This window comes from Polaribacter sp. PL03 (assembly GCF_033875165.1).
GTDB lineage: Bacteria > Bacteroidota > Bacteroidia > Flavobacteriales > Flavobacteriaceae > Polaribacter.
In genome coordinates this window covers 115,343-230,685 of sequence record NZ_JAWZSV010000005.1, presented here as the reverse complement: position 1 = coordinate 230,685, position 115,343 = coordinate 115,343, and the positions used below count along the sequence as shown (strand labels likewise).

Below are 115,343 nucleotides of genomic sequence, written 5' to 3'. Positions count from 1 at the left end.
CTGCAATTAGAATCAGTAATTTTTAGTGAAAGTGATTTGAGTTGTGTATTTTTGCTGAAACACAACAACTTTTAAGGTGAAAAACTATTACTCTTCAGATTTTAAATTAGGTATTCTTGGTGGTGGTCAATTAGGAAGAATGCTTTTAGCAGAAACACAAAAATTAGACATTCATACTTCTATTTTAGAAACTAATAAAAATGCACCTTGTGCAGAAATTTGCAATACTTTTATTGTTGGAGATTTATTAGATTTTAATACTGTTTACAACTTCGGAAAAACAGTAGATTTACTTACCATAGAAATAGAAAATGTAAATTTAGATGCATTAGATAAATTAGAAGATGAAGGTCTTACGATTTATCCAAAACCAAAAGATTTAAGAATTATTCAAAGTAAAGCCAGACAGAAAAATTTCTATATAGATCATCAAATACCTACAGCAGAATTTTCTCATTATGCATATTTAGAAGAACTAATACATTCATTCGAAAACGATATTATTCAGTTTCCTTTTGTTTGGAAAGCTGCTCGTTTTGGTTATGATGGTAATGGTGTAAAAATTGTAAGAAATATAGAAGATTTAGAAAGTTTACCAAATGTAGAATGTATTACAGAAAAACTAATTCCTTTTAAAAATGAATTAGCTGTAATAGTAGCAAGAAATGCAAACGGATCTGTAAAAACATATCCTGTTGTAGAAATGGAGTTTCACCCAGAAGCAAACCAGGTAGAATACGTAATTTGTCCTGCAAGAATACACTCTAAAGTTGCAGAAAGAGCAAGAGAAGTTGCATTAAAAGTAGTAAGTGATTTAGATTTTGTAGGTTTATTAGCTGTTGAAATGTTTCAAACTACAGATGATAAAATCTTAGTAAATGAAGTTGCTCCAAGGCCTCATAATTCTGGTCATTATTCTATAGAAGCAAGTTATACCAATCAATTCGAACAACATATACGTTCAATTTTAAACCTACCTTTAGGAAACACAGACAGTAAAGTAGCTGGTATTATGGTAAATTTGGTTGGTGAAGAAGGCTTTTCTGGCGATGTAATTTATCAAAATATAGAAGAAATATTAAAAATTGATGGTGTTACACCTCATATCTATGGCAAAAAAGAAACAAGACCGTTTAGAAAAATGGGTCATGTTACTATTGTAAATTCAAATATTGATATGGCAAGAGAAGTTGCACAAAAAGTAAAAGAAACAATTAGAGTTATAAGTAAATAATTATGGTAGGAATAATAATGGGAAGTGATTCTGATCTTCCAATAATGCAAGAAGCAATAGATATTTTAGAGAGTTTTAATATTGAAATAGAAGTTGATATTGTATCTGCTCACAGAACTCCAGAGAAATTAGTAGATTATTCTAAAAACGCACACAAAAGAGGTATTAAAGTAATTATTGCAGGTGCTGGTGGCGCAGCTCATTTACCAGGAATGGTAGCTTCTATGAGTCCGTTACCAATTATTGGTGTTCCTGTAAAAAGTAGAAATTCTATAGATGGTTGGGATTCTGTTTTATCTATTTTACAAATGCCTGGTGGTGTACCTGTTGCTACTGTTGCATTAGATGGTGCAAAAAACGCAGGTATTTTAGCGGCTCAAATTATTGGTGCTTCAGACAAAGTTATTTTAGATAAAATTATAGCTTACAAAGAAGATTTAAAGCTAAAAGTTGAGCAAGCTTCTAAAAGAGTTAGAAAATAAAAATATTAAAAAATACTGATTGCTAATTAGCAATCAGTATTTTTTTTGTCAAATTTGTATTATTAATTAAAGTAGTATTTACTATATATATTCCTGTTTTTAAATTAGAAACATTTTTTACATCATTCCCTAAAAAAGATTTCACTTTTCTTCCTTGAATGGTATATAAAGTAACTTCTTTAATGTTGTCTACATCAAAATCATATGCTACGATTAATTCTTTTGCCCCATCTACATAAACTGTAAAATCTTTAGAATCTATTTCTTCTACTAATAAAGATTCTTTACCTGTTTTCTGTGTAGCTCTATTCTTCTTTTTTGTATATATAATTTTAAATCTTGTATTATTTTCTCCAATAGTATCAATATTAAAAGTATACCCTCTTTGTCTTAAATCTACCGTTTTCTTAGCTTCTTTATCTCTTAAATAGATATAATAATCTTCGTCTATAGATTCATCCTGTATTGCAATAGAATACGTTCCTATTTCGTCAACAATAAAACCTACTTTAACTACTTTTTTATCTCTTTTTAAAGTTGATAAACCTTGTATAGATACTTTTTTAGTTCCTTTTACCAAAGTATAAAAACCTAAAGAAGTTTGATTGATATCGAAAGGTGCATCATACAATCTATCGTATCTATTTGTTGCTCCATTTAAGAAACCTACTAACATTGTGTTTGTTTTGTTTCCTTTATTAAATGTAAACCAAGATCTACCTTCTTTTTTAGAAATAGTTTTAGCTTGGTCTGTTTTGTAAAATTGTGTGTTATTTGCAACAATTTGGTGTGTCGTTTTAAAAGTAATACTACTATTAGCAGTTGTTCTAACAAAAAAACCTTGACCAGAACCAATTTTACCTGTTGTAGTATTGCTCATACCACCAGTAGCATTGTATTGTAAATAATCCGACACATTGTTATCTCCTACTTCTGCTGTATTTTGATTCCATAAATAAACCGTACCGTCAATATCAGCATTATCAGTATCTGCACTTATCAAATCCCAATCTATTGCAGAAGCATAAGGATTACCAACTAAGTTATCTCCTTCTGTAGACCAGACATTACTTGCATCTGTACTTGCTATGTTTGATGTTGCAAAAACATTTACAACAACGTCTCCTTCATTAATTTTACCGTTAAAAGTTCTTAATTGCCCACCTAAACCTTCATTTTGTACTGCATAACCAACACCTGTATTAAAGTTTGATTTTCCATGAAAAGCCCAGTCTGAACTAGTACTGCTTGCATCAAATCTATAGATTAATTCTGCATCTGAAAAAACAGTAGCAATATTAGAATCTGCTGCAATTACAGGAGAGCTCCAATAAGAATAAAAATCATTACCAGCATATACAGGTGTTGCTCTCTTTATATTAAATTTACCAGAACCTGCAATTACGGCGCTACAAGAGTTAAAAATAATAGCTCCTCCATCTTCAACAGTAATTGTTCCGTTATTAGTTAAACCATAAAATACATTTAGAGTTCCTCCTGCTTTTACAGTAAATTCTGCACCAGCATTTACTGTTAATCTTCCTATTTTAACCTCTGTACTTATTTCTGGCTGATTAGAGCCATTACTTATAACTACTGTTTGAGTTTTGGTAACTACTGGTGAAGTACCAGACCAATTAGCATTGTTAGAAAAATCTATAGACGCACCACCATTCCATGTATAAGATGTTCCACTTCCATTTGCTGTAGCGGTTGCACCAATTATTGCAGATCCATTAGCTTCATATTTTATTTGATCGCCATCTTGGTAAGCAACCAAACTAGTTCCAGAAGTTAAATAAGTAGATTTATTCGTATTTATTTGAGCTTCTGTTCTTGCAACATTCCAAATTCTTAATAAAGATATATTTCCATTAAAATTATTAGTATTTCCATCATTACCAGAAAATGTACCATTGTAAGTTCCAACTCCACTTCCACCCCAATTAGCATCTGTCAAGCTTGTTGGGTATCTTACTACACCACCATTTCTTGCAATTGAGATATTACCAGAATGATTGCTTATCTGTAAACCATCTTGTACATCTTTTTCCACACCATCTAAATACCATCTAAAAGTAATATCTGGCGAAGCTGTATCTTCTACAGTAAATGCAATATGCATCCATTTATCTGATGTTATATCTCCAATAGCAGACCTAAAAAAACGTCTTCTTGTTGCGTTGTCTGCGTTATTTCTATAACCACCTAAATAAATTCTACTACCTTCTATATAAATTAAGATTGCGTTAACCTGCGCTCCTTCTTCATACAAAACCTGTCTTGTAGTTATATCTGAAGTTTTAAACCACATCTCTATAGTTCTGTTTCTTGTGTTCTGTATATTAATAGCATCCGTATTAGGAATTGTAATATAATCATCTGTCCCATTTCCTGTAAAACCTGCTGAACAAGGTATTTGTGCTCCTATAATCTGAGTTAGAAAAATAAATAAGAATAGTAAGTGTTTTTTCATAATTTTTATTTTTATGTGGGTGCTAATCACACTATTACAAAACAAACATAATACCAATGTCTAATAAAACTAAGTAAATTTCGTCTAATCAACAAAATATGTCGTTAAAGCGAAAAAGATAATTATATAAATGATAAAACTTATAGAATCTTTATCTTTGAATATTAAATAAAATTAAATGAATCCACTTTTACAAGATTTTAAAACACCTCCTTTTTCTAAAATTTCTAATGAAGACTACAAACCTGCAATTAAAAAAGGGATTGAAATAGCAAAAGCAGAAATTGATGAAATTATAAATAATTCTGAAAAACCAACTTTTGAAAACACAACTGTTGCTTTAGATTTTTCTGGTGAAAAGTTAAATAAAATTACTAGCATATTCTTTAACTTAAATTCAGCTGAAACAAATGATGAAATTCAGAAAATAGCACAAGAAGTTTCTCCTTGGTTAAGTGAATTTGGAAATGATATTACTTTAAACGAAGACTTATTTAAAAGAGTTAAAGCTGTTTTTAATACTAAAGATAGTTTAGATTTAACTCCAGAGCAAACAATGCTTTTAGACAAGCAATACAAAAGTTTTGCTAGAAACGGAGCTAATTTAAGTGAAGAAGACAAAAGTAAACTTAGAGAAATAGATGCGAAACTATCTAAGCTATCTTTAAAGTTTGGTGAAAATGTATTGGCAGAAACCAATGCTTTTGAAATGCATTTAACAGATGAAAAAGAGCTAGCAGGTTTACCCGAAAGCGAAAAAGAAGCTGCTAAAGAAGTTGCTAAATCGAAAGATAAAGAAGGTTATATTTTTACATTAGATTACCCAAGTTACATTCCGTTTTTAACTTATGCAGACAATAGAGAGTTGCGTAAAAAAATGGCAATTGCAGCTGGTAAAAAGGGATTTCAGGATAATAAATTTAACAACGAAAAAGTTGTTCTAGAAATTGTAAATCTCCGTCATAAAAGAGCAAATTTACTAAGTTATAAAACACATGCTCATTTTGTTTTAGAAGAAAGAATGGCAGAAACGCCAGAAAAAGTTATTGAATTCTCTAATAACTTATTAGACAAAGCAAAACCTGCTGCTTTAAAAGAATTTAAGAACTTAGAAAACTACGCTAAGAAACTAGACGGAATAGAGCAACTAGAAAAATGGGATGGCGCTTATTATTCTGAAAAACTAAAGAAAGAACTATTCGATTTAGACCAAGAGTTATTAAAACCTTATTTTAAATTAGAAAATGTAATAGCTGGGGTTTTTGAAATTGCAAGTAAATTATTTGACTTACAGTTTGAAGAAGTTTCTAACATCGATAAGTACCATGAAGATGTAAAAACATACAATGTAACAGACATAAACGGAAACTTTGTTTCTGTCTTTTATGCCGATTTTCACCCAAGAAAAGGCAAAAGAAATGGAGCGTGGATGACTTCATATAAATCACAACAAATTAAAAACGGAATTAACGAAAGACCACAGGTTTCTATTGTTTGTAATTTTACAAAACCTACAGAAACGAAACCGTCTTTATTAACGTTTAATGAAGTTACTACTTTATTTCATGAATTTGGTCATGCCCTTCACGGTATGTTGGCAAATACAACCTATAATAGCTTGTCTGGAACCTCTGTATCTTGGGATTTTGTAGAATTACCAAGTCAGGTTTTAGAAAACTGGTGTTTCGAAAAAGAAGCATTAGAATTGTTTGCCAAACATTACGAAACTGGTGAAGTTATTCCGATGAAATATGTAGAGAAAATTAAAGAATCTGCAAGTTTTCATGAAGGAATGCAAACATTAAGACAACTTAGTTTTGGCTTATTAGATATGCAATGGCATGGGCAAGATCCTTCTGCAATTAAATCTGTAAAAGAATTTGAAAACAATGCTTTTGCTGAAACTAAACTATACCCAGATGTAGCAGAAAATGTAATGAGTACTGCTTTTTCTCATATTTTTCAAGGAGGTTATTCTGCTGGTTATTATTCTTATAAATGGGCAGAAGTTTTAGATGCTGATGCTTTTGAATATTTCTTAGAAGAGGGAATTTTTAATAAAGAAGTAGCTACAAAATTTAAAGAAAATGTTTTATCTAAAGGAGGTACAGAAAAACCTATGGTCTTATACAAACGTTTTAGAGGAAAAGAACCAAAACCAGACGCTTTATTAAAAAGAGCTGGTTTAATTTAAGAATTAACAGATATTTCTATTAAATCGATTTTTCAATGATTATTTTTATCAGATGAAAAATCGATTTTTTTTAGTTTTATTTTTTACTTCCTTTTTATCTTTTACTCAGATTACTGTTACAGGAACTGTTTCCGAGAAAAACAATCCTTTAGAAGGAGCTGCTGTATATTTTAACAATACAATGGTTGGAACAACTACAGACTCTAATGGTAAGTTTTCAATACAAATAAAAGAAGGTAAATATGAATTGATTGTTTCTTATTTGGGCTACAAAAAAATTATTTACAACCTTAATACATCAACATATAAAAAACCTTTAGGCTTTTCTTTAGAAGAAGAAAATAATATGTTAAACGAAATTGTAATAAAAAAAACAGTTTATGATGATGATTGGAAATATAATTTAACTCGATTTAAAAGAGAATTTATTGGCACAACAGCTATCGCTAAAGAATGTAAAATCTTAAATCCAGAAGTTTTACATTTCGATTTTAGTGCAAAGAATAATGTACTAGTTGCTTACGCAAGAAAGCCGTTAGAAATAATGCACAAGCGTTTAGGCTATAAGATAACGTATGATTTAGAGCAATTTATAATTAACAAAAACAGTGTTACTTACTTAGGTTACTCTAGGTACAAAAACTTAAAAGGTAGTAAAAGAAAACAACGTAAATGGAATGCAAAACGTTTAGAAACATATAACGGTTCTTTTTTTCACTTTTATCAATCTTTATTAAAAAACACTACTTATAAAGATGGTTTTTTAATTCATCAATTTAAAAGAGTTAAAAACCCAGAAAGACCTAGTGAGAAAAAAATAAAGAACGCTAGAGAACTTGTTCGATTAAATAGATCTAAAATTAATTTTTTTACAGAGATAGACAATCCTAAAACTCCTTTAGACTCTGCTTTAGTTGTTTTAAAGAAAGCTAAAATGCCAAAATTTAAAGATTATTTATACAAATCTAAAGTTCCTGCCAATGAAATTATTATTACTAAAAAAGGTGTTTCTTATCTTAGTTTTGATAATAATATAAGTGTAGTTTATACAAATGAGCTAGAAGAAGAAGGTTATATTTTAAGAAATCAATTTAGCAAATTAAGAGAAGCATTACCACAAACCTCTTCTATAATTCCGCTAAAATCTGCTACAGAAATAGATGAAAATGGTACTTTAGTAAGCCCTTTAGATGTTTTTTATGAAGGATATTGGTCTTATGAAAAGTTTGCTAATTCGTTACCGTTAGACTACGTTCCTATTAAATAACTATATTATAATGAGTTATTTATTCTTTGCTTCAATCCACTTACTCATATACTTTGTAGCTTGTAAAGTTTGATGTTGCAACAAATTTCCTAAAAAATTAAAAGTTCTATGTTTTTCTAGATTTTGTTGAATTTCTTCTATTTTATTGAAGAACAGTTCTCCATTTTTCTTTTTACTATAAATGGAATTGATAATTTCTATTCCGTTCAATTGCGCAATTTTCCAAGTAGCTTTATTTGAATATAATTCATTTGCCTTTAATGCAAATTTAGCAAAATCATCTTCTACAAAACCATTCCAAGTAAGGTTACCACGCATACCTTCTACCCCTATACTTGTTGTAACACTTGGCGTTCCACAAAGCATTGCTTCTGTAAGTTTTCCTTTAATTCCTGCGCCAAAATTTAAAGGAGCTAAAACAACTCTAGCATTTTCTACAACTTTGTTTGCGTCTTCTGCAAAACCTTTTATAATAAAACCTTCCTTTTTATTGTGAAGTTGTTCTATTTGTTGATTTGTATAGGCTCCATAAATATGAATTTCAGCTTTTGGTAAATAGCTTCTTATCTCACTCCATATTTCTTTTTTCAAAGTTAAAACAGCATCAACATTTGGCTTATGAAAGAAATTTCCAATAAAAACAAAATGTTCTTTTTCTTCAAAAGACTTCCATTTTTGTTGCTGAAACTCATCAATTTCATCTAAAAGAAAAGGTAAATACATTAAAACAGCTTCATCTATCTTAAAAGTATTTTTTAATATTTCCATTTCGAAAGTAGAAATAATTAAAGACAAATCGCATCTTAAAATAGCTGCTATTTCTCTTTTGGTTATATCTTGTTTTAGAAGTTCTTCCGTAGAAAATTCTTTATTCTTTTTAAAACACAATTCTCTTGTTTTTCGCAAGCAATGCAAATCTTCCGTATCTAAAATTCTAATTGCTTTTGTACAGTTTTCTGCAACTCGCCAACCAAATTGTTCTTCCATCATAAAACGATCGAACATAACAATATTAGGTTCTAAATCTTTTATAAAATCATCAAAAGAAACATTATTTAATTCAATTAAAACTTCATTAACACCTAAAGAAGTTAGATTTATTGCTTTTTCGTTTTTGTGTGAAGGAGAAGCAAAAGTTATTGCGTAACCTCTTTGCAAGAACTGCATTATTAACTGCAACATTCTTTTACCTGCAGCAGAAGAATTGGGTTCTACCCAAACTGCACCAATAATTAAAAGCTTTTTTTTCTGCAATTACTTGGCAATCATTTGTAGTTTATAATCTCCTTGCACTTTTTTTCCCCAAGCAACAACTGCTGCTATTTGGTCTTCTGTTAAGTTGGCATCTGTATGCGTCCAAGTGTAAGAATCTAAAGGCATTTCACCTTTCTCTACCTCCTCGTATAACTCGTCCATTTTATGTTCTTTCCTTTTTAATGAATACTCGCTCCATTTAGAAAAGTTTAAATGTTTTTTACCATCGGCAATATGTTCGTCTAACCAAAAATTTACTGGTGTAATATTATTATACCAAGGATAATTGGTTTTACTAGAATGACAATCATAACAAGTTGTTTCTAAAATTCTTTTAACGTCTTCTGGCGGATTAGTTTCTGAAATAAAAATAGCAACTGTTGCTAAATCTCCATCATTTTTTTCTGGACCAAAAAATTGAGCAACAACTAGAACAACCAATAAGAAAACAAGTATTTTTTTTAGAATCTTCATCTTTATATTTTAAGAATATTTTATGCCGTAAAACTACTGAATTCTTACTTTATTTTATGAAAATATATGTATTTTTGTTGATTATTAGTAGAAAATAAACCGAAAGGTTACAAAAAACGCAAAATAAAATTACTTATGAAATACGATATTATTGTAATTGGTTCTGGTCCTGGAGGATATATTGCCGGAATAAGAGCTTCTCAATTAGGTAAAAAAGTAGCAATTATTGAAAAATACTCTACATTAGGTGGTACGTGTACAAATGTTGGTTGCATCCCATCTAAAGCTTTATTAGATTCATCTCACCATTATTATGATGTAGTAAATCATTTTGAAGAACATGGTATTTCTGTAGAAAAACCTTCTTTCGATTTCGGAAAAATGGTAGATAGAAAAGCTAAAATTGTAGAAACAACAACTGGTGGTATTAAGTACTTAATGGACAAAAACAATATCGATGTTTTTGAAGGTTTAGGTTCTTTTGAAGATGCTACACATGTAAAAATTACAAAAAATGATGGTTCATCAGAAATAATTGAAGGAACTAATATTGTTATAGCAACAGGTTCTAAACCTGCAACGCTACCTTTTATTAAATTAGATAAAGAACGTGTAATAACATCTACAGAAGCTTTAAAATTACCAGAAGTACCAAAACATTTAATTGTTATTGGTGGTGGTGTTATTGGTTTAGAGTTAGGTTCTGTTTATAAACGTTTAGGCGCAGATGTTACAGTAGTAGAATATGCTCCAAAAATTACACCAACAATGGATGCTGATGTATCTAAAGAACTTACAAAGGTTTTAAAGAAACAAGGTGTTAAATTTGCAGTTAATCATGGTGTTACTGCTGTAGAAAGAAAAGGAAAAGAAATAACTGTAAAGGCTAATAATAAAAAAGGTGAAGAAGTAATTTTTACTGGAGATTATTGTTTAGTTGCAGTTGGTAGAAAAGCATATACAACTGGTTTAGGTTTAGAAAAAATTGGCGTAGAAGTTAATGAACGTGGGCAAGTTGCTGTAAACGAACATTTACAAACAAATGTTTCTAATATTTTTGCAATTGGAGACGTTATTAAAGGTACAATGTTAGCTCACAAAGCAGAAGAAGAAGGTGCTGTAGTTGCAGAGTATATTGCTGGCGAAAAACCACACATCGATTATAACTTAATTCCTGGTGTTATTTACACATGGCCAGAAGTTGCTGCTGTTGGTAAAACAGAACAAGAATTAAAAGATGCTGGTGTAGATTACAAATCTGGAAAATTTTCTATGAGAGCTTTAGGTAGATCTCGTGCAAGTGGAGATTTAGATGGTTTTGTAAAAGTTTTAGCAGATAAAAATACTGATGAAATTTTAGGAGTTCACATGGTTGGTGCACGTGTTGCAGATTTAATTATGGAAGCTGCTGTTGCAATGGAATTTAGAGCATCTGCAGAAGATTTAGCTAGAATTTGTCATGGTCACCCAACATATTCTGAAGCTGTAAAAGAAGCTGCTAAAGCTGCTTGGGACGGAAAACCTTTAAACGCATAAATACAGTTATTCTTTTAAAACTAAGAATTACAAAACATAAATACCTAAGAAGCATCCAATTTATTGGATGCTTCTTCTTTTTAGAAAGTTTCTTACTTTTATAAAATGAAAAAGATACTTACCTTATTTTTTATCTTCCTTTTTTCAGGAACTTTATACAGCCAAGAAGAACAAAAATCGAAAGCACAACCATCTAAATTCTTATCTAAATCTTATTACAGTATTAATTTTGGTGGAATCTTCTACCCTTTTTCTAATGATAATTTAATTGATGGTTATAAAACAGATTCCTATTCTAAAAACTATTTTTCTGGTAGATTATTATTGGGTTATAAAATAGTACCAGATTTAGCAATACAATTTGGTACGTTAAGACCTGCTGCTTGGTTTAAGTATAACAACGTAAATAATATTGGTTACGAAAGAAGTGTTTGGATAAATGCTTGGTCTTTATCTTTAAAGAAAAACATGAATCTAAATAAAAAACTATCTATTTATGGGGAAGCTGGTGTTGCAAATGTTACGCGTATTGGTTTTTCTATAAATGATGATATTATATATCCTGATGCCCATTTTGCAAGTCTATTGTACGGTTTTGGTTTTAATTATAAATTGAACAAAAAGTGGCGTTTGAATTTAAATGGAACATTTTTGCCTAAATCAGAAAAAGAGAATCAGCCTTCTATTTCTCAAGTTACATTTGGTTTCGAGTACCATATTAATAAACTTTCTAAAGAACAAGTAGAAAAACATGAAAACAACGGTTACTTTTTCCCAAAAAACACCATTCAAGTAAGTTACGGAAACAGTAAAATTGGTTTTGGCGCAAATAAGTTTTTTGGAATGAGCTTAAAAGTAGGAAATTTCGAAAGTTTTGGTATTCCTGTTTTTTGGGTTGGAGAAGTTAAAGCTGCCCATGCTTTTTCTATTACATACCAAAGACTAGCTTTTAGAACAGAAAAGATTTTTTCTTTAGATTGGGGTGTTAGTGTTACCGCTTTTCAAACAGAGGCAACTAAAGAAAACGTTCTTGCTTTTTCTATTTTTCCAACAATGCGTTTTTATATATTGCGTAGAAAAGGTTTCGACATGTACACAAACTATTCTTTAATTGGCCCTACTTATTTAACAAAAGCTAATTTAGACAAGTTAAATACAGGTCCTAAAATAACATACCAAGACACCATGGGTTTAGGTGTTTTCTTCGGAAAAAAACGTGCATATAATGCAGAACTTAGAATTATGCATTATTCTAATGGAAACATTTTTCCACAAAATTCTGGGGTTGCAGTTCCTATTCAATTTACCTTCGGAAAAACATTTTAATTCTTACTACTAATCAATAAGAATTGTATTTTTGCCATAATGACTAAAAGAACTATTCTTACTTTTTCTATAGAAAATATTAAAGACTTTAAACAAAATTTATTGTCTTGGTCGCAACAATTTGAAACGGCACTTTGGTTAGATTCTAATAATTACAACCAGCAATATTCTAACTTCGATAGCGCTTTGGCTGTTGAAGAATTTACAGCTATAAAAACAGACTACACAAATGCTTTCGATAAGCTTAAAGAATACCAATCTATAACAAAAGATTATATTTTTGGTTATATTTCTTATGATGTTAAAAATGATGTAGAACGTCTTTCTTCAAAAAATTTAGATCATTTATATTTTGCAGATTTATATTTCTTTCAACCTCAAAAATTAATTTTCATCAGAGGAAAAAGCATCGAATTTCATTATTTAAAGATGGTAGACGATGAAATTGAAAAGGATTTTGAAGAAATTAAGGGTTTTAAAGAAATAAAAATTGAAGCATCTAAAAATGATATTAAAATAAAACTTAGAATTCATAAAGACGAATATCATCAGAAAGTAACAAAGGTTTTAGACCATATTAAAAGAGGTGATATTTATGAAGCTAATTTTTGTCAGGAATTTTATGCGGAGAATTCAACTATAAATCCGGTTGAAGTTTACAAACATTTAAATGAAATTTCTGAACCTCCTTTTGCTTCCTTTCTAAAAATGGATCATCAATATGCCTTGTGTGCTTCGCCAGAAAGATATATTAAAAAAGAAGGTTCTAAAATTATTTCTCAGCCAATTAAAGGAACTGCAAAGAGATTAATTAGTATAATAGACGATGCTAAAATTGCTTCCGATTTATCGAGAGATGAAAAAGAACGTGCAGAAAATGTAATGATTGTAGATTTGGTTAGAAATGATTTATCTAAAACTGCAAGAATAGGTTCTGTTATAGTTGAAGAATTATGTAAAGTATATTCTTTTAAGCAAGTACACCAAATGATTTCTACCGTAGTTTCTAAAATAGATATAAATATGCATCCTGTAGAAACATTAAGAAGTACTTTTCCTATGGGAAGTATGACTGGCGCACCCAAAGTTTCTGCAATGAAAATTATTGAAGAACTAGAAGAAACAAAACGTGGTTTATATTCTGGTACTATTGGTTATTTTACGCCAGATAATGATTTCGATTTTAACGTAGTAATTAGGAGCATTCTTTATAATGAAGAAAAAAAGTATATTTCGTATTCTGTTGGTGGTGCAATTACAGCAAAATCTGTTGTAGAAAAAGAATATGAAGAGTGTTTGCTTAAAGCTAAAGCCATGAAATATGTTTTACTAAATTCTAAATAGAATTACTAACAAACATTATTTTACAGCTTGTCTCTAAAAAACATCAACTTTTAAATAATATTAGATATTTTTGCAATATGATTATAAACAAAGAAGAACTTTTTCAGAAAACTTTAGAGGCTTTAAAAGAAAAACCAACTGAACAAAATATGTTTAATAAATTTTTAGATTTGTATCCTGCAGAATGGAAACAACTAAAAGTTACTTTTTCTAAATTTAACAGAAGTAAGCAATTTGGTAAAACAATTCCTTTACCTAGACCAGAAGTTTCTATAAGAAAAGATATTAGAGTTTGGTTGAAAAAACAACAGTAAAATAACGTTATAATTTACGTACTTTTGAAGATATTATGCTTCAAAAATTATCAAATATACTTTCTCGAAATTTTCCTTTTTTAAAGGATAAAAAAATATTAATTGCTATTTCTGGCGGAATAGATTCTGTTGTTTTAACACACAATTTAGCTGCTTTAAATTTCAATATTTCTCTTGCACATTGTAATTTTAATTTAAGAAATACAGAAAGCGATTTAGATGAAGTATTTGTAAAAGAATTGGCTAAAAACCTAGCTATAAATTGTTTTACAACTTCTTTTGAAACTAAAAAAGTAGCAAAAGAAAAAAAAGAATCTACCCAAATTGCTGCCAGAAACCTACGTTATGCTTGGTTTCAAGAAATTATTGAAGACCATAACTTCGATTATGTTTTAACGGCACATCATGCAGATGACAATTTAGAAACTTTTCTTATTAACTTAACTAGAGGAAGTGGTTTAGATGGTTTTACAGGAATTCCAGAAATTAATGGGAATATTGTTCGTCCGTTTTTAAAATTTTCTAGAGAAGAAATATTAAATTTTGCAGAAGAAAATAATATTTCTTGGCGAGAAGATAAAAGCAATGCTTCTACAAAATATGTTCGTAATAAAATTCGTCATAAAGTGTTGCCTGTTTTAAAAGAAATTAATCCTAATTTATTAGATACTTTTTCTAAGACCTTAGATAATTTACAAGAAAGTAAACAGATTATTAATGATAGAATTGAGGATGTTTTATCTAATATAATTGTAGAAGAAAGTGGTTTTTTAAAATTAAGAATTAATAAAATTCAACAATTATCAAACCCGAAAGCTTATTTATATCAACTTTTAGAAAAATACAATTTTACAGGGTTTAACGATATCTACAATCTACTTTCTGCACAATCTGGTAAACAAATTTTTTCTAAAACACATGCTCTTTTAAAGGATAGAGATTTTCTAATAGTTTCTAAAATAAATCGATCGTCTTCTAAGAAAACATCTTTTGAGATTAAAGAAAATACTTCAGAAATAAAAAAACCTATTCATTTAACTTTTAAAGAAGTTACAGATAGATCAGTTCTAAATAAAAATACTATTTACGTATCTAAAGAGTACTTAAAATTTCCTCTGATTGTAAGGAAATGGCAAAATGGCGACTATTTTTATCCTTCTGGAATGACAGGTAAAAAGAAATTAAGCAAGTATTTTAAAGATGAAAAATTATCGCTTTTAGAAAAACAACAAACTTGGTTACTTTGCAATTCAAACGAAGAAATTATTTGGATAATTAATAAAAGACAAGACAACAGGTTTGTTGCAACAACAAATAACAATCTAATAAAAATAAGTAATCAAACAAAGTAGTGAAAAAAGGTTTTTGTACCTTTAAAAAAATGAACTTAAAATAAAATTATTATGAAAAATTTATGGCTCTTATTAGCAATAACAACTTTAGTTTCTTGTACACAGGAGAAGAAAGTAGATTATGCAATTCTTTCTGGACAAATAGAAAATGCAGACAATAAGAAAATAACAATATATAGTCAATATAATTTCAGTGATAAAAAAGAATTTACTTTAAACGAAGATGGTTCTTTTTTAGATACTTTAAGAATGAATAGTGATTTCTTTACTTTTCGTTTAGATAATAGTATGACTGAATTTTATGCTCCAAAAGGCAGTAATCTTAGTATTAAGTTTAACGCAAAATCAAAAGACGCTACACTTCAATTTACGGGTAATGAAATTGCAATTAACAATTACATTAAAGAAAAAGGTAAAATATATAACAGTGTTACTAAAGATATAGAGCAACCCTTTTTAAAAAATGAAACTGAATTTAAAGGCCTTTATACTGAAATAAAAAAAGCCGAATTAGAGCTATTAAACAACACGCAAAACCTACCAAAAGACTTTATAAATAAAGAAACTAAAAATTTAAATTACAGCTATTTAGGTAGTTTAGGTAATTACGAGGCTGCTCACAGATATTATGCAAAAAACAAAGATTTTAAAGTTTCTGAAGACTTTTTAGATGAAAAAAAATCTTTAGATTTTAATAATGAAGATGATTTTTTATTTTCTGTAAGTTACAGAGGTTTAGTAGAAACTAATCTTAGAGAAAAAGCACAAGAGCTAGTTAAAAAAGACACTACTTTAGCTCGTGATATTTCCTATTTAAAAACAGTTGCTTCTCTTAAAAGTGAAATTATAAAAAACAAATTATTGTATAATGATGCACAATATGGTATTACTTACACAGATAATTTAGAAGAATTTTACACACTTTATTCTAACAACTCTACAAATGAAGCGAACAACAAAAAAATATTAGCAGATTATAATAAATTAAAATCTTTAGCTACCGGAAGTCCATCACCAAAATTTACAAATTATGAAAACAATGCTGGTGGCACAAAATCTTTAGAAGATTTAAAAGGAAAGTATGTTTATATAGATGTTTGGGCAACTTGGTGTGGACCTTGTATTGGAGAAATTCCGTCTTTAAAGAAGGTTGAAAAAGAGTTTCATGGCAAAAATGTGCAGTTTTTAAGTATTTCTATAGACGATACAAAAGATCATGAAAAATGGAAAAAAATGATTGTAGATAAAGAATTAGGCGGCATGCAATTGTTTGCTGATAATAACTGGGATTCTCAATTTATACAAGATTATATGATTAAAGGAATTCCACGTTTTATTTTATTAGACCCAGAAGGAAACATTGTAAATGCAAATGCACCAAGACCTTCAGATAAAAAATTAGTAGAAACTTTAAACGGTTTAAACCTATAAATTAATAGATTTATCGCCTTTTTAACTTTCTTTTTTTGAAACTTATTGATTATGAAAAAAATAATTTTAGCATTTATTCTTTGTTTTTCTTTACAAATAAATGCTCAAACAGAAGAGAATCCTATTGTTTGGAAAACTTCGATAGAGAAAATTTCTGATACAGAATACGATGCTATCTTTACTGCCAAACTTTTACAAGAATGGCATTTATACTCACAATACAACCCAGAAGACGCTTCACAAGCTCTAGAAATATTAATTCCAGATGATAAATCTGGTTATGAGTTAATTGGAAAAGCTAAAGAAAGTACAACGCATAAAGAATATTCAGAAATTTGGGAAAAAGAAGAAATATTCTTTAAAGATGTTGCGACTATTACTCAACGAATTAAAATAGTAGATACTAGTATTTCTTCAGTTACATTAGATATTTATGGGCAAGTTTGTAAACAAGCTTGTATACAAATAGAAGAATCTTTTGCTTTTGCTTTAAACGGAAAAAAGTTAAAAAAAGAAGTAATTCTTTTAGATGATAAGAGTAAAGAATTAACAAAAAAACTAAAACTAGATTTAAAAAATACAGCTTTACTAAAAACAGGAACTGAAACAGATGCTGCATCTGGTAGTTCTTTATTTAATATTTTTCTTTTAGGTTTTGTTGGTGGCTTATTCGCTCTTCTAACACCTTGTGTGTTTCCAATGATTCCTTTAACTGTTTCATTTTTTACAAAACAATCTCAAAGCAGAAGTAAAGGTATTTTTAATGCAATTTTATACGGCTTATTTATTGTAATTATATACATGCTTCTTAGTGTTCCTTTTCATTTAATTGATGGCTTAGATCCTAGTATTTTAAATACAATTTCTACAAATATTTGGTTAAACATTTTCTTCTTTGTTATTTTAGTGTTCTTTTCATTCTCCTTTTTTGGCTTTTATGAAATAACATTACCAAGCTCTTGGGGAAATAAAATGGACTCTGCTTCTGATGTTGGTGGTTTTGTTGGTATTTTCTTTATGGCATTAACATTAGCAATTGTATCTTTTTCTTGTACCGGACCAATTTTAGGTTCACTTTTAGCAGGTTCTTTAGGTACAGTTGGCAATCCTGCATTTCAACTTTCTGCTGGTATGACCGGTTTTGGTTTAGCGTTAGCTTTACCTTTTGCCTTATTTGCTTTGTTTCCTAATTTATTAAATTCTTTACCAAAATCTGGTGGTTGGCTAAACACAACCAAGGTAATTTTAGGCTTTTTAGAATTGGCTTTTGCTTTTAAATTTTTATCAAACTCAGATTTAGTTGGGCACTGGGATCTTCTAAAACGTGAAGTTTTTATTGGTCTTTGGATTGTTATTTTCCTTGGTTTAGCACTCTATCTTTTTGGGAAAATAAAATTTCCGCATGATTCTCCTATTAAAAAATTATCCTTTTTTAGAGTTTCATTTGGTGTCTTAATAATTGCTTTTGTTGTCTACCTAATTCCAGGAACACTAAAAGAACCTACTTGGAATTTGAATGCTTTAAGCGGTTTTCCGCCACCACAATTTTATAGTATTTATGAACAAGAATCAGATTGTCCTTTAGGTTTAGATTGTTACAAAGATTTTGACAAAGGTTTAGAGGCTGCTAAAGTAGCTAATAAACCCATTTTATTAGACTTTACAGGTTGGGCTTGTGTAAACTGTAGAAAAATGGAAGAGAACGTTTGGAGTGATCCTTCGATATACAATATCTTAAAAGAAGAATATATTCTTATCTCTTTATATATAGACGACAACGAGAAAAAGCTACCAAAAGCAGCACAATTCGACTTTAAAAAAGCAAACGGAAAGATTAAAAAAATTAGAACTTATGGTGACAAATGGTCTACGTTTCAAGTAATAAATTTTAAAAATGCTTCACAACCTTACTATATTTTGATGAGTGCAGATCTAGAAATTCTAAATTCGCCACAACAATATACAGATATAGAAACCTATAAGTCTTGGTTAGAAAAAGGAATAGAAAATTTTAAAAAATAACAATTGGTATAAAAGTTGATGCTTGCTAAGTATCAACTTTTAACTTTGTACATCATGAGAAAAGAATCTATATTTTTAATTGTCGCTTTATTAATGACCGTAACTTTTTATGGGCAAAACAACGAAATAATTCAAAAAAAAGCACCTATTAGTATCTATACTTTTAATTTAATGGAAAAAGATATAAATAGTACTTCTGCCCTAAATGAAAGATTAAAATTAACAAATTACAAATTTGTAACGGTAGACTTAGAAGATATAGAAACAAACACAGCTTCTTTAGATTTTAAGTATTTAGATAGAAAACCTTCTAATTTTATTTATGATGATTACAAAAAGTACCAAGACAATAACTTATTAAAAGGGTTTTTACTAAAAAACGATCCTACAAGATGGAACCTTCATCGCATAGAAAATAGAATACAACCTAGCTTGTTAAATAATGAATAAACATTAAATTCTCTTTTCATTAGAATTCATTAAAATTTATATCGTTTTCGTAATTTAACAGTTAATTATTAGCAATAATCTAAGTTCTGTAACCTCCCTTTTTTGTAAATTTACTTCATAAAATTCATAAAAATATGTCAGGATTACCTAAACTTGCTCGCTTTAATGAGAACGTGTTGTCTAAATATCAAATTTACAACAGTATTTTCATGACCTTGCCTTTTGACACCATTAACAATACTGGTGTATTACTACCATTGTTTCATGAGTTGTGTGATAAAGGTTTTCAGCAAGGACAAAATCCTACAGAAATTGTAAATTCTTTCTTTCAAAAATATCAAGAAAACCCTACTGAAAAAGAGAAAACAGATTTACTATTTCGTTTTATTCAATACATAGAACGCCAAGTAGTATTGTTTGATGCTATTGAAGATGCTGCTTTTCCTGTTGTTAATAACATGGATGGTATAGGAACACTTAGAAACTCGAAAGAAACAGCTATTTTAGGCGATAAGAAAGAAGCTTTAAAAGCACACTTAGAAGAATTTAAAGTTCGTGTTGTTTTAACAGCGCATCCAACTCAATTTTATCCTGGTTCTGTTTTAGGTATTATTACAGATTTAGATGAGGCTATACAAAATGACGATTTACTACTTATAAAAAAGTTACTTGCTCAATTAGGTAAAACTCCTTTTTATAAAAAGACTAAACCTACACCTTATGACGAGGCTGTGAGTTTAATTTGGTATTTAGAAAATGTGTTTTATCACTCTGTTAGTAAAATATACAATTATATTCAAAATAACATTTACGACGGAAAACCGATAGATAATCAAATTATTGATCTTGGTTTTTGGCCTGGTGGAGATAGAGATGGAAACCCATTTGTTACGACACAAATAACATTAGACGTAGCAGAAAAACTGCGTCAATCTATATTAAGAAGTTACTACAGAGATGTAAAAAAATTAAAAAGACGTTTTACTTTTGATGGTGTACAAGAAATCTTAGTACAGTTAGAAAAAAGACTTTACAAACACGTTGTTAGAACTTACAGTAAAGTAAACTTTTCTCAAAAAATATTATTAGAAGAACTTACTAAAGCAAGACAAATAGTTGAAGAAAAGCATCAATCTTTATTTATCGAAGAATTAGATGATTTTATAAACAAAGTAAGAATCTTTGGTTTTCACTTTGCAACATTAGACATAAGACAAGATAGTAGAGTACATCACCAAGCATTTACACAAATTGTAAAAGACTTACAAAGTATTGGTGACACTACATTTCCTAAAAATTACACGAACTTAACTGAAGAAGAACAAATTGAAATCTTAGCGGTTACAAAAGGTAGTATAGATCCTAAAATTTTAACAGACGACACTTCTGTTAGTACTATAGAATCTATTTATGCTTTAAAAGAGATACAATTAAGAAACGGAGAACGTGGTGCTAATCGTTACATTATTAGTAACAACCAAACTGCATTAAACGTAATGCAAACATTTGCAATGTTAAACCTTTGTGGTTTTGAAAATGAATTACCAGTAGATGTAATTCCGCTTTTTGAAACTGTAGAAGATTTACAAAATGCAGAAGAAGTAATGAGAACTTTATATTCAAATAGAACTTATAGGTATCATTTAGAAAAAAGAAAAAACAAACAAACCATTATGTTAGGTTTTTCTGACGGAACAAAAGATGGTGGATATTTAATGGCTAACTGGGGTATTTTTAAAGCAAAAGAAGCGCTTACAAAAGTATCTAGAGAATTTGAAATTGAGGTTATTTTCTTTGACGGACGTGGTGGACCACCTGCACGTGGAGGTGGAAAAACACACCAATTTTACGCTTCTTTAGGACCAACAATTGAAGATAAAGAGATTCAATTAACAGTACAAGGACAAACCATTAGTTCTAACTTCGGAACACAAAACTCTGCTCAATATAATTTAGAACAATTATTAAGCTCTGGTATTAAAAACGACATCTTTACAAAAGATCAATTAAATGATAAGAATAGAAATTTAATTGAAGATATGGCTGAAATAAGCTATAAAACATATGTGGATTTTAAAAATCACCCACAGTTCTTACCGTATTTAGAAAAAATGAGTACGCTAAAGTACTATGCAAAAACAAATATTGGTAGTAGACCAAGTAAGCGTTCTAATTCTGCAACATTAGATTTCTCTGCCTTAAGAGCAATTCCTTTTGTAGGAAGTTGGAGTCAATTAAAACAAAATGTACCAGGTTTCTTTGGTGTTGGAACCGCACTTAAAAAATATGAAGACGCTGGTAGATTCGATGAAATTGTAGAATTCTATAACGCATCTGATTTCTTTAAAACTTTGTTAGAAAACAGTATGATGAGTTTAACAAAATCTTTCTTTGAATTAACTGCTTACATGGCAAATGACGCTGAGTTTGGTGAATTCTGGAAACTTATTTTCGAAGAGTACAAGACAACTAAAAGATTACTTTTAAAGCTTACAGGACATAAAGAGTTAATGGAAAACTTCCCTGTAGGAAAAGCTTCTATTGAGATTAGAGAACAAATTGTATTGCCGCTATTAACAATTCAGCAATTTGCTTTAAAACAAATTCAAGAATTACAAGCTTCTAACGGAAACGCTGCAGAGATTGAAGTTTATGAAAAAATGGTTATGCGTTCTTTATTTGGTAATATTAATGCTAGTAGAAACTCTGCTTAAGAATTACTAAAAAATATTATTTTAAAAAAGCAACCAAATCTTGGTTGCTTTTTTTTATGTTTTAATTTTCTTTATCTTTAAAGAAAAAAAAATGCTTGTAAAAGTTTATGGTTCAGCCTTTTTGGTATTGAAGCAACTACAATTACCGTAGAAGTAAATATAGATAAAGGTATTGGTTATCATTTAGTAGGTTTACCAGATAAGGCAGTACGTGAAAGTTCTTATAGAATTTCTGCAGCCTTAAATAACAATTCTTATAAACTTCCTGGAAAGAAAATTATAATAAATATGGCGCCTGCAGATATTCGGAAAGAAGGTGCAGCATATGATTTAACTTTAGCTGTTGGTATTCTTGCAGCATCCAGTCAAATAAAATCTAATACAATAACGAGTACATTATTATGGGAGAACTTTCTTTAGACGGAAGTTTACAACCCATAAGAGGTGCTTTACCAATTGCAATAAAAGCAAGAGAAGAAGGTTTTAAATATTTAATTCTACCAAAAGCAAATGCAAAAGAAGCTGCAATTGTAGATAATGTAGAAATCTTAGGTGTAGAAAACATCTTAGAGGTTATTAATCATTTTAATGGTGATAAAATAATTGAACCCACTGTTGTAGATACTCGTGCAGAGTTTTATAAAAATATAGATTTCCCTGAATTTGATTTTTCTGATGTAAAAGGACAAGAATCTATAAAACGTTGTATGGAAATTGCAGCTGCAGGAGGTCATAACATTATTCTCATTGGACCTCCTGGATCTGGAAAAACAATGTTGGCAAAACGTCTGGAGTCTGCCCCCCATTTTACCATTGACTTTAAAATCAACAAAAAACGGATATACAGAAGGATTTGAAGGTGTTTTAGATGAAAATAATTTAGATTCAAAAAAACATAAAAAGAAAAACAGAATGCAAACAAACGATAAAACATACACTCTTTTGTCTCCCATTTTACCATTACAATTATCTGTAAAAAAGCCTAAAGACAGTAAAAAATATCCAAGAGATGTTATTACTGTTGGTGATGAGTTTAAACAAGCAAGATTAGATAGAAAATTAACACAATTAGGTGTTGCAAAAGAATTAAGTGTAAATAAAAATTTTGTGTACGAGTTAGAAAATAACAAAAGAAAAATTACTATTTATGCTTTATATAAAACTTATTTGTTTTTAGGATATATTCCAAAGATTTTAGAAATTAACAAAACTACTTTACAAGGAAAATTATTTATATATAGAATTAAAAGTAACCTCACTTATTCTAAACTTGAGAAAGAAACTAAACTAAACAAAAGCACCATATCTAATTTTGAAAAAGGTAAAAACTGTAATATTAAGACTGAAGATCTGATTAAAATATTTCTTGTTAAGAATAGCTGAAATCATTGATTTTTATTTTAAATAAGTTAGGGAGGGGATAAAATAATTTTATATATTTGGATGCTATCCTATTACAAATGAAAAAGAAAAAGTGAGTATAAAAATGCTTTCTTTTTCAAAAAAACATATTTAGATTATCATTTAACGAATGATAAAAAATTTAAAAAACTCAAATTTTGAGTATGTCTTGTTATATAAAAAAACAAAACCTCTACTTGTAAAATTTAAGGGACAAAAATATTGCTTATAAATGTTTATCTTAAACCAATTGCATATGTAAATAAACAATAACAAGCAGAGGAAGTATTGTAAAAGTAAGGCTTTTTCTACAATTTTTAGTATGAATTGTAAACTTGTTTACTCATATACAATTCTAAAGATTATACATAAACGAACCTTTAAGTAGGTTCTAAATTTTAGAAATTATGAAAAAAATTTTAATAGTATTTTTAATGTTTTTTGCTTTGTCTAGCTTCGCAATTGATACAGCTAACAAAGACAACAACAAGCAAAGTGAGTTTGAAATAACAAAATCTAATTTTGAATTAACAGATAATGCAGATTTTGTAATTGTTGTGTGTTCTGTTAATATTAGGAATCGTGAGACATGTGAAACAAGAAAAGTTGTGCATATGGGTATAGTAGAAGTTCATGTGCATCGAATGCTATTGCTAATGCAAATGCCATGGTTAAAAAGCTGAATGCACTAGAAGAATAAATAATAATGGAGATTAATTTTTAATCTCCATTATTATTGAAATAAATTCATAAAAAATGATAAAAAAAATCTTAACATTAACGTTTTCATTAATTCTTTATAGTGCTTATTCTCAAAAAGATTCAATTAATGTTTATCAATTAGAATATCTGAGAAAATTAACTTTTGAAGATACCCCGACAAACCCGTATATTTCATCTTATGAGTACATTAAATTTATAGAGTTAAATAAATCTATTTATAAAAAAATTAAGAAAAACAAAAACTCTGACATTTTAAAAAGAGATAAAAATCAGGCTACTGTTGTTGATTTTTATCCTTCAGGAAAGAATATAAGTACAGTTTTTAAAAATTATGGAAAAAATGAATTTTACTCCAAACATGAAGTAGCCTACAAATATTTTGTAGTTAAAGATAAATTAAATATTTTTAACTGGAGTGTTTTGAATAATACAAAAGAAATATTAGGTTATAATTGTCAATTAGCTACGATGGACTATCGAGGCAGAAAATATGAAGCATGGTTTACAACAGACCTACCTATTGGAGGGCCATGGAAATATGATGGTTTACCAGGTATGATTTTAGAGATCAAATCAAAAGATAATTTTATAGCTTTTAAAGCTACTGGAATAAAAAACATTGTAATCGAATTAGTTAATATAAAGAATCCATTTAATTTAAAAAAGGCTATTACTTGGGCTGAGTTTAAAGCTTTATATAAGAGAAAATCTATGGAACTTATTGACTACAGACCAGATGAAAGTTTTATTGGGGTTGAATCTTCAAGAGGAGGTATTGAACTTTACATTGATAAGGATGACAAAGAATACAACAATGCATTAAAAAAATTGCCCAAAAGTAATAAAAATTAATATAGGATATATAGGCTTTGAAAAAGATTAAAATTAGCGTAATAAAAAGTGGTTTTATTTATTTGTTTATTTTTTTTACTATAAAATTAAGTCATTCTCAGACAATACAAGGAAATATTCGTGATAGTAATGGAAATGACTTAACAGCAAAAATTCTTATTAAAAAGTTTGATGGATCTGGTGTCGTCAATGAATTTATTTTAGTTCAAAATGGGAGGTTTTCTTACGATTTGAAAAAAAAATATTATGAAAAAGGTTTTTTTTTAGATGTAACTGCTACAGGATATAATTCGCACAGAGAAATAGTTAAACCATCTCCACTAAAAAAAACAATGACATTCAATTTTATTTTAACAAAAGAAAAAATTGAAATACTTAAAGAAATTATAGTTAGAGGAAATAAAAGACCTATTTCTATAAAGAAAGACACTGTAGTTTATAATGTTGAATCATTTAAAGATGGTACTGAAAAAAAAGTAGAAGATTTATTAAAAAAACTTCCTGGAATTAGAATAAATGAAGATACGGGTATAATTAAATATAAAGGCACCACCATAGAAACAGTTACCATTGAAGGAGATGATTTATTTGATTATAATTACACAGTAGGTACAAAAAATATAAATATCGATTTAATAAAGAAAATTGAAGCGATAGAAAATTATTCCGAGAATAAATTGTTAAAAGACATTGAAAAAAGTAATAAAGTTTCAATAAATTTAATACTTAAAGAGAATAAAACCGATCTATCTTTAAGCACTGAAGTAGGTATTGGTGATTTTTCAGATTCAGATAATATACCAATAGATTTTTCTATTAATTCTTTAGCTATAAACAAAAAACTAAAATCATTTATTGTTTCAACTTATAACAATATTGGTAAAAATACTTCTCCTTTTAGTTACTTTGACGGTCAAATAAATTTAGAAAAAATAAAAGAAGAAAAGTTTTTTACAGAAAAAATAATTCCAGAATTATATTTGCAAAAAGTTACGAGAAATAACCTTTCAAATATAAATAATCAAATTTTCGGAAACTTAAACAGTATATTTAGTCTTTCAAAAAAAACAAAAGCTAAATTAAATTTCTATTATTTATCTGATAATAATAAAACTAATCAACTTTCTGAAAGTAGAATTTCGATTAACAATAATACTTTTAACACTTTTGACGATAGTAATTTCGAAAAAAAACCTTTACAATACAGGGGAGATCTTGAATTAACGTTTAATACGTCAAAATCCTCGTTGTTAGAATACAGAATGAGTATAAGAAACGAAAGTATTAATACTGAAACATCTATTTTTTCAAATCAAAATAATGATTTTTTATCTTCTTTGCAATCTAGTAGTTTTTTTCTAAAACAAGATATTTTATACACAAAAAAAATATCTGATAGAAAAGCCATTCAATTGAAAACGATTGTTACAACAAATAAGTTAGATCAAATTTTTGTCATCAAGCCATCAATATTTGATAGTACTAAGTTTAATCAAGATATTCAAGACAATAGTTCAAAAAAACTGAATTCTTCTTTTAAAGTACTTTTTTTAGGTAAAACTATAAATAATAATAATAAGTATAGTTTTTCTATGGGCTATAACTACAATAAAGACTTATTTTATTCGGATTTATCAAGTTCTAATAATTCTCAAAATTTATCTGTTCCTAACAGTAAAAACAAATTAGATTATATTAACACTGAAATTTACAACAAAGGCTCATATAATTGGGGTATTGGGAAATTTTCAATATCTACAAAATATTCATTTAGATATTTAAACTTAAAACTTATACAGGGAAATATAAATAATAATTCAAAGATTCTACTTTTTGAACCATCCCTTAATATAAACTATGAAATAGACAGAACCTCTTCTATTAGTTTTAATTCTAATTTTAATAATACCTCATCTGCTTTAAGATATTTGTATAGTAATCAAATTTTGATAGACAATAGAGTCTTAAAAAGCAATGAACCAAATTTATCATTACAAAAGTTTAAATCATTTACATTATCATTCTCAAAGAATGACCTTTTTAATCAATTTGATATGTACTTAGGAGCCAATTATATCAATAACAACGGAAATTTCTTTAGTAACTTAAATATAAATGAAAATTCATCTAGAGTCAGTAATTTTTTTCTACCTGATAGTATAGAAAATATCGCTTTTAACTTTAGTCTTTCAAAATTGATTTACCCATTAAAAACTACCCTTAGGGTAAATTCTGATTATTCAATCGTTAATTTTAAAAACATAGTAAACAATTCTGCTTTAAGAAATAATAAAAGTAATTTTTTCGTAAATAGTTTTTTTTTCAAAACATCATTCAATCTACCTATTAATATAGAAAATAAAACAACATATACCTTGCAGGAAACTAAAAGTATAGGTAGATTTAATAATAAATCTATAGAAAATAATTTTAAAATAATTTTAAAACCTTTTAAAGGTTTTTCTGCTTCAATTACCCACAATTACATTATTCCTTCTTTTAAAAACAGTTCTAATAATTATTCTTTTCTAAGCTCTATGATAAGGTATATTCCGAAAAATAAACCATGGCAATTGGAACTATCTGGAGTTAATCTATTAAATGAAAAATCATTTAGACAAGAGAGTACTTCTGACATTTCTAATAACACTCTTAGTGTAGATTTAATTGAAAGGTATGTGCTATTAAATTTTTTATACTCTTTTTAATCTCCATAAACTTAAAAATACTACTTCAATAGGGCTTGTATATTTAAGAATGGTAAGGATGTTCTTTTTTTTTGACTAATTCATATTCTGATATCAAAAATTGATACTTTTGAATTTAATTACTCACTAGTGTTAAACCATCAATCTTATTTCTTATAATAGACAAAATTAATATTCTTAATTTCGTACTCGAATTAGCTAACCTTTACAGGGAAAAGAAGAGATTTAATCTATCTTTGAAGGCTCTCAAAAGTAACAGAAAATACACTGTGGTATTTAAGCAAATAGCAGTAGAATAAAGCCCTAAGAATAAGGCGATTAAACAGATATGTAAGGGTTTAGATGTCCCTGTATGTATATTAAGTAGTTGTGGTGCATTTAAGAAAAATCGAGAATAGAAGAAAATATGACAGCAGAAGAACTAATAGATAAATTACTTGTAATCAAAAAAAACGTGAATTTTGCTAAAAACAGAAATGATGCAAGAAGAGTTTACAAACTTTTAGAAGAAAACAAATTAGAGTTAGAATATGAACAAAACATATTTGCAGAAAACTTTTTTAAAATTGAAAGAAGCTTATTAGTAGAAGAAAATCGAAAAACGTCTTGTCAAACTTTCATTATTGCTCTAACTAAAATTATAAATATTTTAGAATATAATTATCGAGGTAAGAATTACAAAACTAAATAAACATTGTTTTCATTAGTCAAATGGAGAATTTAATAGAAAAATCCGTAGAACAAATAAAAGACCGAATTGAATTTTGGTTTCTTAAGTATTTCAATAAAACGAAAACAGACTTTAATGGAAATGAGATTTTTACATTATTTGAACTTCTAAAAGTGGAATTACAAACTGAACTTAAACAACGACTGAATTTAGAAAGAAATGAAATTCCTGTGTTAGTTTTAAAAATTTCAGAATCGGAATTTATAATTAACACAACGAAAAAATTTGTTCGAATAGACTCTGACTCAACGGAAATTATTGATTACTCTGAATTTGAATGGCATAATGGTTACAAATCGTCTGTAGTTGACAAAGAGAAAAAGATAATTACAAAACACGATGGACATTTTTCGGAATTTGGTTTAAGAAAAACTAATGGAGAAATTATATATTGGAGAATACCTACAGGAGTTCCTCGGTTTGGATTTTGGAATGTCACTAAAAAATGTGAATTAATCGGACGAAAATTTATAATAACTGAATAAAAAACGACACCACAATTTATTGCTGGCTTCTCGCCTACTTACGAAAGTCCTCGCGGACTTTCTTGGTCGGTAATTATTTACTAAATTAATTGCTTAAACCACGCAACAAACCATATACATAAACGTTGGCGGTGAGAATTTCACAAATATGGTAAAAGCAGTTTTACAAGAAAAAAAGGCAAAAATCAACAAATAATCAACGGAAAATAGCTGATTTTCAAAAAAATACGAGATTCCGATTTAGAAAATCAGATATTAAAAAAAATAGTAAGCATCTTCTCCAAAAGAGCTAATGAAGAAATTTAGATTTCCAGTTGAGAAGAAGTTTAAAGTTTTACAAATAAGTATAATTGGTAAAAATTAGGTACATCTAAGCATTGGTTGGAAAATCAGAACTGTTATCAAATATTTGAAGATAGCAATTCTAGTTATGAAGAAAGAAAATTTAACTAAATTGGAATATATTGTTTCTTGAGCAAGAATAACAAAATTGATGAGGGTAAATTACTTATATATTAAAACCAAAGATCTTTTAAAGTCGATATTTTACCAAGAATAATTATGTTTTTGATTGGATATAATTTTCAATCTATATATTATCATTTTTTTCTCTACCTTTATCTAAAAGAAAAAAACATGCTTGTTAAAGTTTATGGTTCAGCCGTTTTTGGTATTGAAGCCACTACAATTACTGTAGAAGTAAATATTGATAAAGGAATTGGTTATCATTTGGTAGGTTTACCAGATAAAGCTGTAAGTGAGAGTTCTTATCGAATTTCTGCTGCTTTAAATAACAATTCTTACAAACTTCCTGGGAAAAAAATTATCATAAATATGGCGCCTGCTGATATTAGAAAAGAAGGCGCAGCGTATGATTTAACTTTAGCTGTAGGGATTTTGGCTGCTTCCAATCAAATAAAATCAGAAAATATTAATGAGTATATTATTATGGGCGAACTTTCTTTAGACGGAAGTTTACAACCTATAAGAGGTGCTTTGCCAATTGCAATTAAGGCAAGAGAAGAAGGTTTTAAATATTTAATTCTGCCAAAAGCAAACGCAAAAGAAGCTGCTATTGTAGATAATGTAGAAATCTTAGGTGTAGAAAATATCTTAGAGGTTATTAATCATTTTAATGGTGATAAAATAATTGAACCCACTTTAGTGGATACACGTGCAGAGTTTTATAAAAATATCGATTTCCCAGAGTTTGATTTTTCTGACGTAAAAGGACAAGAATCTATAAAACGATGCATGGAAATTGCTGCTGCTGGAGGTCATAATATTATTCTTATTGGACCTCCTGGATCTGGAAAAACAATGTTGGCAAAACGTCTACCTTCTATTTTACCACCAATGACCTTACATGAGGCTTTAGAAACCACAAAGATTCATTCTGTTGTTGGTAAAACAAAAAATGAAGGTCTATTATACCAAAGACCTTTTAGAAGCCCACATCATACAATTTCTAATGTTGCACTTGTTGGCGGCGGACAATACCCAAGACCTGGAGAAATTTCTCTTTCTCATAATGGAGTTTTATTTCTAGATGAATTACCAGAATTTAAAAGAGATGTCTTAGAAGTAATGCGCCAACCTTTAGAAGATAGAGATGTTACAATTTCTAGAGCAAAATTTACGGTAACGTATCCTTGTAGTTTTATGTTAGTTGCTAGTATGAACCCAAGTCCTAGTGGTTTTTTTAACGACCCAAATTCTCCAATGACTTCTTCTCCGCAAGAAATGCAACGTTATTTAAGTAAAATTTCTGGCCCTTTATTAGACAGAATCGATATTCATATAGAGGTTACTCCTGTTCCATTCGAAAAATTATCTGAAGAAAGAAAAGGAGAATCTAGTGTAGAAATTAGAAAACGTGTTACTGCTTCTCGAGAAATACAATCTGAGCGGTTTACAGAATTTGAAAACGTGCATTACAATGCTCAAATGAATGTAAAACAGATTCGAAGATTTTGTAAACTATCCGAAGAAAGTAAACTACTTCTAAAAACTGCTATGGAGAAATTAAACCTTTCTGCAAGAGCTTATGATAGGATACTTAAAGTTTCTAGAACGATTGCCGATTTAGCAAATGTTACAGATATTTCTCCAGATCATATTGCAGAAGCAATACAATATAGAAGCTTAGATAGAGATGGTTGGTTAGGTTAAGATAAATTAGTGAAAAGGTGTGATTTAGCTATGAAAATAGAACTAAAACAGCTTCTAAACATAATAAACAAACTTAATTAGCACCTTTAATCTTGTTGCTTTTATTTGTCTGTAAACATTCTTATTAAGAAAACTATTATAGGTAAAATGAGTTTGTTTTAGAATAAACAAAACGCTTTAAACCAATTCTTTTAATACGTTTTTTTGATGTTTTTGAGAAATAGGTATTTTAAATTTATCTATTTTAATTACCTTAAGAGTGAGTTTAGATATGTGATTTTTATTTACAAAGTATTGATGATGTACTTGTAGAAAAGAATTAGAATCTAGTCGTTTTAAAAAATCTTCTATGTTAGATTGTATTAATTTAACCGAGTCTTTTAAATACAATGTTAGAGATTCATCAACCTTTTTTACAAAAGAAATATCCTCTACGAAGACATTAATATTTTCATCATCAACTTTAATTGTAATTTCTTTTTTTTTGGCTATAATATCTATCGCTAATTGCAAAGCAATAAATAATTCTTTTATATTAAAAGGCTTTACTAAATAACTCGCAGGTTTTGTTTTAACAACTTCTGCTATAGTTTCTGTATCGCTAAATGCGGTTAAATAAATAATAGGAACATCTAATTGATTACCCAACCAAATACCAGTCTTAGTTCCTTCTACCTTTATATCTAGAAAAACAATATCTGGTTTTAATTCTTTAATTTCTAACAGCGCAAGTTCTGCATTAGAATTAGTACCACAAATATTATAATTTAAAGTTTCTAGAGTTTCCTTTAATAATTCTCGAATAATTATTCTGTCTTCTAAAATGTATATTTTTATTGGTTCCATTAAAAATCGAAGCTTATAATTAACTTTATAAATTCGAAATTAGAACCATTAATTTATTAAATAAAAAAAAAGTCGTGAAATGACCTATTTTTGTCGTGAACGTATCTTTTTTAAAAATATACTAAGTAATTTCTTTGAAAACGTTTTTTAGATAGGTTTTAGAAATAGGTATATTTATCTTGTGTATTGTTATTTCTTTACTATTAAAGGCTGTAATATATTTTTTATTTACAACATAAGAACGGTGCACTTGTATAAAACTATTAGAACTAACCAAGCCTAAAAAATCTTTAATGCTTGCACGAATTAACTTTTTAGAATCTTTTAAATGAAGATTTAAATAATGATCTTCTTTTTTAGCAAATAGAATATCTTCTTCGAAAATTTTAATATTTTTATCTCTATCTTTTAATACAATCTGTGCTTTATTTTTTATGTTACTAATTGCTAATTCTACAGCAATAAATAATTCGTTTTTATTAAAAGGCTTTACTAAATAACTCGTAGGCTTTGTATTAATTGCTTCTTTTATTGTTTCTGCATCATTAAAAGCTGTTAGGTATATAAAAGGTATTTCTAATTGATTCCCTAACCAAACACCTGTTTTTTGCCCTTCTACCCTAATATCTAAAATAGCGATGTCTGGTTGTAATTTTTCTATTTCCTTTAATGCTACTTCGGCATTTCTTGCCTTTCCGCAAATCTTATAATCTAATGCTGCTAATGTCTCTTTTAAAAGCTCTTGCGTTATTATTTCGTCTTCTAATATATATATTTTAATACTATTCTTCATTTGCTAAAACTCTAGGGTTAATTTAAAGCCATTAGAACCTTCTATTTTTACATCTCCTTTTAACTGAGAACTCATCATGTTAATAATTCTCATTCCCATTGTTTTCTTTTCCTTATCTTCTTTTATAAAATTACCGTTATCAAAATACTCAAAGACATATTTCTTACCAATATTTTTAAAATTTATAAAAATTTCTGGATTTTCTACTTCTGAAAAAGCATGTTTATTAGAGTTACTTATTAACTCATTAAGCAATAACGATAGCGGTGTAGCTTCATCCATACCTAAAACAGAATCATCAATATTAAGATTATAAATAATTTTAACAGGAAATAAAGCTTTGTAATATGTTATAATATTTTCTACATTATTCTTAATAGAAATAACATTTTGATTATCTGAATTGTATAAAACATTATGAATACCAGCAATAGACTCTATTCTACTCTGGCTATCTTGTAATTTTAAATTTAACTCCTCATTTGTACTATACACCATCTGCAGGCCTAATAAACCAGAAACAATTTGAAGATTATTCTTAATACGATGATGAATTTCTAACATCATTGCACTTTTAATTTTAGCCTCATTTAAAGCTATTTCATTTTTTGCAAATAGCTTTTGTTTTACTTTATATTGATAAAACACATAAATTAGAATACTTAAGATTGTTAAAAAAACAACTATTATAAACCATAAGCTTTTATAGAAAACCTTTTCTGATATTACTTTTAACTTAAGAGTTTTACCAATTTTCTTTTTAGAAGAACCAAAAGCCTCAACCTGAAGCATATATTCTCCTACTGCTAGATTTGCAAATAGAATTTCCTTCCCAGAATAGCTAGTGTACCAATCTCCTTTTCCATCCTCATCCAATAAACAATACTTAAACCTAACATCTTTAGGGTTCATCTCTCCAAAAACAGACATGGTTGCAGAAAACCTTTGATATAAAGAAGGTAATTTAATTTCTTTAACATCATTTAAAAAACTTGGTGAAGCATGAATTTTCCATCGATCTTCCTTTACATCGAAAAAAGAAATAGATGTAAACTTAGGTACAACTTCAATATCGTTTTCTATTAAATCTTTAGGATTAAAAAAACTAAAACCCTTATAACTACCAAGTAAAATATTCCCATCAGAATCTCTAAAAGAACTAAACCTATTGCCTTCTAATTCATAAACACCATCTTTCTTTATAAACCTAACTACTTTTTTGGTAGATGTGTTAATAGAAACAATACCTGCATAAGTATTTAACCATAAATTTTTATCGTTATCTGCAACCATACCAACAATAGATGCACCTAATTCATCTTTATAAAAGAGGTTTAATTTTTTATTTACTGTATCATACTTATATATTCTTCCATATTTTGTAGATACTAATACACCGAATTCTTTTTGATAAGCAATAGAAAGTAAATTTTCTGTTTTTACATTTTCAAACTCATAAACCTTAAAAGCACCTTTTTCATATTCTAAAATTCCTTTAGACGTGGTTGCAAAGATCTTTTCACCGTCTGATGTAAATTCTTTTACAGCAATATTACTTGTGTTTTTAATTAGTATATTTTCTTTAGTATTAAAATTATATTTAGAAATCTCACCACGATTGCTTCCAGAAAAAATAGTATCTCCCACCTTTATTATTTCTTCACCAGATAACACAGAACTTCTTTCTTTTATTAAATTAAAAGACGAATCAAATACATATAAACTAGTACTATTATTTATAATTATACTATTATTACTTCCTATATAAATATCTCTAGAATAATTAATTGGTATTTCTTTATTATTGAATAAAAAATTTATTTTTTTCTCTTCTGCAGTATCAACATCTACTATATAAACTCCTTCACTATCTGTTGCTGCGATATATTTACTTCCTTTAATTCTATTAATTGTTCGTACACTTTTTCCTTTTAAAAAGGTTTTAATTTTACTTTTTGTAAAATAATAAGAATCTAATGTATTGCCATTTAAAACAATTAGATCTTTATTTATCTTTTTAAACGCAAGTTTAGAAAAATTTTTAATTTTTAACTCAACTAATAATTCTGCTTGCAGACCATTAAAACTATAAAGTTTCAAACTACTGTTATCTCCTTTTTTTTCTGTTTGTTTACCGTATTTAAAATCCTCACCAAACTGTATCTCTTTTACTTTTTCAAAATCAATTCTGTTGCTATTTGTTTCTATAAATTTCTTCGAATTATTATCATATTTAAAAACGCTTTTATAATCATCTATATAAAAGTAAAACTGATTATTAAGCTTAATTTTTTCATGTATTTTTTTAGGGAAGAGCAAATTTCCATTCAGGTTTACGAAATCTGTTTTATTGATTTTTTTTGTAATTATTCCTTTTTTATCTATAAAAACACCATCATCTTCAAATAATAATTTAACTATTGAAAATTCATCAGTAGAAATTATATCAGCTAAAAAAGGATTTAAAATTGGTTTATTTAAAACAATAGAGTCTATAAACTTAAAACTTAACCTATTTAACTCTGTGCTATAAACTTTATTTTTTGAAGTAACAATAAGCCTTGTTATATTGTCTCTATAATATTCTTTTGAAATTAAATACTTTTTTGGAAGCTTATTAAACTCCTCAACAAAATTAATAGCTAAGGTTTCTGTATCAATAAATAACAACTCAGATCTTCCTTTATTGTAGTGTAATTTTAAATAGAGTCCTTCATTTTTATATTTAAAAAAATAGCCTTCTTTAATTTTTTTTCCAGAAGTTTTTGGCAATTTTAATGTAAAGAAATTTGCGCCATCAAAACGTTGAATGATAATTTCTTTTTCTCCAATAACATACTCGCTAGAAAACTTATTTTCTCCTAAAACCCAAAGTAAATCATTACTGTCATATATAGAATGATATGGATTTGAAATTAAATAACCCTCTCTAGATGAAAATGTATTCTTACTAACTAATAAATTTTTCTCTTGTTGCCCCCAAATTATCATATGAGAAAAGAAAAAGATAAAAAGTAAGTTTTTAAAAATTCGATTTAAGTACATAACAATCAAAAGTAGAAAAAACTAACTTAGATTCAAGTAACTTATTAGGTTTAAAATGCTATTATTAATTAAAACTTATGCATACAAAAAAAGCATCTCATAAATGAGATGCTTTTTGCGGTCTGGACGGGACTCGAACCCGCGACCCCCTGCGTGACAGGCAGGTATTCTAACCAACTGAACTACCAGACCGTTGCTTTTAGCGACTGCAAATATAACACCTATTTTATTAAAAACACAACGTTATTAGCCTTTAGTTTTTTATTTTTTTTCATAAAACACTAAAAAACCTCAAGACTAGGTGTTTACAAAAAAAACAATAAAAATTTATTATAACAAAAAAAAAGCACCTCATAAATGAAGTGCTTTTGCGGTCTGGACGGGACTCGAACCCGCGACCCCCTGCGTGACAGGCAGGTATTCTAACCAACTGAACTACCAGACCGTTGCTTTAAGCGGTTGCAAATATAACACCTATTTTTAGATATGCAACATAAATTTAAAAAATTATTTACTTTTTTTTCTACTAATTAAATAAGAAGTTAAAATCTCATTATATCCTTTATGAATATCTACTGGTATGTAATCAATCTTATACTGTAAACATTTATTTTTCAACTCTTTAAAATACACACTTATTAATTCCTTGTATTTTTCTTGAACATTTTCTGCGTAAATATTAATTTCCTCTCCAGTCTCTACATCAACAAACTTCTTTGGAGAATTATCAAAATTGAAGTTAAACTCTGTTTCCCCATCATAAGTATGAAACAAAACAACCTCATGTTTGTTAAATTTAAGATGTTTTAGTGCTTCAAAAAGAGAATCATTTTCTTTATTTGGTTGAAACATATCTGTAAAAACAAAAATTAAAGAACGTCTGTGTATTTTTTCTGCAATTTCATGTAAATACTTATAGGTTTCTGTAGATGCTTTAGATTCCGAAACCATTAATTGCTCTAATTGGTGTAGCAACATCTTTCTATGACGGTCACTTCCTTTTTCTGGTGCATAATACTCATAGCTATCAGAATAAATACTTAAACCAACAGCGTCTCTTTGTCTTTTTAAAATCTCCATTAAAGAAGCTGCAGCTACTGCAGAAAAACCAACTTTATTTAAAGAGTTTAAAGTTTGCTTTTTTACAACAGGATAATGCATCGATGCCGAATTATCTATAATAATATGACATCGTAAATTAGTTTCTTCCTCATATTTTTTTGTATACAATTTCTCTGTCTTTGCAAACAACTTCCAATCTATATGGCGTGTACTTTCTCCTTTATTATATAATTTATGTTCAGAAAACTCTACAGAAAACCCATGAAACGGACTTTTATGAATCCCCGTAATAAAGCCTTCTACTACTTGTTTAGCAAGAATATCTAGGTTTTTTATTTCTGATGATTTTACTTCCGATAGATTCATACTATTTTTTTAATATGTTTAGCTCTTGTTAAATTACCTGCATTTAAATTTTAATCTTTTCTAAAGTCGTTTAAATAATAACTATTTAAAAATAACCGAAAACGTGTTTTTAAACACAGTTAATAACTAAAGTTCTAAAATAAAAAAAGGTTTGGCGTTAGCCAAACCTTTTTAATATTATAAAATATTAATACTACTTATATAGCAGCATCAATTTTACCTGTATACACATTTTTAGGTGCAACACCTACTTGCTTATCTACAACTTCTCCGTTTTTAAAAATTAAAACAGTTGGTATATTTCTAACACCATATTTTGCTGCAAATTCTTGGTTAGCATCAACATCTACTTTACCAACAATAGCTTTACCATCATATTCAGTATGAATTTCGTCTACAATTGGCCCAACCATTCTACAAGGTCCACACCAAGCTGCCCAAAAATCAACTAATACTGGTTTATCAGATTTTAATACTAATTCCTCAAAGTTTGCGTCTGTTATTTCTAATGCCATTTTTTTATATTTTTAAATTGTTATTTCAGTTTTGTACCACAAAAGTAGTCATTTTATTTATTTTCTATATTTTTAAAAAATTACTTTTTACTATTTGTCTATCAATAGTCTTTATGCTTACCAATAAAGAATCCATTAAAAAAGAGACTTATAGGTGTTCTTTTTTAATGGATTCTTATTTCAAATTCCTTTTATTACAGGAAAGACAGTTTCTATAAAAGTTGTTTTTATTTAAAACAGTTTAGATGCAATAGCTTCTATATTATCACTTTTACCCATCGAATAATAATGTAAAACAGGTGCTCCAGCTTCTAATAACTCTTTAGATTGCTGTATTGCAAACTCAATACCAACTTGTCTTACAGATTTATTGTTTTTACAATCATCTACAGCATCTATTAAGTCTTGCGGTAAATCTATTTTAAAAACTTGTGGCAAAATTTGTAAATGTCTTTTAACTGCCAGAGGTTTAATTCCTGGTATTATTGGCACATTAATTCCCATTTCTCTTGCCGCTTTTACAAACTCGAAATATTTATTATTATCAAAAAACATTTGCGTTACTACATAATCTGCACCTGCATCTACCTTTGCTTTTAAACGTCTTAAATCAGACACTAAAGAAGGTGCTTCCATATGTTTTTCTGGATACCCAGCAACACCAATACAAAAATCTGAATGATGCTCTACATTCACATCATTATGCAAGTATTTTCCGCAGTTTAAATTCGTAATCTGATCTACCAAATCACTTGCAAAAGCATTTCCACCATTTACAGGCTTAAAATACGATTCATCTTTCATAGAATCTCCACGTAAAGCCATCACATTATCTAATCCTAAATAATGGCAATCTACCAAAACATATTCTGTCTCTTCTTTGGTAAAACCTCCACACAACAAATGCGGAATCGCATCTACCTTATACTTATGCATAATAGAAGCACAAATACCTACTGTTCCTGGTCGCATTCTAGTAATTCTTCTATCTAAAAGTCCGTTTCCTCTATCTAAATAAACACACTCTTCTCTAGATGTGGTTACGTCTATAAAAGGCGGTTTAAACTCCATTAAAGGATCTATATTACTATATAAATCTTGAATATTTTTTCCTTTCTGAGGTGGTATTACTTCAAAAGAAAATAATGTTTTACCATTTGCGTTTTTAATATGGTCTGTAACTTTCATTAGCCTCCCTTAATCCCTCTAAAAAGAGGAAAACTGTTGCGGGTTATTTTGTATTAATATTTATTTTATCTTTTTGGGCGTTACCACAAGGGGCGCGCTTTACACTATATCTTTTTTTTTGAAAAAACAAAAAAAGGATGCCGTTTCAATCGCTAACGCTACTTCTTTAGCAGCATTTTTACAGCTTCAAAATCCTCTTTATATTCCCAATAAATCCATCTTCCGTCTAAATAATCTGTTAGAATATATTTTTCACTTAAAGATTTAATTCGTGAAACTGCAATCAGTTTTTTTCCAAATTTTTCTGCAGGAATATGTGCCATAACCTCATTATTATTTTTATCATAACCATGAGAAATAATGTAACTTCCTAAATGTAACTCTATAAATTCCATATGTTTAGTCTTCTGCAAGTGTTGGGTGTAACCATTTTCTTGCTTTTTCTTTTGTGATTCCTTTTCTTGTAGAAAAATCTGTTACTTGATCATCTGTAATTTTACCTAAACCAAAATACTTTGCTTCTTTATTACCAAAATAATAACCAGAAACTGCCGCTGCTGGCCACATTGCTAAACTTTCAGTAAGCTTAACTCCTATTTGTTTTTCAACATCTAACAACTCCCAAATAGTTTCTTTTTCTAAATGATCTGGGCATGCAGGATATCCTGGTGCAGGACGAATTCCTTTATAACTTTCTTTAATTAAATCGTCATTTGTTAATCCTTCATCAGCATCATAACCCCAATGTTTTGTTCTAATTTGCTTGTGCAAGTATTCTGCCATCGCTTCTGCAAAACGGTCTGCAATTGCTTGCGCCATTATCGCATTATAATCATCTTCTTTTTCTTTATAACTGTCTGCTAATTCTTGTGCACCATAAATAGCCACACAAAAAGCACCCATATAATCTGTTCTACCAGTTTCTTTTGGCGCAATAAAATCTGATAAAGCAATGTTAGGAATTCCTTCTCGCTTTTTTAATTGCTGACGTAATGTTCTAAAAACAGCAACTTCTTTTCCCTTCTTCTGTATCGAGATATCATCGTCGTTAATAGAATTTGCTTCAAACAAACCAAAAATTGCTTTTGGCTTTAATAATTGCTTTGCAATAATTTCTTTAATCATTGCCTGTGCTTCTGCATACATAATAGTTGCTTGTTCACCCACAACTTTATCTGTTAAAATAGCAGGAAATTTCCCATGCAAATCCCAACTTCTAAAAAACGGACTCCAATCTATAAATGGTAATAATTCTTTTAAGCTTAATTGTTCAAAAGTTTGAATACCTAATTCTCTAGGTTTTACAATTTCCGAAGTTTCCCAATCAATTTTATATTTACGCTTACGAGCTTCTATAATAGAAACATAAGATTTTTCTTTCCCTCGTTTTAAAAACTTGGTTCTAAATTCATCGTAATCTTTCTTTAATTTTGCAGTGTATAAATGACTCGTTTTTTTATTTAACAAATCTCCAACAACAGTTACTGCTCTAGAAGCATCATTTACATGTACAACTGCATTTTCATATTGTGTATCTATCTTAACTGCAGTGTGTGCTTTAGAAGTTGTTGCACCGCCAATTAACAATGGTAAAACAAAATTCTGACGTTGCATTTCTTTGGCTAAATAAACCATTTCATCTAAAGAAGGTGTAATTAAACCAGACAAACCAATAGCATCTACACGTTCGCTAATTGCCATTTGAATAATCTTTTCTGGCGGAACCATTACGCCTAAATCTACAATTTCGTAGTTATTACAAGCCAAAACAACACTTACTATATTTTTACCAATATCATGCACATCACCTTTTACAGTAGCCATTAATATCTTACCAACAGGTTCTTGCTTATCTCCTTTTTCCGCTTCAATAAACGGATTTAGATATCCTACTGCTTTTTTCATTACACGTGCAGATTTTACTACTTGCGGCAAAAACATTTTTCCTGCTCCAAATAAATCTCCAACCACATTCATACCAATCATTAAATTACCTTCAATAACATCAATTGGCTTTTCTGCAGCTTGTCTTGCTGTTTCTATATCTTCAATAATAAAGGCATCTATTCCTTTTACCAAAGCATGAGTAATTCTATCTTGTACAGAGCCTTCTCTCCATGTTAAATCTACTGTTTTTTCAGTTTTAGAACCTTTTACACTATCAGCAAAATCTAATAAACGTTCTGTTGCATCTTCTCTTCTATCTAGAATTACATCTTCTACACGTTCTAATAAATCTTTCGGAATATTATCATACACTTCTAAAAGTGCCGGATTTACAATTCCAATATTCATACCTGCTTGTATTGCATAATACAAGAAAACAGAATGCATTGCTTCTCTAACTCCGTCATTTCCTCTAAAAGAAAACGACACATTACTTACACCTCCACTTACACTTGCATTGGTTAAATTTTGTCTTACCCAACGTGTTGCTTCAATAAAATCGATGGCATTTTTTCTGTGCTCATCCATCCCAGTAGCAACCGGAAATATATTTAAATCGAAAATAATATCTTCACTAGGAAAACCAACTTCATCTACTAAAATATCATACGATTTTTTAGCAATTTCAATTCTTCGATCATAATTATCTGCTTGCCCTTCGGCATCAAAAGCCATTACAATTACGGCAGCTCCATATCGTTTTATTTGTTTTGCTTCCCAAATAAACTTTTCTTTTCCTTCTTTAAGTGATATTGAATTTACAACACACTTTCCTTGAACAACTTGCAAACCTGCTTCTATGATTTCCCACTTAGAGCTATCAATCATAATTGGTACTCTACAAATATCTGGTTCTGCAGCAATTAAATTTAGAAAACGAACCATGGCTTGTTTTCCATCAATTAAACCATCATCAAAATTAATATCAATAATTTGCGCACCACCATCTACTTGATGTCTTGCAATATCTAAAGCTTCATCAAATTGCTCGTTTTTTATCAATCTTAAAAACTTACGAGAACCGGCAACATTTGTACGCTCTCCAACATTTATAAAATTGCTGTTTTCGTTTAGAATTAAAGGCTCTAAACCAGACAATCTCATATATTTTGTTTGTTTTATCTTCATCTTCTTTCTATCCTTCTAATAAGATTCTAAAATAACTTTAGAATAGACTCTTGGTTTATATTTTGTAGCAATATTTGCAATTTCTCTAATATGTTCTGGTGATGTTCCGCAACATCCTCCAATAATATTAATTAAATCTTTCTTTAAATATTCTTCAATTTGTTCTCCCATTTCTTCTGCAGTTTCATCATATTCACCAAAAGCATTTGGCAAACCCGCATTTGGATGTGCAGAAATAGCAAAATCTGTTTTATTTGCGATAGACTCTAAATGAGGTTGTAGTAAATTTGCTCCTAAGGCACAATTAAATCCTACAGACAATAAGGGTATATGAGAAACTGAAATTAAAAAAGCTTCTGCCGTTTGCCCAGACAATGTTCTACCAGATGCATCTGTAATAGTTCCACTTAACATAATTGGAACCTCTATATTTCTTTCTTCTTTTACTTCTTCAATAGCAAATAAAGCTGCTTTTGCATTTAAAGTATCGAATACAGTTTCTACAAGTAACAAATCTGCGCCACCATCTAATAAAGCTTCTGTTTGTTGTTTATAAGCAATTCTTAATTCATCGAACGTAACGGCTCTGTAACCAGGGTCATTTACATCTGGCGACATGCTTGCTGTTCTATTGGTTGGCCCAATTGAACCTGCTACAAAACGGGGTTTATGCGGTTCATTTGCTGTAAACTCATTTGCAACTTCTTTGGCTATTTTTGCAGATTGGTAATTTAGTTCATACACCAAATCTTCCATCTGGTAATCTGCCATTGCAATGGTGGTCCCAGAAAATGTATTAGTTTCTATAATATCTGCACCAGCCTCAAAGTATTTACCGTGAATGGTTTTAATAGCTTCTGGTTGGGTAAGTGACAACAAATCGTTATTTCCTTGAAGTGGAGTTGGATAGTCTTTAAAGCGTTCGCCTCTAAAATCTTCTTCAGTGAATTTATAAGCCTGAAGCATGGTACCCATTGCACCATCTAAAATCAGAATTCGTTCTTGTAAAGCTTTGTATATATTTGACATTTGTTGATTTTTCTATCAATATGTCATCAGGAAAGGTAATTTTTTCGCTGTTATCTGTCAAGTTAAAAACTTGTAGAATGTAGCACCTTTCTCAAAAAAATGAGAGGTTGCCAAGGCTTCAATGGGTCTAATCCCTCTGCCTTTCGTGATAACGTAATCAATAAGTTTATGAACTGAACTACAAATAAACGTATTAAATATTTATTTGTAGTAATATTTTCTTAATAATTTAATATAAATCGATGGTTTTCAGTATTTAATAAAATACATCAATTATATAATGGAATTACTATTTTTCGAACAGTGTAGATGATAAATATCTATCTCCTCTATCGCAAATAATTGCAACAACAACACCTTTTTCTAATTTTTCTGCTACTTTTATAGCCGTAACTACAGAACCTCCACTACTCATTCCTGCAAAAACACCTTCTTCGGAAGCTAATCTTTGAGACATTGCTTTGGCTTCTTCTTCACTAACTTCTATAACCTCATCTACTTTTGATCTATTAAAAATTGCCGGTAAATATTCTTCTGGCCACTTTCTAATTCCTGGTATTTTCGCACCATCTTTAGGTTGGGCACCAATTATAGTAATGTCTTTATTTTGCTCTTTCAAAAAATCTGAAACTCCCATAATTGTTCCGGTTGTTCCCATTGCAGCTACAAAATGAGTTACTTCTCCTTCTGTATCTCTCCAAATTTCTGGTCCGGTAGTTTTATAATGTGCTTTCGAATTATCTGGATTATCAAATTGATTCAACCTAAAGTATCCTTTTTTATATTTTAGTTTTAAAGCATAATCTCTAGAACCTTCAATACCTAATTCTTGCGGAGTTAAAATTACTTCTGCTCCGTAAGCACGCATTGTTTTAATTCTTTCTATAGTAGAGTTTTCTGGTAAAACTAACACCATATTTACTCCTAAAACTTTTGCCATTAAAGCTAATGCTATACCTGTGTTTCCGCTTGTTGCTTCAACTAAAGTATCGCCTTTTTTAATATTTTTTCTTCTTAATGCTTCAGAAATCATATTATAGGCAGCTCTATCTTTAACACTTCCTCCGGGGTTATTACCTTCTAATTTTAGTAATAAAGTAACGCCTTCTTTTTTGAATATATGTTGTGCTTCCACCAAAGGTGTGTTCCCTACAAAATCTATAATACTTTTTGTTTTCATCTGATTAATTTCTTTGAAAAATTTTATTTTCTGACTGAACAGTAACCACAGAGTTTTCTAGCGTAGACTCTGTTATACAAACGTTTGCTCCAATAATAGAATTTGCTCCAATAACAACGTCTCCACCTAAAATAGTAGCATTTGCATAAATAACAACATTACTTTCTATTGTTGGGTGTCTTTTTGTTGATGCTAAACTCTTTTTAACTTGTATTCCACCTAAAGTTACTCCTTGAAAAATGGTAACATTATCTTTTATTATAGTCGTTTCTCCTATTACAATACCGGTTGCATGATCTATAAAAAAAGATTCTCCTATTGTTGCTCCAGGATGAATATCTGTACCTGTTGTACTGTGTGCAAACTCACTCATCATTCTTGGTAAAACAGGAATTTCTTGTTTTAATAATTGATGACTTAATCTATAAACAGCTATTGCATAAAAACCAGGATATGCTAAATAAATTTCTCTTAAACTTTTTGCTGCAGGATCGCTATTTAAAGCAAACAAAGCGTCTAAATCTAATTTTCTTCTTATTTCTATAAAAGATTTTTCGAAATCTAACCAAAAGCAATCTTTATTTTCTATTGATAATCGCTCTAAAATTCTTAAAAACTTGTTTTTAGTAACCTCTCCTTTCTCTTGCTTATATTGTTCATCGAATAAACAATTAATCAACTCTTTTGTAAAAGTTTCTACAGCATCTCTTAAACACATGCTGTAATTTTTAAGTATTCTTTTTGGCACAACTTCTTTCATTCTTATATCTATGACTCTGGTGCCAATTCTACTTCTAGACCATTAATTTCTGGTGTCATTTGTATTTGACAACCTAACCTACTATTATCTTCAACATTAAATGCTTCTGCTAACATTGCATCTTCATCATCTGTCATTTCTGGTAATTTATGATCTGACTTTATATAACATTGGCAAGAAGCACACATTGCCATTCCCCCGCAAATACCAATAGTACCTTCTTCTGCTAATTCGTATGAACGAACAACTTCCATAAGATTCATTGCCATATCTGTAGGAGCAACAACTTCATGTGTTACGCCGTTTCTATCTGTTATTTTTATATTGATGTCTTGCATCTATTTTTCTTTTAGTTATATTGTCTGCTAAGTTACACAAACCTAACAAAAAACTTACTATTCTATTGCTTTAACAACTGCTTTTGGTGCTTCTTTCCTTGTACCATCGAAACCATCTACACCACCAACTGTTGTATATTTCATTACATACTTCTTGTCTGGAAAGATTCTTTTGTATGCACTTTGGCACATTAAAGTTGCTTCGTGAAAACCACAAAGAATTAATTTTAATTTTCCTGGATATGTATTAACATCTCCAATTGCATATACTCCCGGAATGTTTGTTTGGTAATCTAAAGAATTATCAACCTTAATCGCATTTTTCTCAATCTCTAAACCCCAATTACCTATTGGACCTAGTTTTGGTGATAAACCAAATAACGGAATAAAATGATCTGTTTCTACAGTAAAAGCTTCTTCGCCTTTTTTCTCAACAATAACACCGGTAACTTTATCATCACCTACAATTCCTTTTACTTCTGCAGGAGTTATCATTCTAATCTTCCCTATATTCTTTAATTCTTGTACTTTTTCAACAGAATCTAAAGCTCCTCTAAATTCGTTTCTTCTGTGAATTAAAGTTACCTCAGAAGCAACATCAGATAAGAAAACAGCCCAATCTAAAGCAGAATCTCCACCGCCAGAAATAACTACTTTTTTATCTCTGTAAAATTCTGGTTCTTTAATTATATATTCTACACCTTTATCTTCGAATTCTGCAATATTAGGTATTAATGGTTTTCTTGGTTCAAAAGAACCTAAACCTCCTGCAATTGCAACAATTTTAGCATGGTGTTGTGTTCCTTTATTTGTAGTAACAATAAAAGTACCGTCTTCTTGCTTATCTATTGTTTCAGCTCTTTCTCCTAATGTAAAACCAGGTTCAAATTGCTTACTTTGTTCAATTAACTTATGCGTTAAATCACCTGCTAAAATTTCTGGGTATGCAGGAATATCATAAATTGGTTTCTTTGGATAAATTTCTGAACATTGCCCACCAGGTTGCGGTAATGCATCAATTAAATGGCATTTTAACTTTAATAAACCTGCTTCAAAAACAGTAAATAAACCTGTTGGTCCTGCTCCAATAATTAGTATATCTGTTGTAATCATCTTAAGATTCTTTTTTCTCTATTAATCCTTTGGTGAATTCGTTTAATGTCTCCACTTTTTGCTCGAAATCGCCTTTAATTGTTTTCCTAAACTCGTTTAAATTCTTTACTAAATCGTCTACATTTTCTGGAATAACATCCTCGAAAAACTGACGTAATCTTTTTGCTGTTGTTGGCGATTTACCGTTTGTAGAAATAGCCACTTTTACATTTCCTTTGGTTACAATTCCTCCCATATAAAAATCGCAATATGGTGGGTTATCTGCTACGTTTACCAATTTAGATTCTGCTCTACAATCTTGCCAAACTTGTACGTTAATTTCTGGAATGTCTGTTGTAGCAACAACCATATGTTTACCTGCTAAATAACGTTTATTATAAATATCTTTAATTAATGTTACGCATCCTTTTTTTGCCAAAGAAATTGTACCTTCTCTAAACATAGGAGATACCATTGTTACGTGTGCATCTGGACTAGATTTTAACAGAAAAGTTAATTTCTCTTCTGCTACATTTCCACCACCAACAATAAGTACATTTAAACTCTTTGCTTTTAAAAAAATAGGATATAAATTATTTCTTTCCATCAGAATAAATTAATCTATTACTTCTTTAGAATATTCTCTTTTAACGTTTGCAAAAGATTCTCTGTGCGTTACAACTTCTCCTAAAATAATAATTGCAGGATTGCTTAACTCATTCTCTTCTACAACATCTAAAATTGTATCTACAGTACCAATTCCTACTTTTTCATTACTTCTTGTTCCGTTTTGAATAATTGCAACTGGTAAATTATTTTTATTTTCTTGTTGAAACAATTTTACAATCTCCGCTAATTTACCCATTCCCATTAAAACTACAACTGTCGCATTCGATTTTGCTGCAAGTGCAACATCATTAGATAGTTTATGCTCTTTTGTAGTTCCTGTAATTACCCAGAAACTTTCTGCGCTTCCACGTTTTGTAACAGGAATGTTTTGATATGCAGGAACCGCTAGTGAAGAAGAAATACCAGGAACCATAGCCGTTTCTATTCCAAAACTTGCTGCAAATTCCATTTCTTCTGCACCTCTACCAAAAATAAAAGGATCTCCACCTTTTAGGCGAACTACATGTCCGTTAGATTTTGCTCGAGCAACAATTAACTCATTAATTTGTTCTTGCTGATACTTATAACAACCTCTTCGTTTTCCAACAAAAATTTGTTCTGCTTCTGGATTAATATAAGACAACAGCTCTTCATTTACCAAAGCATCGTATAAAACTACATCTGCAATTTTTAAGACTTTAACTGCTTTTACTGTAATTAAATCTACATCTCCAGGGCCAGCACCTACAACTGTTAACTTTGGTTTTTTAAAACTCATCTTTTTCTTTTAATAGCTTATTTTGCAACTGCAGTTTCTGCCTCTCTAAATGTTCTTACTTTTTGTAAAAACATACTTGCATCTTTAATATATTTATCAGCAAATTCTTTTGTTGGTGCAAATTTATTGATTTGATAAATCAAATCAGCAAAAGAAGTGCCTAAATCTATTTTTTCTGATGAAATAAATACAATATCGAATTGAGAAACAATACTTGCATGCGTATTTGTCTTCTTATCTACTGCTAATAATGATGCTTTTGCAGAATTAACGATAGATTGGTATGCGTAATAAATTGCTCCTGAATACACTCCGTTATCGAAAGCTTCATTTGCATTATCAATTTTTTCATCACTTTCTAAAAATAAAGTTGCAATTAAATCGATAACAACACCTGCACATTCCCCAATACCTATTTCTTTAACATATTTATCTTCTTCACCCCAATCTATAAAATCTTCTTGAGTTAAATTAGAAACATCTTGTAAATCATTTAAAAAATCGTAAAAATACTTTTCTCCTTTTTCTTTATAATAATGTACAAATTCCTTTCCACCTGCATTTGCTTCAAAATCATTTAAGATTCTTCTCATAGCTTCTGGAGCCCTTCTAACTGGCACTTTTACAACTTTATCTGCAAAAGCTCCGTTTCCGTTCCCTAAATTACCACCACCTAATAAAACTTGTAATGCTGGTGCTATTAATTTATCTGGTGTTCTTACAGTCATCCCTTGAAAACCAATGTTTGCCATATTGTGTTGGCCACAAGCATTCATACAGCCACTAATCTTAATAATAAGATCTTCGTTTTTTAAATACTGAGGATATTCTGCTGCTATTAATCTTTCTAATTCAACAGAAATACCTGTACTACTTGCAATACCTAAATTACACGTATCTGTACCAGGACAAGCTGTAATATCTACCGCTTTGTTATAACCTGCTTCTACAAAACCTAACTTTTCTAATTCTTGATAGAAAAGAGGAACTAAATCTTCTTTTACAAAAGGAATTACAATGTTTTGACGCAATGTTAAACGAACTTCTCCTGCTGCATATGTATCAACTAAATCGGCTAATAAGCGTGCTTTATCTGTATAAAAATCTCCTAATAAAACTTTAATTCCAATAGCAACATATCCTTCTTGTTTTTGTGGAATTAAATTGGTCGATTTCCACAGATTAAATGCTTCTTTATTTTTAATTGTTACCTCTGGAGCTTCTATTGAAACTGGCGTTGACGCAACATAACCATCTGCATCAATTGGAACTGTTTTTAATTCAATTGCATTTTGTTCTTCTTCTATTAATTTTCTAAAAGCTTCTAAACCGATATCTTTTAATAAGAATTTCATTCTTGCTTTGGCTCTACTTTTACGTTCACCATAACGATCGAAAACTCTTAAAACTCCTTCCATTACTGGAATAATTTTATCTGATGGTAAAAACTCGTATAAAGTTTCTGCATGTCTTGGTTGAGAACCTAAACCTCCTGCAACCATCACTTTAAAACCTCTTACGCCGTTTTCTATTTTAGCAATAAAACCTAAATCATGTAAATAAGACAATCCTGTATCTTCATCTGTCGAAGAAAAGGAAACCTTAAATTTACGTCCCATTTCTTGACAAATTGGGTTACGTAAAAAGAATTTATACAATGCATCTGCATACGGAGAAACATCAAAAGGCTCATCAACATCAATACCTGCTGTTTCAGAAGCAGTTACATTTCTAACAACATTACCACAAGCTTCTCTTAAGGTAACATCATCTCTTTCTAATTCTGCCCATAATTCTGGCGTTCTTTGTAAATCTACATAGTGAATTTGAATATCTTGACGTGTTGTAATGTGTAATCTTCCTCTAGAATACTCATCTGAAACTGCAGAAATTCTACGTAATTGATTACTCATTACTTTTCCATAAGGTAATTTAATACGAATCATTTGTACACCTTCTTGACGCTGACCGTAAACTCCTCTTGCTAAACGTAAACTTCTAAACTTTTCTTCGTCTATTTGTAGGTTATTAAATGCAGCAATTTTATCTGCTAATTCAATAATATCTCTTTCTACAATTGGATTTTCTATCTCTGTTTCAAAACTTTTCATTGTAAATATCTCTTTAAATTAAATAGGTTTATTTGATAAAACCTACTCCAACTGTATTGTTTGTTTTTGGATCAATCAAGATAAAAGATCCATTAGATTTATTGTCTTTATAAGAATCAACTAATAATGGTTTACTTAACTTTAATTGTATATCTCCTATTTGATTTAATACTAATTCTGATGGGTTTTCTTCAATACCAGAAAAATCTGTTTTAATAATACTAGACAATTGTGTGATTTTTGCTTGCGCATCATTTACACCATGCTTAATGTAATATTTTTGCGACGCTTGTAAAGGCTCTTTATCCATCCAACAAATAGTTGCATCTAAATGTTTTGCAATTGTTGGCTCTTCATCTACTTTTACCAACATATCTCCTCTACTTACATTTACATTATCTTCTAATGTAATTGTTACAGAGCTACCTCTTTTTGCTACTAAATATTCCTTATCGAAGAAATTGATACTTTTAATTCTAGATTTTGTTTGCGATGGTAACACAGTAACTTCATCTCCAACTGCTAAATCGCCACCGTAAATTTTACCAGCATATCCTCTAAAATCATGGTATTCTTCTGTTTTAGGTCTAATTACTGTTTGCACAGGAAAACGAACCTGAGAAGCATCTGCAATGTCTTCTGTATTTAAACTTTCTAAATGGTGCATTAATGTTTCTCCTTTATACCAAGGCATCTTTTCTGATGCTTTTACAACATTATCTCCTTGTAAAGCAGATAATGGAATGAAGGTTAAATTCTGACCTTTATACTCACTTTTACTTGCTAAATATTCAATTTCTCCTTTAATAGCATTATATTTTTCTTCAGAAAAATCAACTAAATCCATTTTATTTACAGCAATTACAACATCTTTAATTCTTAATAAATTATTGATAAAAAAATGACGATATGTTTGTTCTACTACTCCGTTTCTAGCATCTATTAAAACAATAGAAGCTTGCGCTGTAGAAGCACCAGTAACCATGTTTCTTGTATACTCTATATGACCTGGCGTATCTGCAATAATGAAACTTTTTGAAGGTGTAGAAAAATAAATATGTGCAACATCAATAGTAATTCCTTGTTCACGTTCTGCAACTAAACCATCGGTTGCTAAAGAAAAATCTAAATAATCGAAACCACGTTGTCTACTTTTTTCTTCTATTGCTTCTAACTTATCGTCTGTTAATGATTTTGTATCGTATAAAATACGACCAATTAAGGTACTCTTACCATCATCTACACTTCCTGCTGTTGCTATTTTTAGTACTTTCATTCTTATGAGCTGTTCGCTATTGGCCTTTGGCTTTTAGCTTAATTTGTATTCCTTTTTAATACTTACAAAAGTGTTTTAAATTCTGTAAGGTGTTTGCAAATAGTTGCGTTAGGGATTGAAACGACATCCTTTTTTTGATTTTTTTTCAAAAAAAGATATAGTGGAAAGCCTGTTAAAACGCCCAAAGTATTCTAAAAATACCCTTGTTGTTTGCGTTTCTCCATTGCTGCCTCAGAACGTTTGTCATCTATTCTTGCGCCTCTTTCTGAAATTGAAGAATCTCTAATTTCTTCTACAACTTTTGCAATATCGACTGCGTCGGATAAAACGGCTGCGGTACAACTCATATCTCCAACGGTTCTAAAACGAACCATTCTTTCTTCTACTAACTCTTCTTTATCTCTAAAAACAACTGCATCATCTGCAGACCAAATCATTCCGTCTCTTACAAATATTTTTCTTTTATGTGCAAAATAAATGGATGGAATTTCGATATTTTCTTTTTCTATATAAGACCAAACGTCTAATTCCGTCCAATTAGAAATTGGAAAAACACGTACATTCTGACCTAAATCTATTCGTCCGTTTAACATATCGAATACTTCTGGACGTTGGTTTTTCTCATCCCACTGACCAAAATCATCTCTTACAGAAAAGATTCTTTCTTTAGCTCTCGCTTTTTCTTCATCTCTTCTTGCGCCACCAATACATGCATCAAAACCAAATTCTTCGATAGCATCTAAAAGTGTTTCTGTTTGCAACATATTTCTACTTGCATATCTACCTGTTTCTTCTTTTACTCTACCAGAATCTATATTGTCTTGTACATTACGTACAATTAACTCGACACCTAATTCTTTTGCTAAGCGATCTCTAAATTCTATTGTTTCAGGAAAATTATGACCTGTATCAATATGCATTAAAGGGAAAGGAATTTTTGCTGGATAAAATGCTTTTTGTGCTAATCGCACTAAAGTTATACTGTCTTTTCCTCCAGAGAATAATAACACAGGTTTTTCGAATTGTGCTACTACTTCTCTAAATATATATATTGCTTCACTTTCTAAAGCATCTACTTGTATTGTTCTTTGATTCATAATCATGTCTTTTAGATATGTAAACCACATTCTCTATTACTTTCTACTTTTGTAGGATCGAAATATGTAAACTCGTTTGGTAAATTATATTGTTCTAAATAAGTGTCTAAATCTTCGTCTGACCAATGATAAAACGGACTTACTTTTATGACACCGTCTTTACTTTTAGAAACAATACCTATACTGTCTCTAAAAGCAGTTTGTCCTTTTCTTAAGTTTGTAAACCAAACATCTGGTTGGTGTTCTTTCATAGCTCTAGAAAAAGGTTCTAACTTAACTTGTTCTGTAAACAAAATATGTTTTGGGTCTTCTACAGAAGGAACTCCTAAAACAACATTTCTATGAGCTGTAGTTTGTTTTGGTGTATATAAATAAATGTTTAAACTTAGTTTTTCTATAATTTCTTCTGCATGTTTATAGGTCTGCACAGTATTATAACCGGTATCGCACCAAATAACTTTAATATCTTTTTCTACCTCTGCAACTGCATTTAAAATAGCAACTTCATAAGGTCTAAAGTTAGTTGTAACCAAAGGTTTCTTTGCAATAGAAATTGCCCAAGTAATTATTTCTGAAGGACTTTTATCTTCTAACTGCTTATTTATTTCTTCTAAATTCATGTTCGTTATTTTCCCCATTTTATTTTATTCCAGATTCTCTCGTGAAAGAAATACAGTATTAATTTTGTTAAAAAATCTACGGATGCAATTGAGGTTGCTAATCCTATTTCTCCTGTTACAAAATAAGAAACGGCTAAAGTATCTAGCGTTCCTATCAATCTCCAACTAAGAGCTTTTATAACACTTCGTAAAGGTTTTTCAGAAGTTTTGTCTTCTTCAAAACCCTTACTTCGTGTTTTTTTACTAAAAATGATTTGGTTTAAAATCATAGTAATTAATTAATTCAAATACCCTACTCATTTAATAGGACATTGCAAACGTACATTAAATTTTATTACTTAGACTCTTAATATTACCAATACTTACCTTAACCCTATAGATTTAGTAGATTAATAAAAATGAAGTAATAATATTACGAATATGAAACCTATGTAAGGGTATCTTTAAAGAAAGTTTATTGGTAATAAAAAAGATTTAAAGCAAGTAACCTAACACTTACAAAGATCTGATAATGAAGTGTTTTTAAATATCTGAAGCGTATTATCGCGTACTTTAGTCATTAGACTATGAACTGCACAAGCATTTTCATCTGGGCAATCGTCACACTTTTCATAAAAATTTAAACTTACACAAGGAATCATAGAAATTGGACCTTCTAAAACTCTCATTACAGAAGTCATTTGTATTTCTGATGGTTCTTTTAATAAATAATAACCACCACCTTTTCCTTTTTTAGAGCCTAAAATTCCGTTTTTACGAAGTGTTAATAAAATACTTTCTAAGAATTTTAAAGAAATATTTTCACTTTTAGAAATAGTTGCGATAGAAACAGGAGTTTTGTTTTCCTGCTTTGCCAAATAGGTAAGCGCTTTAATTCCGTATTTTGTCTTTTTAGAAAGCATTAAACAAAATTACGGAATTTATAATTAGTTTATCCATTTAAAGCTTGTTCTAAATCTGTAATAATATCTGCTACATTTTCTAGACCTACAGAAACCCTTACTAAACCTTTAGTAATACCTACTTCTAACCTATCTTCTTCAGACAGTCTACCATGAGTTGTAGATGATGGATGTGTAACAATAGTTCTTGTATCTCCTAAATTAGCAGATAAGGAACACATTTTAATTCTATCTAAAAACTTTCTTCCAGCTTCAATTCCTCCTTTAATTTCGAAAGCAACAATATTACCACCTAATTTCATTTGGTTTTTAGCCACTTTATATTGAGGGTGCGATTTTAAAAATGGATACTTTACAAACTCAACACTACTTTGAGTTTCTAAAAATTCTGCAACTTTTAAAGCATTTTCTGCATGTCTTTCTACTCTAATAGCCAAAGTTTCTAAACTTTTAGATAAAACCCAAGCATTAAAAGGAGACATCGCTGGCCCAGTATTTCTTGCGAATAAATAAATTTCTCGCATTAATTCTTTATTACCAACAGTAACACCACCCAAAACTCTTCCTTGTCCGTCAATTAATTTTGTAGCAGAATGAATTACTAAATCTGCACCAAATTTAATTGGTTGCTGCACATAAGGTGTTGCAAAACAATTATCAACAATAAAAATTAGATTGTGTTTTTTAGCAATTTTACCTATTACTTCTAAATCTAAAATATCTACTGCTGGGTTTGTTGGTGTTTCTATGTATAAAATTTTTGTGTTTGGTTGAATTAGACTTTCTACTAAATCGACTTCATTTACTTTAAAATACGATGTTTCAATATTCCATTTTGGTAAGAATTTAGTAAACATACTGTGTGTAGAGCCAAAAACAGATCTACAAGAAACCACATGATCACCAGCATTTAACAAAGCGGCAAAGGTTGAAAAAATTGCAGACATACCAGTTGCAAAAGCATAACCAGCTTCTGCACCTTCCATTATAACAATTTTATCTACAAACTCTGTAGTATTTGGGTTTGTAAATCTGCTATATAAATTACGTTCTTTTTCTTCTGCAAACGAGGCTCTCATTTCTTCTGCATCATCAAAAACAAAACTAGATGTTAAATATAAAGGCGTAGAATGTTCTTGAAATTGAGATCTTTCTGTTTGATTTCTAATTGCTTCTGTTTCGAAATGTTTGCTCATCTTTTTTTTAATTATTAGTTATTTTTCATCGACTAAAATATTGTCTACTAAAAATTGAATATTCTTTTAATTATTATGTTTTGCTAACCTTAAAATATCACCAAAAACACCTCTTGCAGTAACACTTGCTCCTGCTCCTGCTCCTTGGATTACAATTGGTTGTTCTCCATAAGATTCTGTATAAATTTCAAAAATTGCATCAGATCCTTTTAGAGAACCTAAAGGCGTACTTTCTTGTGTAGAAACTAATTTAACTTCTAGGTTTCCTTTATTTTTAGATAAATCTCCACTTAATTCTCCAATATAACGTAAAACGTAATTTGGTTTTTGATTGTCTTTTAGAGTTTGATATTCTTCATTTAGCAATTCTAAATTACCTAAGAAATTATCTACAGAACCTCCTCTTAAGTTTTCTGGAATTAAATTTTTAATTTCAACCTCATCAAATTCATTTTCTAATTCTAACTCTCTTGCTAGAATTAATAATTTTCTAGCAACATCATTTCCTCCTAAATCTTCACGAGGATCTGGCTCTGTAAAACCTTTATCTATTGCCTCTTTTAATATTTCTGAAAAAGGAACATTACTTGCCGAAAAATTATTGAATAAATAACTTAAACTTCCAGAAAAAACACCTCTTATTTTGGTTATATTTTCTCCAGATTCATGTAATAATCTTATGGTATCTATTAAAGGTAAACCCGCACCAACATTTGTTTCGTACAAATATTGCTTTTTGTATTCTTTTAACTTTGCTCTTACTTCTTTGTAAAAGTCGAAAGACAATGTATTTGCAATTTTATTACAAGAAACCAAATCGAAACCAGCTTCTATAAAAGGTATATAATTACTTACAAATTTTACACTTGCTGTGTTGTCTACTGCAATTAAATTCTCGAAATGGTTTGCTTTAGCAAAAGATATAATGTCTGCTACATTTAAATTTTCTTTACCATTTTCTAACAAATTTTGTTTCCAATCTTTAGAAACTCCGTTTTTATTTAACAACACTTTTTTAGAGTTTGCAACTGCAAAAACATTCAATTGAATTTTTCTACGTTCTAAAACAGATTGTGTATTTTCTATAATTTGATCAATTAAAGTTCCGCCAACTAATCCTTTACCAAAAACTGCAATGTTTATTTTTTTGGTAACACCAAAAACCTGACCATGAATTACATTTACTGCTTTATGCAACTGATCTTTTCTTACCACCAAACTAACATTTTTACCTGTTACCGTATTATTAAACAAAACAGGTACAATTTGGTTTTTAATTAAGGCATTATATGGGTGATGAAATTCACTTAAATCTTGACCAATAATAGAAATTACAGCCACATTATTTACAATAGAAATATGATTTACATCTTGTGAGTAAAAATCATTTTCGAATTCTCTTTCTAAAGCCGTAACTGCTTCTTGTGCTTTATCTGCATTTATAATCAGCCCAATTCCTCTTTCCGAAGAACCTTGTGCAATAATACTTATACTAATATTACGATCACTTAAGGTTTTAAATATACGTGCATCAACACCAACTTTTCCTAACAAACCTCTACCTTCAAAATTTAATAAGGCAACATTATCTATTGTAGAAATAGATTTAATTCCTTTTGTAGATGATTCTGCAGTAATTAAAGTCCCTTTATCTTCTTTATTAAAAGTGTTTAAAATTCGAAGATTAATATTTTTCTCTAATAACGGAATAATGGTTTTTGCATGTAGAATGGTTGCACCAAAATTTGCCAACTCATTGGCTTCAGAAAAAGAAAGTTGTTCTATTTTTTTAGCATCTGTAACTAAGTCTGGGTTTGCCGTAAAAATACCACTAACATGTGTGTAATTTTGCAACTCTTCTGCGTCTAAATAATTTGCTAATAAAGCAGCTGTATAATTACTACCATTTCTACCTAAAGTAGTTGTTTCTCCTTTTATATTCGAAGAAATAAAACCAGTTACTACATTAACCTTGTTAATATTATTTTTAAAATAAGTAGTTACATTTTCTAATGAAATAGCATTTATAGGTTGTGCATTCCCAAAATTTTCATCTGTAATAATTAATTGTCTTGCATCTGTTGCATTTGCTTTAATATCATTTTTCTGCAGTAAACTTGTTAATACTTTTACAGATAACAACTCTCCTTGTGCTAAAACCTCATCTTTAATTTTAACACTATAATCACCTAATAGAGAAACACCTTCGAAAATAGTTTCTAACGTAGAAAATTCTTTTGTTAAATCTACTTCTTTATTAGGTGCTAATTGATATTCTTTAAAGTCTTCAAATGCAGTTTTATATGCTGTTTTTGCAGCAGCCTTGTCTAAAATAGCTTCTAAATGATCTGTAGTATTTCCTCTTGCAGAAGCTACAACCGTTATTTTTTCGCCGTTCTTATGTTTATTGATAATAATTTCTAAAGCACTTTCAATTCCTTTTCCGTTTGCTAAAGACTTTCCTCCAAATTTTAATATTTTCATTTTTTTTGCTCTATAATCTTTATTGAAAATAGGTTCTATTATTTTCTGAAGTTGGTCATATTCCATTAAAAATGCATCATGACCGTGCACAGAATTTATTTCGTTATACGTAACATTTTCTTTAGTTAATGCTAACTTTTTATGTGTTTCTCTGTTTTCTTCCGCAGTAAAAAACAAATCTGAATCGACACCAATAATGTGAATATTAGCTTCTATTTGATCTAAAATTTCTATCTTTTTTTCGTCATATCTAGTAACGTCAATTGTTTTTAATAATTGATTCATTAGTTTATAAGAAGACAATTGGTAACGTTCCTGCAACTTTTTGCCATGATGTAACAACCAACTTTCTACATTAAAAATAGTAGAATCTTCTTTTTTAGAACGATGAAAGCGTTCTTTAAACGAAGATGGTGTTCTGTAACATAACATTGCATGCATTCTTGCATCATGCACAGGGTTACTAGAATTTACTAAAAACTGTTCTTGAATTTGGCAATTTGCAATTAACCAATCTGTAGATTTCCAATCTGTTGCTATTGGTAAAAAATGTTTGGTTCTTTTAGTATCTAAAACCATCATTTCCCATGCAATTCCACCTCCTAAAGAACCACCAATTAATGCAAATAATTGTGTTATTTTTAATTGATTTAATCCTTCGAGAAAGATTCTTGCTACGTCTCTTGCTATAAAATCTTTATAATTTTCTATTAAAAAACCATCAAAACCATTTCCTGGAATGTTGAAAGACAAAATAGTATACACATTTGTATCTATTGCTTTTTCACTACCAACAATATCTTGCCACCAACCATTTTTACCTGCAACATCACTATTACCTGTTAATGCATGATTAATTAAAATAATAGGAACATCTCCTAGTTCTTTTCCAAAAACTTGGTAACTTAAATTCATTTCAGAAATAAAAGCACCAAGTTCTGTGGTGAAGTTTTTAATTTTTATATGTTGTAATTTGTTTTCCAATTATTGGCTAAATTTTAATTGTTGCCTGCTCAAGCGTAAGTTCGTCAATACAAAAGGTAAAAGTAACTTTCGACAATGCTAGAGAAGACGTACTTATTATATTTTTGAAAAAGCTTCTTTTAAATCTACTTTTAAATCTTCTAAATCTTCAATACCAACAGATAGTCTAATTAAATCTTGAGAAACACCTGCACTTGCTTGTGCTTGTTCGTCTAATTGTTGATGTGTTGTACTTGCTGGATGAATAATTAACGATTTTGTATCTCCTATGTTTGCTAACAAAGAGAATAGTTTTGTGTTGTCTGCTATTTTTTTAGCAGCTTCAAAACCTTTTTTCGGTCCGAATGTTACAATACCACTTTGCCCTTTTGGTAAATACTTATCTGCTAAAGATTTGTATTTACTACTTTCTAAACCAGGGTAATTTACCCAAGCAACCTCCTCTTGTTGTTCTAACCATTTTGCCAATGCCAAAGCATTTGTAGAATGCTGTTTAATTCTAACAAGTAAAGTTTCTAAACCTTGAATGATGTTAAATGCGTTTGTTGGACTTAATGCTCCACCAAAATCACGTAATCCTTCTAAAATTAATTTAAAAGTGTAAGACGCTGCACCTAAAGTTTCGTAATATTTTAAACCATGGTAACCTGCAGAAGGTTCTGTAAATTCTGGAAACTTACCATTAGCCCAATTAAAAGTACCTGCATCTACTATTGCGCCACCTAAAGACGTTCCTTGGCCACCAATGTATTTTGTTAAAGAGTGAATTACAATATCTGCACCATGTTTAATAGGATTTAATAAAACAGGTGTTGCAACAGTATTATCTACAATAAAAGGAACTTCTGCTTCTTTAGCATGCACAGAAATTGCTTCTAAATCTAATACATCTAATTTGGGGTTTCCTAAAGATTCTACAAAAAACGCTCTTGTGTTTTCTTGTACAGCTTCTCCAAAATTATTAGCATCTGATGCATCTACAAATGTAGTTGTAATACCAAATCTTGGTAAAGTAACACTTAATAAATTGTAAGTACCACCGTATAAACTGCTAGAAGCAACAATATGATCTCCTGCTTTTAAAAGTGTTAATAAGCCCGTAGAAATTGCTGCGGTTCCAGATGCGAAAACTACAGCTCCAATTCCTCCTTCTACTGCCGCTAAACGATCTTGTAAAATTTGATTTGTTGGGTTATTTAAACGTGTGTAAATAAAACCTAATTCTTTTAGAGAGAAAAGGTTTGAGGCATGCTCAGAATTATTAAAAACATACGATGATGTTTGATAAATAGGAACTGCTCTTGTACCTCCGTTTTTAGTTACGTCGTGTCCTGCATGCAACGCGTTGGTTGCTAATTTTAATGTACTCATTTTTCTATTTTTTTTGAGTTAATAAATAAACAAAAAAGTCAAATGCACCAATTTTCGATTGATGTACTTACTAGAAAAATGTTATTAAGAAAATAGGACTTTCCAGAACGGGAAAATTCTTTTTTGTTATCTATCCAAATAATAAATATTTAGGTAGAATGTAGCACCTTCTTTATTTCTAAAGGGTTGCTAAGGCTTCATTGGGTCTAATCCCTCTGCCTTTCTTGATAACATTTCGATAAGTTATTGAACTTTGTGAGTGCAAATATATGCTCGTAAAAATTTAATATCCAAATAAAACAGTGTTTTTTTTTATTTAATATTGATTTCGCATTTTAAGCAACGTCGAATTATTTATTCTGTAAAAACATCAATCTTAAACCTTTAAAAATGTTTTATCAATGATGCTATCACAAATAATTATCGTTAAAAATGTAGGTGATGTAATTTTATAGTGTAGATTTGCAATCTAATTAAGAGGAAAAATTTGAACTGATTGCAACCTCATTAAAAAAATGCTAAAGCAGTAATTATCTACTTCTTTTAGCGACTACGCAATCAAATTAATTTACCTCCAACATTTAAAAGAAGAATACTATGTCATATTTATTTACCTCAGAAAGTGTTTCTGAAGGACACCCAGATAAAGTTGCAGATCAAATTTCTGATGCTTTAATTGATAATTTTTTAGCGTTTGATAAGAACAGTAAAGTTGCTTGTGAAACCTTAGTTACAACTGGTCAAGTAATTTTAGCTGGTGAAGTAAAATCTAAAACATATTTAGATGTTCAGCAAATTGCTAGAGACGTAATTAATAAAATTGGATACACAAAAAGTGCTTATATGTTCGATGGAAATTCTTGTGGAGTTTTATCTGCAATTCACGAACAATCACCAGATATTAACCAAGGAGTTGATAGGTCTAGCCCAGAAGAACAAGGTGCTGGAGATCAAGGAATGATGTTTGGTTATGCAACAGATGAAACAGAAAACTACATGCCTTTAGCATTAGAATTGTCTCACAGGTTGTTAATTGAATTGGCTGCTTTAAGAAGAGAAAACAAAGATATCGATTATTTAAGACCAGATGCAAAATCTCAGGTAACTATAGAATATTCAGACGATAATGTGCCACAAAGAATAGACGCTATTGTTATTTCTACACAACATGATGATTTTGATAAGTCTGATGATGTAATGTTAGCTAAAATTAAGAAAGATATCGTAGAAATTTTAATTCCTAGAGTTGTTGCTAAATTGCCTGCTCAGAATCAAAAATTATTTACAGATAATATTACATATCACATAAACCCAACAGGAGTTTTTGTTATTGGTGGACCTCATGGAGATACTGGTTTAACAGGAAGAAAAATTATTGTAGATACGTACGGAGGAAAAGGTGCACACGGTGGTGGTGCTTTCTCTGGAAAAGACCCTTCTAAAGTAGATAGATCTGGAGCATATGCAACAAGACATATTGCTAAAAATTTAGTTGCTGCAGGACTTTGTAAAGAAGTATTAGTACAAGTTTCTTATGCAATTGGTGTTGCTAAACCAACAAGTATTAATGTTGAAACTTACGGTACTGCAACTGTAGATTTAACAGATGGTGAAATTAGCAAAAAAGTAGAGGCTATTTTTGATATGCGCCCTTACTTTATAGAACAACGTTTAAAATTAAGAACACCAATTTATTCTGAAACTGCGGCTTATGGTCACATGGGAAGAACACCAGAAATAAAAACGGTTACCTTTTCTAACCCAATGGGAGAAACAGTTTCTGAAGAAGTAGAAACATTTACATGGGAAAAGTTAGATTATGTAGATACTGTTAAAGAAGCTTTTAAACTATAACTCTTTTAACTTCTATTAAAGGCCTTTAGAAATAACTCTAAAGGCCTTTTTTTTTGCTCAAACTTTAACACATCTAAAAAGTTCTCTTTAACATTTTTTTAAGAAACCTCAGATAATTCTTTATGTAACTTCGAAAATTATAATTTTAATCAAACTTATTATGACAAAAAAGATACTTACTAGACTATTACTAGTGGCTTTTGTTCTTGGTTTTTCAACAGAATCTTCTGCTCAACTTTGGAAGAAAAAGAAAAAAGAAGCTCCAAAAACAGCAACTAAACCAAAACCAAAGAAAGGTGGAATTCAGCCTTACAGTAAAGTGGTTACAAAAGATCACACAACAGATGAAGGTTTATTTAAAGTACACACAAAAGACGATTCTTACTTATTTGAAATACCAGATTCTCTTCTAAAAAGAGAAATGTTAATGGTAACAAGAATTGCAAAAACGGCTAGCGGAATTGGGTTTGGTGGAGCAAAAGCAAACACACAAGTATTACGTTGGGAGAAAAAAAACAAACAAATCTTATTAAGAGTTGTTTCTCATAGTGTAGTTGCAGACACAATTTTACCTGTACATGAAGCTGTTGTAAACTCTAACTTAGAGCCAATATTATTTTCTTTTCCTATAAAGGCATATAGTAAAGACTCTACAGCAACTGTAATAGATGCAACTTCTTTATTTTCTACAGATGTTAAGCCTTTAGGTTTCCCTGGTTATTATAGAAAAGCATATCAAGCTACAAGAATGGATAAAACTCGTTCTTATGTAGATAGAGTAAGTAGTTACCCAAGAAATATAGAAGTAAGACATATAAAAACTTATTTTGCAAACAAAGCACCTTCTAATAGTGCTGTTGGTTCTATTACTTTAGAAATGAGTAATTCTATGGTTTTATTACCTAAAGTACCTATGAAACGTAGATATTTTGATGAACGTGTTGGTTGGTTTGCTAGAGGACAAACTGATTACGGTTTAGATGCTCAAAAAAGTAAAAGAGTTGCATATTTAGATAGATATCGTTTAGAAGTTAAAGATGAAGATATCGAGAAATTTAATAGAGGTGAATTGGTTGAACCTAAAAAACAAATTGTTTATTATGTAGATAGAGCAACACCAAAAGAATGGGTTCCTTTTATTATACAAGGTGTAAACGATTGGCAAGTAGCTTTTGAAGCTGCTGGTTTTAAGAATGCTATTGTTGGTAAAATGGCACCTACTGTAGAAGAAGACCCAGAGTATAGCCCAGAAGATGTGCGTTATTCTGTTATTAGATATTTAGCTTCTCCTATTCCTAATGCAAACGGACCTCACGTTAGTGATCCTAGATCTGGAGAGATTTTAGAATCTGACATTAACTGGTACCATAATGTAATGACTTTATTACACAACTGGTACTTTATTCAAACAGCAGCTATTAACCCAGATGCAAGAGGAAATAACTTTAAGACAGAAACAATGGGACGTTTAATTCGTTTTGTTTCTTCTCATGAATTAGGTCACACTTTAGGATTACCTCACAACATGGGAAGTTCTGCTGCTTATTCTGTAGATTCTTTGCGTTCTGCTAGTTTTACTTCAAAATACGGTACAGCTCCTTCTATAATGGATTATGCTCGTTTTAATTACGTAGCACAACCAGAAGATAAAGGTGTTGCATTAATGCCAAATATTGGTACATATGATAAATATTCAATTTCTTGGGGTTATAGACCTATTTTAGGTAAAACGGCTAAAGAAGAAAAGCCTGTTTTAGATTCTTGGATTTTAAAGCATGCTGGTGATGCTAACTACCGTTTTGGTCGTCAGCAATTTGGTGTTGTAGATCCTAGTTCTCAAACAGAAGATTTAGGTGACGATGCTGTAAAAGCTAGTGAATATGGAATTAAAAATCTTAAGAGAATTTTACCTAGATTAGAAGAATGGACTTCTGAAAAAGGTGAAAATTATGATGACATGGGAACTATGTATGGTCAATTAACTGGTCAATTTGCTCGTTATATGGGTCATGTTTCTTCTAACATTGGTGGTATCTATGAAGATTATAAAACAACAGACCAAGAAGGTGCTGTTTATACTCATGTAGATAAAGCACGCCAGAAAGAATCTTTAGATTTTGTTATTAGACAATTATTTAAAACACCAACTTGGATGTTAGATAAAGATCTTTTTTCTAAAATACAATCTAGTGGTGCAATAGAAAACATTAGATCTCTACAAGTAAGAACTTTAAACGGAGTTTTAAGTACTAGTAGAATGGCACGTATGATTGAAAACGAAACATTAAACGGTACAAAAGCTTATAACTTAGTATCTATGTTTTCTGATTTAAGAAAAGGTGTTTGGTCTGAATTATATAATGGTAGAAGTATTGACACTTATAGAAGAAATTTACAAAAAGCGCACGTAGAGCGTTTAGACTATTTATTAAATAGCGCTAAAAATGAAAGAGGTCGTTTTGGATCTGCTTCTGTAAACGTTGGTCAGTCTGATATTAAATCTTTTGCAAGAGGTGAATTAACTAGATTAAAAAGAGATGTTAAATCTGCAGCTTCAAAAGCTTCTAATACTACTTCTCGTTATCACTTACAGGATGTTTTAGCTAGAATTAATGTAGCTTTAGACCCTAAATAACAACAAAAAAACTGTTGTAAATATTATAAAAACCACGTCTTTTGGCGTGGTTTTTGCTTTTTAAAGAATGTAAACCTTCTATTTTGAAAAAAACATTTAGTGCTTTTTTAATACTGTTTTTTATAAGTGCATTTACTTTCTCTCAAGAAAAATTTTCTTGTAGCGTATTAGATGCTTCCACTAAAAAACCTATTGTATATGCCACTGTTATGCTAAAAAAAATAAACAGAGGCACACATGCAGATTTTAACGGAAATTTTGAAATACCAATAAGACACAAAAAAAACGGAATTATTAAAATATCTTCTATTGGGTATAAAACAAAGGAAGTAAAATTATCTCAATTAAATAATAACGCAGTAAATATCATTTATCTATCAATTGCTAAAAATAGTTTGGCAGAGGTTGTTATTACCACTTCAAAAAAGAAAAAAAGAAATCTTTTAGGTATAGAAATTGTTAGAAAATCAATTAAAAACATTCTAGAAAATTATCCAACAAACGCACATTCTTATATTGGTTATTATAGAGATTACCAACAACCTATTGGCAAATCTTATCAGAATTTAATAAAATCGAAAGAAAAAATAAAATATTTAAATGTACATGAAGCAATAATAGAATCTTTTGATAATGGTTTTGATAGCGATAAATTAAAAGGTGCAAAAAATCAATCTTTATTATATAATTACAGAACCAATAACAAATTTATACAAGACAGTACACTTACAATACCTTATGATAATAAAAGTAAAAAATACTCTGAAAGCGTTTATATAAGCCCTTTAGGTGGTAACGAATTAAATATATTAGATTTAACAAATGCACTTAGAAACCATGATAAGATGTCTTTTTCTTTTAGCAATATTTTTAGAAGAGATTTTATACGGAATCATAAGTTTAAGGTAAAAAAAGTTCTTTTTTCTGATGACATTCCGTTATATCAAATCTCCTTTTCTTCTATTCAAGATAAAACCAGTTACGAATATGTAGCCTACGGAAGTATTTACATCTCTAAACAAGATTTTGCAATTCATAAATTTAATTACAATCTTTATTACAGAAACAAAAAAAATCCTCAGTATGCTGTTACTATAGAATACAGACCAAGAAAAGATAAAATGTACTTAAACTACATCACATTTAATAATTTCTTTGAAGCAAACAGTGGTAATTATTTTAAAATTGATAAGACAATTTTTAACGCTACAAAAAACACATTTCAAATTTCATTTAATAGACCTGTTAATTTAAATAGTATAGAACCTTTTAGAAAAAATTTTAAAATTTATTATAAAAATGAAAAACTAAAAATTACTGCTATAAACCCAACAAATAAAACAAATAGAACATTTACAATTAAGGTAGACAAAGAAGCTATTGCAAAAATAAATACTAAAAAGAAGAATTTAAATTATGCTTCTTACTTTACATTCGATATTACAAATGTGAAAGATATTAATGGTTTTAAAATTGATGAAAGAGCTAGTTTAAAAATGAATCAATACAGAGAGTTTTTTGTTCAAGAAACCTTTGAAAATAAAGAATTACCAACTAATAAACGTTTTATAGATAAAAATATGCCATTATCTAAATCTTCAATAATACCTTTAAAATTAGAAAACAACTATTGGCTAAATACACCTCTAAAATCTAGAAAGAACTAGTATTTATTTTTATTCAAGTTGTTATTTATTTCTCCAATACTTTAAAAAGTACGCTATATTTGCAGCATAATTTTTCTTATGAGTCATACATTGTTATCATCTCCTTTACAGGGGTTTACAGATTATAAATTCAGAAATGCATTCAATCATTTCTTTGGTGGAATAGACACTTTTTATTCACCTTATATTAGATTGAATGGTAAAATGGTGATTAAAAACTCGTATCAAAGAGATATTCTATTAGAAAATAACACAACATTAGAAGTAATTCCGCAAATTATTACCAATGATGTAGAAGAATTTTTATTCGTCTCTAAATACGTTAGAGAATTAGGTTACAAAGAATTAAACTGGAATTTGGGTTGCCCTTATCCAATGGTTACAAAACGAGGAATGGGTTCTGGGTTAATTGCAGATCCAGAAAAAATAAATAACATTCTTCATAAAATTCATAATGAATCTGATATTCTTGTTTCTATGAAAATGAGAATGGGTTATGACACGCCAGAAGAAATTTTAGACGTTTTACCAATTCTAGATAATTACCCTTTAAAGAATATTGCAATTCATGCAAGAATAGGAAAACAACTTTATAAAGGCGGTACAAATTTAGAAGCTTTTCAAAAATGTTTAGATAACAGTAAACATAAAATGTATTATAATGGTGATATTACTTCTGTTGCAGCATTTAAAAAACTAGAAGAACGTTTTACTACAATAGATCATTGGATGATTGGACGTGGCTTAATTGCAGATCCTTTTTTGCCAAGTATGATTAAAGATAATACTACAGAATACCCTAAAAACAGGTATGATATTTTTAACGAGTTTCACGATCGTATTTATAAAGAATATGATGCAGCTCTTTCTGGCCCAACACCTATAAAAATGAAAATGCTTGGTTTTTGGGAATACTTTTCTAAAAGTTTTGCAAACCCACAGAAAACTTATAAAAAAATTAAGAAAGCACAAAGTGCAAAAAACTACATTATTGCAGTTAATGAAATTTTTAAAGAAGCTAAAAACAACTAACTTTTAGCTTCTTTAAAAATTAAACAGTATTAATTTTAAGCGTTATCACGCTTAGTTTCTAACGAAGAATCTTCTATTTTAAATTCTTCTAAAACTTTAGTTATTGCACCGCTTATTCTTTCTTTATCTATATTGTATTTAGGATTCATTCCTTCTTTCTCTGGAAAATTTTCGATAGTAACAGTTGTAGAAGGAAAAGCAAAATCTACTCCTAATTCTTTTGCTAATTTTACAATTGCTATATGCAGTCTATGTTTAGAAGATTGCTCTATACCCCATGTTAAACTTTTAAAATAAACATTAACCATTACTAATAAAGCAGAATCGCCAAAACCAGTAAACTCTACGTTATAAGAGTCCGATCGTGTTTCTGGATGTGCAATTATAATTTCTCTCACTCCTTTTACAAAAGCTTCTATTAATTCTGGTGGCGTATCATAGCGCAAACCTAAATTGGTATTGTAACGTCTAAACAAACGCAAACCTTTGTTATTTATAACAATTTCAGACAGTTTACTATTAGGAATTTGATAAACAGAAGTATCTGCAGCACGAACACTTGTAGACCTAAAACCAACTTTTTCTACAGTACCTACAACTTCACCAGCTTCAATCCAATCTTCTATATGAAAAGGTTTGTCTAGAAAAATCATAATAGTACCTATTAAGTTTTTCACGGTGTCTTGAGATGCCAAAGCCACTGCTAAACCACCAATTGTTGCACCGGCTAAAATAGTTGTTGTATCTACACCAAACAATGCAATAAGCCTTAAAACACCTACTACTATTACCAAACCAACAAAGAAATTATGCAGTATTGGAGACAATTGATCGTCTAATCTATTATGAGTTTTTTCTGTAAAAACACTGTAGAATTTCATTAGAACATGTACCAAATTAATTAAAACATATGTCCAGAAAACTACTTCTGCAATATCTATAAATAAGAAAACCCAAGTATTGGTTTCTAAACTAAAATAAAGCGAAGGAAAAACACTATCTATAAATTTTATTGCTATCAATAAACTTAAAGGTCTTGCTAATTTCTTTAAGGATTGATCGAACGTTATGTCTGTATTTTTTGTTAATTTTTGTTGAATTTTATGTAACAAAACATAAGTTACTTTTCTAAAAATATAAAATAAGATGATTGCTATTAAAATAAAAACTACAACAGAAAACAGCTGCCAATATTCTACATTTAATATTTTTTTATGTCCAAATTCTGGAATAGCATCTTGTATTTTTTGAACATACCAAGGAAATACACTGCTATAAAGAGCATCTATTTTTTGCACAGTTTCAGATGAATAATACCATTTCTCTCCTATTTTCTCTACAGAAATCTCTGGCATTCTTTGTGGAAAAGGCGTATACCTATCATAAGAAGAATATCTAATAGTGTCTTTAAAGTTTGCATCTGTAGGTACCTTTGTAAAATCTACATACAAACCTTTACCATCTAAAACTTTCTTAATTCTTATTGCTTTTTTTATAGCTTCTTTTTCTGTTAGACCTAAAATTGTTTTTGCAGCTTTTTTAGGTTCATAAGAATCTGGCTGTAGAAAATACAGATGTGTATATAAGGTTGTATTAGGATTTTTTAAATCTACTATTACAGAATCCTTTTGTGCATTTTGTGCATTTGAAATGAATGACACTAAAAATAATAACCAAAATAATTTACGCATTACAAATATGTTAAATTGCCGTTAAACGAAATGCAAATTTAAACCTTTTCATTTTTTTAGAGTCAAAGAAGTATAAATAATAAAAAAATGAAAAAAATAATAAGCATATTCGTTTTAGTTTTAGCAGTAACATTTTCTGCACAAGCTCAAAAAAAAGGTAAAAAGGGTTCTCCTGAAAAACAAGTAGAAAGAACTTTAAAAAAATTATCTGCAGATTTAGAATTAACTAAAGTGCAGCAAAATGAAATTAAACCTTTGTTAGCTTTACAAATAGCAGACAGAAAGGAAATGGCTGCTAAAAGAAAGGCTTTAAAAGATACAGACAAAAAACCTTCTAAAGAAGAAAGAAAAATGATGAGAGAAGGAAGAGTTGCAAAAGAAGCAGAAATGAATAAAAAAATGAAAAGTATTTTAACTGAAAAACAGTTTGTAATATTTGAGAAAATGAACAAAGAGCGTAAAGGTAAAAACAGAAAAAAACAGCAATAAATTTACAGTAACTAATTTTTTGGGTTGATTGATTAGTTTATTGATAATTCTCAGGTTCTTAATTGAATCTGAGTTTTTTTTTGCTTAAAAATTAATCTTAAAATATTGTTAATTAGATACTTAAAATTAAACCTTTCTTATTTCTAAAAGTCTTAGTAGTATAAAATAATAACTTTAAAATTTAAAAAAATGAAAAAAATAGCAAGCATTTTAGTATTCGTATTAGCATTTACTTTTAATACACAAGCACAGAAAAAAAGAGATCATAAAGGACCTAAATTTACTGTAGAGCAACAAACGGAATTAATAGTAAAAAAAATGACGTTAGATTTAGATTTAACGAACAAACAACAAAGCCAAATTAAGCCTCTTCTTTTAGCTAAAATGGCAGAAAAGAAAGCTGCAATTATAAAAAGAAAAGAAGTTAGAAAAACAGATAAAAAACCTACTTCAGATGAACTTTTTGCTATGAAAAGCAAAATGTTAGATAACCAAATTGCTATGAGAAATAGAATGAAAGATATTTTAAACAAAGAGCAGTTTGATAAATTTGAAAGAATGCACAAAAAAAGAAAGATGCAAGGGAAAGAAAAAGGGAGAAAAGGTAGAGAAAGAAATAAAAGAAATGCTAAAAGATAATTTGATTGATTGATTTTTTTAAAACCCAATTTCTTAATTGAAATTGGGTTTTTTATATTTACAAATTGCGTTAGCGATTGAACGGCATGTTTGAGCTCTTTTTTGTTTTTCTCAAAAAAAGCGAGTAGTGAAAGCGCGACTTTTTACTGAAGAATGAAGTATAAAGTAACGCCCAAAAACTTTTACTCTTTAAACCAACCAGCATATTTTATGTAGTTATCTGCAATTCTATTTATTTCTCCAGAAATTAATTCTTGCGAAATATCTTTTACTTTTTTAGCAGGTACACCAGCATAAATACTTCCACTTTCTACATGCGTATTCTTGGTAATAACTGCGCCTGCGGCAATTATAGAGTTCGATTCTATTATACAATCGTCCATAACAATACTTCCCATACCAATTAAAACATTGTCTTTTATTGTGCAACCATGTACAATAGCATTGTGCCCAATAGATACATTATTACCAATAATTGTGGGAGATTTTAAATAGGTTGCGTGTATTACTGCGCCATCTTGTATATTTACTTTGTTTCCTATTTTTATGTAATGTACGTCTCCACGAATTACTGCATTAAACCATACAGAACATTCTTTACCTAACGAAACATCGCCAACAATTGTGGCATTTTCTGCTACATAACAATCTGTTGGTATTTGTGGGTGCTTACCGTTTACTGGTTTTATAATTGGCATATTTTTTTTATTTAAAATAAGATAATAAATTACTTTTTTGAGAGGCAGAAACTAAAATTTCTTTTCCGTTAGAAACAATTACGCTTCCTCCTTTTCCTTTTTTATATTTTATAATTGCATTAACATTTACCAGATAAGATTTATGAATTCTAGCAAATGTATAATCGCTTAAAGCTTGTTCGAAATATTTTAAAGTTTTACTTACTAATTTTTTCGAATTTGCTAAATGGATTTCGGTATAATTATCGTCTGCTTTACAGAAAACAATATCGTTAATATCTATAACTTCGAAACCATCTTGTTGCGGAATTGTAATTTTACCTGTTGCAGAAGTAGCTTTTGGCGATAAAATTTGATGTTGTAATTGTTGCTCTTTTTCTTTAATTTCGGTTACAATATTAACTGCTTTTATAAGTTCGTCTATAGAAATTGGTTTAAGTAAATAGTAACTTGCGTGGTTGTTTAATGCTTCTATTGCATATTGGTCATAGGCTGTTACAAAAACAGTTTCGAAGGTTCTATCTTTTACTTTTTCTAACAAATCGAACGCATTACCAAAAGGCATTTCTACATCTAAAAACACTAAATCTAAATGGTTCTTTTCAATTAAATTATAGCCTTCTTCTATGTTACTAGCTTCACCTACCAAAATTACATTTGGGCAGTATTTTACTAAATAATTACGAATAATATCTCTACTTATTTTCTCGTCTTCTACAATGATTGCTTTTAATTTCATCTTATTTTTTTTTCAATAACAAGGCTACTTTTGTTCCTTCTCCGTTTTCTAAAACATTAGAAACTACTACAGAAATACGGTCTTTGTACATATCATTTAAAATAGCAATTCTATTATTTATTGTACTCATTCCCTTCGATTTCTGTTTTAACTGATGCGCTGTTTTTAATTCTTGAGACTTATCTCTTCCTATTCCGTTATCTTCAACAGAAATTAAAAGTGTTTCCGCATCTTTAATCGTTATAGAGATAACTAGGTTTCCTTTTTCTTTTCGATACCTTAAACCATGCCAAATAGCGTTTTCTATATAAGGTTGCAGTAACATTGGTGGTATAGAAAACTGAGTTAAACTAATGTTTTTATCGACGTTAATTTGATAATCGAATTTTTCTTTAAACCTATTATGTTCTAATTTTACATACAACTCTAATAATTCTATTTCTTTTGTTAATGGAATAAAATCTTGGTCTGAATTTTCTAAAACAGCACGCATTAATGCCGAAAATTCACTTAAATAACGGTTTGCACTTCGCTCGTCATTTACCGCAATAAAACTATTAACAGAATTTAAAGCATTAAATATAAAATGCGGGTTCATTTGTGAACGCATGGATTTTAGTGCCAATAAATTATTGGCTAATTTTTGTTGTTTATTATTTCTGTACATAAAATAAACAAGTAAACTCATCAATAAAAAACCACCAAATAAAGAATAAATAATTAGTCTTTGTCTACTATTACTTTCTTCAGATAATCTTTGGTCTACGTATGCTAAACTTATTTTACTTTCAGATAATTCTTTGTCTTTTTCTAAGCTTAGAATTCTATTTTGGTTGTCTGCTATTTTTTTAGAAAAACGTTTTACTTGTTGTATTTCTTGCTCTTTTCTTATGTATAAAGAATCTACCAAAGAAACATATTGTTCATAATTTTTTAATGCTTTATCATATTCGCCAAGGTTTGCAAAAACTTCAGAAATTTTTCTTGTTGCATCTTTTTCTACAATAATATCTTTATTCTTTACAGCTTCTTTTCTGCTTTTTTCTAAATACGGAATGGCTTCTTCATATGCTTCTTTTAAAATATAGGCATTACCAATTTTGTAATTTATCTTTTGAGATGTTATAACATCTTCTTCATTATTATTTTGTCTTTCTAATAAATTTTCGGTTTCTTTTTTTAGTAAACTCTTTTTTCTAAGTAGAATTTCTTCATCATATTTTTTATTAGAATTTAAGAAGTTTGCCACCTTTTCTTCTTCTTCTAAAACACGACCTTCATTTTCTTTTTTAGCAAAATTTAAAGAATTTTTAAACCGAATATTTGCTTGTTTTGTATTTCCTTCTGCAGAAAAAACGGTTGCTAATTTGGAACTTAAATCGGTTATTTTAGATGTTACCGCATTTTTATCTGCTACCTTAAATGCTTGTTCATAATTTTTCTTAGCTTCAATATAATTTTGTTCAGAAAAATAAACATCTCCTAAGCCTTCATAAACAATAATTTTTTGATAAACACTTAACTTCTCTTCTGTTAGTTCTATATAAGTTTTCTTACTACCGGCTATTTCTTTTAATAGAAATTGTGCTTTTGCTAATTGTATTTTAGTTTCTACGTTTTCTTTAATTTGAATTGATAACTTGTAGTTATTTACAGCCAAATCGTACTGTTTCCAATACAAATAAATAGCAGCTAAGGTTTTGTATGATGCTGCATTTCTTTCTTTAGACACCCCTGTTTTAATAGCGTTTTCTATAAAAGATAAACTCTTATCTATGTCTTTTGTTTTATAAAATTTGGCTGAATCTAAATATTGATAATATGTATCTTCTATCTTAATTTTTGAGATTGATGAACGAAATTTCTTTTTAGAAGAATCTTCAATAACAATTTTAATTTCTTCGTTCGAGTTTATAGTATAATAGACATCTTCAAAATCTGGATGCATTACCATTAACTCATCTCCAACTTTTGCTTTTACTTTATAAAAACCGTCTACCTCAGAGAAAAAAAATTGTTTTCCGTTTACAGAAACATCTGCATTTTTAATAGAAATATTGCTATCCTTTAATTCAATTTTCACTTCAACAAAAAAAATAGTGTTTTCTTTATTTATAGTATTTTCTTGAGCAAAAAGTATTGCTTGAAAAAACAAAAATAGACTATATAAGTACTTTTTAAATTTCATTTAATTGTATAATTATTGTAAACATACACACAAAAAAGCATCTAAAAAAACGTCTTAGCTCTGTAAAACAACATTTGGTTAAATCTTTAGTTCTGTTCGCTAAATATCTAACCTAGTTTACGCAATAGAAAGCCTTGTTTACTCATTCTAGTTTTTTTGTTTAAAGCATGTGCGCTAATTTTATAACATGAAAAAAAATAAAAACATGAAATATAAAATAGCAATCTTACTTCTTTTAATAGCAACAGTTTCATTCGCACAAAACAATAATATAGAAAAACCTTACATAGAGGTTATTGGTACTTCAGAAAAAGAAATAATACCAAACGAAATTTATCTAGACATTTTTTTAAAAGAACGTATGGAAAAAGGACAAAAATTAAATTTAGAGTTTCTAGAGAATCAATTAAAAGAACAATTAAAAGCCATAGAAATTCCAGAAAGTAATTTATTTATTTCTGATGTGAATTCTGTTTTATCTAAAACAGGTTGGTTTTCTAAAGAGATTCTTTCTACTGCAAAATATAGCTTGAAGGTGAACAATTCTAAAAAGCTAAAAAAACTTTTTGAATGTTTAGACGATTTAAAAATATCTAAAGTAAACATTACAAAAGCTACACATTCTAATATTAAAGAAATAAGAAAAGAAAATAGAGTTGCTGCAATAAGAGCTGCTAAAGAAAAAGCAACCTATTTATTATTAGCAATTGATGAAAAAGTAGGAAAACCTATTAAAATTAACGAAATGAATACAAACAATAACGAGAGTTTTACGTTTGCGAATAACATACAAGTAAATGGTTATGCTTCTGGTCTTTCTAAAATAAGAAGTAAAAAACAGATTGTACAGTTTGAAAAAATTGTAATAAAAACATCTATTTACGTGAAATTTGAAATAGAATAATGATGGGGAATTGTTAGTTTATAATAAAGGTTTGTAATATTAATTTACGGACCTTTATTTTTTAACCAATAATTTCTGACCAATAGAAATTGAATTATCATTCAAGTTATTAATAGCCTTTAAATTAGCTACAGAAATATTAAACATTCTAGAAATAGAATACAAAGTATCTCCTTTTTGTACTTCGTAAAAATTATCTTTTACTTTTTCTATTACTACTGGTTTTTTAAAAGTGTTACCGTCGTTTAGTTCTTTAATTTCATTCGAGTAGGTTCCTTTTTTAACTTTATCGAACTCGTAAAGCTGGTAATCTTTAATAATTTTTATAAGCTTCGCAGGATATTGTCTATCGGTTGCATACCCTGCTTTTCGCAAGCCATAAGCCCATTTTTTATAGTTCTTAATATTATAACCAAACAAGAAAGCATAGCGTCTTCTTTCTGTTAAAAATAAGGAATGATCATTATAAGAAGTTTCTGGGTACACGTACTTTCTAAAACATTCTCCTTTTTCATCATCATCATGGTAAACGCGTTCACCGGTCCATTGGCTGTGACATTTAATACCAAAATGGTTGTTAGACTTTAATGCTAATTCACTTTTTCCTTTACCAGATTCTAAAATTCCTTGCGCTAAAGTAATACTTGCAGGAATCTTATATTCATGCATTTCTTTAACTGCAATTGGTGCATATTTTCTAATGTAAGAAAGTGTTTCTTTATTTAGTCTCGAATTATTTTTAGATAGTTTCTCTATTAATTCTACTTCGTTTACAGAAGGCAAATCTATAGGTGCTGGTTCTATAATTACAACACCAGGGTTTTTCTTGTTAACGACTTTCTTTTTAGAGCCACAACTAGATAAAATTAATAAAAACACACAACTAAAAATAATTTTTAACTTCATTATATATTTATAGTTTTCTCGTTTTTCTTAGCTAACTCCTGATTAAACCCTTCAATTCCTTGAATTCCTCCTGTATGAATTGCTAAAATCTTAGTTCCTTCTTTAAAAGTATCTTTTTTAACTAAATCTAAAATACCAAATAACATTTTACCAGTATAAATAGGATCTAATAAAACGCCTGTTTCTTCTTTAAAATTATTAATAAAATCAATTAATACTTCATCGTATTTAGCATAACCACCAAATGTGTAGCCTTTTTGTAATTTCCAAGTGGCATCTTTAACAACATATTTTCTAATCTCTTCAGATAAAAAATTTCCTTTTAATGCAGGGAAACCAATTACATTCTGACGTTTCTTTTTTGATTTTATTAAACCAGAAATAGTACCACCAGTACCAACAGAAGAACAAATATAATCGAAAACTGCATCTTCTTTTGTTAAAATTTCTTGACAACCATCTACCGCTAAAAAGTTAGTTCCTCCTTCTGGGATTAAATAAAAATCGCCCCATTTATTTTTCATTTTTTCAATAAAACCAAATGAAGTTTTTTGCCTGTACTCTTCTCTAGAAACAAAGTGAAACTTCATTCCTTGGTTTTGAGCCTCTCTTAATGTAGGGTTTGATTCTATGGTTTCTGTAATATTCTTTCCTAATTCATCACCTCTAATAATTCCAAAAGTTTTAAGACCAACTAGTTTACCTGCTACAGCAGTTGCAAGAATATGATTAGAATATGCGCCACCAAATGTAAGTATCGATTTTTTCTTAAGCTTTGTTGCTTCTTGTAAATTATATTTTAATTTTCTGAATTTATTACCTGAAACAAAAGGGTGAATTAAATCTTCTCTTTTTATAAAAAGTTCTACCTTTTTTTCTTCTAAAATTGGAAGAAAAATTTGTTGATTTTCAGTTTCTTTTATTGAGTTGAAGTCCATCGTTTATTATTCCTGCGTAAACAAGAATTTATAATTTAGTTATTTTAAGTTTTTTCCCGAAGTATCGGAACGAGCAATTACTGTTAGTTATGAAAAATTAGAAACTTCTGCTTCAATTTTTTCCCAATTTTCCATTACAGTATCTAATTTTGCTTTTTTAGCTTTGTATTTTTCAAAAAAGTTTGGTCGTGTAGAAACTTCATCATAATTGTTTGCCAATTCTAAATCTACTTTTTCAATATCTTTTTCTAAATCTGCTATTTCTGTTTCTATATTAGAAAGCTTGTTTTTTAACTTTTTAAGCTGCTTTTCTTGATCTCTAGATAATTGATTTGCATTACTTTTAGAAACGTCTTTTTCTACCTTTACAACTGTTTTCTTTTCTGCTTCTCTAAGGTTTTCTATCTTATGTTGATCTAAGAAATAATCGATATCTCCTAAATACACTTTAATCTCTTTATCTTTAAAGCCGTAAACTGTTGATGTTAATCCTTGTAAGAAATCTCTATCATGAGAAACAATAATTAAAGTACCGTTAAAGTTATGCAACGCTTCTTTTAATACATTCTTAGAAGCAATATCTAAGTGATTTGTTGGCTCATCCATTATTAACACGTTAAAAGGTGATAATAATAATTTACATAATGCCAATCTATTTCTTTCCCCTCCAGAAAGTACCTTTGCTTTTTTATCTGCTGCGTCTCCACCAAACAAAAATGAACCCAACATATCTCTAACTCTTGCTCTGTTAGAATCTGATGCTGCATCTTCCATTATTTGTAAAACAGTTTTTTCTGGTGGTAAATGTTCCGATTGGTTCTGAGCAAAATAACCAACTTCTACATTATGACCCAATTTTAAGTGTCCTTCAAAAGGAATTTCACCAACCATCATTTTTGCCAAAGTAGATTTACCTTGTCCGTTTTGACCAACAAAAGCAATTTTACTATTTCTTTCAATTAATAAATCAACATTTTCTAAAACATTTTTGTCACCATAACTTTTGCAAAGCTTTTCTGCTTCCACAATAATTTTACCTGGTTCTTTAGAAATGTTAAAACGCACGTTCATGGCTTGGTTATCATCTTGGTCTACTTCAATTAACTCAACTTTATCTAGTTGTTTCATTAAAGATTGTGCCATAGAAGCTTTACTAGCCTTAGCCTTAAACTTGTTTATTAAGTGTTGTTTTTGTTTAATTTCTTTCTCTTGATTCTTTTGTGCTTGTAACTGCTTTTCTTTAATTTCTCCTCTTAATAGCAAGAATTCTGAATACGGTTTTTTATAATCGTATATCTGTCCTAAAGAAATTTCAATAGTTCTGTTGGTTACATTATCTAAGAACATTTTATCATGCGAAACCAATACAATTGCACCAGAATATGCTTTTAAGAAGTTTTCTAACCAAATAATAGATTCTATATCTAAGTGATTGGTAGGTTCATCTAATAATAAAATATCATTATTTTGAAGTAATAATTTTGCTAATTCAATACGCATTCTCCATCCTCCAGAGAAAGTATCTGTAAGCTTATCGAAGTCTTCTCTTTGAAAACCTAAACCTTGTAAAATCTTTTCTGTATCTCCTTGGTAATTATAACCTCCTAAAAGTTCATAACGTTCTGTCTTCTCTGTTAAATCTATAATTAACTGACTGTATTCTTCACTTTCGTAATCTGTTCTAGTCGCTAATTGTTCGTTAATTTCATCTAACTGAACTTCTATTTCTTTAATTTCTACAAAGGCTTGGTAAGCTTCTTCTAAAATAGTTCTTCCTTCTACAAAATCTATATCTTGTCTCAAGAAACCCATTTGTACATCTTTATCAAAAGCCATGGTACCACCACTACTTTCGATGTCTCTAGAAAGCACTTTTAGTAAAGTAGATTTTCCTGCTCCATTTTTTCCAATCAGTCCAATTCTATCTCCCTTATTCAACTTAAAAGTGATACCAGAAAACAATTCAGTTCCCATAAAGGAAACTGTTAAATTATGTACGTTTAACATGTAATTATTGTAAATTTGTATGGTGCAAAGCTACTTAAAAAAATAGAGTTATTATGTTTAAAAAAGGTACAAAAATATACAGTGTTGTAAACGGCAAGTGCCCTAGATGTCAGGAAGGTGATTTTTTTAAATATAAATTTAATGTCAACCCATCTAAAATTACACAATTACATGATAATTGTCCGAAATGTAATTTAAGATATATGATGGAACCCTCTTTCTTTTATGGTGCTATGTATGTAAACTACGGAATAACTGTTGCCCTTTCTGTAATTACTTTTTTAATTGCTTCTTTAGTTTTTAGTCTAACATTATTGCAATCTTTTGCAGCAATAATTATTGTTTTAATTCTATTAATTCCTATAAATTTACGTCTATCTAGAATTCTTTGGATAAATATGTTTGTTGCTTACGAACCAAAATCTAAATAAGAAAAAGTTATTTCTTTTTAAACCTCTTAATATTTACTTCTTCATCTATTGCCTCACCTTTTTCTAAGTGATTAAATAGGTTTTTAGCAACTGTTGGCCCTATCATAACGCCACGTGTTCCCAAACCGTTTAAAACGACTAACTGCTTGTGTTCTGGATGAACACCTACCAAAGGTCTTCTACCAGCTACTGTTGGTCTTATTCCTGCAGATTGAGAAACAATTGTATAAGGAACGTTAATTACTTTTTTTAACTTCTCTACCAGTTCTTCTTTTCCTTCTATAGACGGATTCGATGTTTTATCTGTCCAATTAAAAGTTGCACCAACTTTATAATTATTATCACCCATTGGTAAAATAAAAAGGGTAGATTTTAATAAAAAATCGATATTTAGTTCTGGGGAATGGATGGTTAACAATTCTCCTTTTGCTTCGTTTAATGGTAAATAATTAAAATACGGATTCTCTTTAATTCCGAAACCTTCACAAAAAACTATTTTAGAGGTTTCAATGTCTTTATAAGTAACTAAATCTTGTGCAATTTTTAATTCTTGATGTTCGAAGTTTTCAAAACGAATTAATTTATTTTCTTTAAGATAATCTCTATAAGATTCTACTAATTTCTTGGTATCGATTCTTCCTGTTTCATTTACATTACCAAAACTAAAATCTGCAATAACACCATTATAACTTTTGCTATCTAACTTAGGATCTAAATAATCTATTAATTTAGGTTTATCTAAAGCTTCGAACCAATTGTTTTGATCTTCTATAGATTTAAAAGCTTTTTTAATTACAAACTTTTCATCTATAACTATATTTAATTTTTCTTCTATTTTTTTGTAAAAAGGAAGCGCAATATCTAATTGCTCTTTAGCATTCCACACGGGTGTAAATCTTTTTAAAATTACAGGGTTATAAACACCACCTGCTACTAAAGATGATGTTTGAGAATCGTCTTCGAAAACCAAAAATGTTTTGCCTGCATTTAACAATTCTTCTGCAAACGCTAAACCTGCCAACCCTAAACCAACAATAATATAATCTACCTTCATAATTTAATAATAACTTTAAAATTTAGTTTTGCTTAAAATTAGCAATAATTATAGCCTTGATTGAAGCATTTGTTTCAGCTCTTTTTTAAGATTGAGTTTCATGAAAAAATATTTTTATGAGGCGAATCTACCGAAGCGAAAAAAAAAGGGAGTGCGTAAAGTAGGAAATGGCTTCAAATAAAAAAACGCTTGCTTTCGCAAACGTTTTATATAATTTAAGATTGTAAATTAATAGTTCCACATATCCATTTCTCTATTTCGAATGTCTTCTTTAATCTTGTTAGCTTCTAACAATTGGAATAAAGAATTACCACGAACATAGTCTTCAATAGCTCTGTTACCATAAATATTTTCTTCTCTTATGATTGTTGAACTAAATCTTCTAGCATTTAATAAATGGTCGAAAGATATAGGATGCGATGCATTTTTAGGGTTAAAAACCTTAGCATCGTGTAATACTTCTCTTGCAGATGGAAAGAAAATCCAGAATAATTCATACAACTCTTCGTCTTCAATTTCTTGAACTCCTAAAGTTTGTACATCTTTACCCATTGGCGCCATTGCCAATAATCTGTATTTTAATTCTCCTTGGCGTTTATCGAAATACCACATTCCTTTAATCATATAACCAGCCACATCTTGCGTCTGAATTCTAAAGGTATCTGTATAACCATTCTCTTCACGAACGTTTACTAAACGTTGGTCGATTTCATCTTGTGTAATTTTTGATGTAAAAAAAGAATCTGAATACGCTTCTTTAATTTTACCTTGCTTAATTCCTTTTATCAACGTGTCGAACAAAGACCTTCTATCTGTAGAGATATTTGTTGTGTCGATTGGAAAATAATAAGGTAAATTTATTTTCTGATTCAAATCTATAAACTCCCAAACTACTTTAGACCACAGAACATCTCTGTCGGCTACGTAACCATAAGGAATTGGGCCATCATTATCTGCTGCCAACTGTTGTTCGCTTTTTACACCTATCTGTTCTACAGATTTAGAATTTAGTAAGTTTGCTTGCGCATTTACCAAACCTGTGGTTAGAATAGCGAAAAATATTATTACACAATTTTTAATCATAACTATGTTTATTTACTAGTTTGTTAACTCTATATTAACGGGTAATACTTTCTTTAATTTGTAAGAGTTGTTTTTAATTACAGCTTTAATATCAAAGATATTAATCATATCACCTCTTTTTGCTTTAGATAAAGCTTTTTTTGCTGCTGCATTAAACCTTGTCCCATTAACAATAATTGCTAATTGGTTAGGTACTTTTACTTTGAAACTTGTTACTTGTAAATTTAAGTCGAATAAAAAGTCTGGTAAACCTGCTCCTATTGGTGTATTTGCTAAACCAGATTTTGGCATTCTAACGGTACCATATTGACCTCTTACTGTTCCCATTGCTGCAGGAATATCTTTAATTCTAAAATCTGAACTAGTTCTGCTTGTATTACCATCTGCTAATTTTGCACTTACAGATATCTTTACAGTACTTCCGCCTTGAGGGCTCATAACATATTTACCAGAACCTGTTTTACGTAAACCTGGTGCACTTGCTTTTACGTCTTTATCTGGAACTCCAGGTAAAGATATAGATATAGGATTTGGTAAACCTCTATACACTACATTCATTTTATCTGCAGAAACTACTGGTGCATTGGGTTTAGAGATTACAGAATAAGAACTTGCAAATGGCACAGGAACTTCTTCTCCGTTTTCCATAAAGTAAATTGTTCCTTTAATGTCTTTTTCTCCAACACTTCCTGCTCTTAAATCTAAAACTACGCTACCATCTTTAAAGTTATCGTATTTTTTACCATTTAATTCTACTCTACTAGGTTTTAAACTAGGATCATATCTACCTAAAACAACACTACCAGTTACTTTATCTCCAGGATAGAAAGCGTTTTTATCTAATTGTACTACTCCATTGTAGTTAGACATAGAAACTTCACTTTCTAATTGTCCTCCTAATAAGTCTGAAATAATATCGCTTTCTGTGTTTTTAATATCTGCCTGAATTTGTGTAAAGTTAGTTAATGAAGCAACCATTGGAAAGCCTTCATATCTAGCTCTTAAAAATGGTACCGCTTTTTCAGTTTCTTTGTCTATTACATCTTCTGTAGAAAATCTATTATTTAAAACTGGTACAAATTTACTATCTGCTCCTAAAGTATTTATAACATTTGTTCTATAAGAATTTACTTTATCTAAAAACTCTTGGCCTTCTGCTGTATAATTATCTCCTTTAAAGAAATAAGCATCTACCCAATCTGTTTTATCCATAGATTCATAATCATCCTTAACTTCTATTTTTTCAGTCATGCTTGTTTTTAAGCCTGCTAAATATTGATAAAATTCTAAAGAATATTCTTTTACTTTGTCTGCTTTTTCTTTTAAAGGACCAAATTTTTCTGGTTGTTCAGATGCTTTGGTTGTTAAATTTTCATAAGCTAAAGCGTTTTTTTCTGTTGTAGATGTATTGTTTTCTACTAGTTTTTCGTTCATGAAGCCAAAAGCAGATAAAACTTCTTTACTCATATTTAGTGCTAACATTGCAATAAATACAAGATACATTAAGTTAATCATCTTCTGTCTTGCGGACATTTTTCCTCCTGCCATTATAATTAGTTTTTTAAGTTATTAAATATTTTATTATAACTAATTATTATTTAGACATTGCAGAAAGCATACCTCCATAAACTCCGTTTAAAGAAGATAAGTTATCTGCCAACGCAGCCATTTGTTTTTGTAATTTTTCAGAATTTTCTACCATTGCAGAATTTAATTCTGTTTGTTTACCAGATTTTTCTACTTGTATTTTGTATAAATTGTTTAAAGACTCCATTTGTAATGCAGCTTTAGACATTTCTTCGTTGTATTTATTAGTTGAAGCTACAGAACCAGATGCTGCAGACAAACCTTCTGCTGCACTTTGAAAATTCTTCATACTAGAACCTAAACTTGCCATTAAAGTAGAATCTATTTTTGCTTCTTGTAATAAATTATCTAATTTTTGAGATAACATACCGTCTGCTCCTAATTTCTTATCTTCTTTCTTAGAAGATAAACCTCCATCTGCTAATTCCGGATAAACTTTAGACCAATCTAAATCATCGTCTGGTGTATCAAAAGCTGAAATTAAAAACACTATTGCTTCAGCAACTAAACCAATAGTTAACATCATTCCACCTGTTATTCCAAAAAGTTCAATATGTTGAATTTTGAATAATGCACCAATAATTACTACTGCTGCTCCAATTCCGTAAACGAAATTCATTCCTTTTTTGTATGCTCTTGATTGTGCCATAATTTTTAACTTATTTATTAGGGGTTTTTATTAGTTTACTTATTTCCTGTTCCTATGTAGTTTTGTACGGTTCTAAAACCAATGTAACTTCTTGCAGTATCTGCATATTCATAATCTCTAGAACTTACTTCTAAAAAATATGCTACATCTTTCCAAGAACCTCCACGAACAATTTTTCTTTTGTTTTTTCTATCTTCTACATTAGGATTCATTGTAGAAGCCATGTAATAAGAAGATAAATTATAAGCTGTATTTGTCCATTCAGAAACATTACCTGCCATATTATACAAACCATAATCGTTTGCATTAAAAGATTTTGCCTCCATAGTATATAAAGCGCCATCTACAGCGTAATTACCTCTTACAGGTTTAAAGTTTGCTAAGAAACAACCTCTATCGCTGGTTGTACTTCCTGTTCCCCAAGGGTATGTTGCAAATTCTAAACCACCTCTTGCTGCATATTCCCATTCTGCCTCTGTTGGTAATCTAAAATCTGGTACCTGAGTTGCGTTTTTTCGCCCTTTTAAATAATCGTTTTTCTTTTTAGTTCTCCAGTTACAAAAAGCATTTGCTTGGTCCCAAGTAATACCTACCACAGGATAATCGCCATAAGATTGGTGATAAAAATAATCTTGGTGCATTGGATCGTTATAAGAATAATTAAAATCTTTTACCCAAGCAGTAGTATCTGGATAAATATTTAAAACCTCTATTTCTACAAAATCTTTTCTATTACCTCCTTTTCGAGCAGCATTATCTCTGTCGAACCAAGAATATCTATATTTTAAAAACTTAGGATTAAATGTTCTAATTCCGTCTACAGCTTCTTCTCTACTAATGTAAAGAGAATCCATTACTTCAACATAATCTACATCTGGATATTCTTCTTTTTTCCAAGTTAATTCTGTTTGCCAATTTAAAGGTCTAATAGAATCGATACCATCTCCTAAACTCCAATAATTCTCGTACATATATCTTTGGTAAGGAGTCGAGTTAGTTGTATCTACTGTTGCAAAAGCAAAATCATGAATACCACCAGATGGTGCTGGACCATTAGGATTTGGAATTGCACTCATTATAGCAAATTCTTGTTGGTACCCTAATCTTGTTCTTACGATAGAATCTCTAACCCAATGTACAAATTCTTTATACTCGTTGTTTGTTACCTCTGTTTCGTCCATATAATATGGCCTAACTGTAACCGTTTTTGTTGGTGCATTCATAGTACCAATAATGTCTTGGTCTTGTTTACCCATAGTAAAAGAACCTCCAGGTATTAAAGCCATACCGTAAGGTTTCTCTGAAAACCATTTCTTTTTGGCCTTTACACCTACTAATTCTCCTCTATCATTAGAGCCACAACTGTAAAATACTGTTATTAAAAGTGCAAATATTACTGCTTTCTTCATATATGTGATTATATCTTAACTAAAAGTTCGTAAACCTATTATTTTTTTTGCTAAAAAGCAATACCGAAATCGCATTTTAACGTATTGATTTTTAATTTTATTCTAATTACACCATTTTTTTCATTGCCTTATACCATTTCTCTGGTATAATCTGCTTTGTTGCATCTGTGTAATCTTTATATGTACATGGTATTAACGCATGTCTTTTGTATTTATTATTTGATAGTATTTTTATTTCTATCCACCATCTACCAGATTTATTACTTTTATAAAACGTTAAAGGTTCATCATCTTCTAATAACACTGTAAATTTTTGATAATTTTCTTTGCCTGAAAAAGGATAATCTTTTACTCTAAAATTAACTCCTTCAATAAAATACCAAATTATTTGTGCAATTAAATGTGCTGTTTGATGATTATTATCGTGCTTAGAATTATACTCATAAATACCAAAAGAGGATACTTTATCGCTAATACCTGCATATCTTGAAATTGCACAAATTTCTTCACCATAAAAACCATTTGGCGAAGCATTATTATTTGCAGGAGCTTCACTTTGCCTTACAGCACCAATGTCTATAGAAACAATATCTGCATTTCTAAACGCAGGTTCTATATTCTCTAATTCCTTTGCTTTTCCTAATCTATGTGCATCAAAAAACAAATTATCTAACAAGCTTATTTCTTCTTGCGAGTTAAAATATGTTTGATACCCAACATTACAATAATTAAACAAGTTATTTGGCTCTTGCATAATTATTTTACTTAAATAAGATTGCGAAGTTAAATCTTCTTCGAAATTACCTAAATCGAATCTACTATCTACTGCTGTAATATTTACCGATTGCTCTAAAGCATCATAAGCTCTGTAGTTAACGTACGTAATATCCTGACCTCCACCAATTATAACTGGAATTATGTTTTTCTTTAACAAGGAAGCAGTTATCTCTCTAACAGCAAAATAGGTATCTGAAACTTGGTTTCCTTTTTCAACATTTCCTAAATCGACTATATTTGTATGCCAATTTCCAGGAAATAATTGATAAAGCTTCTCTCTTATAAAATGTAAATTCTCGCCACAACCAAAATTGTCTTGCGAATTTCTATCTTCATTAACGCCGAAAATAGCAATTTGTACATTTTCTAACTCAGGAAAACCTTCTTCTTCTGAATAAATTTGGATATTTTGTCCCAGACAAGATGGAGACTGCGACATTAAATGTGCAATAACCGAGTCTTTTACGGGGGTTAAAAAGTCTTCGTTCATCAATTTTTTTTCAATAAAGTATGCAAGATACTAACTAATTATTTCTTTTTAACCGTTTTCTTAGCCGTTGTTTTCTTTTTTGCTGCAGGTTTCTTTTTTGCTGCTTTTTTCTTTGGCGTTTTAGCCTCAATCATTTTTACAGCCTCTTCCTTCGAAAGTTTCTCTATATCAGTAGTTTTAGGCAATTCTATTTTAATTTTACCTTTTAAAACATTAAAACGTCCCCAACGTGCTTTTTCTACACGAATCTCTACATCTTCCCAATTATGAATAACTTTATCTATTTCTTTCTGTTTTTTAGCTTCAATTAATTCAACAATATCATCAACAGTAAGATTATCAAAATCGTATTTTTTATTAACATTGATAAATATATTGTTCCATTTTAAGAAAGGTCCAAAACGTCCAACTCCCTTTTGTACAGGTAATTCTTCGTAATGATAAATTGGTGCATCTGCTTTTTGTTTAGCAACAATTAATTCTTCTGCTCTTGGTAAATCTACCTCCATTGGGTTTTCTCCTTTATCCAAAGAAACAAACATAGCTCCAAAACGAATATAAGGTCCAAAACGACCATTAGAAACAATTACCTCTTCACCTTCATAAGAACCTAAAGTTTTAGGAAGTAAGAACAATTCTAATGCTTCTTCCATTGTAATTGTACCTAAATTTTGCTCTTTATTTAAACTAGCAAACACTTTTTCTTCATCTTCTGGGGCTCCAATTTGTGCGATTGGCCCAAATTTACCTAAACGAACTAAAACAGTTTTTCCAGATTCTGGGTGTTTTCCAAGAATACGTTCTCCGCTTTCTCTTTCAGCATTTTCTTTAACATCTTCTACATTGTCATGAAATTTTGTATAGAAGCCTTTTATCATTTCTATCCAATCTTCATCACCTTCAGAAATATCATCAAAAGAATTTTCTACTCTTGCAGTAAAACCAAAATCTAAAATATTAGAAAAATTAGCTACTAAGAAATCGTTTACAATATTTCCTATATCTGTTGGTACTAATTTATTTTTATTAGCTCCAGTCTTCTCTGTTAAAGCTTCACTTTTAACACTTCCGTTAGAAAGTACTAATTGTTGATATTCTCTCTCTAAACCTTCATTCTGTCCTTTTTCTACATAACCTCTTCGTTGAACAGTAGAAATTGTTGGTGCATATGTAGATGGTCTACCAATACCTAGTTCTTCTAATTGTTTTACTAAAGATGCTTCTGTAAATCTGTAAGGCGGACTCGTAAACCTTTGTGTTGCATTAATAAAAGTGTAATCTAACTTATCATTCACTTTTAAATTAGGCAACATACCTGCTTGTTCTTCACCTTCATCATCATCATTTCCTTCTAAATATACTTTTAAGAAACCTTCAAACTTAATCATCTCACCATTTGCAGTGAAAATTTTAGAATTCTCTGAGTTTTCAATCTTAACGTTTGTACGCTCTAATTGTGCATCACTCATTTGAGAAGCCAAAGTTCTTTTCCAAATTAAATCGTATAATCTAGTTTGGTCGTATTCTGTATCTATAGAATGCATTTTCATGTTCGTAGGACGAATTGCCTCATGCGCCTCTTGTGCACCTTTAGACTTCGTTTTAAAAACACGTTGCTTACTATATTCTGCTCCGTAATAATTTGTAATTTCTTCTTCAGCAGCATTTCTTGCATCTACAGATAAGTTTAAACTATCTGTTCTCATGTAAGTAATTAAACCGGCTTCGTATAAACGTTGTGCAACTTGCATTGTCTTACCAACAGGAAAACCTAATTTTCTAGACGCTTCTTGTTGTAATGTAGATGTTGTAAATGGCGCTGCTGGAGATTTCTTTGCAGGTTTTTTAGTTAAATCTGCAATTGAAAAATCTGCATTTGCACACGATTTTAAGAAATTTTCTGCTGTTTTTTTAGTATCAAAATTCTTAGGAATAGTTGCTTTAAAAGATTTTCCTTCAATATTAGAAAACTGTGCAACTACCTTATAATGTGTTTCTGCTGTAAAGTCTAAAATACTACGTTCTCTCTCTACAATTAAACGTACTGCAACAGATTGTACTCTACCCGCAGATAAGCCTCCTTTTACTTTTCGCCATAAAACCGGCGATAATTCATACCCAACAAGTCTATCTAAAACTCTTCTTGCTTGTTGCGCATTTACCATATTATAGTCTATATCTCTAGGATTTTCGACTGCTTTTAAAATGGCATTTTTTGTAATTTCATGAAAAACAATACGTTTTGTGTTTTCATCTTTTAGCTCTAATTGTTCTTTTAAATGCCACGCAATTGCTTCACCCTCTCGATCCTCATCACTTGCTAACCAAACCATATCAGCTTTTTTTGCTAGTGCTCTTAACTTCTTAACAACCGGCTTCTTATCGTCTGAAATTATATACTTCGGACTAAAATCTCCATCTACATCAATTCCTAATTCTTTAGAAGGTAAGTCTGCAATATGACCATAACTAGACTCTACTTGAAAATCTTTTCCAAGAAACTTTTCTATGGTTTTTGCTTTTGCTGGTGACTCTACAATTACTAAATTCTTTGCCATTTATCTTTCTTTTTTCGTAATTAGCGCTCCCGAAACTTCGAGACGAAACTGCGTATTTAAGGACTGCAAAAGTATGTAGTTTTTTTTATTAATTCTTTTTTTAGAGCTTTTTTACTTCAATTTTAATAGAAAAAAAAATTAAAGAGCAATCTTTTGTTCATTTTACACCCCTAAACTTCGGTTAAAAAAACAAAAAATACCATTCCTTTTACTTTACAAAATTAAAGTACAACTTAACAAGATTTTGAATTATTCTAAGGAAAAACCATAAAATCGAAAGAATAAAAAGATAAAAACTAAAATTCTTTAAATAAAAAACAATAACCATTTTTAAAAAACAGTTACTTTACAATAAATAAATTTTTAAAAAGCTTGTTTTCTGCCAATTTGTCATTCATTTTCATTTTTGGTTGTATATTTGCATTTCATTTTTTGAATATGGAACCAATCGAAAAAGTTATAAACGAGAAAATACAAGGAAAAGCCCTTGTAACAGAAAATAAAGCAGGAAACACTAAGAAACTATTTATAGAGAGCTACGGTTGTCAAATGAATATGAATGATAGTGAAATTGTTGCTTCAATTTTAGACAAAGAAGGTTATAATACCACTCAAATATTAGAAGAAGCAGATTTAGTTCTGGTAAATACTTGTTCTATTAGAGAAAAAGCAGAAACATCTGTTCGTAAACGTTTACAAAAATACAACAAGGTAAAACGCATAAACCCAAAAATGAAAGTTGGGGTTTTAGGTTGTATGGCAGAACGTTTAAAAGAAAAGTTTTTAGAAGAAGAAAAAATTGTTGATCTAGTTGTAGGACCAGATGCATACAAAGATTTACCAAATCTATTAAGCGAAGTTAGCGAAGGTAGAAACGCTGTAAATGTTATTCTTTCTAAAGATGAAACCTATGGCGATATTTCTCCCGTGCGTTTAAATACAAACGGAGTTACAGCTTTTGTTTCTATTACCAGAGGTTGTGATAATATGTGTACTTTTTGCGTAGTTCCTTTTACTAGAGGTCGCGAGAGAAGTAGAGATCCTAAAAGTATTTTAGAAGAAGTAGCTTCTATGGTAGATCAAAACTTTAAAGAAATTACACTGCTTGGGCAAAACGTAGATAGTTTTCTTTGGTTTGGTGGTGGTCTAAAGAAAGATTTTAAAAAAGCTACTGAAATGGCGCAAGCAACAGCTGTAGGTTTTGCAGAATTGTTAGACATGTGTGCTACAAAATTTCCAAAAACACGTTTCCGTTTTTCAACTTCTAATCCGCAAGACATGCATTTAGACGTTATTCATGTAATGGCCAAACATAGAAACATTTGTAAATACTTACACTTACCTGTACAAAGTGGAAGTAACGCCATGTTAAAAGCTATGAACAGACAACACACACGAGAAGAATACATGGCTTTGGTAGATAATATTTTTAAAATCGTACCAGAAATGTCTTTATCTCAAGACATGATTGTTGGTTTTTGTGGAGAAACAGAAGAAGACCATAAAGACACTTTAGCACTAATGAAGTATGTAAAGTACGACTTCGGTTTTATGTTTACATATTCTGAAAGACCAGGAACTCTAGCAGGTAACAAAATGGACGATGATGTGCCTCAAGAAACAAAAAAACGCAGGTTACAAGAAATAATAGACCTACAACAAGAACACGCTTTATATAGAACACAACAGCATTTAGGTAAAACAGAAGAATTCTTAATAGAAGGTACTTCTAAGAAAAACCCTAATGAATGGAAAGGAAGAAACACACAAAATACCGTTGCTGTTTTCGAAAAAGGAGACTATAAATTAGGCGATTTTGTAATGGTTAAGGTAGAAGATTGTACATCCGCAACCTTAAAAGGAACTGTTGTTGGGTATTCTGATAATAATTAGAAGCTATTTCCTGCTTTCCGTTATATCTTTTTATAAAAAAATAAAAAGGATGTCACTTCAATCAGGGCTAAGCATATTTATAAAAAACATAGCATTAGAAAGCTAAATTTCTTTTCTATTATTAATTTAATAAAAGAAAGCAAGAAAATCCTATTTCAAAAAAAGAAACGATGGAAAATTTACAAGCATTAAAACAACGTTTTGGTATTATTGGTAACGATGTACAATTAAACCGTGCTTTAGAAAAAGCTGTTAGAGTTGCGCCTACAGATATTTCTGTATTAGTTACAGGAGAAAGTGGTGTTGGTAAAGAAAATATTCCAAAAATAATACATTCATTATCACACAGAAAACATGCAAAATACATTGCTGTAAATTGTGGTGCAATACCAGAAGGAACAATAGATAGTGAACTTTTTGGACACGAGAAAGGTTCTTTTACAGGAGCAACACAAGACAGAAAAGGATATTTTGAAGTAGCAGACGGTGGAACCATTTTTTTAGATGAAGTTGGAGAATTACCTTTAACAACCCAAGTACGCTTATTACGTGTTTTAGAAAATGGCGAATTTATAAAAGTAGGTTCATCAAAAACACAAAAAACAAACGTTAGAATTGTAGCTGCAACAAATGTAAATATGCAGCAAGCAATCGAAAAAGAACGCTTTAGAGAAGACTTATATTATAGATTAAGTACTGTAGAAATAGATTTACCCGCTTTAAGAGAACGTAATGAAGACATTCATTTATTGTTTAGAAAATTTGCATCAGATTTTGCGCAAAAATATAAAATGCCTTCTATTCGTTTAGATGAAAATGCCGTTACTGTTTTACTAAACTATCGTTTTCCTGGAAACATACGTCAATTAAAAAATTTAGCAGAACAAATATCTGTAATCGAAGAAAGTAGAATGATTACCGCTTCTAAACTTCAGAATTATTTACCTAATAATAAAAGTAACTTCCCTGCAGTTATTGGAGGAAAAAAAGAAAATGATTTTTCTACGGAAAGAGACATTATGTATAAAATTTTATTTGATATGCGTAATGACATCAACGATTTAAAAAAGTTGACGCTCGATTTAATGAAAACAGGAGATATTGAAGAAGTTGAAGAAAGAAACCACCAATTAATAGAAAAAATCTACGCAGACCAAGAATTAAAAGAACATAAGATAGAAGTGATGAATATTCCACAAAATTCATCTAAAGAAAAAGATTATGACTTTATTGAGACTATCGAAGAAGACGAATCTTTATCTTTACAAGACAAAGAAATAGAGATGATTAAAAAATCGCTCGAAAAGAATAACAATAAAAGAAAATTGGCCGCTAAAGAATTGGGTATTTCAGAAAGAACTCTTTATCGAAAAATTAAACAATACGACTTGTAAAGACATGAAAAAATTACTTTATATAACTTTAATAACAATAAGTACATGCTGTTTTATAGGATGTGGAATTTATGGTTTTACAGGTGGAGATGTTGGTAATGCGAAGACAATTCAAGTAGATTTTTTTAGAAATGAAGCACAATTAATCGAGCCAAGTTTAAGTCAAGATTTTACTACAGAACTGCAAGATTTATTTACACGTCAAACAAACTTAACATTAGTTGCTACAAACGGAGACATACAATTTAGTGGTGAAATTACAAGTTATAGGATAAATCCTATGAGTGCTACTTCAGAACAAACTTCTGCACAAAATAGACTTACAATAACTGTAAACGTTAGATATATTAATACTGTAGATGATAATAAAGATTTCGAAAAATCTTTTTCTTTTTATTCAGATTATTCAGCAACGTCGCAGTTAACAGGTAGCGTTTTAGAAGCCGCTTTTGAAGAAATTATAGATAGAATTACGCAAGATATATTTAATGCTTCCGTTGGTAAATGGTAATATTACAATAAAATTAAGAGCTTGAAAACAGATACTTTTATAAATATTGCAAAGAATAAAACGGATATACTACAATTAGAAACTGCAGAATTAAAAGCAGTTATAACAGCATTTCCTTATTTTCAAACAGCAAGAGCTTTATATTTAAAAGGTCTTAAAAACCAAGACAGTTTTAAATACAACAACGAATTAAAAATAACAGCAGCATATACTACAGATAGAACTGTATTATTCGATTACATTACTTCTTTTAATCTAGAGAATAAAAGTGAAGAAAATATTCATGATCAAATCTTAGAGAAAATTTCTTTAGAAGAACCAGAAGAAATTACTGCTGTAATTATTCCTGAAATAAAATCGATTGTAGAAGAGACGGTAAAGATTGAAGAGAATTTAGAGATAGGCAAACCTTTGTCTTTTTCCTCTTCAGAAAACCACTCATTTCATCAATGGTTACAACTATCTACAAAAGAACCAATTGTTAGAACAAAAGAAAAGCCAGTTAAAAAGAATACAAAAAAGGTAGATTTAATTAATAAATTTATTAGAAACAACCCTAAAATAGAACCTCTAGAAAAAGGAAAAACCTTTACTGTACCTGTAGATAAGAATAGGCAAGATGCTGCTTTAATGACAGAAACCTTAGCTAAAGTTTATTTAGAACAGAAAAAGTACGAGAATGCAATACAAGCTTATAGAATTTTAAGTTTGAAATATCCAGAAAAAAGTGGTTTCTTTGCAGACCAAATTAAAAGAACACAAATTTTACAAAAAAATAAATCATGAGTTACACAGCGTTTTTAATAATAATTTTGATTGTAGCTATTGCATTAATCTTAATCGTAATGGTTCAAAATCCTAAAGGTGGAGGATTATCTTCTTCTTTTGGAGGTGGTGGAGCACAATCTTTAGGTGGTGTGCAAAACACAAACAACTTTTTAGACAGAACAACTTGGACTTTAGCTATCGCTATGTTTGTTTTAATTTTATTAGCAAACTTTGCAATTCCTAGAGAAGGAGATGAAAACTTTCAATTAAACAACACTTTAGACGGTGTAGAAGGTACAAATCCTGTAGCTCCAACAACAAATACTAACGATAGTTTAAAATAAACTTCTGTTAGAAATAATTTAAAATGCCAATGTGAATGACACGTTGGCATTTTTTTTTGCTTAAAATTTTAATCATAGTAAAATTGTCAGTTATAATACAGTGGCATAATTTCTGACTACTTTTACAATGTAAAACTTAATTTAATTAATCAATAAAATATATAAAAATGGGATTAAACATTAAACCTTTAGCAGACAGAGTTCTTGTAGAACCTGCAGCTGCAGAAACAAAAACAGCTTCTGGATTAATCATTCCAGACAACGCAAAAGAAAAGCCACAACAAGGTACTGTTGTTGCTATTGGAAATGGTAAAGTTGACGAGCCTTTAACGGTTAAAGTTGGCGATACTGTGTTATATAGTAAATATGGTGGAACTGATTTAAAATTAGAAGGAAAAGATTATTTAATGATGCGCGAATCTGATATTCTTGCAATCATATAAATAACTTTTAGCTTTTGGCTCTTTACCAAAAGCACCAATTAAACAAGTAAACAGTTAAACGAATAAACATTAAAAAAAATGGCAAAAGATATAAAATTTGATATTGAAGCAAGAGACGGATTAAAACGTGGAGTTGATGCTTTAGCAAATGCAGTAAAAGTAACATTAGGACCAAAAGGAAGAAACGTAATTATTTCTAAATCTTTTGGTGCACCAACAGTAACTAAAGATGGTGTTTCTGTAGCGAAAGAAATTGAGCTAGAAAATGAGCTAGAAAACATGGGAGCTCAAATGGTAAAAGAAGTTGCTTCTAAAACGAATGATTTAGCTGGTGATGGTACAACAACTGCTACAGTTCTTGCACAAGCAATTGTAAAAGAAGGTTTAAAAAATGTTGCTGCAGGTGCAAATCCAATGGATTTGAAACGTGGAATTGACAAAGCCGTAGCTGCAATTGTTGCAGACTTAGAGAAACAAGCTAAAAAAGTTGGTAACTCTTCTGAAAAAATAAAACAAGTTGCTGCAATTTCTGCAAATAACGATAACACAATTGGTGAGCTAATTGCTACCGCTTTTACTAAAGTTGGTAAAGAAGGTGTTATTACTGTTGAGGAAGCTAAGGGAATGGAAACATATGTTGATGTTGTAGAAGGTATGCAATTCGATAGAGGTTATTTATCTCCTTATTTTGTTACAGATGCAGACAAGATGATTGCAGATTTAGAAAATCCTTATATCTTATTATTTGATAAAAAGATTTCTAACTTACAAGAAATTCTTCCAATTTTAGAACCAGTTTCTCAAGCAGGAAGACCTTTATTAATTATTGCTGAAGATGTAGATGGACAAGCATTGGCAACTTTAGTTGTAAATAAATTACGTGGTGGTTTAAAAATTGCTGCTGTAAAAGCGCCAGGTTTTGGAGACAGAAGAAAAGCAATGTTAGAAGACATCGCTATTTTAACTGGTGGAACTGTAATTTCTGAAGAAAGAGGATTCTCTTTAGAAAATGCTACTTTAGACCTTTTAGGTACTGCAGAAACAATTACTGTAGATAAAGACAATACTACAATTGTAAATGGTGCTGGAAATGCAGAAGCTATTAAAACAAGAGTAAACCAAATTAAAGCACAAATAGAAACTACTACTTCTGATTACGATAAAGAAAAACTACAAGAACGTTTAGCTAAGTTAGCTGGTGGTGTTGCTGTTTTATATGTTGGTGCTGCTTCTGAAGTAGAGATGAAAGAAAAGAAAGATAGAGTTGATGATGCTTTACATGCTACAAGAGCTGCTGTTGAAGAAGGTATTGTTGCTGGTGGTGGTGTTGCTTTAGTAAGAGCTAAAAGAGTTTTAGAAAAAATTACTACAGACAACTTAGACGAAACTACAGGTGTACAAATTATTAATAAAGCTATTGAAGCTCCATTAAGAATTATTGTTGAGAATGCTGGTGGTGAAGGTTCTGTTGTTTTAAACAAGGTTTTAGAAGGTAAAAAAGACTTTGGTTATGACGCTAAGAATGATAGCTACGTAGATATGTTAGAAGCTGGTATTATAGATCCTAAAAAAGTAACGCGTGTTGCATTAGAAAATGCTGCTTCTGTTGCTGGTATGATCTTAACTACAGAGTGTGCTTTAGTAGATATTAAAGAAGATTCTGCAGCAGGAATGCCTCCAATGGGTGGTGGAATGCCAGGAATGATGTAAGCAACGAATCGCTTCAGATAATTTACCTCACTTTTGGTGGGAAATATATAATTTAAAAAACCGTTAGAAATTTCTAACGGTTTTTTTTATGAGTTAAAATATTTTATACTCTAGAACACATTGCATCCCAGGTTGTCCAAAACTTTACATTTACACCTCCTAATAGTGTTTTTTCGTCAGCTACAAGTCCTACAAAAGAAGCACAATTTGCATTACAACCTATTTCATTTATACTTCCAAGTTGAGCAGGAATATTAACTTTTATTGGCGGGTTTGTAGATGAATTTAATGTAGTTACTTCTATATCAAAATTACCAGAAAGATTAGGTGTTTTAATTTGCTTTGTTGGGTTTTCTGATGTTATTGAATCACTCCAATTTCCTTGAGTAAACTTAACAGACCATTCTTTTATAACCTTAGCGGTATTGTTTTGTGGAGATAAATAAACCCAAAACTGAGCACCACCTCCTAATTTCATTTCAGTTTCTACATTAGCTAATCCAGACATAATAATTTGTTTTAATTTTCTCTTACTCTATTATAGGCTTTTCAGACAACACCTTTCGATGTAGTAAAATTCAATTAAAACAATCATTAAATTTAGCGTGATACTACTATTTTACAAAAAACAGTACTTACACTTAAGCAAAATACCCCATCGAAAAGATGAGGTATTTATACGTAAACATAAAAAGCATTACATTTTTTGCAACCAAGTTTTCACTGCTACTTCTGCTTTTATTATTTCTTTTAAATCTGCAATAGCAACTCTTTTCTGCTCCATTGTATCTCTATGCCTTATAGTAACACATTTGTCTTCTAAAGTGTCATGATCTACAGTAATACAAAATGGCGTTCCTGCTGCATCCTGACGTCTGTAACGTTTACCAACAGCATCTTTTTCATCGTAAAAAACGTTGAAATCCCATTTTAAATCATCCATAATTTCACGTGCAACTTCTGGCAAACCATCCTTTTTAACTAAAGGAAAAATTGCCGCTTTAAAAGGTGCTAAAACAGATGGTAATTTTAAAACCGTTCTTGTAGTACCGTTTTCTAATTCTTCTTCTTGTAAAGAGTTAGAGAAAACAGCTAAGAACATTCTATCTAAACCAATAGAAGTTTCTACTACGTAAGGTGTGTAACTTTTATTTTCTTCATGATCGAAATATTGTAATTTCTTCCCAGAAAATTCTTCGTGTGCTTTTAAATCGAAATCTGTACGAGAATGAATACCTTCTAATTCTTTAAATCCGAAAGGAAAATTAAATTCAATATCTGCAGCTGCATCTGCATAATGTGCTAATTTATCATGGTCATGAAAACGATAGTTCTCTGCTCCCATACCTAAAGATAAATGCCATTTTAGACGCGTTTCTTTCCATTGGTTGTACCATTCTTTTTGAGTTCCTGGTTTTACAAAAAATTGCATTTCCATTTGTTCAAACTCACGCATTCTAAAAATAAACTGTCTTGCAACAATTTCATTTCTAAAAGCTTTACCCGTTTGTGCAATACCAAAAGGAATTTTCATTCTTCCTGTTTTCTGTACATTTAAGAAATTTACAAAAATTCCTTGTGCTGTTTCAGGGCGTAAATATAAATCCATTGCAGTTTCTGCAGAAGCACCTAATTTGGTACCAAACATTAAATTAAACTGTTTAACATCAGTCCAATTTCTAGAACCTGTTAAAGGATCTGCAATTTCTAATTCTTCAATTAATAACTTTACATCGGCTAAGTCTTCTTTTTCTAAAGACGCACCCATTCTTGCTAAAATTGTATTTATTTTTTCTTGGTATCCTAGAACTCTTCCGTTTGTAGAGATGAATTCTTCTTTATTAAAAGTTTCACCAAAACGCTTTTCTGCCTTTGCAACTTCTTTATTTATCTTACCTTCTATTTTAGCACAATAATCTTCAATTAAAACATCTGCTCTGTAACGTTTTTTAGAATCTTTATTATCAATTAAAGGATCATTAAAAGCATCTACATGTCCAGAAGCCTTCCAAGTTGTTGGGTGCATTAAAATTGAAGCGTCTATACCTACAATGTTCTCGTGCATTTGCACCATTGCTTTCCACCAGTAATCTCTAATATTTTTCTTTAGCTCAACTCCGTTTTGAGCGTAATCGTAAACCGCGCTTAAACCATCATAAATTTCAGATGATTGAAATACATAACCGTATTCTTTTGCGTGCGATAATACTTTTTTAAATTGATCTTCTTGTTTTGCCATAATGGCGACAAAGATAAACGTTTACATAAATTTTTCAAGAAAAAAATAGTTTCATTTTAACTCTTTATCATCAATATATAGCAGAAAATATTGTCATTCTTGTATCAACCTTTAAAATTCATTAAATTAAAGTACCTTTAAAAGGAATTGCTATCAAAAAAAATGAAACTTTTAAAAGATTTATTCCTTCTATTTTATCCTGAAATTTGCGCGAATTGCAATGAACAGTTATTACAGAATGAAAAAATAATTTGTACTTTTTGTAGACACGATTTACCTTTAACTCATTTTAAAAGTTTTACAGAAAATAAAGTCTCTAAAATTTTCTACGGAAGGGTAACCATTGAAAAAGCCTATTCTTTATTGTTTTTTAGAAAAGAAAGCATTACAAAAAATCTAATTCATGAATTAAAATACAAAGGAAATGAGGAAATTGGTGTTTTCTTTGGCAATTGGCTAGGAGAAATGCTTGCTCATAATAAAGAATTTTCTACTGTAGACTGTATTATTCCTGTACCTATTCACCTTAAAAGAAAAAAAATTAGAGGCTACAACCAAGTTACTAAATTTGGAGATTGTCTAAGTAAGCATTTAAACATTCCTTTAAATGAAGCCGTTTTAGTAAGAAAATCATCAACAAAAACACAAACTCTAAAAGCTCGTTTTGAAAGATTTAATGATTTGGAAACCAAATTCTCTTTAACAGATATTACAGCACTTAAAAACAAACATATTTTACTTATAGATGATGTAATTACAACGGGTGCAACTTTAGAAGCATGTTCTCTAGAACTATTAAAAACTTCTGGAATAAAAATAAGTATTTTAACAATGGCGTATACAGATTAAACTTTGTGATTTTAATCTCAAAAATAAATTGTTAATTTGTAGAAAATTTACTGTTTGTGAAATTCATTTATAAAACGCTTTTTTTATTACTTTCTATCGCTTTAATTTCTAGTTGTGCAAAAACAGGAAGACCAGATGGTGGGCCAAAAGATGAACTTGCACCACTTTTTGTATCATCGGAACCACCTTATGAAACAATTAATTTTAAGAATAAAGAAATAAGGCTTTCTTTTAACGAATTTGTAAAACTAAAAGATTTAGACAAACAGTTAGTTGTTTCTCCTCCTTTAAAAAGCCCTTTATTAATAACGCCGCAAGGAACAGCTAGTAGATTTTTAAACATTAAAATTCTAGATACTTTAAAGCCAAACACTACATATATTTTTAATTTTGGTAATGCTATTGAAGACAATAATGAAAGTAATAAATTAGAAGGTTTTAAGTACGTTTTTTCTACGGGTACTTACATAGATTCTTTAGTAACTTCTGGTAGTGTAACAGACGCTTTTCTAAATAAAAAACCAAAAAAAACCAATATTGTTTTATATAGAATAGATAGCACTTTTACAGATTCTATAGTTTATAAGAAAAAACCAAATTATGTTGCTACAGCTTTAGATACAACTAAGTTTAACTTCACTAATTTAAGAGAAGGAAAATATCTTTTATTAGCATTAGAAGAAAGCTCTAGCGATTATATTTTTGATCCTAAAGTAGATAAAATAGGGTTTTACACAGATATTATTACCCTACCAAAAGACAGCATAATAACAAAGCCAATTAAGTTATTTAAAGAAACACAGACGTATCGTTTTAAAAGAGCTAAAGAAACTTTTAAAGGTAAAATTGAATTTGGTTATGAAGGTAAAATAAAAGATTTTAAAGTTGAATTATTATCTAAAGTTCCAGATAATTTTAAAAGTGTTTCTAGATTCGAAATAGATAAAGACACTTTAAATTATTGGCACACTCCTATCGATGTAGATTCTTTAAACTTTATTGTATATAATGACAAGTTTTTAGATACAGTAACTGTAAGATTAAGAAAAAATAAATTAGATTCATTAAATATTAAACCTTCTACCAGCGGAACATTGCATTTAAGAGATACCTTTTATATTAAAAGTAATAACCCAATTGTAAAAATAGATACTAGTAAAATAGTTTTTATAAACAAAGATACCATAAGAGTTAAATACGCTAATTACATTTCTAAAAAAGAAAACAAAATAGGTTTCATCTTTGATAAAAAGCAAAAAGAAAATTACACTTTAAAAGCCCTACCTGGAAGTTTTACAGACGTCTACGATATTAAAAATGATTCTTTAAACTACAATTTTAAAACGGTAGAATTAGAAGACTATGGTAGAATTACGCTTAATGTAGTAAACACAACTTCTAAAAATGTAATTATAGATTTATTGTCTGGCAAAGATAATGATCAAATTATTGAAAGAAGATATGTTAGCACTTCTGAAACTCTTGTTTTTAACTTATTAGAACCTAAAACATATACAATAAGAGCTATTGTAGATGATAACAATAATAGAATATGGGACACAGGTAATTACTTATTAAAACAACAACCAGAGAATATTATTTACTACAAAGAAGAATTACAAGTTAGAGCAAACTACTTTCTAGAAGGGAATACTTTTACCATTAAAAACTCTAATTAATTTTTTTTTATAAAACTTTTAACATATATTTACTTCTTACTTTAAGACCCCTAAATCTTGAGAACCCCTATAACAATTATTTTTGTAATTGTTTTTATTCTAGAAATTAAGGCACAACATTACACACATGACATTGGTGGTTTTGTTGGCTCTACTAGTTTACAAACAGATTACGGCGAAAGAAGCCATTTTGGAAGTGAATACAACAACAAAGGTATGTCCTTCTCGGTGGCACATTATCTTAGTTTCTACAACAATACATTACGTTGGGATCCTAATGATGTGATGCACAATCATATCATGATAAAAACAGAACTTCAATACATACAAAACGAAGAACTAGAACACCATGGTACTTATGCCTCTAGGCAAAGTTATGCTGGCGAACAACTTCGAGCAATGAAAGGTAGTTTAAGAATGTTAAATCTAGGCGTGCATTTAGAGTACTTTCTAAGACCTCTAGAAGAATTTGTTTATCCGTATTCAGACATTTCATTCAATCCATTTTTTACATTTGGTGTGCAGTATTCTTTTTACAACAATGGTCTTAAGTCAGACTTAGGAGATTGGAAAGAAGACATCTCTGTCTTACCAAAAAAATACACATTAGAGAACTCTTTAGCTATAGGAAAAGGTCAAACTTTTGCTTTTAGTATGGGTTTAGGTACAAGATATAAATTATCAGAAAAAGTAGATTTAGTTGCGCAGTTTAATTATATCTATTTTTTATCTGATGAAGTAGATGGCTTAAAAGCAGAAGTATTTGAAAATAGAAATAATGAATGGGCATTAAACATGCAATTAGGTATAACATATCACCTTAATTTTAGCACACGCTTATTCGATTAAGGTACTTTATAACTTAACGCTATAAAAACATTAATTAATTCTCTTAGATGTCATTAAATACACAAGCCAATAATTTGTAATGTTTGTCTTAATTATTTAAAATACCGATAAGCAACTTTTTGTTATAATTTGTGTAACCTATGTTTCTGTAGATTCTTTTAAAACAGATCCATAAATTGTATGCAATACATTTTTTCACATTTGATGTGTAGTATTCTTTTTACAAAAACACAATTACGCCTAATTTAATAGATTACAAAAAAGCTATTTCTTGCTACAAGATTATATATTAGAACACTTTTTAAAAACAGGAAAAGGTTGAAATTAATTTATATTGTGGCTTTAGATACAAAATATAAATTAACAGAAAAGTGTATTTAATTCACCGTTTATTACATCTACTTGAAGTCTTATATAGTAGATGAGTTAAAAACAGAAGTAGTTAAAAATAGTAAATGAATATTAAACATGCAATTAAGTGTAGTATAACATCTTAATTTTACCACATATTTATTCGACTGAAGTACTTTATTACTTTAAATTTATAAAGAAATTAGTAAGTGTTTTTGGATATTTTAAAACATATAAGTCGGCAATTTGTAGTGTTTCTTTTATCATTTCTGTATCTACAAGTACCTTTTGCCTAACAATTTGTGAAACTTTATGTTTCGGTAGAATTTTCTTAAACGGATTATTCATACTTTTATAACTCTTCGTATAATTTAACAACCTTTGCTTTTGCTCTCTTAACTCTCATTTTAACAGCACTTTCGCCAATATTTAAAATTTCTTTTATTTCTTTAATACTCATTTCGTCTTGGTATTTCATTAATAAAATCATTTTTTCTGATGGATCTATTAAAGTTAACACTTTTGCTAATTTTGCAGATTTTAATTCAAATAAATTAGCATCTTCAATTTCTTCAAAAGAATCGTTATTCTCTTTAATTTGATCTGTTACAATAGTTACTTTCTCTTTTTTCTTATGACTATTTCTTTGTACATAATTAACACAAAAGTTATATGTAAAAGAATATAACCATGTAGAAAACTTAGAATTACCTTTAAACGTTTTTAGCTTAACAAAAAGTCTCACAAAAACATCATGCATTAAATCTTCAGCTTCTTCTTTATTCTTAGAAAAACCATAACATTTGTTATAAACCACGGTCGAAAAACGATCATATAAGGTTGCAAATAATTCTGTGTTATTAGTTCTAACTATTTCAAAAACTAAATCTTCATCGGTAATCTTTAAGGCTATTGTATTCAATTTGGTTGTATTTATGACACTAAATTAGCGGTTAAGTCACACCTAAAAATTAAAAAAAGATAAACGGTATTTTTTTATCGGTGAATGGTAGAAAACATACTTTTTCAAAAAAAAGAAAACTTTTTTGTAACATAATTATACTTTGCTGCGTATAAGTAAATGTAGCAAGAGTATTAATCCTTAAAAAGGCACAGAGAATTAAATGAGACAACTTAAAATTACCAAGCAGGTTACTAATAGAGAAACCGCATCGTTAGATAAATACTTACAAGAAATAGGTAAAGTAGATTTAATTACTGCAGATGAAGAAGTTGAATTGGCACAGCTTATTAAAGCTGGTGATCAAAGAGCTTTAGAAAAATTAACGAAAGCCAATTTAAGATTTGTTGTATCTGTTGCAAAACAATACCAAAATCAAGGATTAACATTACCAGATTTAATTAACGAAGGAAACTTAGGTTTAATTAAAGCTGCAAAACGTTTCGATGAAACTCGTGGTTTTAAGTTTATATCTTATGCCGTTTGGTGGATTCGTCAATCTATCTTACAAGCCTTAGCAGAACAATCTAGAATTGTACGTTTACCGTTAAATAAAATTGGTTCTATCAATAAAATTAACAAAATGTATGCTTTCTTAGAACAAGAAAACGAACGCCCACCTTCTGCAGAAGAAATTGCTAAGAAGTTAGACATGACTGTTAATGACGTAAAAGAATCTATGAAGAATTCTGGCCGTCACGTATCTATGGATGCTCCTTTAATTGAAGGTGAAGATTCTAACCTGTACGATGTATTAAACTCAGGAGAATCTCCAAACCCAGATAGAAAATTATTACACGAATCTCTAAGAATAGAAATTAATAGAGCCTTAGAAACATTAACGCCACGTGAGGCAGATGTTGTAAAATTATATTTTGGTTTAGGTGAACACCAACCAATGACTTTAGAAGAAATTGGTGAAACTTTCGATTTAACTCGTGAGCGTGTTCGTCAAATAAAAGAAAAAGCAATTAGAAGATTAAAGCACACTTCTAGATCTAAAATTTTAATGACTTACCTTGGTTAATCATTAACTTTTATAAAATTTAAAACTCTCAAATTCATTTTTTGAGAGTTTTTTTTTGAAGCTATTTCCCGCTTTCCGCTTTATCTTTTTTGTGAAAAACAAAAAAGGATGCCGCTTCAATCGGGGCTAAACTAATTTGCAAATTTATTACCAACTTATACTTTTATCAATTATCGAATTAATTACCTTTGCAAAACAAAATAACAACACAACAACAAATAAATGAGTAATTTACTTGCACCTTCAATTTTAGCAGCAGATTTTGCTAACTTACAAAGAGACGTAGAAATGGTAAACAATAGTGAAGCAGATTGGTTTCATATTGATATTATGGATGGCGTTTTTGTACCTAACATTTCTTTCGGAATGCCCGTTTTAAAAGCAATTGCTAAACACGCTACAAAAACAATTGATGTACACTTAATGATTGTTAATCCAGATCAGTACATTCAAACATTTGCAGATTTAGGAGCAAACATTTTAACTGTACATTATGAAGCATGTACACATTTGCACAGAACAATACAAGCAATTAAAGATGCAGGTATGAAAGCAGGAGTTGCTTTAAACCCACATACACCAATTGCCGTTTTAGAAGACGTAATTGAAGACTTAGATATGGTATGTCTTATGAGTGTAAACCCTGGTTTTGGCGGACAATCATTTATAGAAAACACCTTTAAAAAAGTAAGTCAATTAAGACATTTAATCGATTTTACAGAATCTGAATGTCTAATAGAAATAGACGGAGGAGTTACCTCTTATAACGCAAACGCATTAATTGAAGCCGGAGCAAATGTTTTAGTTGCAGGTAGTTTTGTTTTTGGAGCCGAAAACCCTACACAAACTATTGCTGACTTAAAAAAGACTATAGAATAATTGTTATACACAGTAGTAGACATAGAAACAACAGGAAATGGATATAAAGGTTCTAAAATAACCGAAATATCCATTTTTGTTTTTGACGGGAAAGTAATTGTAGATGAATTTACTTCTTTAGTAAATCCAGAACAAAACATTCCTGCTTTTATAACCAACCTTACGGGTATTACAAATGCCATGGTAAGAAATGCACCTAAGTTTTATGAAATTGCAAAAAAGATAGAAGAAATTACCAAAGACACCATTTTTGTAGCACATAATGTAAACTTCGATTATAACATTATTTACGAAGAATTTAAAAGTTTAGGTTTCTCTTTTAAACGAAAAAAACTATGTACCGTTCGTTTGTCTAGAAAACTAATTCCTGGTCTAAGTTCTTATAGTTTAGGTAACATTTGTACATCAGAAAATATTCCTATAAACGGTAGACACAGAGCAAAAGGAGATGCAGAAGCAACTACAGAATTGTTTAGAAGGTTAATAGAAAGAGATACTAATTTTACAATTAATTCTTTTTTAAACCCAAAATCTAGACAAGCAACCTTACCACCACTTTTAGACAAAAAAGTAGTAGACAACTTACCAGAAACTTTTGGTGTTTATTATTTTAAAAACTTAGAAAAAGAAATTATTTACGTTGGTAAATCTAATAATATAAAGCAACGTGTTATTAGTCATTTTTATGACAAAAAGAAAAAAGAGCAAACCATGTGTATGGAGACTGCAGACATTTCTTTTACAAAAACTGGTAGCGAATTACTAGCACTTTTACACGAATCTGCAGAAATAAAACACATTTACCCAAAATTTAATAGAGCACAAAGAAGAGCTGGTGAGGCAGTTGGTTTATTTTCTTATGAAGATCAAAAAGGAATTATTCATTTAGCCTATAATCGTTTAAAATTAGCACCAAACCCAATAATGAAATACTACACTGTTGCAGAATGTAGAAATCATTTAGAGGCCTTGTGTAAAGAGTTTGAGTTATGCCCTAAATATTGTCACTTACAAACCAATGTTTCTAGTTGCTTTCACTTTCAATTAAAAGAATGTAAAGGTATTTGTTGCGACAAGGAAGCTGTTGAAGATTATAACAAACGAGTTAAAGAAGCTATTAAATCTGTTGGTATTGGTGCAGAAAATTTAGTTATTAAAGAAAAAGGGAGAACTAAAAATGAAATTGGTTTCGCTTTAATATTAAATGGAATTTATTTAGGTTTTGGATATGTAGATACCCAACAATCTAAACAGTTAGAAACCCCAGAAGATTACCAATTTTTTGTAGAACCAAAGAAAGATAATAGAGATATTCAAAGAATAATAGCTGCTTATTTAAAGAAAAAAAAAGCACTCAATTAATAGTTATTAACTTCAAATAAGACAACATTTTAACTTCTTTTTTTTTGCCTTTTAATTAAAAATACTACCTAAAATATTCCTCTAAAATTATCGTTTAAAAATAAGTGACTTTAAACAATAATAGGTGTCATAGATATATATAAAATAATGACTACTTTTGTAGCTTAATATAATTTCTAAAATGATCAACCTATTTAAGAAAACGAAATCCTTTGGGGGAAGGCTTCGTTTTGCTTTTATGCCCTCTCTATTTATTTCTTTTTTATTATTTACTTCAATAAGTCTAACCGCACAAACAAATGCACCTAGCATTCAATCTGGCGTAACTTTTCAATGGAGTGATACACAAACAAATCAAAGTAATTCTGCAACTATAAAAAGTATTACCATAAACGGTAGTGTTTATGATGATTTTAAAGCACCTTCTGGTTACGCTTTAACTCAACTTGGGCAGAATGGACATAACCCAAACGGTATAAGATTTAACGGTACAAATATTGAAACTACTAGTTCTAGCGCTACTTGGGCTGCTTCTGCTTTAAGTGCTTTTCAAGACAGAAACTTAAATCACTATTTTCAGGCTTCTTCAAACGGTGTTAATATTTGCGATAATTATACCGCAGAGAATACTACACTTTCTCAAAGGCAAACTTTAACCTTTGCAAATACAATAACAAGTACTGGTTCTATTTTAGCTGTTACAGAAAGAAATGCTAATAACTGTATTCATATAGAAATTTTTGGAATTCCTGCAAACGGAACTTCAGAAGTATCTTTAGGAGAAACTTTTATTAACCCAGACACTACTAGATGGGGTTTTGGTGGTACAAGTGCTAACCCAGGTCTTGGTACTCCAGGTGCATTTAATCCACCAAGTGCAAATTCAGACTATTGGTTAACAGACAGAGTTGTAGATAATAGAGGTACAATTGGTCTTGCCTTATTTAACCTAGAAAGCTTTGTTCCTATCGGTTCAGAAATTTCTAGAATACAATATACAGCAGCTTCATCAGATCATTTCGATGGAAAAGTTTTTGTTTTAAATAACAGTTCTGTAAATAACAATGGCGATAATATTAATGATGCTGATGACGATGATGATGGTATCTTAGATATTAATGAAAGAATTTGTAACAGTGTTTCTGCTAAATCTGCGAGCGCTATTGTTGCAAACAACAATGTAATAAATGCAAATAACATACTAACACCTAGTAGTGCAAGTGCAGAATTTAACGCTATTGGAGATAATTTAATTATAGATTTAGGAAGTTTTATTCCTGTAGGAACAACTTTAAAGTTTCAAATATCTGCAACTTCTACTTCTTCAAAAGCAATTACTATAGAGCAATCTAATTCAGATGGTTCTTCAACTTCTAATTTAGCGGCTGTTACAAAAACATCTACACCGTCACAAAATATTGATTATATCTTAACTAAAGATACAAGGTACATTCAACTAAAAATGACGGCTGTTTCTAATGGTATATTAGCTATTAGTTATTTAGAAGTTCAAGATCACCTAATATGTACAGATATAGATACAGATGGAGATTTAATACCAGATTATAAAGATACAGATAGTGATGGTGATGGTTGTCCAGATGCTATTGAAGCTAATGGAGGTATTACATTATCTCAATTAGATGCTTCTGGTGCAATAGACGTTTCTATAAATGGTACAGATGTAAATGGTGTACCAAATGATGCTAATGGAGGACAAACAGATGTTAGTTCTATTAATTCAAATATTATAAGTTTACAATGTGATACAGACGGAGATGGTATACCAGCAAATATAGATTTAGATGATGATAATGATGGTATTTTAGATACTATTGAAAATGAAAATTGTATTGTAGGTACTCCTTCTAACTCTGGTACTTGGACAGCTTCAGGAAGCGGTTCTGCTAGAACATGGGCAACTACTGCTGGTTTAATTAATGTAGTTGCTTCTGCTACAAATTATGGAGCAGGAACAGGTTTTGCGTTAAATGATTTTTTAACAAACGATGTAATGTCATGTAGTGGAGCTTACAGCGAACCTACTATTATTAACAATCCTTCTTTAAGTATAAGACATACATTTCACCCAGATGGTAATATTAATGGAACACCAAGTACAGGTGAAATAACTTTTGATTTTGGAGTTGATGTAATTAACCCAGTACTACATTTCGACCGTTTAGGTGGTGGTGGTGGTGATGGTAAAACTACTTCTTCATTAATTTCAGTTTTAACATCAGGAATAACATTAACAGAATTACAACAAAATGACATTCATTTTGATACAACTTCTAGCTCAATTACTAGAACATCTGGTATTAGTTACAACAGTACTCCTTCTGAATGTGGACCACCATTAGCAGGAACTGCTGCAGGTAGTGTTCGATTAAATGGTATATTTAGAACCGTAACTATAAAAGTTTCTATGAATCCTAACCAAAATGCTTTGGTTAACGATCGTTGGGAAATTGCTTTTAGTGATGTTGTACAAGCACCAGACTGTGACAATGATGGTATTGCTAATAAATTCGATTTAGATTCAGATAATGACGGTATTACAGATGTAATTGAAGCAGGTGGAACAGATGCAAACCAAGATGGTATTGCAGACGGTGCAGTAGGTACAACACCTACTACAAATGGTGTTCCAAGTTCAGCAGGAACTGGTCTTACTCCTTTAAATTCAGACACAGATAGTATTCCAGACTTTTTAGATATAGATGCAGATAATGATGGTATTCCAGATAATATTGAAGCACAAACATCTGCTGGATACATTCAACCAAGTGGAGTTGGTACAAACATTACAGATACAAATGAAAACGGTGTAGATGATGTTTATGAAAACACATCTAGTAATACTGTTGGTTTTGTTCCAGAAAACACAGATGGAGATAATAAACCAGATTATTTAGACGCAGATTCAGATAATGATGGAGTTTTAGATATAGTAGAAAACGGAGATACAGATAACACATTAGCAGGAACTGATATAGATGGAGATGGTTTAGATGATAATTTCGATGATAATAATGACGCTAGTATTAATGGATCGACAGTAAATGATGGTTTAGGCAATGGTGATAAAGTAACAAACGCTACAAACCTTGAAACAGCATATGGAGATGAAGACACTGATTTTCCTGAAACAGGAGATGTCGATTATAGAGATATTTTAGATAACGATAATGATGGTATTCCAGATTCTATCGATTTAGATGATGACAACGATGGTATTGCAGATACAGATGAGGGGTGTGAAAACCTAATTACAAATGGTGATTTTGAAAATCAAGATTTCTCAGATGCAAGTATATTCCCTGGTGGTTTTACCTCTCCTGGAGGTACATTTATTGGTACAACATATAATACAAATACATTAGAAGGATGGAATTACACCCAAAATTTAGATGGATGGGTTGGTGGTAAATCTCCAAGTTGGGATCCAACTGTGATTTATGCAGACGCTTATAAAGGTAATCAATACTTAGATGCTCTAGGTAACAATGATGTTACTGGTGGTGTAAGTAACATACTTTCTCAAACTGTAACTACTATTGTAGGTAAAAGCTATACACTTTCTTTCTTTTGGGGAGAAGATGTAGGTCATGAAACGAATCAAGATGTTACACTAAATGTTGCCATTTTAGATGCTTCTAATACAGCAATCATAAATCAAACCCTTGTTGCTACATCTGAAGGTAAAATAGGTGGAATTATTGGCCCAAAAAAGTGGTATGTTTTTTCTCAAGAATTTGTTGCAACAACAACACAAACTACACTTCAATTTCAAGCAACACCTCCTTCTACTGGATCACTTGGTGCTGGAGCTGCTCTAGACTTTGTAAGTATTTCTACTTGTGCAGACACAGATAATGATGGTATTCCTAACTCTTTCGATTTAGATTCAGATAATGATGGTATTCCAGATTTAGTAGAAGCTGGTGGTACAGATACAGACGGAAACGGTTTAATAGATAATATAAACCCTGACGGAACACTTACTAATGATACAGATAATGATGGTTTAGATGATCGTTATGATTCAGATAATGGAGGTACAGATCTTTCAAATATCGATACTGATGGTGATGGTATTCCTAACTCGCAAGATCTAGATGCTGATAACGACGGTATTCCTGATGTAATTGAAGCTGGTGGTGTTGATGAAAACGGAGACGGTAAAGCAGATAATTTTATAGATACAGATAACGATGGTTTTAATGATGTTGTTGATGGGGATGTTGGACAAGATGGTACTTCAGAAAACACAACAAATGCATTAATTACTACAGGACCAGATGCAGATAATGATGGTGCGCCAGATTCTTACCCTAACGGAGATACAGATAATGATGGTATTCCTAATCACTTAGATTTAGATGCTGATAACGATGGTATTGCAGATGTTGTGGAAGCTGGTGGAACTGATGTTAATGGTGATGGTAAAGCAGATAACTTTGTAGATGCTGATAACGACGGTTTTAATGATGTTGTTGATGGAGATCCTACAAATGCTTTGGCTAACGGTACGGATACTGCAGGAACAAATACAAACAATGCACTAATTATTAGTGGACCTGATGGAGATAATGATGGGAAACCAGACTCTTACCCTAACGGAGATACAGATAATGATGGTATTTTAAATCATTTAGATTTAGATGCAGATAACGATGGTATCGCAGATGTTGTAGAAGCTGGTGGAACTGATGTTAATGGTGATGGTAAAGCAGATAACTTTGTAGATGCTGATAACGACGGTTTTAATGATGTTGTTGATGGAGATCCTACAAATGCTTTGGCTAACGGTACGGATACTGCAGGAACAAATACAAACAATGCACTAATTATTAGTGGACCTGATGGAGATAATGATGGGAAACCAGACTCTTACCCTAACGGAGATACAGATAATGATGGTATTTTAAATCATTTAGATTTAGATGCAGATAACGATGGTATTGCAGATGTTGTAGAAGCTGGTGGAACTGATGTTAATGGTGATGGTAAAGCAGATAACTTTGTAGATGCTGATAACGATGGTTTTAATGACGTTGTTGATGGGGATCCTACAAATGCTTTAGCTAACGGAACAGATACTGCAGGAACAAATACAAACAATGCTTTAATTGTTACCGGTGAAGACACTGATAATGATGGAAAACCAAATTCTTATCCTAACGGAGATACAGATAATGATGGTATTCCTAATCACTTAGATTTAGATGCAGATAACGATGGTATCGCAGATGTTGTAGAAGCTGGTGGAACTGATGTTAACGGAGATGGTAAAGCAGATAACTTTGTAGATGCTGATAACGACGGTTTTAATGATGTTGTTGATGGAGATCCTACAAATGCCTTAGCTAACGGAACAGATACTGCAGGAACAAATACAAACAATGCTCTAATTATTACAGGTGCAGATACAAATGGTGATGGAAACCCTAACTCTTACCCTACTGGTGATACTGATAATGATGGTATTTTAAATCATTTAGATTTAGATGCAGATAACGATGGTATCGCAGATGTTGTAGAAGCTGGTGGAACTGATGTTAATGGAGATGGTAAAGCAGATAACTTTGTAGATGCTGATAACGATGGTTTTAATGATGTTGTTGATGGAGATCCTACAAATGCTTTAGCTAACGGAACGGATACTGCAGGAACAAATACTTCAAACGTATTAATCGTTACTGGTGCAGATACTAGTAATGATGGAAAACCTAATTCTTATCCTAACGGAGATACTGACAATGATGGAATCTTAGATAATTTAGACTTAGATGCAGATAACGATGGTATCGCAGATGTTGTAGAAGCTGGTGGAACTGATGTTAACGGAGATGGTAAAGCAGATAACTTTGTAGATGCTGATAACGATGGTTTTAATGATGTTGTTGATGGAGATCCTACAAATGCTTTAGCTAACGGAACGGATACTGCAGGAACAAATACTGCAAACGTATTAATCGTTACTGGTGCAGATACTAATAATGATGGAAAACCTAACTCTATACCAACTAATGATACAGATGGGGATGGAATAAGAGATTATCTTGATTTAGATTCTGACAACGACGGTATTGTTGATGTAATTGAAGCTGGTGGTAATGATACTAACAGAGATGGTTTAGAAGATAATTTTGTTGATGCTGACAACGATGGTTTTAACGATGCAGTTGATGGTGACCCTACAAATGCTTTAGCTAATGGAACGGATACTGCAGGTAGCAATACTTCAAACGTATTAATTGCAACTGGTGCTGATACTAATAATGACGGAAAACCTAATTCTTATCCGAATGCAAATTTGGATGGAGATGATAAATTAAACCATGTAGACATCGATGCTGACAATGACGGTATTCCAGATAATATTGAAGGTCAAACTTCGATAGGTTATACTGCTCCAAGTGGTGTAGGTGTAGGTATTACTGATGCGAACATGAATGGTGTAGATGATGTTTATGAAACAGCAACTACTATAGGGCTAGATCCTGAAAACACAGATGGAACTGACAACCCAGATTATTTAGATTTAGATTCAGATAATGATGGTATTTTAGATATTGCTGAAAATGGTGATACTGATAATACTTTAGCAGGAACGGATCAAGATAATGACGGTTTAGATGATAACTTCGATGATAATAATGACGCTAGTATAGCAGGTTCAACTGTAAATGACGGTTTAGGTAATGGTGATAAAGTAACAAATATTACAAATCTTGAAACAGCATATGGAGATGAAGATGCTAACTTTAATCCTGGTATAGGAGATTTAGATTATAGAGATACTTCAGAAAATGGAGTTCCTATGATTACACAAGTATATCAATTTGGTGCAGAAAGATGGATTGAAATAACAAACATTCAAGGTGTAAATAGTATTCCTGCAAATGTTATAAAAATTCAATTATATAAAGATAAAACAGGAGAACAAGTTAATGTAACACCAGATGTAACTTATACAGTTACTTCAGCTTTAGCACCTGGTCAATCTGTAATCTTTAAGAATACTGGAAACGTTATTACAAACATTAATAGTTCAGCAATTAATATTACGAATAATGCTTTAACAGATATTGCAGGAGCAAATGATATTATTACACTTTCTACAACAAATGACGCAACGTCTTATGCTAATAGATATGATGTAGTAGAAGCTTTTGATGATAATACATCTTATGTTAGAATTGATGAGACATTAATTCCTAATGAAACTTATACAGAAAATGAATGGGTTGTATTTATAGACGATGCATTAAGACCAGAAGAATTCTTAATAACTGCTGCAGAAAGACATCCACATGATCCTTTAATATCAGAAATTGTAGGTTCTAGTGAAGAAGCAAACACGTTGTTAGGATTACATAGAATTGAAAAAACAGTAAGAACTGGCAATATCTGGAACAATGGTTTTCCTGATAGATCTAGATATGTAGTTGTTAATGAAAAGTATGAACATAAAGATGAAAGGTTAAGTGCTCGTAAATTAGAAGTACAAGGTTCAAATATTTTATCTTTAGACAGTCAGTTATTAGTAGTTACAAATAATATAAACATAGCAGATAATGCAGAGATTCGTTTATTAGGTAATAGTCAATTTGTACAAACACATACTGGTGTTTCAGATGTTACAGGTAACGGAAAATTATATGTAGAACAAAATACTGGTTTAGCTAATATTTATAGATACAATTATATGAGTTCTCCTGTTACAACTCTTGGTGCACAAACTTATAGTGTAGAAAGTGTTTTAAAAGATGGTACAAACGCTGTTAGCCATAATGGTGTTGTTGGTCAAGGAGCATTAAACATAGCAAGAAACATAAATTTTGTTGGCGGTTTTGATGGTAGTACTGGTACACCAATTAATATTGCAGATTATTGGATTTATACTTTTGCAAGTTCTAATGGTAATAGATCTAGTTGGGCACAGAAATTTAAAAGTGGAACAATGAAATCTACAGATGGTTTTATATTCAAAGGACCAGAAGTAGATCAAAACTATACTTTTGTTGGAAACCCTAATGATGGAGCGCAAACTACTAATGTTGGTGGAAATGATTCTTATTTATTAGGAAACCCATTCCCTTCTGCTTTAAACGGATTAAAGTTTATTAAAGACAACCTTGGTTCTATAGATGGTAGTTTATATTTCTGGGACCATGTAGGTGAAGAAGATGATAGTTCTACTGCTAGTAGTGGTCATAACTATGCTGGTTATATTGGTGGGTATGCAACATTAAACTTATCAATGGCAGTACCTGGTTTAAAACCGTCTGTTGGAGCATTTAATATTACCCTAGAGGCTGAAAACGCAACTACTAATGGTTTACTTTTAGTTGACAGTGCTGTAAACTTTATTACTTTGAATAACAATATAAGTTTTATCCAATTTAATGCTATTACAAGAGCTACAGATGTAATTAATATAAATTATAAATCTGTAACTGGTAAATCATTAATACTTAAAGTAGATAATAAAGTTATAAATACTTACAATTTACCAGCAAGTCCTAACACTTCAACATTTACTATTAATGAATGTCTTACTGTTGGCTCTATAATTAGATTCGAATCTTTGGACACAAATCCAATTGCAGTAGATAACATTGTTATGAATGATGATGATGGAGATATTACTTGTGCACCTTCTAGTGGAACAGATGCTAGTTTGTATAAAACTCCAGGAACTTTTATTCCTGTTGGCCAAGGTTTCTTTATTGGAGGAGATGTAGATGGAGGACCAATTGTGTTTAACAATAGCCAAAGACAATATGTAACTGAAGGTACTACTAGTTCAGTTTTCTTTAAAACATCAAAGAAAACAAAAGATGGAATCGTTGAAAATGATGATTTTAATAGACTTCCTTTATTAAAATTAGGAATGGATTTTGTTAGTGAAGAAGGAAAATCTTTACACCGTCAAATTGGTGTTTCATTTAGCCCTAATAACAGTTCTGGTTTCGACAAAGGGTATGATAGTGAAATAAACGATTTAGGTACAACAGATATTTACTGGAAGTTTTCTAATAATGATAGTAAGTATGTAATTGCTGGAGTTGAAAATGTTTCTACATCTTTAGAAATACCTTTCGAGATTACAATGAATTATAAAGGTACTATCGTTTTAAAAATTGATGATCTTAATAGAATTACAGAAAATATGTTTGTTAAAGATAAACTAGAAAACAGAACATATTCTATTACAGACAATCAAGTTGCTTTACAATTAAATAAAGGAGAGCACAAAGATAGATTTGCAATCGTTTTTAAAGAAGGAAAAGTTTTAGCAACAGACGATGTAAATAACCCCGTTTTAGAAAACCAGATCTCTATTTTCTTAGATAAAGAAAGTAATGAGCTAGTTATTAATAATAGAAACAGTTTAAATATAGAATCTGTAACACTATTCAATATATTAGGTCAGAAAGCTAAAAGTTGGAATACTATAGCATCTAAAATTGAGAATAGATTAAAAGTTACAAACTTATCTGATGCAGTTTATATTGTAAATATAAAAACTGAAAAAGGTATAATTAGTAAGAAAATATTTTATAAAAAATAGAGAAATCTTTATCATAAAATATTCTTTATTGAATAAGAAAAGCCAAACTTAATTAAGTTTGGCTTTTTTTTTATTAAAAATAAATATTACAACTTTCTAATTTTTTGTTTCTTAAATATATTAATAGTAAATATTTCAGCAAAAAGTATCTAATTATTTTATTCTATTTAATGAGTAAAACTAAAAGACAAATAACTATTAAATTTAACTACATTTACAATAGTTACCTTCTACCCTATTATTTCCTTGTTTTCGTTTCTTAAGCTCTAAATTAGAAAATAGCTCTACAAATAATAACTCATTACCTCAAAATAGCAGAATTCAGATGCAAAAAAAAAGAAAACTATAATAAGATAGAAAAAATAAATATTTAAAAAGTAAAATAGCAATTAGTTAACCCCCAAACACGAGCTAT

88 protein-coding genes, 2 tRNA genes, 1 pseudogene and 2 riboswitches (2 of these 93 running past the window's edge) are annotated in these 115,343 nt (G+C 29.9%); of the genes and pseudogenes, 45 read left to right on the top strand and 46 right to left on the bottom strand.

The genetic code is table 11. From position 1 onward, the window contains the following. The 3 genes in view from SHK09_RS12200 to purE are tightly spaced (at most 50 nt apart) and all read left to right on the top strand, a layout consistent with a single transcriptional unit that may run on beyond the window. Positions 1–26 carry the final stretch of a phosphoribosylaminoimidazole carboxylase gene (locus SHK09_RS12200; RefSeq protein ID WP_319811062.1) on the top strand. The gene continues 409 nt to the left of window position 1, outside the view, so only the last 26 of its 435 coding nucleotides appear in the window; the start codon falls outside the window, past its left edge; it ends in the stop codon at positions 24–26. Positions 27–76: 50 nt separating this feature from the next. Further along, positions 77–1,234, top strand: a complete 1,158-nt coding sequence (locus tag SHK09_RS12195) for a 5-(carboxyamino)imidazole ribonucleotide synthase (RefSeq protein WP_319811061.1) — start codon at positions 77–79, stop codon at positions 1,232–1,234. Positions 1,235–1,236: 2 nt separating this feature from the next. Then, a complete protein-coding gene (gene purE, locus SHK09_RS12190) occupies positions 1,237–1,716 on the top strand; it encodes a 5-(carboxyamino)imidazole ribonucleotide mutase (RefSeq protein WP_319811060.1) in 480 nt (159 codons plus the stop codon). A gap of 22 nt (positions 1,717–1,738) precedes the next feature. Here the strand turns inward: purE and SHK09_RS12185 are convergent, their stop codons facing one another. Beyond that, positions 1,739–4,192 carry a LamG-like jellyroll fold domain-containing protein gene (locus tag SHK09_RS12185; RefSeq protein ID WP_319811059.1) on the bottom strand — a complete coding sequence of 818 codons (2,454 nt, stop codon included), beginning with the start codon at positions 4,190–4,192 and terminating at the stop codon, positions 1,739–1,741. Positions 4,193–4,370: 178 nt separating this feature from the next. Here SHK09_RS12185 and SHK09_RS12180 point away from each other — a divergent pair, with 178 nt between their 5' ends. Beyond that, positions 4,371–6,386, top strand: a complete 2,016-nt coding sequence (locus tag SHK09_RS12180) for a M3 family metallopeptidase (protein WP_319811058.1) — start codon at positions 4,371–4,373, stop codon at positions 6,384–6,386. A 52-nt stretch (positions 6,387–6,438) separates the two neighbouring features. After that, positions 6,439–7,653 carry a carboxypeptidase-like regulatory domain-containing protein gene (locus SHK09_RS12175; RefSeq protein WP_319811057.1) on the top strand — a complete coding sequence of 405 codons (1,215 nt, stop codon included), beginning with the start codon at positions 6,439–6,441 and terminating at the stop codon, positions 7,651–7,653. Between the two features lie 15 nt (positions 7,654–7,668). Here the strand turns inward: SHK09_RS12175 and SHK09_RS12170 are convergent, their stop codons facing one another. After that, a complete protein-coding gene (locus tag SHK09_RS12170; protein WP_319811056.1) occupies positions 7,669–8,907 on the bottom strand; it encodes a glycosyltransferase in 1,239 nt (412 codons plus the stop codon). After that, positions 8,908–9,381, bottom strand: a complete 474-nt coding sequence (locus SHK09_RS12165; protein ID WP_319811055.1) for a heme-binding domain-containing protein — start codon at positions 9,379–9,381, stop codon at positions 8,908–8,910. A gap of 135 nt (positions 9,382–9,516) precedes the next feature. Here SHK09_RS12165 and lpdA point away from each other — a divergent pair, with 135 nt between their 5' ends. The 17 genes and pseudogenes from lpdA (at position 9,517) to SHK09_RS12080 (ending at position 30,941) form a co-directional block, all read left to right on the top strand. Further along, positions 9,517–10,917, top strand: coding sequence for a dihydrolipoyl dehydrogenase (gene lpdA, locus SHK09_RS12160; protein ID WP_319811054.1), 1,401 nt, complete (start codon positions 9,517–9,519; stop codon positions 10,915–10,917). Between the two features lie 105 nt (positions 10,918–11,022). Further along, entirely contained in the window at positions 11,023–12,243 is a 1,221-nt protein-coding gene (locus SHK09_RS12155; protein WP_319811053.1) for an acyloxyacyl hydrolase, read from the top strand. A gap of 39 nt (positions 12,244–12,282) precedes the next feature. After that, positions 12,283–13,587, top strand: coding sequence for an anthranilate synthase component I family protein (locus SHK09_RS12150; protein WP_319811052.1), 1,305 nt, complete (start codon positions 12,283–12,285; stop codon positions 13,585–13,587). A gap of 77 nt (positions 13,588–13,664) precedes the next feature. Next, positions 13,665–13,901 carry a hypothetical protein gene (locus SHK09_RS12145; protein ID WP_319811051.1) on the top strand — a complete coding sequence of 79 codons (237 nt, stop codon included), beginning with the start codon at positions 13,665–13,667 and terminating at the stop codon, positions 13,899–13,901. Positions 13,902–13,936: 35 nt separating this feature from the next. Beyond that, on the top strand, positions 13,937–15,253 hold the full coding sequence (gene tilS, locus SHK09_RS12140) for a tRNA lysidine(34) synthetase TilS (RefSeq protein WP_319811050.1): 1,317 nt from the start codon (positions 13,937–13,939) through the stop codon (positions 15,251–15,253). A 51-nt stretch (positions 15,254–15,304) separates the two neighbouring features. Then, positions 15,305–16,684: a TlpA disulfide reductase family protein gene (locus tag SHK09_RS12135; RefSeq protein ID WP_319811049.1), complete on the top strand. Its 1,380-nt coding sequence runs from the start codon at positions 15,305–15,307 to the stop codon at positions 16,682–16,684. A gap of 51 nt (positions 16,685–16,735) precedes the next feature. After that, positions 16,736–18,706: a protein-disulfide reductase DsbD family protein gene (locus SHK09_RS12130; RefSeq protein ID WP_319811048.1), complete on the top strand. Its 1,971-nt coding sequence runs from the start codon at positions 16,736–16,738 to the stop codon at positions 18,704–18,706. A 54-nt stretch (positions 18,707–18,760) separates the two neighbouring features. After that, positions 18,761–19,156 carry a hypothetical protein gene (locus SHK09_RS12125; protein ID WP_319811047.1) on the top strand — a complete coding sequence of 132 codons (396 nt, stop codon included), beginning with the start codon at positions 18,761–18,763 and terminating at the stop codon, positions 19,154–19,156. Between the two features lie 134 nt (positions 19,157–19,290). Further along, on the top strand, positions 19,291–21,870 hold the full coding sequence (locus SHK09_RS12120) for a phosphoenolpyruvate carboxylase (protein ID WP_319811046.1): 2,580 nt from the start codon (positions 19,291–19,293) through the stop codon (positions 21,868–21,870). A 91-nt stretch (positions 21,871–21,961) separates the two neighbouring features. Beyond that, a pseudogene (locus SHK09_RS12115) lies at positions 21,962–22,715 on the top strand (magnesium chelatase domain-containing protein); the annotation flags it as partial. Continuing rightward, positions 22,684–23,253 carry a helix-turn-helix transcriptional regulator gene (locus SHK09_RS12110; protein WP_319811144.1) on the top strand — a complete coding sequence of 190 codons (570 nt, stop codon included), beginning with the start codon at positions 22,684–22,686 and terminating at the stop codon, positions 23,251–23,253. The pseudogene SHK09_RS12115 and the gene SHK09_RS12110, both read left to right, overlap by 32 nt. A 425-nt stretch (positions 23,254–23,678) precedes the next feature. Next, positions 23,679–23,954, top strand: a complete 276-nt coding sequence (locus SHK09_RS12105) for a hypothetical protein (RefSeq protein ID WP_319811045.1) — start codon at positions 23,679–23,681, stop codon at positions 23,952–23,954. Positions 23,955–24,027: 73 nt separating this feature from the next. Beyond that, complete coding sequence (locus SHK09_RS12100; protein WP_319811044.1) at positions 24,028–24,846, top strand: GLPGLI family protein; 819 nt, start codon at positions 24,028–24,030, stop codon at positions 24,844–24,846. 17 nt (positions 24,847–24,863) lie between these two features. Further along, a complete protein-coding gene (locus tag SHK09_RS12095) occupies positions 24,864–27,554 on the top strand; it encodes a hypothetical protein (RefSeq protein ID WP_319811043.1) in 2,691 nt (896 codons plus the stop codon). A gap of 406 nt (positions 27,555–27,960) precedes the next feature. After that, the gene (locus tag SHK09_RS12090) at positions 27,961–28,245 is read left to right on the top strand and encodes a hypothetical protein (protein ID WP_319811042.1); all 285 of its coding nucleotides are present in this window, start codon (positions 27,961–27,963) and stop codon (positions 28,243–28,245) included. Between the two features lie 20 nt (positions 28,246–28,265). After that, positions 28,266–28,769, top strand: coding sequence for a hypothetical protein (locus SHK09_RS12085; protein ID WP_319811041.1), 504 nt, complete (start codon positions 28,266–28,268; stop codon positions 28,767–28,769). A 636-nt stretch (positions 28,770–29,405) separates the two neighbouring features. Then, positions 29,406–30,941 (top strand): YifB family Mg chelatase-like AAA ATPase, encoded by a 1,536-nt coding sequence (locus tag SHK09_RS12080; RefSeq protein WP_319811040.1) that lies wholly within the window; start codon positions 29,406–29,408, stop codon positions 30,939–30,941. A gap of 177 nt (positions 30,942–31,118) precedes the next feature. Here the strand turns inward: SHK09_RS12080 and SHK09_RS12075 are convergent, their stop codons facing one another. From SHK09_RS12075 to SHK09_RS11950, 26 genes are all read right to left on the bottom strand, one after another. Continuing rightward, on the bottom strand, positions 31,119–31,787 hold the full coding sequence (locus SHK09_RS12075) for a DNA-binding response regulator (protein ID WP_319811039.1): 669 nt from the start codon (positions 31,785–31,787) through the stop codon (positions 31,119–31,121). Positions 31,788–31,908: 121 nt separating this feature from the next. Beyond that, on the bottom strand, positions 31,909–32,580 hold the full coding sequence (locus SHK09_RS12070) for a DNA-binding response regulator (protein ID WP_319811038.1): 672 nt from the start codon (positions 32,578–32,580) through the stop codon (positions 31,909–31,911). Positions 32,581–32,583: 3 nt separating this feature from the next. Then, positions 32,584–35,625, bottom strand: coding sequence for a sensor histidine kinase (locus SHK09_RS12065; protein ID WP_319811037.1), 3,042 nt, complete (start codon positions 35,623–35,625; stop codon positions 32,584–32,586). A 118-nt stretch (positions 35,626–35,743) separates the two neighbouring features. Next, positions 35,744–35,817: transfer RNA gene (locus SHK09_RS12060), tRNA-Asp, on the bottom strand. 179 nt (positions 35,818–35,996) lie between these two features. Next, positions 35,997–36,070 (bottom strand) — tRNA-Asp (locus tag SHK09_RS12055). A 62-nt stretch (positions 36,071–36,132) separates the two neighbouring features. Beyond that, positions 36,133–37,053, bottom strand: coding sequence for a DUF58 domain-containing protein (locus SHK09_RS12050; RefSeq protein WP_319811036.1), 921 nt, complete (start codon positions 37,051–37,053; stop codon positions 36,133–36,135). A gap of 197 nt (positions 37,054–37,250) precedes the next feature. Next, positions 37,251–37,568 carry a thioredoxin gene (gene trxA, locus SHK09_RS12045; RefSeq protein WP_319811035.1) on the bottom strand — a complete coding sequence of 106 codons (318 nt, stop codon included), beginning with the start codon at positions 37,566–37,568 and terminating at the stop codon, positions 37,251–37,253. 231 nt (positions 37,569–37,799) lie between these two features. Next, positions 37,800–38,756, bottom strand: coding sequence for a methylenetetrahydrofolate reductase [NAD(P)H] (gene metF / locus SHK09_RS12040; RefSeq protein ID WP_319811034.1), 957 nt, complete (start codon positions 38,754–38,756; stop codon positions 37,800–37,802). A 158-nt stretch (positions 38,757–38,914) separates the two neighbouring features. Then, positions 38,915–39,151, bottom strand: coding sequence for a hypothetical protein (locus SHK09_RS12035; RefSeq protein WP_319811033.1), 237 nt, complete (start codon positions 39,149–39,151; stop codon positions 38,915–38,917). A gap of 4 nt (positions 39,152–39,155) precedes the next feature. Then, on the bottom strand, positions 39,156–41,831 hold the full coding sequence (gene metH, locus SHK09_RS12030) for a methionine synthase (RefSeq protein ID WP_319811032.1): 2,676 nt from the start codon (positions 41,829–41,831) through the stop codon (positions 39,156–39,158). 15 nt (positions 41,832–41,846) lie between these two features. Further along, positions 41,847–42,860 carry a homocysteine S-methyltransferase family protein gene (locus tag SHK09_RS12025; protein ID WP_319811031.1) on the bottom strand — a complete coding sequence of 338 codons (1,014 nt, stop codon included), beginning with the start codon at positions 42,858–42,860 and terminating at the stop codon, positions 41,847–41,849. A 47-nt stretch (positions 42,861–42,907) separates the two neighbouring features. Beyond that, positions 42,908–43,015: riboswitch (SAM riboswitch) on the bottom strand. Between the two features lie 134 nt (positions 43,016–43,149). Then, on the bottom strand, positions 43,150–44,040 hold the full coding sequence (gene cysM, locus SHK09_RS12020; RefSeq protein WP_319811030.1) for a cysteine synthase CysM: 891 nt from the start codon (positions 44,038–44,040) through the stop codon (positions 43,150–43,152). A 4-nt stretch (positions 44,041–44,044) separates the two neighbouring features. After that, positions 44,045–44,800 (bottom strand): serine O-acetyltransferase EpsC, encoded by a 756-nt coding sequence (gene epsC / locus SHK09_RS12015; protein ID WP_319811029.1) that lies wholly within the window; start codon positions 44,798–44,800, stop codon positions 44,045–44,047. Between the two features lie 8 nt (positions 44,801–44,808). Next, entirely contained in the window at positions 44,809–45,138 is a 330-nt protein-coding gene (locus SHK09_RS12010; protein WP_319811028.1) for a 2Fe-2S iron-sulfur cluster-binding protein, read from the bottom strand. Between the two features lie 57 nt (positions 45,139–45,195). Further along, entirely contained in the window at positions 45,196–46,251 is a 1,056-nt protein-coding gene (locus SHK09_RS12005; RefSeq protein WP_319811027.1) for an NAD(P)/FAD-dependent oxidoreductase, read from the bottom strand. A 1-nt stretch (position 46,252) separates the two neighbouring features. After that, entirely contained in the window at positions 46,253–46,837 is a 585-nt protein-coding gene (locus tag SHK09_RS12000) for a bifunctional precorrin-2 dehydrogenase/sirohydrochlorin ferrochelatase (RefSeq protein WP_319811026.1), read from the bottom strand. A gap of 9 nt (positions 46,838–46,846) precedes the next feature. Next, positions 46,847–47,617: a uroporphyrinogen-III C-methyltransferase gene (gene cobA / locus SHK09_RS11995; protein ID WP_319811025.1), complete on the bottom strand. Its 771-nt coding sequence runs from the start codon at positions 47,615–47,617 to the stop codon at positions 46,847–46,849. Between the two features lie 17 nt (positions 47,618–47,634). Next, positions 47,635–49,728, bottom strand: a complete 2,094-nt coding sequence (locus SHK09_RS11990) for a HEPN domain-containing protein (RefSeq protein ID WP_319811024.1) — start codon at positions 49,726–49,728, stop codon at positions 47,635–47,637. A 28-nt stretch (positions 49,729–49,756) separates the two neighbouring features. Then, positions 49,757–51,004 (bottom strand): sulfate adenylyltransferase subunit 1, encoded by a 1,248-nt coding sequence (locus SHK09_RS11985; RefSeq protein WP_319811023.1) that lies wholly within the window; start codon positions 51,002–51,004, stop codon positions 49,757–49,759. Positions 51,005–51,195: 191 nt separating this feature from the next. Continuing rightward, positions 51,196–52,101 (bottom strand): sulfate adenylyltransferase subunit CysD, encoded by a 906-nt coding sequence (cysD, locus tag SHK09_RS11980; RefSeq protein WP_319811022.1) that lies wholly within the window; start codon positions 52,099–52,101, stop codon positions 51,196–51,198. An 11-nt stretch (positions 52,102–52,112) separates the two neighbouring features. After that, positions 52,113–52,739 (bottom strand): phosphoadenosine phosphosulfate reductase family protein, encoded by a 627-nt coding sequence (locus tag SHK09_RS11975; RefSeq protein WP_413774280.1) that lies wholly within the window; start codon positions 52,737–52,739, stop codon positions 52,113–52,115. Further along, complete coding sequence (locus tag SHK09_RS11970; RefSeq protein ID WP_319811021.1) at positions 52,727–52,990, bottom strand: DUF2061 domain-containing protein; 264 nt, start codon at positions 52,988–52,990, stop codon at positions 52,727–52,729. The genes SHK09_RS11975 and SHK09_RS11970 overlap by 13 nt, the downstream gene beginning before the upstream one ends. A gap of 219 nt (positions 52,991–53,209) precedes the next feature. Then, on the bottom strand, positions 53,210–53,623 hold the full coding sequence (locus SHK09_RS11965; RefSeq protein ID WP_319811020.1) for an Rrf2 family transcriptional regulator: 414 nt from the start codon (positions 53,621–53,623) through the stop codon (positions 53,210–53,212). 29 nt (positions 53,624–53,652) lie between these two features. Further along, positions 53,653–54,819: an O-succinylhomoserine sulfhydrylase gene (locus tag SHK09_RS11960; RefSeq protein ID WP_319811019.1), complete on the bottom strand. Its 1,167-nt coding sequence runs from the start codon at positions 54,817–54,819 to the stop codon at positions 53,653–53,655. A 66-nt stretch (positions 54,820–54,885) separates the two neighbouring features. Next, the gene (gene thrA, locus SHK09_RS11955) at positions 54,886–58,287 is read right to left on the bottom strand and encodes a bifunctional aspartate kinase/homoserine dehydrogenase I (RefSeq protein ID WP_319811018.1); all 3,402 of its coding nucleotides are present in this window, start codon (positions 58,285–58,287) and stop codon (positions 54,886–54,888) included. A gap of 96 nt (positions 58,288–58,383) precedes the next feature. Beyond that, positions 58,384–59,658 carry an O-acetylhomoserine aminocarboxypropyltransferase/cysteine synthase family protein gene (locus SHK09_RS11950; RefSeq protein ID WP_319811017.1) on the bottom strand — a complete coding sequence of 425 codons (1,275 nt, stop codon included), beginning with the start codon at positions 59,656–59,658 and terminating at the stop codon, positions 58,384–58,386. Positions 59,659–59,781: 123 nt separating this feature from the next. Continuing rightward, positions 59,782–59,892: riboswitch (SAM riboswitch) on the bottom strand. A gap of 363 nt (positions 59,893–60,255) precedes the next feature. Here SHK09_RS11950 and metK point away from each other — a divergent pair. From metK to SHK09_RS11930, 4 genes are all read left to right on the top strand, one after another. Continuing rightward, on the top strand, positions 60,256–61,512 hold the full coding sequence (metK, locus tag SHK09_RS11945; protein ID WP_319811016.1) for a methionine adenosyltransferase: 1,257 nt from the start codon (positions 60,256–60,258) through the stop codon (positions 61,510–61,512). A 160-nt stretch (positions 61,513–61,672) separates the two neighbouring features. Beyond that, positions 61,673–64,147, top strand: a complete 2,475-nt coding sequence (locus SHK09_RS11940) for a zinc-dependent metalloprotease (RefSeq protein WP_319811015.1) — start codon at positions 61,673–61,675, stop codon at positions 64,145–64,147. Between the two features lie 83 nt (positions 64,148–64,230). Beyond that, complete coding sequence (locus SHK09_RS11935; RefSeq protein ID WP_319811014.1) at positions 64,231–65,814, top strand: carboxypeptidase-like regulatory domain-containing protein; 1,584 nt, start codon at positions 64,231–64,233, stop codon at positions 65,812–65,814. 78 nt (positions 65,815–65,892) lie between these two features. Then, positions 65,893–66,846, top strand: a complete 954-nt coding sequence (locus SHK09_RS11930; protein WP_319811013.1) for a tRNA-dihydrouridine synthase family protein — start codon at positions 65,893–65,895, stop codon at positions 66,844–66,846. A 35-nt stretch (positions 66,847–66,881) separates the two neighbouring features. Here SHK09_RS11930 and SHK09_RS11925 read toward each other — a convergent pair whose 3' ends face one another. Next, positions 66,882–68,537: a mechanosensitive ion channel family protein gene (locus SHK09_RS11925; protein WP_319811012.1), complete on the bottom strand. Its 1,656-nt coding sequence runs from the start codon at positions 68,535–68,537 to the stop codon at positions 66,882–66,884. 87 nt (positions 68,538–68,624) lie between these two features. Here SHK09_RS11925 and SHK09_RS11920 point away from each other — a divergent pair, with 87 nt between their 5' ends. Further along, positions 68,625–69,026, top strand: a complete 402-nt coding sequence (locus SHK09_RS11920; protein WP_319811011.1) for a hypothetical protein — start codon at positions 68,625–68,627, stop codon at positions 69,024–69,026. 189 nt (positions 69,027–69,215) lie between these two features. Further along, positions 69,216–69,665, top strand: coding sequence for a hypothetical protein (locus SHK09_RS11915; RefSeq protein ID WP_319811010.1), 450 nt, complete (start codon positions 69,216–69,218; stop codon positions 69,663–69,665). A 182-nt stretch (positions 69,666–69,847) separates the two neighbouring features. Here the strand turns inward: SHK09_RS11915 and SHK09_RS11910 are convergent, their stop codons facing one another. From SHK09_RS11910 to SHK09_RS11900, 3 genes are read right to left on the bottom strand one after another with little or no spacing between them, the layout of a single operon-like run. Next, positions 69,848–70,363, bottom strand: coding sequence for a gamma carbonic anhydrase family protein (locus tag SHK09_RS11910; RefSeq protein WP_319811009.1), 516 nt, complete (start codon positions 70,361–70,363; stop codon positions 69,848–69,850). A gap of 7 nt (positions 70,364–70,370) precedes the next feature. Further along, on the bottom strand, positions 70,371–71,102 hold the full coding sequence (locus SHK09_RS11905) for a LytTR family DNA-binding domain-containing protein (protein ID WP_319811008.1): 732 nt from the start codon (positions 71,100–71,102) through the stop codon (positions 70,371–70,373). A gap of 1 nt (position 71,103) precedes the next feature. After that, entirely contained in the window at positions 71,104–73,290 is a 2,187-nt protein-coding gene (locus SHK09_RS11900; protein ID WP_319811007.1) for a histidine kinase, read from the bottom strand. A 205-nt stretch (positions 73,291–73,495) separates the two neighbouring features. On the opposite strand from SHK09_RS11900, the gene SHK09_RS11895 reads away from it, so the two are divergent. Then, a complete protein-coding gene (locus tag SHK09_RS11895) occupies positions 73,496–74,194 on the top strand; it encodes an SIMPL domain-containing protein (protein WP_319811006.1) in 699 nt (232 codons plus the stop codon). A gap of 54 nt (positions 74,195–74,248) precedes the next feature. Here SHK09_RS11895 and SHK09_RS11890 read toward each other — a convergent pair whose 3' ends face one another. From SHK09_RS11890 to SHK09_RS11880, 3 genes are all read right to left on the bottom strand, one after another. Continuing rightward, entirely contained in the window at positions 74,249–75,100 is an 852-nt protein-coding gene (locus SHK09_RS11890; protein WP_319811005.1) for a glucosaminidase domain-containing protein, read from the bottom strand. After that, positions 75,100–76,038, bottom strand: a complete 939-nt coding sequence (locus SHK09_RS11885; protein WP_319811004.1) for a 1-aminocyclopropane-1-carboxylate deaminase/D-cysteine desulfhydrase — start codon at positions 76,036–76,038, stop codon at positions 75,100–75,102. Before SHK09_RS11885 ends, SHK09_RS11890 begins: the two co-directional genes overlap by 1 nt. Before the next feature lie 87 nt (positions 76,039–76,125). Beyond that, the gene (locus SHK09_RS11880; RefSeq protein ID WP_319811003.1) at positions 76,126–78,045 is read right to left on the bottom strand and encodes an ABC-F family ATP-binding cassette domain-containing protein; all 1,920 of its coding nucleotides are present in this window, start codon (positions 78,043–78,045) and stop codon (positions 76,126–76,128) included. Positions 78,046–78,098: 53 nt separating this feature from the next. On the opposite strand from SHK09_RS11880, the gene SHK09_RS11875 reads away from it, so the two are divergent. Then, complete coding sequence (locus SHK09_RS11875) at positions 78,099–78,476, top strand: DUF983 domain-containing protein (RefSeq protein ID WP_319811002.1); 378 nt, start codon at positions 78,099–78,101, stop codon at positions 78,474–78,476. A 7-nt stretch (positions 78,477–78,483) separates the two neighbouring features. Here SHK09_RS11875 and SHK09_RS11870 read toward each other — a convergent pair whose 3' ends face one another. From SHK09_RS11870 to topA, 7 genes are all read right to left on the bottom strand, one after another. Then, a complete protein-coding gene (locus tag SHK09_RS11870; RefSeq protein ID WP_319811001.1) occupies positions 78,484–79,530 on the bottom strand; it encodes an FAD-binding oxidoreductase in 1,047 nt (348 codons plus the stop codon). Between the two features lie 228 nt (positions 79,531–79,758). Next, complete coding sequence (gene gldN / locus SHK09_RS11865) at positions 79,759–80,613, bottom strand: gliding motility protein GldN (protein WP_319811000.1); 855 nt, start codon at positions 80,611–80,613, stop codon at positions 79,759–79,761. Positions 80,614–80,628: 15 nt separating this feature from the next. Next, the gene (gene gldM, locus SHK09_RS11860) at positions 80,629–82,161 is read right to left on the bottom strand and encodes a gliding motility protein GldM (protein WP_319810999.1); all 1,533 of its coding nucleotides are present in this window, start codon (positions 82,159–82,161) and stop codon (positions 80,629–80,631) included. 46 nt (positions 82,162–82,207) lie between these two features. Beyond that, a complete protein-coding gene (gldL, locus tag SHK09_RS11855) occupies positions 82,208–82,849 on the bottom strand; it encodes a gliding motility protein GldL (protein WP_319810998.1) in 642 nt (213 codons plus the stop codon). Positions 82,850–82,884: 35 nt separating this feature from the next. Beyond that, the gene (gene gldK, locus SHK09_RS11850; RefSeq protein WP_319810997.1) at positions 82,885–84,258 is read right to left on the bottom strand and encodes a gliding motility lipoprotein GldK; all 1,374 of its coding nucleotides are present in this window, start codon (positions 84,256–84,258) and stop codon (positions 82,885–82,887) included. A 106-nt stretch (positions 84,259–84,364) separates the two neighbouring features. Continuing rightward, positions 84,365–85,525: a formimidoylglutamase gene (locus tag SHK09_RS11845; protein ID WP_319810996.1), complete on the bottom strand. Its 1,161-nt coding sequence runs from the start codon at positions 85,523–85,525 to the stop codon at positions 84,365–84,367. 38 nt (positions 85,526–85,563) lie between these two features. After that, entirely contained in the window at positions 85,564–88,083 is a 2,520-nt protein-coding gene (topA, locus tag SHK09_RS11840; RefSeq protein ID WP_319810995.1) for a type I DNA topoisomerase, read from the bottom strand. Between the two features lie 438 nt (positions 88,084–88,521). Here topA and miaB point away from each other — a divergent pair, with 438 nt between their 5' ends. The 7 genes from miaB to groL all read left to right on the top strand — a co-directional run bounded on the left by miaB (position 88,522) and on the right by groL (position 95,146). Then, positions 88,522–89,976 carry a tRNA (N6-isopentenyl adenosine(37)-C2)-methylthiotransferase MiaB gene (gene miaB / locus SHK09_RS11835; protein WP_319810994.1) on the top strand — a complete coding sequence of 485 codons (1,455 nt, stop codon included), beginning with the start codon at positions 88,522–88,524 and terminating at the stop codon, positions 89,974–89,976. 170 nt (positions 89,977–90,146) lie between these two features. After that, complete coding sequence (locus SHK09_RS11830) at positions 90,147–91,370, top strand: sigma-54 dependent transcriptional regulator (protein ID WP_319810993.1); 1,224 nt, start codon at positions 90,147–90,149, stop codon at positions 91,368–91,370. A 4-nt stretch (positions 91,371–91,374) separates the two neighbouring features. Beyond that, positions 91,375–91,881 carry an LptE family protein gene (locus SHK09_RS11825; RefSeq protein ID WP_319810992.1) on the top strand — a complete coding sequence of 169 codons (507 nt, stop codon included), beginning with the start codon at positions 91,375–91,377 and terminating at the stop codon, positions 91,879–91,881. Between the two features lie 21 nt (positions 91,882–91,902). Beyond that, the gene (locus SHK09_RS11820; RefSeq protein ID WP_319810991.1) at positions 91,903–92,667 is read left to right on the top strand and encodes a hypothetical protein; all 765 of its coding nucleotides are present in this window, start codon (positions 91,903–91,905) and stop codon (positions 92,665–92,667) included. After that, positions 92,664–92,993 carry a preprotein translocase subunit SecG gene (secG, locus tag SHK09_RS11815; RefSeq protein WP_319810990.1) on the top strand — a complete coding sequence of 110 codons (330 nt, stop codon included), beginning with the start codon at positions 92,664–92,666 and terminating at the stop codon, positions 92,991–92,993. Before SHK09_RS11820 ends, secG begins: the two co-directional genes overlap by 4 nt. Before the next feature lie 167 nt (positions 92,994–93,160). After that, positions 93,161–93,436 (top strand): co-chaperone GroES, encoded by a 276-nt coding sequence (gene groES, locus SHK09_RS11810; protein ID WP_319810989.1) that lies wholly within the window; start codon positions 93,161–93,163, stop codon positions 93,434–93,436. 78 nt (positions 93,437–93,514) lie between these two features. Beyond that, a complete protein-coding gene (gene groL, locus SHK09_RS11805; RefSeq protein ID WP_319810988.1) occupies positions 93,515–95,146 on the top strand; it encodes a chaperonin GroEL in 1,632 nt (543 codons plus the stop codon). Positions 95,147–95,249: 103 nt separating this feature from the next. Here the strand turns inward: groL and SHK09_RS11800 are convergent, their stop codons facing one another. Both SHK09_RS11800 and SHK09_RS11795 read right to left on the bottom strand, forming a co-directional pair. Further along, a complete protein-coding gene (locus tag SHK09_RS11800; protein ID WP_319810987.1) occupies positions 95,250–95,654 on the bottom strand; it encodes a hypothetical protein in 405 nt (134 codons plus the stop codon). Positions 95,655–95,843: 189 nt separating this feature from the next. After that, positions 95,844–97,385 (bottom strand): glycine--tRNA ligase, encoded by a 1,542-nt coding sequence (locus tag SHK09_RS11795; protein WP_319810986.1) that lies wholly within the window; start codon positions 97,383–97,385, stop codon positions 95,844–95,846. A 162-nt stretch (positions 97,386–97,547) separates the two neighbouring features. Here SHK09_RS11795 and SHK09_RS11790 point away from each other — a divergent pair, with 162 nt between their 5' ends. Genes SHK09_RS11790 through SHK09_RS11780 form a run of 3 tightly spaced genes read left to right on the top strand, consistent with a single transcriptional unit; the run spans position 97,548 to position 100,762 of the window. Continuing rightward, entirely contained in the window at positions 97,548–98,234 is a 687-nt protein-coding gene (locus tag SHK09_RS11790) for a ComF family protein (protein WP_319810985.1), read from the top strand. Positions 98,235–98,290: 56 nt separating this feature from the next. Further along, a complete protein-coding gene (locus tag SHK09_RS11785) occupies positions 98,291–99,913 on the top strand; it encodes an Ig-like domain-containing protein (protein WP_319810984.1) in 1,623 nt (540 codons plus the stop codon). Positions 99,914–99,970: 57 nt separating this feature from the next. Beyond that, entirely contained in the window at positions 99,971–100,762 is a 792-nt protein-coding gene (locus SHK09_RS11780; protein ID WP_319810983.1) for a THC0290_0291 family protein, read from the top strand. Positions 100,763–101,465: 703 nt separating this feature from the next. Here the strand turns inward: SHK09_RS11780 and SHK09_RS11775 are convergent. Beyond that, positions 101,466–102,035 (bottom strand): sigma-70 family RNA polymerase sigma factor, encoded by a 570-nt coding sequence (locus tag SHK09_RS11775; RefSeq protein ID WP_319810982.1) that lies wholly within the window; start codon positions 102,033–102,035, stop codon positions 101,466–101,468. Between the two features lie 202 nt (positions 102,036–102,237). On the opposite strand from SHK09_RS11775, the gene SHK09_RS11770 reads away from it, so the two are divergent. The 5 genes from SHK09_RS11770 to SHK09_RS11750 all read left to right on the top strand — a co-directional run. Next, on the top strand, positions 102,238–103,101 hold the full coding sequence (locus SHK09_RS11770; RefSeq protein ID WP_036827110.1) for an RNA polymerase sigma factor RpoD/SigA: 864 nt from the start codon (positions 102,238–102,240) through the stop codon (positions 103,099–103,101). 222 nt (positions 103,102–103,323) lie between these two features. Then, on the top strand, positions 103,324–103,980 hold the full coding sequence (gene rpe / locus SHK09_RS11765) for a ribulose-phosphate 3-epimerase (protein WP_319810981.1): 657 nt from the start codon (positions 103,324–103,326) through the stop codon (positions 103,978–103,980). Continuing rightward, the gene (locus tag SHK09_RS11760) at positions 103,981–105,342 is read left to right on the top strand and encodes an exonuclease domain-containing protein (protein WP_319810980.1); all 1,362 of its coding nucleotides are present in this window, start codon (positions 103,981–103,983) and stop codon (positions 105,340–105,342) included. 181 nt (positions 105,343–105,523) lie between these two features. Beyond that, entirely contained in the window at positions 105,524–114,928 is a 9,405-nt protein-coding gene (locus tag SHK09_RS11755; RefSeq protein WP_319810979.1) for a T9SS type A sorting domain-containing protein, read from the top strand. Positions 114,929–115,341: 413 nt separating this feature from the next. Beyond that, a protein-coding gene (locus SHK09_RS11750; RefSeq protein ID WP_319810978.1) for a PAS domain S-box protein crosses the window boundary here: on the top strand, positions 115,342–115,343 show a 2-nt sliver of it. It continues 2,302 nt past the right edge of the window; just 2 of its 2,304 coding nucleotides fall inside the window; its start codon straddles the right edge of the window (only 2 of its three bases are visible, at positions 115,342–115,343); its stop codon lies off the right edge, out of view.

Bases quoted from the DNA above. Each gene is read 5' to 3' on its own strand.
- SHK09_RS11905 (WP_319811008.1), bottom strand. From the start codon at position 71,102: ATGAAATTAAAAGCAATCATTGTAGAAGACGAGAAAATAAGTAGAGAT.
- SHK09_RS11915 (WP_319811010.1), top strand. From the start codon at position 69,216: ATGAAAAAAATAGCAAGCATTTTAGTATTCGTATTAGCATTTACTTTT.
- SHK09_RS12180 (WP_319811058.1), top strand. From the start codon at position 4,371: ATGAATCCACTTTTACAAGATTTTAAAACACCTCCTTTTTCTAAAATT.
- epsC (WP_319811029.1), bottom strand. From the start codon at position 44,800: ATGAAAGAAGTTGTGCCAAAAAGAATACTTAAAAATTACAGCATGTGT.
- SHK09_RS12185 (WP_319811059.1), bottom strand. From the start codon at position 4,192: ATGAAAAAACACTTACTATTCTTATTTATTTTTCTAACTCAGATTATA.
- lpdA (WP_319811054.1), top strand. From the start codon at position 9,517: ATGAAATACGATATTATTGTAATTGGTTCTGGTCCTGGAGGATATATT.
- SHK09_RS12075 (WP_319811039.1), bottom strand. From the start codon at position 31,787: ATGGAACCAATAAAAATATACATTTTAGAAGACAGAATAATTATTCGA.
- SHK09_RS12085 (WP_319811041.1), top strand. From the start codon at position 28,266: ATGGAGAATTTAATAGAAAAATCCGTAGAACAAATAAAAGACCGAATT.
- cobA (WP_319811025.1), bottom strand. From the start codon at position 47,617: ATGAGTTTTAAAAAACCAAAGTTAACAGTTGTAGGTGCTGGCCCTGGA.
- SHK09_RS12005 (WP_319811027.1), bottom strand. From the start codon at position 46,251: ATGATTACAACAGATATACTAATTATTGGAGCAGGACCAACAGGTTTA.
- gldN (WP_319811000.1), bottom strand. From the start codon at position 80,613: ATGATTAAAAATTGTGTAATAATATTTTTCGCTATTCTAACCACAGGT.
- SHK09_RS11825 (WP_319810992.1), top strand. From the start codon at position 91,375: ATGAAAAAATTACTTTATATAACTTTAATAACAATAAGTACATGCTGT.
- cysM (WP_319811030.1), bottom strand. From the start codon at position 44,040: ATGAAAACAAAAAGTATTATAGATTTTGTAGGGAACACACCTTTGGTG.
- cysD (WP_319811022.1), bottom strand. From the start codon at position 52,101: ATGAATCAAAGAACAATACAAGTAGATGCTTTAGAAAGTGAAGCAATA.
- SHK09_RS12035 (WP_319811033.1), bottom strand. From the start codon at position 39,151: ATGGAATTTATAGAGTTACATTTAGGAAGTTACATTATTTCTCATGGT.
- SHK09_RS11845 (WP_319810996.1), bottom strand. From the start codon at position 85,525: ATGAACGAAGACTTTTTAACCCCCGTAAAAGACTCGGTTATTGCACAT.
- SHK09_RS12155 (WP_319811053.1), top strand. From the start codon at position 11,023: ATGAAAAAGATACTTACCTTATTTTTTATCTTCCTTTTTTCAGGAACT.
- trxA (WP_319811035.1), bottom strand. From the start codon at position 37,568: ATGGCATTAGAAATAACAGACGCAAACTTTGAGGAATTAGTATTAAAA.
- SHK09_RS12010 (WP_319811028.1), bottom strand. From the start codon at position 45,138: ATGCAAGACATCAATATAAAAATAACAGATAGAAACGGCGTAACACAT.
- SHK09_RS11930 (WP_319811013.1), top strand. From the start codon at position 65,893: ATGAGTCATACATTGTTATCATCTCCTTTACAGGGGTTTACAGATTAT.
- SHK09_RS11910 (WP_319811009.1), bottom strand. From the start codon at position 70,363: ATGCCAATTATAAAACCAGTAAACGGTAAGCACCCACAAATACCAACA.
- SHK09_RS11900 (WP_319811007.1), bottom strand. From the start codon at position 73,290: ATGAAATTTAAAAAGTACTTATATAGTCTATTTTTGTTTTTTCAAGCA.
- SHK09_RS11970 (WP_319811021.1), bottom strand. From the start codon at position 52,990: ATGATTTTAAACCAAATCATTTTTAGTAAAAAAACACGAAGTAAGGGT.
- SHK09_RS12175 (WP_319811057.1), top strand. From the start codon at position 6,439: ATGAAAAATCGATTTTTTTTAGTTTTATTTTTTACTTCCTTTTTATCT.
- groES (WP_319810989.1), top strand. From the start codon at position 93,161: ATGGGATTAAACATTAAACCTTTAGCAGACAGAGTTCTTGTAGAACCT.
- SHK09_RS12165 (WP_319811055.1), bottom strand. From the start codon at position 9,381: ATGAAGATTCTAAAAAAAATACTTGTTTTCTTATTGGTTGTTCTAGTT.
- SHK09_RS12065 (WP_319811037.1), bottom strand. From the start codon at position 35,625: ATGTACTTAAATCGAATTTTTAAAAACTTACTTTTTATCTTTTTCTTT.
- SHK09_RS11885 (WP_319811004.1), bottom strand. From the start codon at position 76,038: ATGGACTTCAACTCAATAAAAGAAACTGAAAATCAACAAATTTTTCTT.
- SHK09_RS11800 (WP_319810987.1), bottom strand. From the start codon at position 95,654: ATGTCTGGATTAGCTAATGTAGAAACTGAAATGAAATTAGGAGGTGGT.
- SHK09_RS11960 (WP_319811019.1), bottom strand. From the start codon at position 54,819: ATGAGCAAACATTTCGAAACAGAAGCAATTAGAAATCAAACAGAAAGA.
- miaB (WP_319810994.1), top strand. From the start codon at position 88,522: ATGGAACCAATCGAAAAAGTTATAAACGAGAAAATACAAGGAAAAGCC.
- SHK09_RS11875 (WP_319811002.1), top strand. From the start codon at position 78,099: ATGTTTAAAAAAGGTACAAAAATATACAGTGTTGTAAACGGCAAGTGC.
- SHK09_RS12150 (WP_319811052.1), top strand. From the start codon at position 12,283: ATGACTAAAAGAACTATTCTTACTTTTTCTATAGAAAATATTAAAGAC.
- topA (WP_319810995.1), bottom strand. From the start codon at position 88,083: ATGGCAAAGAATTTAGTAATTGTAGAGTCACCAGCAAAAGCAAAAACC.
- SHK09_RS11950 (WP_319811017.1), bottom strand. From the start codon at position 59,658: ATGAGTACATTAAAATTAGCAACCAACGCGTTGCATGCAGGACACGAC.
- SHK09_RS11770 (WP_036827110.1), top strand. From the start codon at position 102,238: ATGAGACAACTTAAAATTACCAAGCAGGTTACTAATAGAGAAACCGCA.
- SHK09_RS11830 (WP_319810993.1), top strand. From the start codon at position 90,147: ATGGAAAATTTACAAGCATTAAAACAACGTTTTGGTATTATTGGTAAC.
- metK (WP_319811016.1), top strand. From the start codon at position 60,256: ATGTCATATTTATTTACCTCAGAAAGTGTTTCTGAAGGACACCCAGAT.
- SHK09_RS12100 (WP_319811044.1), top strand. From the start codon at position 24,028: ATGATAAAAAAAATCTTAACATTAACGTTTTCATTAATTCTTTATAGT.
- SHK09_RS12025 (WP_319811031.1), bottom strand. From the start codon at position 42,860: ATGTCAAATATATACAAAGCTTTACAAGAACGAATTCTGATTTTAGAT.
- tilS (WP_319811050.1), top strand. From the start codon at position 13,937: ATGCTTCAAAAATTATCAAATATACTTTCTCGAAATTTTCCTTTTTTA.
- gldL (WP_319810998.1), bottom strand. From the start codon at position 82,849: ATGGCACAATCAAGAGCATACAAAAAAGGAATGAATTTCGTTTACGGA.
- groL (WP_319810988.1), top strand. From the start codon at position 93,515: ATGGCAAAAGATATAAAATTTGATATTGAAGCAAGAGACGGATTAAAA.
- SHK09_RS12130 (WP_319811048.1), top strand. From the start codon at position 16,736: ATGAAAAAAATAATTTTAGCATTTATTCTTTGTTTTTCTTTACAAATA.
- SHK09_RS11870 (WP_319811001.1), bottom strand. From the start codon at position 79,530: ATGAAGGTAGATTATATTATTGTTGGTTTAGGGTTGGCAGGTTTAGCG.
- purE (WP_319811060.1), top strand. From the start codon at position 1,237: ATGGTAGGAATAATAATGGGAAGTGATTCTGATCTTCCAATAATGCAA.
- SHK09_RS11985 (WP_319811023.1), bottom strand. From the start codon at position 51,004: ATGAAAGTACTAAAAATAGCAACAGCAGGAAGTGTAGATGATGGTAAG.
- SHK09_RS12135 (WP_319811049.1), top strand. From the start codon at position 15,305: ATGAAAAATTTATGGCTCTTATTAGCAATAACAACTTTAGTTTCTTGT.
- SHK09_RS11965 (WP_319811020.1), bottom strand. From the start codon at position 53,623: ATGCTTTCTAAAAAGACAAAATACGGAATTAAAGCGCTTACCTATTTG.
- secG (WP_319810990.1), top strand. From the start codon at position 92,664: ATGAGTTACACAGCGTTTTTAATAATAATTTTGATTGTAGCTATTGCA.
- SHK09_RS12080 (WP_319811040.1), top strand. From the start codon at position 29,406: ATGCTTGTTAAAGTTTATGGTTCAGCCGTTTTTGGTATTGAAGCCACT.
- SHK09_RS11925 (WP_319811012.1), bottom strand. From the start codon at position 68,537: ATGCGTAAATTATTTTGGTTATTATTTTTAGTGTCATTCATTTCAAAT.
- SHK09_RS12145 (WP_319811051.1), top strand. From the start codon at position 13,665: ATGATTATAAACAAAGAAGAACTTTTTCAGAAAACTTTAGAGGCTTTA.
- SHK09_RS11975 (WP_413774280.1), bottom strand. From the start codon at position 52,739: ATGGGGAAAATAACGAACATGAATTTAGAAGAAATAAATAAGCAGTTA.
- SHK09_RS11920 (WP_319811011.1), top strand. From the start codon at position 68,625: ATGAAAAAAATAATAAGCATATTCGTTTTAGTTTTAGCAGTAACATTT.
- SHK09_RS12090 (WP_319811042.1), top strand. From the start codon at position 27,961: ATGACAGCAGAAGAACTAATAGATAAATTACTTGTAATCAAAAAAAAC.
- SHK09_RS12120 (WP_319811046.1), top strand. From the start codon at position 19,291: ATGTCAGGATTACCTAAACTTGCTCGCTTTAATGAGAACGTGTTGTCT.
- SHK09_RS12050 (WP_319811036.1), bottom strand. From the start codon at position 37,053: ATGAATCTATCGGAAGTAAAATCATCAGAAATAAAAAACCTAGATATT.
- SHK09_RS11790 (WP_319810985.1), top strand. From the start codon at position 97,548: ATGAAACTTTTAAAAGATTTATTCCTTCTATTTTATCCTGAAATTTGC.
- SHK09_RS12000 (WP_319811026.1), bottom strand. From the start codon at position 46,837: ATGGAAAGAAATAATTTATATCCTATTTTTTTAAAAGCAAAGAGTTTA.
- SHK09_RS11755 (WP_319810979.1), top strand. From the start codon at position 105,524: ATGATCAACCTATTTAAGAAAACGAAATCCTTTGGGGGAAGGCTTCGT.
- rpe (WP_319810981.1), top strand. From the start codon at position 103,324: ATGAGTAATTTACTTGCACCTTCAATTTTAGCAGCAGATTTTGCTAAC.
- SHK09_RS12105 (WP_319811045.1), top strand. From the start codon at position 23,679: ATGAAAAAAATTTTAATAGTATTTTTAATGTTTTTTGCTTTGTCTAGC.
- SHK09_RS11990 (WP_319811024.1), bottom strand. From the start codon at position 49,728: ATGAAAAGTTTTGAAACAGAGATAGAAAATCCAATTGTAGAAAGAGAT.
- gldM (WP_319810999.1), bottom strand. From the start codon at position 82,161: ATGGCAGGAGGAAAAATGTCCGCAAGACAGAAGATGATTAACTTAATG.
- SHK09_RS11940 (WP_319811015.1), top strand. From the start codon at position 61,673: ATGACAAAAAAGATACTTACTAGACTATTACTAGTGGCTTTTGTTCTT.
- SHK09_RS11880 (WP_319811003.1), bottom strand. From the start codon at position 78,045: ATGTTAAACGTACATAATTTAACAGTTTCCTTTATGGGAACTGAATTG.
- metF (WP_319811034.1), bottom strand. From the start codon at position 38,756: ATGAAAGTTACAGACCATATTAAAAACGCAAATGGTAAAACATTATTT.
- gldK (WP_319810997.1), bottom strand. From the start codon at position 84,258: ATGAAGAAAGCAGTAATATTTGCACTTTTAATAACAGTATTTTACAGT.
- metH (WP_319811032.1), bottom strand. From the start codon at position 41,831: ATGAAGATAAAACAAACAAAATATATGAGATTGTCTGGTTTAGAGCCT.
- SHK09_RS11795 (WP_319810986.1), bottom strand. From the start codon at position 97,385: ATGGCAAAACAAGAAGATCAATTTAAAAAAGTATTATCGCACGCAAAA.
- SHK09_RS11890 (WP_319811005.1), bottom strand. From the start codon at position 75,100: ATGAAGTTAAAAATTATTTTTAGTTGTGTGTTTTTATTAATTTTATCT.
- SHK09_RS11895 (WP_319811006.1), top strand. From the start codon at position 73,496: ATGAAATATAAAATAGCAATCTTACTTCTTTTAATAGCAACAGTTTCA.
- SHK09_RS12125 (WP_319811047.1), top strand. From the start codon at position 18,761: ATGAGAAAAGAATCTATATTTTTAATTGTCGCTTTATTAATGACCGTA.
- SHK09_RS12070 (WP_319811038.1), bottom strand. From the start codon at position 32,580: ATGAAGAATAGTATTAAAATATATATATTAGAAGACGAAATAATAACG.